Here is a 110936-nt window from a genome sequence, read left to right on the forward strand (position 1 = left end):
AAGCCACCGCGTAACCCAGCCAGCCCGCCACCGGACCCAGCGGCCCTGCCGCCGCGGCTAGGGCAAGTTCAATGCCATGCGCGATATGCGCCGGTCCCGGCACGCCCAGTTCCTCGAGCCCGTGCAGGATGATGCCGCCGCCCACCCACAGCATCGCCAGCGTGCCGACGCTGCCGAGCAGGCTGAGCACCACCGGCATTGCTTTCAGCAAACCGCGGCCGGTCGCCTGCGCCGCAGCGCTCGGCTTCTTGGCGAGGTGCAGGCCGACGTCGTCCATCTTCACGATCAGCGCCACCGCGCCGTAGACCGCGACGGTGATGGCCACGCCCACCAGCGCCAGCGTCACCGCCTGCGTGACGATCGTCTCCTCGCTAACGGTGCCCAGCGCGATCGCCATGATCTCGGCCGAGAGGATCAGGTCGGTGCGCACCGCGCCGGACACGCGGGTCTTCTCGAAGCTGGCGATGTCCTCGACCGGGTCCTCCAGCGTCTCGCCGTGCTTTTCGCCGCCCAGCTTCTCGATCACCTTCTCAGCGCCCTCGAAAGCGAGGTAGAGACCGCCCACCATCAGGATCGGGGTGATGGCCTGCGGCAGGAAGGCGCTCAACAGAAGCGCGATCGGCAGCAGGATCACCAGCTTGTTGAACAGCGAACCCTTGGTGATCTTCCAGATGATCGGCAGTTCGCGGTCGGGCGTGAAGCCGGTCACGTAGCCGGGCGTCACCGCCGCATCGTCGATCACCACGCCGGCGGCCTTGGTGCCCGCCTTGGCGACCCCCATGCCGACGTCGTCGAGCGAGGCTGCGGCGGCGCGGGCGATGACGGCCACGTCATCGAGCAGGGCGACAAGGCCGGATGGCATGAGGAATCCTTTGTTTGCAACTGCGAAGGGCGAACGGCTCATGCGGGGGATACGGTGCGCAATCAAGCGAAAGCAAGTCCCGCTTAAATACTCACAGCCCCCACCGTTCTCTTGGCCATACGAAGAAGGCGCCAGGATCGGGGCCTTCAAGCAGAAGGCCTACCGGGGAACACCATGTCAGTCATCAACACCAACATCAGCGCGATTCGCGCCTCGAACGCTTCGAACTCCGCCAACAAGATGCTCGGCACCGCGATGGAGCGCCTGTCGACCGGCAAGCGCATCAACTCCGCCAAGGACGATGCCGCGGGCCTTGCCATCTCGACCTCGATGACCTCGCAGATCCGCGGCATGAGCCAGGGCATCCGCAACGCCAACGACGGTATCTCGCTGGCGCAGACGGCGGAAGGCTCGCTGTCGGAAGTCAGCAACATGCTCCAGCGCGTCCGCGAACTGGCGATCCAGTCGGCCTCGGGCACCTACCAGACCTCCGACCGCGCCGCGATGCAGCAGGAAGTGACCGCGCTGACCTCGCAGATCAGCGACTCGCTGACGCAGACCAAGTTCAACGGCAACGCGCTGCTCTCGACCACGTCTGGCTCGGACCTCAGCTTCGACATCCAGACCGGCGCCAACTCGGGCGAGAAGGTCACGCTGACCTCGAAGGCCATCGACGGCACCAACCTCACCGCCTCGGCGCTCGACGTGACGTCCTCGACGCTCGCCTCGACCACGCTGACCAAGGTCGATGCCGCGCTCAAGGACGTGAACGCCACCCGCGCCTCGCTCGGCGCCGGCCAGAACCGCCTCGAATCGGCGATCAACAACCTGACCAACAACGTCACCAACCTGTCCGACGCGCGCAGCCGCATCGAGGACGCGGACTACTCGACCGAAACCACCCAGATGGCCAAGGCGCAGATCCTCAGCCAGGCCTCGACCGCGATGATCGCGCAGGCCAACCAGAGCCAGCAGAACGTCCTGTCGCTCCTGCGCTAACGCAAGCGACACCGACACCGGCCTCCCGTCCCCCGGAGGGCCCAGCCCGGCGGTCAGCCCTGACCGCCGGGCGTTTCGGTATGTGCGAGGGCAAGTGGCTCCGCGCACAGGTGAAGAACGCGGCGACGACGGGGTTGATGGGAGAGCTTGTAGCGGTATCGAGGTCAGTTCGATGCGCCGTCAGAACTCGACGTCGAGCTCTTCCATCTCTTCCGGTTCGGCCTTCGCCGCCTCGGTCCATTCGCGCATCGGCGCCCATTCGGCCACGGCGCAGCAATAGGCCGAGCACTCCGGCGGCAGGGCCACGGCGTAAGTCGTGAAGCGCGTGGTCACCGGCGCGTACATGGCATCCGCCACGGTCGGCGTCTTGCCGAACAGGAACGGGCCGCCATGCGTCCGGAGGCAGTCGATCCAGATCGCCTCGATCCGCTCGATATCGGGACGAGCCCCGGAGAATACCGGGAACTTCTCGTGCCGGACCTTGAGGTTCATCGGCAGCGCCGAACGCAGGTTGCTGAAGCCCGAGTGGATCTCGCCCGAAATCGAGCGGCAGTGCGCCCGCGCGATCGGGTCGCTGGGATACAGCCCGGCATCGGGAAACTGCTCGTTCAGGAACTCCGCGATGGCGAGCGTGTCCCAGACGCCGGCGCCCTTCCAGGTCAGGCGCGGCACCAGCACCGACGGCGAGAGCAGCAGGAGTTCGGCACGATTGGCGGCATCGTTCGCCACCATCTTCTCCGTGACGTCGAGCCCGGCAAGCCGGCACAGCAGCCAGCCGCGCAGCGACCAGGCGGAATAGGTCTTGCTCGATATCGTCAGAGTCGCGCCGGGTTCGCTAGCTTTTGTCATGGGCGTGCATCCTCGCGCTTTTGCTTGCATCAGCTTATGATGCAGCGCAGCATGAATCCAGAACCGATTGCAGTCGCCTGTCCGAATGGCGAGTCAGGCAAACGGTCGGGGGACGCTCACGCATGCTCTACCAGGCCTATCAGGCATATTGCGACACGCTGGCCCCCGCCCGATTCGCCGCGCGCGCCGCGACGGGTTTTCGCGACAAATTCCTAGGCGGCGCGGACAAAATGCCGTTCGCCCGCCGCCTCTTCGCGCTGGCCGAGACGTTCGAGAAGTCCGCCGTCACTCACGCCCGCCCGGACTACGCCATCGACGAGGTGCTCTGCGGCAACGCCCTGACCCCGGTAGTCGAGGAAGTGACGCTCGCCATGCCGTTCGGCGACCTCCTGCACTTCGCCAAGCCCGAGGTCGCCGTGCCGCAGCCCAAGGTCCTCGTCGTGGCGCCGCTGTCCGGCCACTTCGCGACCCTGCTGCGCGGCACCGTGCAGACGCTGCTGCGCGACCACGACGTCTACCTCACCGACTGGTACAACGCGCGCGACGTGCCGCTTTCGGCCGGAACCTTCGGGCTCGACGATTACATCGACTATGTGATCCGTTTCCTGCAGGAACTCGGCGACCCGCACGAGAAGCGCGGCGCCCATGTCCTCGCGGTGTGCCAGCCCTGCGTGCCCGTGCTCGCCGCCGTGGCGCTGATGGCGCAGGACGACGATCCCTGCCAGCCGCGCACGATGTCGCTGCTGGGCGGCCCCGTCGACGTGCGCGAGTCGCCCACCGCGGTGAACGACCTCGCCAACGCGCAGGATTTCGCGTGGTTCGAGGATAACCTGATCCATACCGTGCCCTGGCGCTACAAGGGCGGCGGCCGCAAGGTCTACCCGGGCTTCATCCAGCTCTCGGCCTTCATGGCGATGAATTCGGGCCGCCACTATGCGCAGTTCCGCAAGCTCTACCAGCACCTTGCCGACCAGGAGCAGGCCGAGGCCGACAAGATCGAGGACTTCTACGACGAATATCTCGCCGTGCTCGACATGACGGCCGAATTCTATCTCGAGACCATCGACAAGGTGTTCCAGCAGGCGCTGCTCGCCAAAGGCGAACTCACGCACCGGGGCCGGCTGGTGGACTGTTCGGCGATCCGCAAGACCGCCTTGCTCACCGTCGAAGGCGAGCGCGACGACATCTGCGCCGTGGGCCAGACGGCGGCGGCGCACCTGCTCTGCACCAGCCTGCGGCCGCACCTGAAGCGCCACCACCTGCAGCCGGGCGTGGGGCACTACGGGGTGTTCTCGGGCTCGAAGTGGGACCGCGAGGTCTATCCGCAGGTACGGAACATGATTTTGGCGATGGCTTGAGGGTTGGCGCCACCTCGCGTCTTACCCGGCCCCGGATCGGTACTCGCTGACCCTATAAGACCTCGTCGTTCCCGCGCAGGCGGGGACGACGAGGTTCTGGTTCGATGTTCGGCCAGAAGCGATCGCCCCCGGCCGAGCCGGGGACGACGTTTCTTTACGTCAGTACCCCGCCTTGTTCAGCCAGGCATCGACCTCCGCCATGCGGGTCTGCTTGACCTGGATCCGATCCTGGATCCTGGCGATGGCCTCGTCGACCGGGCGGCGGGCGCCGACCGGCAGGCGGGCGCTGGCGTAGGCCTTGAGCTTATCGACCATCGCCGGATCAGCACTGCCCTGCGCCAGCTTGGCGACGTAGCGGGTCGCGCCCGAGCCATCGACGCGGGCCATGACGGCGTCGTGGTTAGCGATCACGAAATCGAACGCCTTGTCCGGCTGGCCGCCGGTCGCGACCGAGCTGATGATCACCGGGCTGGTGGTCACGCCCGGCTCGTCGGTCAGCGACAGCGCCAGCGCCTTGTCGGCCAGCGCCGGGTCCTTCGCCATGCCGAGCAGCGAGTAGAGCGTGGTCTTGACCTGCGCCGAGGTTTCGGACTTCGCCATCTCGTGCAGCGCGTCCCAGGTCTCCGCATCGGCGTTCTTGGCGACGACGGTCAGGATCGACACCCGCAGCGACGGGTCGAGGGCAGCAGGATCGGTCTTCGACGCGGCGAAGCGGCGGCGCGCCTCGGCGAGCACGGTGGGTTCACCCAGCGCGCCGAGCGTCTCGATCAGGGTGCCGCGAAGGTCGCCGTCGGTCACCTGCTCGTCCGCGCGCGGGGTCCAGCCGAGACGTTGGAGCACCGGCAGCAGCCGCGCGTTGGCAAAGCGCGACAGGGCCGCCTGCCGCCTGTCGTCCCCGCGCGCATAGCCGCCGAGTTCGGAGATCACCTTGGCGGCGCGCTCCATGACCTGCGGCGAGGCATCGGCGGGCAGGCTCTTCACGACATCGAGCATGTCGGCCATCGGCTGGCGGCCGGCATATCCCAACGCCACCGCATCGTTGAGGATACCGAGCTGGTCGACCGGCTGCACCTTGGCGATCGACTTTGCGAGACCGGCGAATGTGGCGGGATCATAGAGCACGCGGTAGTAGCCAGACTGCCCGGCATTGACGACGACCGGGCCGCAGCCCGCCACCTTGAGCGCGCCCTTGCCCTGCAGCAGCGTATCGGCCGCCTCGCCGGTCAGCCCGGCCGCACGCACCGGCACGCGCCAGGCGAGCGGCTTCTTGTCGGCACGGTCGCGGGTGAACTCGCCTTGCTCGAGGCTGAGGCTGGTCTGCCCGCCCGCGCATGAGGCGGAAACCTTCACCAGCGGGATGCCTGGCTGCAGCGTGAAGTCGTGGGCGATCTGCGCGATCGGCTTGCCCGATGCCTTCTCGATCTCGGTCCACAGGTCGTCGGTGACGGTGTTGGAGTGCTGGTAGCGCTTCATGTACGCCTGCACGCCCGCCTGCCACTGCTTCGAGCCCGCATAGGCCTCCAGCATGCGGATCACCGCCTCGCCCTTGGAATAGGTGATGCTGTCGAAGGCCTGGCTGGCCTCTTCCACGGTCTTGATCGGGTGGATGATCGGATGCGTGGTGACGTAGGCGTCCTGGCCCATCGCCAGTTCGCGCGCGCCCATCGCGGTCAGTTCCGGGTGCCATTCGGGGTGGAACTTCTCGGTCGCCCGGCTCTCCATCCACGAGGCGAAGCCCTCGTTCAGCCAGAGGTCGTCCCACCACGACATCGTGACGAGATCGCCGAACCACTGGTGCGCCATCTCGTGCGCGACGACGGTGAAGATGCGCTCACGCAGGGAGTTCGACGCGATCTTGGGGTCGAGCAGCATCGCGTTTTCGAAGTAGAAGATGCCGCCCCAGTTCTCCATCGCGCTGAAGAACTGGCTGCGGCCCGGCGCCGCGATGTGGTCGAGCTTGGGCAGCGGATAAGGCGTGCCGAAGTAGTCGTTCATCCACGGCAGCAGGTCGGCCGAGGCGCCCAGCGCGTAGTCCGCCTGGGCGAGGTCGCCGCGCTTGGTCAGCACACCGATCTCGGTGCCGGCCGCCTGCGTCGTCTTGCGCTCGAAGTCGCCGAGGCCGAAGAACAGCAGGTACGTCGACATCTTCGGGCTCTGGCCGAAAGTGACGAGGGTCTTGCCCTTGCCTGCAGGCTTGCGGCTCTCGACCGGCAGGTTGCCGACCGCCATCTCATCGCTCGGCACTACCATCTTCAGGCCGAAGGTCGCCTTGTAGAACGGCTCGTCCCACGACGGCATGAAGCGGCGCGCGTCCGAATTCTCGAACTGCGTGAACAGCGCGCGCTTCTGCGAGCCGTCGGCCGCCTTGTAGTCGAGCGCGAAGAGGCCGAACGCCTGCGTGTTGATCTTGCCGGTGTAGTCGATCGACAGCACGTAGCTGCCGGGCGCCACGGCCTTGGCAAACGTGAAGGTCGCTGTCTGCTCGTCGGCGTTGAGCTCGACGAGAGATGCGCCGATGCGCTTGCCGCCGCTGGTGGCGAGCGCGGCCCCGGCGATCACGAGGTCAGCGGCCTGCAGCGTGATCGTACGCGTCTCGGTCAAAACATCGACGGTGATGGCCGCCTTGCCGGCGAAAGTCAGCGCCTGCGCGTCGGGGGTGACGGTGACGTCGTAGTGCGTCGGGCGGACGCTGCGAGGAAGCTGGGTAGTGACGGTCATGGCGGTCGCACCCTGGCTGGCGGAGGCTTGTGCGAGCGCCGGGCTGGTCCCAAACATCGAAAGGGCAACGCCGGCGAGCAGCGCCGACATGGCGCAGCAAACATTGATTTTCATTGGCGACTCGAATTTTTCTTGGGGCCGCCTTGCTAACGCACGATCCTCGACACGCAACAAAAATGCCATAATGCGCAACTAAGTCTCATAAGCATCTGATGCCTCGCCGCGCCTCCCTGCCCCCTGCGCGCTTGCATTTGCCCCCGAATCCGGTAAGGGCCCGCCTTCCCCATCGTCACGAGACTTCGGGGAAAAGCCAAGAAAGCCGGAGGGGCCCCGCAATCCCGCGGACAAGCCAGCGATCGGTTATGTTGAGAAAAGGAAGCTGCCGTGGCTCTATATGAGCACGTTTTCCTGGCACGCCAGGACCTCAGCCAAGCGCAGGTCGATGCGCTGGCTACCGCCGCAAGCGAGATCGTCGAGTCGAACCAGGGCAAGGTCGTCAAGACCGAGACCTGGGGCCTCAAGAACCTCGCCTACAAGATCAAGCGCAATCGCAAGGCGCACTTCGTGATGCTGAACATCGAAGCCAATGGCGCCACCGTCGCCGAGCTCGAGCGTCAGACCTCGATCAACGAAGACGTCATCCGCTACGTCACCATCCGCGTCGACGAGCACGAGGAAGGCCCTTCGGTCATGATGCGCAAGAGCGACCGCGAGCGTACGCGCCGTCGCGAACGTGAAGGGAACTGACCTCCATGGCACGTGCATTCTTCCGCCGCCGCAAGTCCTGCCCGTTCTCGGGCAAGAACGCGCCGAAGATCGACTACAAGGACGTTCGTCTGCTCCAGGGCTTCATGTCCGAGCGTGGCAAGATCGTCCCGAGCCGCATCACGGCGGTTTCCGCCAAGAAGCAGCGTGAGCTGGGCCAGGCGATCAAGCGCGCCCGGCACATCGGCCTGCTTCCCTTCATCGTCAAGTAAGGAGGGACTGACCCAATGGACATCATCCTCCTGGAACGCGTCGAAAAGCTCGGCGCCATCGGCGACGTCGTCACCGTCAAGGACGGCTACGCACGCAACTACCTTCTTCCCAACAAGAAGGCCCTGCGCGCCAACGACCGCAACAAGAAGGTCTTCGAGGCCAACCGCGCCAAGATCGAGGCCGAGAACGCCGAGCGCCGCACGGCCGCTCAGACGCACTCGACCGACGTCGAAGGCAAGCAGGTCGTCCTGATCCGCGCTTCGTCGAACTCGGGCCAGCTCTACGGTTCGGTTTCGGTGCGTGACATCGTCGACGCCCTGAACGCCGACGGCGCAAACCTGTCGAAGAACATGATCGTGCTGGAACGCCCGATCAAGACTCTCGGCATCTTCGACGTCAAGGTCAGCCTGCACCCCGAAGTCTCGGTCAACGTCAAGGTCAACGTCGCGCGTTCGCCCGACGAGGCCGAACTGCAGACGCAGGGCGTAGACGTGATGGCCGCGATGTTCGAACAGGACGTCTCGGGCTTCACCGAAGCCTACGACCCGAACGCCGAACCCGGCGAAATCGCGGTCGAGGAAGAAGTCGAAGAGGGCGAAGCTCAGGCCTGAGCTTTCCCTTCGGCGTCTGCCAAGGAATGACAGGGCCCTCGCTTCATCGGAGCGGGGGCCTTTTCCTTTTTGGGTCAGTGCCCTGCATCACTCTTCCGTCGCTCCTGCGTAGGCGGGGATGACGAAGTTTGGCATGGACAGAAGCCTCAACCGGGGAACACCCCTAATGATCACCTCCATCACCCCCGCCGCCTACCGCACCGACGCCGCCTTGCGCGCCGCGATGGTGGCGCTCAACAACGCCCATGCCGTCGAACTCTCGTGGGCGGACGAGAACCGCATGGGGATGCTGGTGGACGAGGCGTTCCTTGCCGCGCGGGTCGGCATGGTCGATGCCATGCTCATCGCCTTCGCGCCGGGCGCCGCCTACGACAGCGCGAATTACCAGTGGTTCGCGAAGCGCTACGCCGGCTTCGTCTACATCGACCGCGTGGTCACCGCCCCCGAGGCGCGCGGACGCGGCCTCGCCCGCCTGCTCTACGCCCATTTGTTTGAAGCCGCCCGCTTGGGCGGGCTCGAGCGGATCGTCTGCGAGGTCAATTCCGACCCTCCGAACCCGGCTTCGGAGGCCTTCCACGAGGCGCTCGGCTTCGCGCCGGTGGGCGAAGCGCTGCTGGGGAACGGCAAGACCGTGACTTACCTGGCGCTGGAACTGGCCTCCTAGCCGTCACACCCGCGCCCTAAACGCCCCCTATTGCGCCGCAACAGAGATTGCGTAATAGATGGCCATGCAGATGATGAAAGAAACCCTCGCGGAATTGGTCCGCGTCTACGAAGCCGCTGTCTCCACTCTTAAGGCCGATATCACCGCCTTCGTCGAGCACGGCACCCTTCCCCCCACCGATCGCCGCGCCGCGCGCGCCTGGACCTATCCGGAGCTGCGCATCACCTATCGCGGCACCGAACGCGCCGCGCGCGCCTCGCGCGCGTTCGGCCGGCTTGAAGTTGCCGGCACTTATTCCACCACGGTCACCCGCCCCCACCTTTTCGCAGACTACCTCACCGAACAGCTCGCGCTGATCGAGGCCGAGTACGAGGTCGAGTTCGAGGTCGTCGCCTCCGCGCAGGAAATCCCGTTCCCCTATGTGCTCGAAGGCGTGCCGGTCGGCGCGGTGACGCCGCAGGAGTTGGCCGCTCACTTCCCCAGCACCGAACTGGCCATGATCGGCGACGAGATCGCCGACGGCATCCACGTCTTCCAGCCCGACGAGCCGCAGCCGCTGGCGCTGTTCGACGGGCTGCGCACCGACTTCAGCCTCGCGCGGCTGGCGCACTACACCGGCACCAGCCCTGAACATTGCCAGCGCTTCATCCTGTTCACGAACTACCACCGCTACGTCGACGAATTCGTCGACTGGGCGGGCAAGCAGGTCGGTTCGGACGGCTACGTCGCGCTGTCGGGTGCGGGCGGTCTCTACCTCGACGCGCCGACCGAGAACGCCCGCGCCCGGCTGTCCGACACGGCCTGGCGGCGCCACCAGATGCCCGCATACCACCTCGTGCGCGAGGACCGCTCGGGCGTCACGCTGGTCAACATCGGCGTCGGCCCGTCCAACGCCAAGACCATCACCGACCACCTCGCGGTGCTGCGTCCCGAAGCCTGGCTGATGATCGGCCACTGCGGCGGCCTGCGCGAAAGCCAGCGCATCGGCGACTACGTCCTCGCCCATGCCTACCTGCGCGACGATCACGTCCTCGACCCGGTGCTGCCGCCCGAAATCCCGCTTCCCGCCATCGCCGAAGTCCAGATGGCGCTGGCGCAGGCGGCAGAGATCGTCAGCGGCGGCGGCGGCGCCAACCTCAAGAAGCGCATGCGCACCGGCACCGTGGTCACCACCGACGACCGCAACTGGGAGCTGCGCTACACCGATTCGGCCAAGCGCTTCTCGCTCAGCCGGGCGATCGGTATCGACATGGAAAGCGCCACCATCAGCGCCCAGGGCTACCGTTTCCGGGTGCCCTACGGCACCCTGCTCTGCGTCTCGGACAAGCCGCTCCACGGCGAACTCAAGCTGCCGGGCCAGGCCAACCGCTTCTATGAGGAGGCCATCGCCAGCCACCTCAAGATCGGGCTCATCACCTGCGACCTGCTACGCGAACAGGGCGACCGCCTGCACTCGCGCAAGCTGCGCGCCTTCAACGAGCCGCCGTTCCGGTGACCTCTTGACCGTCTCTACGGATTAACCGGGGCGGCGGCTGTTCAGGCATCGCCCAGCGGCATTGTGAAAGTGAAGGTGGTCTGTTCCGGCGAGGATTCGACGGCCAGTCCGCCGCTGTGCGCGTTGGCGATCTCGGAGGCGATGTAAAGGCCAAGCCCAAGCCCCTCGCGCCCCGCTCCGCCGCTGCCTCGCGCGAAGGGATGGAACAGGCGGGCGCGCGCGGCGAGCGGGATTTCCGCTCCTCCGTTCGTGACCGACAACCGGAATCTGCCATCCATCACGCCGCATTCGACGACGATCGGCCCGGCCGGATCGCCATGGGCCAGAGCGTTGCCCAGCAGGTTCGACAGCAATTGTCCGATGCGCTGGCGGTCGCAGCGCACCCGGACCGCCCCGACATCGCATTTCAGGCGCATGTCGCTCTCCGGATGGCTTGCTGCCAGTTCGGAGACGACATCCTGGATGACGGGCTCGATGTCCTCGTCGCGATACTCCAGCGCCAACCCTCCCCCGAGCCGGCCACGCGCGAAGTCGAGGATGTTGTCGATCAGCAGCGACATGCGCGAGGAACTGCGCTGCATCTGGTCGAGGATCAATTCCGCGCGCGAAGGCTCGGGCAGCTTGCGCAGCATGGTCACGCCTGCGTCGATGGCGGCCAGGGGGTTGCGCAGGTCATGGCCGACGACCGCGATGAACTGTTCCCGCAGTTCGCCCGCCTCCACTTCCACAGCCAGCTTCTCTTCCGAGACCGTCAGCCGGTCGGCGGCATCGAGATGGAACGCCAGGAGTTCGGCGAACATCCGGAACGTGGCCTGGACTTCAGGACGATCGAGGTCGGCAGGGCTGGGATCGATGCAGCACAAGGTGCCGAAGAAAGTCCCGTCCGCGCGCATGATCGGCATCGAGATGTAGCTGCGCAGCCCGTAGATCGCCGGAGTGTGGTGGTCGCGGTAGGCAGGGTCGGCCTGAACGTCCGAGATGACGACCGGTCGGCCGGCCTGCCGGATTTCGTGGCAGATGGTGGTCTCGATCTTCAGCTCGCCGCCCGGAAGCAGGCCGAAGCCGATCTTGTCGAGCACCTCGCACGCTATCCAGCGCTCCTCGGTAACCCGTGCAACGGCGGCGAAGCCCATGCCGGTGAGACGGCAGATAGTGTCGAGGATGGTCGGGACGATGTCGATCCGTCGTACCGCCGCAACATCGTTTTCAAGCAGTCCCATGCCGCCTCCTTGCGGGGTCTGCCTAGCATATCCATGCGTTCCGGCGACTCGTCTCAATGCGTCAATTCCGTAGGTACATAGCTGCAATGTGATGAAATCGGCAGCCGAAATCAGCGGGATAGGCATGGTCCATGTACCTGATCCCCAGCTTCCCGCCCAGCCCCGCACCCACTGGCACCTCCGGCATCAACCGCCTGATCGCCTCGGTATTCGGCGTCCGCCTCGTCAGCGATGTGCCCGAGCGCCTGTCGCGCTGGCGTATTCCCTATCCGCCCAACGCCAGGCGCCGCGACCGCATCGCCGCCATCAGGACGTGCGGCGTCCTGTTCATCCACGTCCCAAAGAACGCCGGGACCTCGGTGTGCGACAGGCTCTACGGCCAGCAGATCAAGCATGAGACCGTGCGCTACTACGCCATGGTCGCGCCCGACGTGCTGGATCTGCCCAGCTTCGCAGTGGTGCGCGATCCGGTCGCCCGGTTCCTGTCCGCCTATCGCTATGCCCGCAATGGCGGCACCGGCGAACGCGCCGTGGCCCGTCCCTTCAACGCCCGCTACCGGGGCTTCGAGTGCATCGACGATGCTATCGACCATCTCGCGACCGCCCGCACGCCCTTCGACATCGACCACATCTTCCGGCCGCAGAGCTGGTATCTCACCGACGCCGCCGGCGAGTGCCGCATCGACACCCTCGTCCCCTATGAAGCGCTCGGCAATCTCGGCGACATTGTCGACTTGCACGGACTCGACGACCTGCCCCGCCTCAATCGCTGCGGGGCCGCCTATCCCCCGGCGCTCAATCCGAGCCAGGAAGCCTTCGTGAGGGACTTCTACAGCTCGGACTTCGCGCTGAGGCAGCAGGCAGCGATGCTTACCAGCCGGACTTTTCGCCCTTGTTCTGCTCATCGAGCCACGTCTTGAGCGGGGCGAAGTAGTCGAGCATCGGCTTGGCGCTGATCTGCCGCGAGCCGGTGAAAACCTTCAGCGCCTCGGGCCAGGGCTTCGACTGCCCCATCGCCAGCATCGCGTTCAGCTTTGCGCCGACCTGCTTGTTGCCATAGAAGCTGCAGCGGTGCAGCGGGCCCTTCCAGCCGGCCTGCTTGCACGCAGCCTGGTAGAACTGGAACTGCAGGATGCGCGCAAGGAAGTAGCGCGTGTAGGGCGTGTTGCCGGGAATGTGGTACTTGGCGCCCGCATCGAAGGCATCGTCGGGCCGCGCCGTGGGCGGGGTGATGCCCTGGTAGTCGAGGCGCAGCTTGGTCCAGGCCTTGTTGTAGTCGGCGGGCTTGATCGAACCGTCGAAGATGCCCCAGCGGTAGCGGTCGATCAGCAGACCGAACGGCAGGAACGCCACCTTGTCCATCGCCTGGCGCAGCAGCAGCCCGGTGTCCTTGTCGGCGCTGGGCACGCGGGCCTTGTCGAGCAGGCCGATCTGGACAAGGTACTGCGGCGTGATCGACAGCGCCACGAAATCGCCGATCGCCTCATGGAAGCCGTCGTTGGCGCCGTTGAGGTAGAGGTACGGCTGCTTGTTGTAGGCCCGCTGGTAATAGTTGTGGCCCAGTTCGTGATGGATCGTGGTGAAGTCTTCAGCGTTCACCTTGGTGCACATCTTGATGCGGATGTCGTCCTTGTTGTCCACGTCCCAGGCCGAGGCGTGGCAGATCACCTCGCGGTCGGCGGGCTTGACGATCATCGAGCGGGTCCAGAACGTATCCGGCAGCGGGTCGAAGCCGAGCGAGGAATAGAAGCCCTCACCCGCCTTGACCATGTCGACCGGCGTCTTCTGCTTCGCCTTGAGCAGGTCGCCCACGTCGTAGCCGAGGGCGCCCGCCCCCTCCGGTGCGACGAGGGGGTAGATGTTGCCCCACTCCTGCGCCCACATGTTGCCGAGCAGGTCGGCGCGGATCGGGCCGGTGCGCGGCTGCACCGCGTCGCCGTACTTCTCGTTGAGCTTGCGGCGCACGTAAGTATGCAGCGCGAGGTAGAGCGGCTTGGTCTCCTCCCACAGGCGCTGCGTCTCGGCGGCGAACTGTTCGGGCGTCATGTCGTAGCCCGAGCGCCACATCGCGCCGACGTCGGCATAGCCAAGCTCGGCCGCGCCCTGGTTGGCGATGCCCACCATCTTCACGTAGTCGCCCTTCATCGGCTTGCCGACGTTGTCGTGCCACGAGGTCCACATCTCGGCGAACTCGGCGGGCGTATGCTCGAGGTTGCCCATCTCGGCCTCGATGTCCGAGCCATTGATCGGCTTGCCGTCCAGCGTGCCCTTGCCCTTGCCGTAGGCGGAGGACAGGCGCGTGGAGATTTCGCTCAGCCGCGCCGCCGCGCCCGCCGTGGTCGGTGCCGGGAGGACGATGCCCTGGCGTAGGATGCCGAGCTTGCGCGACACGTCGGCGTCGAGCCCGGCGACTTTCGCGAACTTCGCCGCCTCGACTGCATACTTCACCTGCTTTTCGGTCAGGTCGCCGTTGGACCTGGCCGCCAGCGCGTCGGTGTCCTCGGTGATGTAGGTGTAGTTGACCCAGTTGGCGCGGTTGTTGTCGAGCGAGAAGGCGAACAGGTCCTTCTCGGCATCGGCGACGAACCGGGCGGCCCCATCCGCAGTCATGGCGTAGGCGGGCGCCTCCTGAGCCCCCGCGGGCATGGCGGCGAACGACAGGCTTGCGGCGAGCGCCGTCAGCGCGGTGGATGCGAACTTCATGGGGCGGACCTCTCTGAACCTTTTGATGGTCCGGAGACTAGACGGGGCCCGCGCCAGATCAACACCGGCCGATCGATTTTTCCGCAGTCCGCGCCAGGCTGCGTTTCCGCTGCCCCGCAGTGCCGAACGCCCCGCGCCCGGCACTCATCCCGCCTTACGCGACCTGTTCGACCGGCATATTCTGCATGCGCTCGTGCAGGTCCTCGACCCGCGCGTTGAAGCGCTTGCGGGGCTCGTCCATCGTGTTCAGGTCGACGAACCACATATAGACCATGGCGCGCTGGCCGGACCAGATCTGATGCGAAATCATCCGGGATTCGCCCAGCCACACTTCGCCGGGATCGAACGCCACGCTGTGCCGGGGGCGATTGTCCTTCCAGATATCCGCCATGCCGCCGAAGATTTCCCGCGCGACGTAGTGTAGCATCACGTTGGGATCGCCACCGGCGAACCGGCCAAGATCATGCTCGTGATAGATGGATTCCAGGTATTCTATCGAACGATGGCTGACGTTCCAGATGCGCTTGCGGCTGTCCAGATTGCAGAAAATCCGGGCCTGATGAAAATCATCATTGATCCCGTGATTGTCCCAATGAAGGTTTTCGAACAGGGTCTCGGTCAGCCGCAGGCTCGATATGAGGCGCGTCGGCTTGTAGTTGGGAAAACACAGACCGAAAATTCGGGTCAACTCATCGTGCGCGATGCCCAGGGCGGAGTGCGCCTGCTCGAAAATGCGGCGATCTCCGCGGCACAGCGTATCGAACATGGCCTGCCGCAGCGGGCTTTCGAATTGCAGCGTCTCGCCTTTGCCATCCCCCCGGTCGACCACCGTAGGCGGCGTTCCGACGAAGAAGTTGGTCGCCTCGAGCTTCTTGAGCTTTTTGCGGATCTTGATGTCGCTGATGTCGTCGATCCGGTCATCCAGCGCCTCGATCGCCGCCGAATTGAAGGGAAGGCGATAGTCCTTGATGATGACCAGCGTCCCGTCCTCGAACAGGTCCATGACGCCTTTGGGGCGAGCGGCAATCTCATCGAGCGTCAAATACGTGATGTAATCTTTTACCGCCGGATGCCGTACGATAGTCGCCACTCAAAATCCCCCCGGAAAGCCCTGGTGCATGCGCCGCGACGGGATAGCCCCGGCGAGCGTCACGCGCAATCGGTATGTGGCGCCTGGCCGCCCTGGTTTCAGGCCAGAAACTCCGCGATCGCCCGGCCCATGTCCTTGAAAGTAACCGAAGACATATGGTTGCCCGGCGTTTCGGCATACCTGCCGTCCGGCAATGCGGCGGCAAGTTCGGGAGCCGAGCCGTTGTCGTGGTCGTCCGCGCCGCACACGCACAGCGTCGGCATGGTGACGCGGGCGATGGCGTCGGGGGGTGTGTCGTCCACCGAGCCCAGCAGCAGGCGCGCGGCGACCCGGTCGATCTTCATTGTCTTCATGAAGGCCTGCGCCACGAAGGCCTTGTCGCCCCGCTCGATCGAACCGAAGCGGTCGATGGCGTCCACGAAGTGCGCACTGCGCCGGGCCCAGCCCGACAGCCCGCTGAGCCCCATGCCCCCCAAGACCAGCCGGCGCGGCGCGAGCCCTGCCAGCACACCGCGCACCGCCGTGCGCGATCCGAGCGAGAAACCGCCCAGATCGTAGTCGGAAAGTCCGTGCGCGGCGATGACGGCCTTGAGATCCTGCACCAGCACGTCGGACGGATAGGCCGCCGGATCGTGCGGCCCCTCGCTCTGCCCGTGGGCGCGCAAGTCGGGCATGATGACCTCGAAGCCTGCATCTGCGAGGATCTTCGCGTTGCCGAACTTGATCCAGTTCACCTCGGCGCTGGAAAACAGGCCATGGAGCAGGACAAGCGGCCGTCCCGAGGTCTCTCCCATTCGGTGAACGGCCAGTTTTGCGCCGCCGAAGCCCTCGACGAATTCCGTAGTCACATCACTCAAAGCAATCTCGCTCGCTATCGTCACTCGGGCGGTTCCAGGCCGGCCTCCTCCCAGCGTTTCACCACGTTGGGATTCTCGCCGCTGGTCATGCCGGGCAAGTGCCGCACATCGGTCCAGGCGGTCAACATGCTTTCGGTCGCGTAATTCTTGCTCGGCCGGAACGGCGTGGGATCGTCGAAGCTGCCGATGGTCAGGTCGATGTTGCCTTCGCCGTCCAGGAACGCGAAGCCCAGCGGCGTCCCGCAATGCGAGCAGAACGGGCGGTGCCCGATCGCCGAGGACTGATACCAGTCCGGTTCGGTATGCCATTCGAGCGCGTCTCGCGTCACGTTGGTGTAAGCGATGGAGACGCCGCCGGTCGCCCTGCGACACATCTTGCAGTGACAGAGGTAGGCCGCCTCGGGCTCCACCTCGGCCGTATACCGGACGCGGCCGCACTGGCAGCCGCCGGACAGACTGATGCTCATGACGCGATCCTAATCAAACCCGCCCAGCAACCAACCCCGAGATCGCGCCGGCGTTCCCTCGGCGCGAACCGGTTGGCGGATAGACCAGTGGCACAGATGCCGTTTACGCCGTAATGGCGCGTGCCCGCCCGCAGCGCCCTGCGCGGAATCTGGTCACGCAAGACTGGCGGCAGGTCCGAAGATGGGCGATGACGGCGCGATGGCATCGGAAGAACAGACGGCAGCGGACGGCCGCCCCAGGCTCGGCAGGCAGCAGCGGCGCCTGCTGCAGCGCCTGTGCAACGGACGCACCACCCCGATCGTCGCGGACGGCAGGGATTTCCTCACTTACCGCGATGCCGCGCGCTATCTGCTTTCGCTGGACGAAGAAGCACGCGATGCGGCCTATGCCCAGATGAAGGCCTTCGCGTCGCGCACTTGAGGATCCTCGCCCGAATGGCCCGGCGAGGCGCGCCTCACCCCTTCTTGAGGTGGAGCCGTCCCAGCAGTTCGGCGATCTGCACCGCGTTGAGCGCCGCGCCCTTGCGCAGGTTGTCGGACACGCACCACAGTGCCAGGCCGTTCTCGACCGTCGGGTCCTCGCGAACGCGGCTGACGTAGGTGGCACCGTCGCCCACGGCTTCGACTGGGGTGACGTATCCGCCATCCTCGCGCTTGTCGACGAGCATAACGCCGGGCGCCTCGCGCAGGATGTCCTGTGCCTCGATGGCGGAAATCTCGTTCTCGAACTCGATGTTCAGCGATTCCGAATGGCCGACGAAGACCGGCACGCGCACGCAGGTCGCCTGCACCTTGATCCTGGGATCGAGGATCTTCTTGGTCTCGACCACCATCTTCCACTCTTCCTTGGTGGAGCCATCGTCGAGGAAGACGTCGATGTGCGGGATCACGTTGAAGGCGATCTGCTTGGTGAACTTGCGCGGTTCGACCGAGTCGCCCACGAATATCGCGCGGCTCTGCTCGAACAGCTCGTCCATGCCGTCCTTGCCGGCGCCGGAAACCGACTGGTAGGTCGAGACGACCACGCGCTTGATCGTCGCCTTGTCGTGCAGCGGCTTGAGCGCGACGACCATCTGCGCGGTCGAGCAGTTGGGATTGGCGATGATGTTGCGCGCGGTGTAACCGGCGATCGCATCAGGGTTCACCTCGGGCACGATCAGCGGCACGTCGGGGTCCATCCGGTAGAGCGAGGAGTTGTCGATCACTACGCAGCCCTGCGACGCGGCCTTGGGCGCATAAACCTTGGTGGCTTCCGAGCCTGCGGCGAACAGAGCGATGTCCCACCCGGTGAAATCGAAATGCTCGAGGTTCTTGACCTTGAGCATGCGGTTGGTGTCACCGTATTCGATCTCGACCCCGATCGAGCGCGACGAGGCCAGCACCGCGATCTCGTCCGCCGGAAATTCACGCTCGGCCATGGTGTTCAGGATCTCGCGGCCGACATTTCCGGTCGCCCCGACGACGACAACGCGATAACCCATGAGACAATCCTTCCAGCAGCGCCCGGCGGGGCTCGCGCGGGCGAGCGGCCGGGAACGCCCAATGTGAAGGCGGCGGATTACAGCCAGACTACATCGAGGGCAAGCGCCCCCTGCCCTCAGGCAGGCGCCAGCGCTCCCGGTGTCGCGGGCTCGGCGGGATGGCGCACGAACGGCTGGCGTTTCCAGTACGCCAGCGAACGCCACGCCCACTCCAGCGGCCCGCACAGGAAGTAACGCAGCCACAGGTTCGCGAAGACCAGCATGAACACGTCGATCACCGCCGCCGTGAGCGCGAGTTGGGCCCAGCCGAACCTGGCCCATAAGTCGAGGCCCCAGGGCGCGAAGACGAACCACAGCGTGACCAGGCTGGTCAGCACATAGATCGAGAAGGCCATGCGTCCCACCGCCTTGAACGGCGCCAGTACCTGCCGCCCCGCGACCGTCTTCATCAGCAGGTTGAACAGCGCGACGTGGCCCAGCGTCACCGCCAGCCGGGCGAACTCATGGGTGATCCAGCCGGACTTGGGGTCCAGCGTGAAAGTGAACATCTCCGCCACGGCCCAGGCCCTGAGCCCGCAGCCCACCCCATAGGCGGCGACCGCAGTGACGGCATAGAACCGCGCCGATTTCCCGCCCTGGATGACGCCCCACTTCCACAGCGCCATGCCTATGAACATGCCGCAGACCGCCTCGAGCACGGTGAAGAAAGTACCTCCGCCGGCGCCGAAGATCTTGTTCCACACGCCCCAGGAATACATCACGAATGCGAACGGCCCGGCGGCGTGAGCCTTGCGCTCCTCGTCGACCATGGTCTGCGCCTTCTTGCTCAGCGGCTTGGAAAGGTCATGCGCATCGCGCTTCTCCTGCCATTCAGACAGGGTCTTCTTGTCCTTGTCGCCAAGCTTGGCGCCGCCCGCCTGCTTCTTCTCGAGCGCCTGTACGGTCTGAATCTTCTCGATCCGATCGTGGTATTCGAAGCCGCCGCCAACCGCCATGAATGCGGCGAACCCCAGTCCCAGCGCCAGGAGGACCTTGGGCGGCGCCTTGCGGAACGGGAACAGGAACAAAGCCGCCAGACCGTAGGCGAGGAGGATGTCGCCGATCCAGGCGATCACGAAGATGTCGATGAGGCCAAACGCGATCAGCAGCAGGTTGCGGCGATAGTACAGGTCCGCCACGGCGACCGGGTCCTCCGGCCGCATGGCTTTGGCCGTCAGCACCATCATGCCGGCGCCGAACAGGAGCTCGAACAGGCCGCGCTGGGTGCCGTCCCAGAAGATCTGGATCGTCGCCCAGGTCGCCTGATCCGCAGGCGTCCACGAGAGGCGGCGCACGTCGTCCATCCATGATGTCACGACCGTGCCCATGAAAGGGATGTTCATGAAGAGAATGCCCAGGATCGCGACCCCGCGCAGCACGTCCATGACGTCTATGCGCGCACGCCCACTAACCGGACCGAGACTTATCGCTTCTCCCACCGTGCCTGCCCCTCACAAGTTATCGCAAGAAGACTACGCGCCGATCGTTGACCCGTCAATTTCCTGTAGTTCCGAATCCATGACAAGTTATGTTGTTATTCGAATATCATCCGCTGACCGACATACGGTGATTTTACCAGCATTCTCAAAGACAATTGATGCGCGGTCACCGCACGGGCTTGCCATATTGCGGCGGCTGGTCACTCATCGGTATGCGGGAGCTATCCGCTGGCACGTGCCCGGGACCGGCATTCCCCGCGCTTCATCGGCAGAACGACCTCTCCGTTCTTCCAAAGCCCGCCGTCATGCCCCATCGAAGCCTTGCATCATCGCGACCGTGGTCACGCAGTGCCCGCCAAAGTCGGCAAAGGGCCGGATCGTCGCCTAGCGGCGGTCCTCGCAGCGATGCCGCATCGCCCGGCGCGCACAGCCTCGGATAGTGACAACCGGCCACGGCCCTGCCGCACGAGGCCCCATTCGGATCGCTCTAAGCGAAAGGGCGCCGGATCACCGACGCCCTCGCTTATTGTCGAGGCAGCAACGCGGCTCGGTCCGAAATGCCGGTCAATGCGCGGTCGCGCCCGTCGCGGATGTGTGCGGCGGAGGCGCGGCGGCCAGTTCGTCAGCCTCGGTCCATTCGATTGCCGTGAGCGGTTCGGTGAGCGCCTTGGCGAGTACCTCGTCGACATGGGCGACCGGGATGATCTCCAGCCCCTGCTTTACGTTCTCGGGGATTTCGGCGAGATCCTTGCGGTTCTCCTCCGGTATCAGCACGGTGGTGATACCGCCGCGCAGCGCCGCGAGCAGTTTCTCCTTGAGCCCGCCGATCGGCAGCACCCGGCCGCGCAGCGTGACTTCACCGGTCATGGCGATGTCCTTGCGCACCGGAATGCCGGTCAGCGTCGAGATGATCGAGGTGACCATGCCGACACCCGCCGAAGGACCGTCCTTGGGCACCGCGCCTTCGGGCATGTGGACGTGGATGTCCTTCTTGTTGAAGACGCTCGGCTTGATGCCATAGGCGGGCGAGCGGGCACGCACGAAGCTGAACGCGGTCTGGATCGACTCGTTCATCACTTCGCCCAGCTTCCCGGTCGCCTTGATGGTGCCCTTGCCGGGCACGGTCACGGCCTCGATCGTCAGCAGTTCGCCGCCAACTTCGGTCCAGGCGAGACCGGTCACCGCGCCGACCTGGTGCTCTTCCTCGCCCATGCCATGGCGGAACTTGCGCACCCCGGCGTAGTCGGCGAGGTTTTCGCCGGTGATGACGACTTCGGTGGCCTTGCCTTCGAGGATCTGGCGCAACGACTTGCGCGCCAGCCGCGCGATCTCGCGCTCCAGCGTACGGACGCCGGCTTCGCGGGTGTAGTAGCGGATCAGGTCGCGCAGGCCTTCCTGCGTCAGCGTGAATTCGCCCTTCTTGAGACCATGCGCCTCCACCTGCTTGGCGACCAGGTGCCGCTCGGCGATCTCGACCTTCTCGTCCTCGGTGTAGCCCTCCAGGCGGATGATCTCCATGCGGTCGAGCAGCGGCTGCGGCAGGTTCAGGCTGTTCGCCGTGCACACGAACATGACGTCCGACAGGTCAATGTCGAGTTCGAGGTAGTGGTCCTGGAACTTGGCGTTCTGTTCCGGATCGAGCACTTCGAGCAGCGCCGATGCCGGATCGCCGCGGAAATCCTGGCCCAGCTTGTCGATCTCGTCGAGGAGGAACAGCGGGTTCGACTTGCCGGCCTTGCGCAGGTTGGTGACGATCTTGCCCGGCAGCGAGCCGATGTAGGTGCGGCGGTGACCGCGGATCTCGGCCTCGTCGCGCACGCCGCCCAGCGACTGGCGGATGAACTCGCGCCCGGTAGCCTTGGCGATCGACTTGCCCAGCGACGTCTTGCCGACGCCCGGCGGGCCGACGAGGCACAGGATCGGGCCCTTCAGCTTGTTGGTGCGCGCCTGCACCGCCAGATACTCGATGATGCGGTCCTTGACCTTGTCGAGCGCGTAATGATCGGCGTCGAGCACGTCCTGCGCGGTCGAAATATCGCGCTTGAGCTTGCTCTTCTTGCCCCATGGCAGGCCCAGCAGCACGTCGAGGTAGTTGCGGATGACGGTCGCCTCGGCGCTCATCGGCTGCATCGACTTGAGCTTCTTGAGCTCGCCGACGGCCTTCTCGCGCGCTTCCTTGGACAGGCGGGTCTTCTCGATCCGTTCGGCCAGTTCCTGAAGCTCGTTGGCCTCCTCGCCCTCGCCGCCGCCCAGCTCGGACTGGATCGCCTTGAGCTGTTCGTTGAGGTAGTACTCGCGCTGGGTCTTCTCCATCTGCCGCTTCACGCGGCCCCGGATCTTGCGCTCGACCTGCAGGACGCCGAGTTCGCCTTCCATGAAGGAATAGACCATTTCCAGCCGCTTGAGCGGATCGGGCTCGGACAGCACCGCCTGCTTGTCGGATACCTTGGCGGAAAGCTGCGCAGCCACGGTATCGGCCAGCTTGGCCGCATCCTCGATGTCGCCGAGTTGTTCGCCGGCATCCTGGCTCAGCTTCTTGTTGAGCTTGGCATATTCGCCGAACTGGTCGACGACTGTACGCATCATCGCCGAGACTTCGGTGCCCTCGGCCTCGATCGGATCGAGCATTTCCACGCCCGCAACCAGCATCTCGCCGTCGTCGGTGGTTTCGGAGCGCAGGGTTTCGAGGCGGGCGCGGTCCTGGCCTTCGACCAGCACGCGCACGGTGCCATCCGGCAGCTTCAGCAACTGGAGCACGCTGGCGACCACGCCGGTCTCGTACAGGTCGTCGCGGTCGGGATCGTCGCAGCCAGGGTCCAGCTGCGCGAGCAGGAAGATGTCCTTGTCCCCTGCCATCGCCGCTTCGAGCGCGGCCACGGATTTCTCGCGGCCGACGAACAGGGGCACGACCATGCCCGGGAAGACGACGATGTCACGCAAGGGGAGAAGCGGAAGCAGGTTCAAAGCAATATCCAATCATCACGCACGGAGGACTGCATACAGCCGCCCCGGCTCTTGGCGGACGATATGGGGTCTTCACGCCGCCTTGCAATCTTTTGCTGGCGAAAGCCTGTGGGAAGCCCCCGGCCCTGCATCTTGTCCTTACGCCCGCAGACATGCCGGCGCAGCGGCGGCATGATCCGTGGCGGAGGTTTCCGGGCGCAATCCGCACCGGAATCGACGTGTCGTCCCCGGCTTGACCGGGGACAACGAAAACGGCCTCAGAACGGCAGCTTGAAGCCCGGCGGCAGACCCATGCCCGACTGCGCCTTGGCGAGTTCCTCGTTGGCAACCGAGTCCGCCTTGACGCGCGCGTCGTTGTAGGCGGCGGCGATCAGGTCTTCGAGCATGCCCTTTTCGCTGGGCTGCATCAGGCTGTCGTCGATCGCCACGCCGATGACGCGGCCCTTGGCCGAGCAGCGAATCTTGACGAGACCGCCGCCGGAAAGCCCCTCGACTTCCATCTGGTCGAGCTTGCCCTGGGTTTCGTTCATCTGCTTCTGGATGGTCTCGGCGGCAGCTTGCGCGGCCTGGATCATCTCTTCCATCGACTTCATCTCAACGTCTCCAGTTACGCTGACCGCCGCCGATCGCGGCTGGCCGGTCATCTTCGATCAATTCGGCGCCGGGGAAAGCCGCCAGCGTCGCCTCGACCAGCGGCGAGGTGCGCAGCGCCTCGGTATCGGCGGTCTTCTTCGCTTCGGCGATCTCGACGAGCGTGGGCGCGCCCTCTGCTTCCACCCGCTCGACCTGCCAACGCTCGCCGGTGGCTTTCTGGAGCCCGGCGCGCACGATGGCGGCGACGTCCTCCTTGAAGGCCGGCGGCTGGCTGTAACGCAGCAGGCCCGGCGCCAGTTCGACCACGCGCACCTGCATGCGCATGGTGTTGGCGGTGGACAGCTCGCCGTTATGCTCGACGTCGTCGACCAGCGCTTCCCAGCGCGGCGTGATCGCGGCCGGGGCGGAGGCGGACGGCGCGCTCGGAACGGCCCCGCCTTCATGGGCAGCAGGCGCCGCCGGAGCGCGCGCCGCGATCTCTTCCAGCTTGCGCACCAACGCGCCGGGATCGGGCATGTCGGAGGCGTGCATGATCCGCAGCAAGGCCATCTGCGCCGCCACCAGCGGGTCGGGCGCGGACTTCACTTCGTCGTGGCCCTTGAGCAGCAGCTGCCACAGACGGTGAAGCTGGCCGGCGCGCAGGGACCTGGCCCAGCCCTCGATCGCCTCGCGCTCCTCGGTGGTGTGGGCGTCGGCGGCGTTGCCGGCGACCTGAGCGACGGCGATGCGGTGCGTCAGGTCCATCAGCCCGCGCATCATCGCGATCGGCTCGACGCCGAGCGCGAACTGGCGCGCGACGATGTCGAGCAGGTCCGGTCCGCGCCCTTCGAGGATCGCGGCGACCAGCGTGCGCTGGATGGTCTTGTCCGACAGACCGAGCATGTCGCGCACCTTGTCGGCGCTGACCTGGCCCTCGCCATCGAGGTCGGCGTGGGCGATCGCCTGGTCGAGGATCGAGAGCCCGTCGCGCACCGAACCTTCGGCGGCGGCGGCGACCATGGCCAGCGCCTCGTCCTCGGCCTCCACGCCTTCCTGGCGGCAGACATGCGCGAAGTGCCCGGCGAGCATCGGCGCAGGGATGCGGCGCAGGTCGAAACGCTGGCAGCGCGAAAGCACCGTGACCGGCAGCTTGTCGACTTCGGTGGTCGCGAAGAGGAACTTCACATGCGCGGGCGGTTCCTCAAGAGTCTTGAGCAAGGCATTGAAAGCATTGCGGGACAGCATGTGAACTTCGTCGATGATGTAGATCTTGTAGCGCGCCGAGACGGCTGAATAGCGTACCGCCTCGATGATCTCGCGCACGTCGTCGACGCCGGTGTGGCTGGCGGCGTCCATCTCGATCACGTCGATGTGGCGGCCCTCGACAATGGCGATGCAGGGCTCGCACTTGCCGCAGGGGTCGATGGTCGGACCGCCCTGCCCGTCCGGGCCGATGCAGTTGAGGGCCTTGGCAATCAGCCGCGCGGTCGAGGTCTTGCCGACCCCGCGCACGCCAGTCATAAGGAAGGCATGAGCGAGCCGGTCGCGCTTGATCGCATTGGCCAGCGTCTGGACCATCGCCTCCTGGCCGATCAGTTCGGCGAAGGTCTGCGGGCGGTACTTGCGCGCGAGCACGCGGTAGGGCTGGGCGGCAGCCGGAGCTGGCGCAGCAGCGGCCTTGGGCGCGGACGCGGCCTTGGCCGGCTCGGGAGCAGGCGCGGCGAACATCGCCGACTGGCCTGCCGCTTCGAGTTCGGCGGCGGTAGGCGCGGCTTCCGGTTCGGGCGCCTCGGGCTCCGGCGCACCGAACATCGACTGCTGCCCCGCTGTCTCGAGTTCGGCAGCATCGGGCGTGTCCTGGTCCTCGTCTTCGTCGTCCCAGGGAGGCGTGTCGCCGAACATGTCGCGTGAATCGTCCATCGTCGCCCAAACTAGGGCCTGGGCCGGGGAATGTCAGGGAAAAAGCACCGTCCTCCACAGCCTTCGCGCTGCAAAGGGCGAGAAGACCGGAGAATTACCGAATGTAGTGAAAAAGGAGCCGGGTGACCCGCCGCAACCCGTTGTGGCTGCTTCCTTCCGGACCTGACCAAGTTGGCGGACGCAAACGCCCACCCGACTCCCGGCCGCGCATATGCCGAGGGTTTGCCGCGATTGCAAGGGGTCAGGCAAGAGGGGTTTAGAGAATTCCGTCGTCCCCGCGAAGGCGGTACCGCCGGGCGGGCCGCGCTCATCTATCGGCAAGACGCGGGCCTGAGAAGGGCTGTCGGCGAGGGTAGGCCTGAAGTCGCTCCAGCAGTCCCCGCGTTCGCGGGGACGACGGCGACCTTCAGGTGGAGCGTTTCAGCGGAAGTTGTCGGCGTAGGCCTGGATCTTGAGGCGGCGCGGCGGGGTGGTGTGGACCTCGACCTCGATGCCGTAGCGTTCCGCGTAGGCCCTGGCTTCGTCGACGGTCGGAAACCGCAGGACGACCTGCTGCTGCATGTCGCCCGAGCCGGCCCAGCCCATCAGCGGGTCGGGCTTCTTCGCCTCGGCCGGCGTGAACTCGAGGGTCCACTGGTCGAGCAGCGCCTTGCCGGACTGCATGGCGTTCTTCGGGCGTTGATAGATGCGTGCGCTCATGCCCGTGCCTTGCCCCCGAATCGCAGCCGAAATCAAGCGCGAATCACGCCTTGCGGCTGCGCTCGAACGCATTGCGAGTCTTGAGGCTGGGGTCCTCGGTCCACGGTTCGTCCGGCCAGCGGTGGCGCGGGTAGCGGCCTTTCATGTCGCGCTGCACGTCGCGCCACGAGCCGCGCCAGAAGCCCGGCAGGTCGCGCGTGGTCTGGATCGGGCTGCCGGCGGGCGAGGTCAGCTTGAGCAGCAGCGGCTGCGCGGGCTGGCCGAAGCCCGGGTGCCGGTCGAGCCCGAACAGGGCCTGCACGCGCACTTCGACCGAGGGGCCACCCTCGTCCTCGTAGTCGATCGCGTGGCTGGTGCCTGCCGGGCTGCGGAACTCGGGCGGCGCCAGCTTTTCGAGCGCCTGCTGGGCGTCCCAGTCGAGCCGATTGCGCAGTGCCTGCGACACCGCCGCCCCGTCCAGTGCGTCCAGGCGGCGACCGAGCAGCGGGCCCAGCCATTGCTCGAGGTCGGCCAGCAGCGCCTCGTCGGAAAGCGCAGCGATCCCGGCATAGCGCGCGCGGCGCAGCAGCGCCTGCGCGCCCCTGCCCAGCGGCACCATCGACAGGCCTTTGGCGCGGATACGCTCGATCAGGAACGCCCGGATCGCCTCGGGATCGGGCGACGGGTCGGGACCCGTGGCGAGCGTGATCGCGCCGAGCCGGCGTTCGAGCCGCGCCTCGACGCGGGCGTCCTCCTCGTTCCAGCGGAGCACCGTGCGCCGCTCGGCCGCACCCGACAGCCAGGCCTCCACCTCTGCCTGCTCCAGCGAGGCGCCCGAGAGGATGCGCGCGCCCCTGGCCTGCCCCTGCGCGTCGCCGATCACCAGCCATTCGCGCGAAGCGAGCGGCGAGGCCGGGTCGAGCACGTAGCCCCTGCCCCCGGCGCTAAGCCAGTTCTCGCCCGAACGGTCGCGGCGGCGGGCCAGCATGTCGGGGCGGCCGAGCGCCAGGAGCACGCCGGGCGGAATGTCCTCGGCCTCGCGCGGCGTCGAAACCAGTCCCTGCGCCCGCCGCGCCCATCCCGCTACGAGCTTGCGCGAGGCCTGCGCACGAGAGGATCGATCCGCATCCCAGCGTGAGAGTCGCTGCGCGAGGTCGTCGCTGCGACCGCCGAGGCCGCGTTCCTGCAGCAGCAGGGCCAGCCGCGCCGCGACCTCGCCCGCGCCCTGCTCGCTCGCGCGCAGGATCATCGCCGCCTGCGCCGGGTCCATCGGCAGGCCGGCGACTTTGCGCCCGAACAGGGTGATCCGCCCTTCCCCATCGAGCGCGCCGAGCTGCGCAAGCCCCTTGCGCGCGGCATCCAGCGCGGGAACCGGCGGCGGATCGAGCCAGGCCATCGCCGCCGGATCGCCCGCGCCCCACTGCGCCAGCGTCAGGGTCAGCGGCGCGAGGTCGCTGGTGAGCATTTCCGGTGGGTCGAACTCCGGGCGGCCAGCGTGAGCAGCCTCCTCCCAGAGGCGATAGGCCACGCCCGGCCCTTGGCGTGCGGCGCGGCCGGCGCGCTGGGCAGCAGAGGCGCGGCTGGCGCGGTGGGTGACGAGGCGGGTGACGCCTGCCGCCTTGTCGAACTCCGCCCGGCGCGAGAGGCCGGCGTCGACCACCACGGAGACGCCGTCGAGCGTCAGCGAGGTCTCGGCGATCGCGGTGGCCAGAACGATGCGGCGGCGGCCTTCATCACGGCGGATGGCGGCGCGCTGGGCGCCGGGTTCGCACTGGCCGTGGAGAGGCAGCACCAGCGCCGCGGGGAGCTTCTGCGCCAGCGCTTCGGCCACCCGCTCGATCTCGCGCACGCCGGGCAGGAAGGCGAGCACGTCGCCCGTCTGTTCGCGCCACGCGGTCAGGAGCGCGGAGGTCATGGCGTCCTCGATCCGCCGGTCGGGCGCGTGGCCCAGCCAGCGCAGGTCCAGCGGCCAGGCTTTGCCGGCGCTCTCGATCACCGGCGTCCCCTCTCCCAGCAGGCGCGCGAAACGGGTACCGTCGATGGTGGCCGACATGACCACGATCCGCAGGTCCTCGCGCAGCACCGCGCGGCTCTCGATCGCGAGGGCGAGGCCGAGGTCGCTGTCGAGGTGGCGTTCGTGCGCCTCGTCGAACAGGACGGCGGAAACTCCCTCCAGATCGGGATCGTTCAGGATCGTCGCGACGAAGATCGCCTCGGTCATCACCAGCACGCGGGTGCGGGCTGTCCGCTTGACGTCGAGGCGGGTGACGTAGCCGATCGTGCCGCCCGCCTGCTCGCCCAGCTGCTCGGCCATGCGTTCGGCGGCGGCGCGCGCGGCGACACGGCGGGGGCTGAGCAGGATGACGGTGCCGCTGCACCAGGGTTCGCCGAGCAGCGCGGGCGCCAGCGCGGTCGTCTTGCCCGCACCCGGCGGGGCAATCAGCACGGCGCCCGTATTTTCGCGCAGGGCGCCCAGCAGGTCCGGGAGGACGGCGTGAATGGGAAGCGTGCTCACGCGGGTAGCCCTAGAACGACGGCCCGCTCAAGGAAAGCCCGATGCAAGGCACACAGATTGCTTGCAAAAAGCGTCGGGGCGAGGCCGATTTGCGGTCGGTTATCTCCAGACTGGATCAATCTCCGCGCTTCATCCATCCTTCCTAAAGACTTGTCATCAATAACAGACCTCTCCACGCTGTTCCTTCAACTATTTGCAGATTTCCGCCGAATGCACCGCGCAGGCCAGTATCCTCTCAGCGTCGCCCAGTACCTGCGACTGCGTGAGCACATACCGCCGATGTACGGACTTTTGTCGATCAACGCCGCCGTCCTGGCGTTCACGCACCGCGGACTGGCCCCCGCACTGCTGGTCTACACTTTCCCGGCAATCCTGATTTCCGCCTGCATGATCCGCATGATGACGTGGATGCGCCCGGTCGTTGCGGCCGAGTTGAACCCCGAGCACGCGAAACGCAGCATGTCGCGCACCGTCATCGTCGCGGTGCTGATGGCGCCCGCCTTCGTCGGGTGGTCCCTCTGGCTGGACCAGTACGGCGGTCCCTACGAACATGGCCACGTCGCGGTCTTCGTATCGGTGACGGTGCTGGGATGCGTGTTCTGCCTCAGTTTCCTGCCGCTGGCCGCGCTGGCGGTCAGCGTGATCGTGCTGGGCACCTTCCTCGCCTATTCGTTCTGGATCGGCACCGAGGTGCTGATCGCGATCGCCTGCAACATCGTCCTCGTGGCCATGGTGATCCTCAAGATCCTGCGCGATTCGTACCGCTCCTTCGTCGAACTGGAAACCTCGCAGCGCGACCTGCATGTCGAGCGCCGCCAGGCCCAGGTGCTGGGCGAGGAAAACGCCCGCCTTGCCCAGACCGACCCGCTGACGGGCATGCCCAACCGGCGCTACTTCTTCGCGACGCTGGAAAACCTCCTCGAGCGTTCCGGAGCGAACGACGTGTTCAGCGTCGGGCTGATCGACCTCGACCGCTTCAAGCCGGTCAACGACACCCATGGCCACGCCCACGGCGACCGGCTGCTCCAGATCATCGGCGGACGCATGATGAGCCAGTGCCCGGGAGACACCATCGTCGCGCGGCTCGGCGGCGACGAGTTCGGACTGATCGTGATGGGCGGCCCGGCGCATGCGGAACGCGTGGCCAACGAACTGTGCAAGGCCATCCGCGAGCCGGCGCGCATCGGGGATATCCTGGTGTCGGTGGGCTGTTCGGCGGGCCTTGCCGTCTACCCCGAGACCGCCACCAGCGCCGACCTGCTGTACGACCGCGCCGACTTCGCGCTCTACCACGCCAAGAACCACAAGCGCGGCCAGTGCGTGCAGTTCTCGGAAAAGCTCGAACGCCTCATCCGCACCGAACAGGCGATCGACGCCGCTCTGCAGGGCGCGGACCTCGACAAGGAACTCGCGCTGGTCTTCCAGCCGATCGTCGCGACTGAGGATCTCGATGCGATCGGGGTCGAGTGTCTTGCGCGCTGGCACTCGCCGCGCCTTGGCGACATCGCTCCCGAACTGCTGATCGCGTCATCGGAGCGCCTCGGGAGAGCGCGGGAGGTCACGCTGACCCTGCTGGACAAGGCGCTGGAAGGGCTGGCCAGGCTGCCCGCCCCGCTGCGCGTGTCGTTCAACCTGTCCGGCAACGACATCGGCAACATCGGGACCATCGACGCCCTGCTCGCCCGCGTCGCCGCATCCGGGTGTGATCCCAGGCGACTGCTGATCGAGATCACCGAATCCTCGCTCATCGCCGAGATGGACAAGGCCAGCGCCGCGCTTGAACGCCTGCGCGAAACCGGCATGCGCATCGCGCTGGACGATTTCGGCACGGGGTATTCCAGCCTGTCCTCGCTCCACCAGCTGCCGCTCGACATGGTCAAGATCGACCGCAGTTTCGCGACCCGGCTGGACGAAGCCGCGGGGCGCCGGCTCATCACCGCGATCCGCCACCTCGCCCGCTCGCTTTCGCTGGAATGCGTGATCGAGGGGATCGAAACCGAGAACCAGCTTATCAGCGCCCGGCTCGCGGGCTTCTCGCTGGCGCAGGGCTTCTTCATCGCCCGGCCCATGGCCCTCGACGAGCTGCTCACACGGCTGGAGCACCCCGGCGCGGCGGCGTGGAGCGCGGCTGGCTGACTTCAAGCTCGGTCCCGATCAAATCCGGGACGACGTCAGCCCTCGCGGCGTCCGCCGTAGTCGATGCGGATGCGCACCCATTCGCCGATCTGCGGCTTGCCGTTGATACGCGGCGGCAGCACCTGGAACTGCCAGGCTGCGTTGAGAACCGCGCGGCCGAAGCCCGAACCGCGCGGCGACTCGCCGAGGATCTGGCAGTTGTCGACCCGGTAATGGTCCATCGTCTGGCAGGCGATCATGCCCCAGCCTTCGGGCGGGCGCTTTTCGGGCAGGTAGCCGCCGAGCTGCGCATCGGTAGGCTCCCTGAACCAGTCGGCATTGTAGAGCGTGGCGCCGCCCGGTCCGTCACCCGGCCCGTAGGTCGAGCCGCTGTTGCCCCCCCCGGGCTTCGCATCGCCGTTGCCCGACCGCTTCATCGCACCGATGTCGGCCGCCGCCATCTCGGCGCGGGACACCTTGAGGAAGGAGAACGCGGGCTTTTCGGCGGGCGTGGGCACCTCGACGGGCGGGACCGGAGCCTCGATCCTCACTTCGGCCTGCTTGGGCTGTTCCTTGTCCGCCTTGGCGGCCTGCTTGGCCTTTTCGGGCGCCTTGGCACCGCTGTCCGCGTCCTCACCGGGGATGTCGAAGGTGACGGGGTTGTTCGCCTTCTTCAGCGCCGGTGCCACCGTCGTCTGGTAGATCGCGATCAGCAGGGCAATGATGATGATCGCCGCGGAAAGCAGCGTCGAGATCAGGCGTTGGCGGGGCGAGCCGGGCTGGTAGCCCGTGACTGCCCGATCGGCATCGGAGGGCATGGCGGCGCTTCAATAGTCGAGCCAGGCTCGCGCCGCAATTACGGCTTTGTTTCAGACTGTCGCAATCGTCTGGGCCAGAAATCCGCCCCAGGCGGATTTCGCGGCGCCGCTCATAGCATCAGTAGCGCCGCGCGACCGCGAACTCGACCGCCTCGGCCATGGCGTTGCGCGCCTCGCCCGCCGGGAATCCGGCGATCGCATCGATCGCGCGCTGGGCATAGAGCCGCGCGCGTTCGCGGGTCGCTTCGACGCAGCCGTGGCGATTGATGAGCGTGACCGCGTGCGCCAGGTCCTCGTCCTCGGTGCGGAAGCCGGCGATGGCATCCTCCCAGAACTTGCGCTCCTCGGCATCGCCGCGCGCATAGGCGAGAATCACCGGCAGGGTCATCTTGCCCTCGCGGAAGTCGTCGCCCTTGTCCTTGCCCGATTCGCTGCTTTCCGAATCGTAATCGATCGCGTCGTCGACGAGCTGGAAGGCGATGCCTAGGTTCCGACCGAAGGCATCGAGCGCGAGTTCCTCGGCTTCGCTCTTCTCCGCCACGATCGCGGGAATACGGGTGGCCGCGGCGAACAGCGCTGCGGTCTTGGAGCCGATGATCTGGAGGTAGTGCTCCTCGCTCGTCTCGATCCGGCGCTGCGCGGTCAGCTGGTCGACCTCGCCCTCGGCGATGATCGAGCTGGCCTTGGAGAAGATCTTGAGGACCTTGAGGCTGCCGTCCTCGACCATGAGTTCGAAGGCGCGGGTGAACAGGAAGTCGCCCACCAGCACCGTCGCGGGATTGCCAAAGACGATGTTGGCGGCGGCCTTGCCGCGCCGCATGTCCGATCCGTCGACCACGTCGTCGTGGAGCAGCGTGGCGGTGTGGAGGAACTCGACGGCGGCCGCCAGCCGGTGGTGGCGTGCGCCCTGATAGCCGCACAGCTCGGCCGCCGCGACCATCAGCATCGGCCGCATGCGCTTGCCGCCGCCCGATATCAGGTGCCCTGCGAGCGCAGGTATCAGCGGAATTTCGCTCTGCATGCGGTCGAGAATGACGGCGTTGACGCTGTTCATGCCGGCAGCGGTAAGCGCCAGCATGGGAGCAAGGGAAGGCTGGGGCCTGCGGGAACGCAGGGCGACGACATCTGCACTCATCGGCCCGCGTTTGGGGGCAAGCCGTCCGCAACGCAAGTGCAATTGCCACGAAGCGTTGGATCGAGCCGACTGGAAGAGACGCCGCAGGCATGCTAGCGGGCGGGCCCATGACCCAGGCCCCTTCCCCTCAGACGCCGGTATCCGATCCGGTCCTCGCCGGCTTTCGGGCGAGCATCGACAACATCGACGCCGCCCTGATCCACATGCTCGCAGAGCGGTTCCGGATCACCAAGGCCGTGGGCGAGTACAAGGCGAAGACCGCCCTGCCCGCCTCGGACCCCGGCCGCGAGGAACGCCAGATCGCCCGCCTGCGCGCACTGGCCGAAGACGCCCATCTCGATCCGGACTTCGGCGAGAAGTTCATCCGCTTCATCATCGACGAAGTAATCCGCCACCACGAGCGGGCGAAGAACGGGGCGTAATTCGTTCCTCCCCGAGCGAGCTCGGGGAGGAAGCTACATCACTCTTCCACGAAATCCTGCAGGCGCGCCATCAGCGTCTGGATGCGCGTCGCCGCTTCGGTGAAGGTCTTCACGTCTTCGCGGTTGTTGTTGCCGCGCGCTTCCTTGGCGGATTCGAGATAGCCTTCCAGATCGACCTCGAGCGCGTCGACCAGCATTTCGATCTCGTCCGAGGTCAGCGGGACGTTGATAGGCTTGGACATGGAAACTCCTGGGTGTTGGAACCGGGCACATGATGACTGTCGGCGGTTTTCGCAACGCCCGCTACCATGATTTCCACCCTTGTATCGAACCTGCCCTACGGCACAATGATGCCGTCGCCGTCATGCCCTCCGCGGCAGAACGAGGTGATACAGGAGCCGATGATGAATCCCTTCCTTCCGTTGTTGGTAACCGTCTGCATCGCCGCCGGTGGCTGGGCGTTCACCTACATGCATGGTCGCCATCAGGACGCTCGCAAGGCCGAACTGGCACTCGTCAATCAGCGGCTGCGGATGTTTTATGGGCCGCTCTATGCGCGGCTCCTCGCATCCCAGAGCGCTTGGGCAGCCTTCACCAAGACGCACTGGCCAGCCCACGGGCAAAGAACCTATTTCACGTCAGAATTCACGACCACGGAAAAGGAGAAGGAAACCTGGCGACATTGGATGCGCCATGTATTCCACCCCATGAATCAGAAACTTGAGGAAATCATCGTCAACAACCTGGACCTTCTCGACGAACACGATGTTCCTCAAGCCATCATTGACGCCTTGGCCCACATCGCGGTGTACAATTCAGTTCTAAAAGAGTGGGAGGCAGGCATCTATGAGCGCCATGCTTCCATAATCAATTCTCCGGCAGTAGCCCTGATGGCTATCGTCAAGCCACGATATCAGGAGCTGCGGGCACGGCAGGCGGAACTGTCCGCCAAGCGACGAACGCTCGCCATCAACGCCCACTCAAGCTGAAATCCGCGGCAACCTCAGCCTGACCAGCAGGCCGCCCAGATCCTCGCTTTCGCCCAGTTCGACGGTGCCGCCATAGATTTCGGCCACGTCGCGCACGATGGCAAGGCCGAGGCCGGTGCCGGGCTTGCCGGTGTCGAGCCGCGCGCCGCGGTCGAAGATGCGCACGCGCTCGGCCTCGGGGATGCCCAGCCCGTCGTCCTCGATCCAGATTTCGCAGAAGCGCGGGTCGGACCCGGCATCGACGGTCACGAACACGCTGCCCCCGCCGTACTTCGCCGAGTTCTCGATCAGGTTGCCCAGGATTTCCTCAAGGTCCTGTTTCTCGACCGCGACGGTCACCTCGCGGTTGCCGTCGAGGTCGAGGCGGGCCTGGGTATAGAGCCGCTCGACCGCGCGCAGCACCGCCTCGAGGCTGGGCCAGATCTCGGCGCGCGACATGCCCACCGCGCGGCGGCCGACCGCCCTCGCCCGCGCGAGGTGGTGGTCGACCTGCCGGCGCATCACCGCCGCCTCGCGGATGACGGTATCGGCAAGGTCGGGCGCCTTGGCGGTCGCGGCGTTCATCACCACGGTCAGCGGGGTCTTGAGCGCATGGGCGAGATTGCCGGCATGGGTGCGCGCCTCCTCCGCCTGCCGTTCGGTATGGGCAAGCAGCATGTTGAGCTCGTCGACCAGCGGCTCGACTTCGCGCGGGAGAGGGTCCGTGACGCGCGAGGCGCCGGTGGCGCGCAGCTTCTGGATGGCGCGGCGCACGTGTCGCAGCGGGAACAGGCCGTACCAGGTCTGCATCCCCGACATCAGCATCAGCCCGAAGCCGAGCGCGAGAAAGCTGTAGACCAGGATCGAGCGGATCATCTTGATCTGCTCGTTCACTTCCTTGCGGCTCACCGCGACAGTGAACATCCACTGGGCATCGCTGCCCGGCAGGATGATCGAGCGCTCCATCACCCGCAGCGGCTCACCCGGGAACTGATCGCTGTCGTAGACGTGCGGGTGGGCGTCGAAATGGCCTTCGGGCACGGCGAGGCTGCGATCCCATAGCGAGCGCGATGGCCAGTCCTCGTGCCCCTTGGCGCGGACCTGCCAGTACAGGCCGGAGTTCGGTTCCAGAAAACGCTGGTCGCCAAGCGGACGCACGAAGAACACCTCGCCGTCCGGGCCGATCTCGGCCGAGCCGATCATGCCGGTCAGGACATAGCTCAGACCATCGTCGAAGTTGCGCGTGACGATGCCGGTGACGGTATGGTCGAGCGCAAGGCCGCCCGCAAGCAGGAGGAAGGAAATCCACCCCGCCGCGATCAGCATCATGCGCCGCGCCAGCGAGCCGGTCGAAGCCGGCCTGCTCGCTGGCGCGGTCACGGTTATGGCGGGCTCAGCCGCGACCGGGTTCGGCGGGATCGTCGAGACTGTAGCCAAGGCCGCGGATCGTCGTGATGACATCGGCACCCAGCTTCTTGCGGATGCGCGTGACGAAGACCTCGATCGTATTCGAATCGCGGTCGAAATCCTGATCGTAGATATGCTCGATCAGTTCGGTGCGGCTGACCACCTTGCCCTTGTGGTGCATGAGGTAGGACAGCAGCTTGTATTCCTGCGCGGTCAGCTTGACCGGCTCCCCGGCCAGGGTGACGCGGCCCGAGCGGGTATCGAGGCGGACGCCGCCGGCGGTCAGTTCGCTCGAGGTGTTGCCCGAGGCGCGGCGGATCAGCGCGCGCAGGCGGGCGATCAGCTCCTCGGTCTGGAAGGGCTTGGCGAGATAGTCGTCGGCGCCGGCGTCGAGGCCGGCGACCTTGTCGGACCAGCTGTCGCGCGCGGTAAGGACCAGCACCGGGAACGTCCGGCCCTCGCGGCGCCACATGCCCAGCACGGTCAGCCCGTCGATCTCGGGCAGGCCGAGGTCGAGGATCACCGCGTCGTAGTCTTCGGTCGAGCCGAGGAAGTGCCCGTCCTCGCCATCGGTGGAGAGGTCCACGGCGTAGCCGTTCTGCTCCAGCGTGGTCTTGAGCTGGTTGCCCAGGGTGGGCTCATCCTCGACGATCAGGATGCGCAATTTAAGGTCCTCCCTCTGTGAACCAGGCTGAGATGGGGCGAAAGCCTGCGGGGGTCAAGCAACGGAAACCCCCGAGGTTCCCATGGTGCGGCTGGGTGAACCTTATCGGCTTTGCCCGATGATCCGGCCGGTCCGGGCATCGACATCGACGAAATAGACCTTGCCGTCCTGGATGAACTTCAGGCGGTAAGCCATTGCGGCGGGGTCATAATCCGGCCCCAGATACTGCTTTCCCGCCATCCTGGGGAGGACGATCTGCTCGATCTGGCGGATCGACAGGATGTTGCCGGCCTTGCGTTCCCTGCGCGCTTCGCCCTGATCGCCGCCGTTGTCCGCGTGAACGGGCAGAGCGATCGTCAGGACGGGAAGCACCGCAAGAGCGGCGAGCGGAAGGGAAAACCATTTCATCACGGCATCGGTGCCTAATTCCGCAGCGTTGAACAAGCCCTGAATATGGCGGGAAGGTGGCGGAAAGGTTCGGTGCTTCGAGTGGCCAAGCCGCTTGCCCTCCCCCCCGCCCCGCCTGTAGGGCGCGCAGCATGGCACTTGCACCAATTCTCAGCTGGGAGGGCCTCGGCCTCGTCCAGGGTAACGGCTGGCTCTTCCAGGACCTCGACATCAACATCGGCCCGCGCGACCGGCTGGCGCTGATCGGGCGCAACGGCGCGGGCAAGACGACGCTGCTCAAGCTGATCGCCGGCACGGTCGAAGGCGACCGGGGCACGCGCTCGGTCCAGCCGGGCACGCGCGTGGTGACGCTGGAGCAGGACCCGTTCTTCACCGGCTACGACACCCTGCTCGACTTCGCGATCCACGAACCCGGCGCGCCGCCGCGCCACGAGGTCGAAGCGATCGCCGACCAGCTCGGCATCGACCTGTCGCGCGAAGCCGCCAGCGCCTCGGGCGGTGAACGCCGCCGCGCCGCGCTGTGCCGGGCCCTCGCCTCCGAGCCCGACCTGCTGCTGCTCGACGAGCCGACCAACCACCTCGACCTCGCCGCGATCGACTGGCTGGAGTCCTGGCTCCAGCGCTACAACGGCGCCTTCGTGGTGATCAGCCACGACCGTACCTTCCTCACCCGCCTGACCAATGCGACGCTGTGGCTCGACCGCGGCGGGATGCGCCGCAAGGACATCGGCTTCGGCGGCTACGAGGCGTGGGAAAACGAAGTCTACGCCGAGGAGGAGCGCGCCGCACACAAGCTCGACGCCAAGCTCAAGATCGAGGCCCACTGGCTCGAACGCGGCGTCACTGCAAGGCGCAAGCGCAACCAGGGCCGCCTCGCCAAGCTGTGGGAGATGCGCGCCACCCGCGCCGCGATGATGGGCCCGCAGGGGTCCGCCAAGCTCGCCGTGGTGGCCGACGACAGCAAGACCAAGTCGGTCATCGTCGCCGAGCATGTGACCAAGCGCTTCGGAGCCGGAGAGACTGAGCGCACCGTCATCAAGGACTTCAACCTGCGCATCCAGCGCGGCGACCGCATCGGCCTGGTCGGCGCCAACGGCTCGGGCAAGACCACGCTGCTCAAGATCCTGACCGGCGAGATGCAGCCAGACGAAGGCCAGATCAGGCTGGCCGCCACGCTCGACGCCACCGTGATCGACCAGCAGCGCAGCCGGATGAGCCCCGAACTGCGCATTCGCGACGTCCTTGCCGAAGGCGGCGACTGGATCGACGTGGTCGGCGTGCGCAAGCACATCCAGGGCTACCTCAAGGACTTCCTGTTCGACCCCAATCTCGTCGAGGCCAAGGTCGGCACGCTGTCCGGCGGCGAGCGTTCGCGCCTGCTGTTCGCCCGCGAGTTCGCCAAGACCTCGAACCTGCTGGTGCTCGATGAGCCGACCAACGACCTCGACCTCGAGACGCTCGACCTGCTGCAGGAAGTCATCGCCGACTATCAGGGCACCGTGCTGATCGTCAGCCACGACCGCGACTTCCTCGACCGCACCGTCAACGTCACCCTCGGCCTCGACGGGTCGGGGCATATCGACGTGATCGCCGGCGGCTATGCCGACTGGGAAGCCAAGCGCCGCGAGCGAACCGCGGGGGCGTCGAAGAAGAAGGCCGAAGCCGCCGCGCCGCCGCCGATGCCCGCGAAGAAGGCCAAGCTCTCGTACAAGGACCAGCGCGACTACGAACTGCTGCCCAAGCGCATCGAGGAGCTGGAAGCCGCGATCGAGCGCGACGAGAAGGCGCTGTCCGACCCCGCGCTCTACACCCGCGACCCGGCGAAGTTCGCCGCGCTGACGGGTGCCATCGCGAAAGCCCGCGCCGACAAGGACGCGGCCGAGGAACGCTGGCTCGAACTGGCCGAGCAGGTCGAGGGCTGAACATGCGTCGTTCCCGCGAAAGCGGGGACGACGCTTCACACGGCGGCGCAGGCTCGCGCGCGCCCGGTCGTTCCGCTCCGCCACTACCTGTTTCATTCCGATCCACCCGCTGATCCCGTCGCACGAAGACTTGCCAAATCCGTGCAGGTGTAGGAAAGCGAAAAACCAGATCGGTTCGGGAGCGCCGCATGATAAACCGTATTCGCGACATCCGCCTCCAAAAGGGGCTGACGCTGGCCGACGTCGCCGCCGCCTGCGATCCGCCGACCACCGCGCAGACGATCGGGCGCCTCGAAACCGGCATGCGCAATCTCTCGCTGATCTGGATGAACCGCATCGCCGCCGCGCTCGGCGTGGAACCGGAGACCCTGCTGCGCAGCGAAGGCAACGAGCCCGCCATGCTCGTCGCGACGCTGGGCGATCGCGGCGCCGAGCCGCTGCGCAAGCCGATCGAAGCCGTGCTCCCGAACGCCCTGTCCGCCGAGCAGCCCTGGGTCGTCGTCGCGGTCGAGACTTCCGTTGGCGAATACCGGATGGGCGACCAGGTGTGGCTGCACCAGCATTCGCCGCAGGAAGCCGCACGCCTGGTGAACCGCGACGTGCTGACCGTCCACGGCGCCGGCCACTTCGCCTTCGGGCGGTTGATCGACGCTGCCGACGACGCCGTGACGCTGTTGCCGCCGACCTCCGGTCAGGGCCCGATCAGGGTGGAACAACCGGCATGGCTGGCGGTTGCGGAAATGCTGGTCCGGAAACTCTGAGGCCGAAACCCTGAGGCGCACCTTGCATATCCTCTCGATCGCGACGCTGTTCCCCAACCCGGTCAAGCCGTCGTTCGGAGTCTTCGTCGGAAACCAGATGCGGGCGGTCGTCGCGCGCGCGGAGGTCCAGTTGACGATGATCAGCCCGATCGGGGTGCCGCCCTGGCCGCTGTCGATGCGCGAGCCTTACGTGCGTCTCAAGGCGATCCCCGAGGTCAGCGACGTGGCCGGCCTGCGCGTCCACTATCCCAAGTTCCCGCTGTTCCCCAAAGTGGGCGGCGACACCAATCCGGGGCGCATCGCGCGCGCGGTGCTGCCGCTGGTGCGCCGCCTCCACGCCGAAAAGCCGTTCGACCTCGTCGACGCGCAGTTCTTCTTCCCCGACGGCCCGGCCGCCGCGATCATCGCGCGCGAACTGGGCCTGCCGCTGACGATCAAGTCGCGCGGCGCGGACATCCACTTCTGGGGCCAGCGCCCGCGCGCGCTGGAGCAGATGCGCGAAGCCGCCAGCCAGGCGGCGGGGCTCCTCGCCGTCAGCGAGGCGCTGCGCGAGGACATGATCGCGCTGGGCATGCCTGCAGACCGCATCCAGGTCCACTACACCGGGCTCGACCGCGAGAAGTTCCATCCGATCGAGCGCGGCGCGGCCCGCGCGCTCGTCTCGGCGATGCCCAACCTGCAGATCTGGTCGGAAGGCCCGCTGCTGGTCACGCCCGGCGCGCTGATCCCGCGCAAGGGCCAGGGTCTGGTGATCGAGGCTCTGACGCACCTGCCCGAGGCCCGGCTGGCGCTGGCCGGCGCCGGCGAGGACGAATCCCGGCTCAAAGCGATGGCGCGGCGGCTGGGTGTCGAGGACCGGGTCCACTTCCTTGGCCTGATCGACCACGAACTGCTGCCCCACGTCATGTGCGCCGCCGACGTTCTGGTGCTGCCCTCCGCCAGCGAGGGGCTCGCCAACGTCTGGATCGAGGGCCTCGCCTGCGGCACACCGATCGTCATCCCCGACATCGGCGGCGCGCGCGAGATCGTCAGCGACGAAACCGCCGGCCGCATCGCCGCGCGCACCCCCGAGGCCATCGCCTCGGCAGTGGAGGACATCCTCGCCGCGCCGCCCAGCCAGGCCGACGTCGCCGAGCACGTCAGCCGCTTCAGCTGGGGCGTCAACGCCGAGAACATCGTGCATTTCTGGAAACACGTGCTGGGTGGCCCCGAGCGGCAGTCCGGGGTGGAGCAGGTTTTGGAAGTCGGGCTGCCCTGAGGCGCCGGGCTACCGCCATGCCGCGCGAATACCGTTGAACAGCCCACCCCGTCATCCTCGCTTGAGCGGGGACGACGGGGATTATGATGCTCGGTTCTGGCTGGGGCGCACCAGACCGACGCGTTCAGCGCGCCGGGTAGCGTAGCCGCCCGAGCAGACGGCTCATGCTGAACCGCTCGTCGGGCGTGCGCAGAAGCTGCGCCTTGGCCTTTTCGAAACGCATGATGCCGTCGATCCGGCGGTCGAGGAAGGCGCGGGTTTCGGCCTTGTCCTCGCTGGTGTCGCGCGCGAAGACCTGAAGCGTGGCGGCGTAGATGCCGCCCAGAATCGCGCGCTTGGTGTAGTGGTTGTAATCGGTGGCGGTGTCGCCTGCGAGCCGCCACATGGTGTCCGCGCTGCGCCAGCCCAGCCGCGCCGAGGCGGCGAGGTTCTGCGGCATCGCCATGATCGAGAGCGCGCGCGTCAGCGCTTCCTCGCGCCCCGCGACCGCATCGAGCCGCGCCCAGACCAGACGGCGAATGCGCTCGCGGATCTTGAGGTTGGACAGGGCCTCGCCGCCGGAGACGTCGTCGGCCATGGCCGTGTCGACGTGGTCGATCCAGGCCGAGATCATCGCCATGGGTCCGTCGCGGAACGCAAAGTCGGCGAGCGCGGGGGCGACGCCGGCGGCCGCCGCCGCGTGCTTCACCGCCTCCGCCGTCCATCCGTCGAACACCGCCGCATCGGCGATCGCGGACGCCAGCCGGCGCCGCAGGTCATCGAGCGTCTCCGCATCCGGCGCCGCGTTGACCGCGACCATCAGAACGTCGGCCCGTAGACCGGCTTGGCCGCCTTGAGGTTCTTCTTCGCGTACGTGTCGATCGTGGCGCTGAGGTTCGCGCCGCCGCCTTCGACCTTCGCGTAGTCGCGCGCGCTGCGGCCCGAATTGTCGGCGCGGTCGGGATTGGCGCCCGCTTCGAGCAGCGCTTTCATCATGTTCGCATCCTTGCGGTGGACCGCGAAGATCAGCGGCGTCTCGCCCGCGTCGTTCGAGGGATCGGGCGAGGCCTTCTGCTCCAGCAGCAGCGTCGCGCCCTCGCGCCAGCCCAGGTTCACCGCGAGTTCCAGCGGCGTGCGCCCCCGGTCGTCGGCGGCGTTGACGTTGGCGCCCTTGGCGATGAGGTAGGTGAGCCAGGTGAGGTCGCGGCGGGCGGTGACGATGAGCAGCGCGGTCTCGCCGGTGGTCACGTCCTTGGCGTTGATGATCTGCGACGATCCCATGATCGCCTTCTCGACCTTGTCGCCGTCCTTCTTCTTCACCGCCTCTAGGAACTTGTAGCCTTCAGAGAAATCGGCCCGGGCGGGGCCGGCCACGAGCAGGCCGAGCGCGAGCGCCGGGACCGCCGTCTTCATGACCCTGCGCGAGATGGCAACCACGCCGCGGATCGAGATCTTCAACACGTCAACTTCCTCCAGGACACAGGTCTTTTGCGCGGTCCCGCCACCCGCGCCTTGCATGGGAGCGCTTAGCAGGTCATGAACCGGCGCGCCATGACCTACCTCTTCCGCCGGATCGCCGCTCTCGCCCTCGCCCTGGCCGCGGGCCTGCCGCTCGCTGCCTGCCAGCAGCCGTCGACCGAGGCCCCGCCGCTCGAAGGCGCAAGCATCGGCGGGCCGTTCACGCTGATCGACAAGAACCGCAAGACGGTGACCTGGGAGCAGTTCAAGGGCCGCTGGCGGATCGTCTACTTCGGCTACACGTTCTGCCCCGACGTCTGCCCGGTCGACATGCAGCAGACCATGCGCGGCTTCGCGAAGTTCGCCCGGGAGCACCCGGCGCTGGCCGAGAAGGTGCAGCCGATCTTCATCACCGTCGATCCCCAGCGCGACACGCCCGAGATCGTCGGCGAGTGGACTTCCGCCTTCGGCCCGAACCTGCTCGGCCTCACCGGCACGCCCGAGCAGGTCGACAAGGCTGCAAAGGCCTTCGCGATCTACTATAAGAAGGGCAATGACACTCCCGGCGGATACCTCATGGACCATCTTCGCATCACGTACCTGTTCGGTCCCGACGGCAAGCCCGTCGCCATGCTGCCGGCCGACAAGGGCGGCGACGCGGTCGCCGCAGAACTCGCCAAGTGGGTGAAGTGAGCCCGGTCAAACCGAAACCCTTCTGGGAACGCCCCCTCGAACAGCTGAGCCGAGACGAGTGGGAAGCGCTGTGCGACGGCTGCGGCCAGTGCTGCCTCCACAAGGTCGAGGACGAGGATACCGGCGAGATCTACCACACCAACGTCGCCTGCAAGCTGCTCGACCTCAAGACCGCGCAGTGCAGCAACTATGCCGGACGCCGCAAGTTCGTGCCCGACTGCATGAAGCTGACGCCCGAGACGGCGGGCCGCCTCCCGTGGCTGCCGCCCAGCTGCGCCTATCGCCTGCGAGCCGAGGGCGATCCGCTGCCCGACTGGCACTACCTCGTCTGCGGCGACCGTGATGCGGTCCACCGCGCCGGCATGTCGGTGGCGGGCAAGGTCATCTCGGAAACCGTGGCCGGTCCGCTGGAGAACCACATCGTCTGGCCCTACGGCGACGACGGGGACTTCGACGATGACGACGAGGATGACGACACCGGGGAGAACCCCTGGGCCGTCCTGCCGCCGGACCGGAAAGACTGATGGCCATGCTCGACTGGCTGCGGCGCGATACCGCGAGCGAGCCCATGGTCGAAGTCGCCGGACGCCAGCTTCCGGTGGTGATCCGCCGACTGGAGCGCGCGCGCCGCATGACCATGCGCCTCGCGCCCGACGGCAGCGAAGTGCGCATCTCGATCCCGCGCTGGACCCGCACCGCCGAAGCGCTCGCCTTCGCGCAGAGCCGGCGCGACTGGCTGGCACGGCAGGTCGATGCGCTCCCGGCCGGGAGCCCGGTGGGCGACGGCGCCACGCTGCATTTCCGGGGCGAGCCGCTGGCGATCCTCCACGATCCGCTCGCCCCGCGCCGCCCCGCGCCCGAACCCGGCGTGCTGCGCCTCGGCGGCCCCGCCGATTCGCTCAGCCCCCGCCTCGCTCGCTGGCTCCAGGCCGAGGCGCGCGAGCTGATCGCCGCCGACCTCGCCGAATACTGCGAGCGCGCCCAGCAGCCCTGCCCCACGCTCGGCCTGTCGAGCGCGCAGCGGCGCTGGGGTTCCTGCGCCCACGACGGCTGGATCCGCATCAACTGGCGGCTGGTCATGGCGCCCGACATGGTGCGCCGCTCGGTGGTGGCGCACGAAGTCGCGCACCTCGTCCACTTCGACCACTCGCCCGCGTTCCACCACTTCCTGAAGACGATCTTCGAAGGCTCGGTCCACGAGGCGAACCGCTGGCTGAAGGCCAACGGACGCACGCTCTACGTGCCGTTCGGCTAGCGTTCAGCGCGATTACGGCCTAAGTAAAGCCCATGTCCCCATTCAAGCGCTCCGGATACTGGAAAGACGTCAGCCCGACCGGCATGGTCGCGGAATTCCGGATGGTGTGGAAGGAAGCCGGCAACAACCGCTGGCGCATCGCCGCGCTGTCCGCCGCCTGCACGTTCGGCGTGTTCTACCTGATGAGCACGCAGGAGGGTAAGGCCCCGCACCTGCCGCCCAAGGTCACCTACATCTCCGTGCTCAAGGCGCACCGCACCGACGCCGAGATCCTGGCCGAGAACGTCGCCAACCAGAAGAACAAGGAAGCCTGGCTGCGCGAACAGGCCCGCCGGGACAAGGACGTGCGCGAGCTGTACAAGACCATCGGCCGCGTCTCGGGCATGGACGTCGACAAGATCGCCCGCGAGGCCGACGCCGAGGACGCCGCCCGTGAAAAGGCGGAGCGCGCGAAGATCGAAGAGACGCTGCGCCGCGGCGGCATCGCCAATCCCAAGCTGGCACCGGACCCCGCCGTCCAGTGAACGACGACGCGCGCTGGCTCGCGGCGGCAGCCGGCCTTGCCGCGCGCGCGCGTCCCCTGAGCCGCCCCAACCCCGGCGTCGGCGCCATCATCGTCAGGCAAGGCCGCGTCGTCGCGCGTGGGTGGACGCAGGCAGGCGGTCGTCCTCATGCGGAGGCCATCACACTCGCGGCGGCTGGTGAGGCGGCGCAGGGCGGCACCCTCTACGTCACGCTGGAGCCCTGCGCCCACAAGTCGGAGCGCGGCCCCGCCTGCGCCGATCTCGTCAGCGCCTCGGGCCTCGCGCGCGTGGTCGTGGGCTGCATGGACCCCGACCCGCGCACCTCGGGCGCCGGCATCGCCCGCATCCGCGAGGCGGGCATCGCCGCCGCGTTCCTGTCCTCGCCCGCCTGCGCGCGCAGCCTGTCCGGCTACCTCACGAGCAAGCGCCACGGCCGTCCCGAAGTGACGCTCAAGCTCGCCCTCTCGCTCGACGGCTGCATCGCGATGGCCAGCGGCGAGAGCCAGTGGATCACCGGGCCCGAGGCGCGGGCCCACACCCACGCGATGCGCGCGCGCGCCGACGCGATCCTCGTCGGCGGCGGCACCCTGCGCGCCGACGCCCCGCGCCTCGATGTGCGCCTGCCCGGCCTCGCAGACCGCAGCCCCGAGCGCTGGGTCCTGACGCGCGGGCCGGTGCCGGCGGGCTGGAACGCCCTGCCCGCCCCCGAAGCCATCGCGGGAATGGACGGCGTGCTGCACCTCTTCGTCGAGGGCGGGGCGGGCGCGGCCACTGCATTCCTCGCTGCCGGGCTCGTCGACCGCCTGCTGATCTACCGCGCGCCGATCCTCGTCGGCGGGCGTCCGGCGCTGGGCGACTTCGGGCTGTCCGGACTGGCGCAGGCGCATGGCCGATGGCGGCTGGCCGAACGCCGCCAGCTTGGCAGCGACACGCTCGAAGTCTACGACGCCCGCGACCCCATAGAGAGTTGAGCCATGTTCACCGGAATCGTCACCGCCACAGGCACCATTCGCGAAGCCCGCCAGGGCGGCGACCTGCGCGCCGTCATCGCCTGCCCGTTCGACCCGGCCGGCATCGCCATGGGCGCGTCGATCGCCTGCTCGGGCGTGTGCCTCACGGTGGTCGACAAGGGCGGCGTCGCCGGGGATGCGTGGTTCGCGGTCGACATCTCGGCCGAATCGGTCGCGCGCACGGTGCCGGGCCGGTGGGAACAGGGCCGCCACCTCAACCTCGAGCCCGCGCTGAAGCTGGGGGACGAACTGGGCGGCCACATCGTCACCGGCCATGTCGACGGCGTCGGCAGGGTGGCGAGCATCACCCCGGTCGGCGATTCGCACCGCTTCGTGATCGCCGCGCCCAGCGAACTCGCGCCTTACCTCGCGCCCAAGGGCTCCATCACCGTGGACGGCGTCTCGCTGACGGTGAACGAAGTCAGCGACGAGGCCGACGGCACCTGCCATTTCACGCTCAACATCATCCCCCACACCGCCGAGGTCACCACCATCGGCACTCTGCGCGAAGGCGATGCGGTCAATCTCGAGATCGACGTGCTGGCCCGCTATCTCCAGCGGATGCAGTCGCTGCGAGGCTGAGCGTCAGCGCTTGACGTAGTGCTCCCAGCGCGAGGCCGGGGATGCCTCGATCACGGCCTTCATCGCGGTTTCCAATCCTGCCGCGTTGGAGAACTGGCAGACCTTGAAGGTGTCCTCGTAGGCACTCAGCCCGGCCGCCGCGTGGCGGTCCGGCAGTTCGTTGCAGGCGGGACGGAGCACGGCGAAACCCTGCTTTTCCGGCCGGATCGCAACGTAGATGTTGCCGTCGTCGGTGCCGACCTGGCCGATGAAGGTCGCGGGCACGCCTGCCAGCCGGGCGACGCGCACCTCGTTGGCCTTCTTGTTCGCGTTTATCACCATCGCATAACGCCCGTCCGCCATGCGCTTGACCTGCCGCACGTTCTCGCCCGAGACATAGGCGCCATCGGCGATCGGCTGGACCAGGTTTTCTCCGTAAAGACTGGTCTGGCCAGAAGTATAACAGCCGCCAAGCGCCACCACCCCCAGCACGATCAAGCTCGTCCGCCGCATTCGTCCGCCTCGCTGAGGAAAAATTCCCGAGGCGCATCCTAGCGCGACAAGCAGACGCAAGTCATTCCCGTTATTCGCAAGTCGACGGCGGCGCGCCGGATCAGGCCAGCGGTCCCGCCGCAAAGCTCTCGCGCGTGATCTCGAAGATGACATGGTCGACCATCACGCCGCCGCGTTCGTAGCGGCGGGTGCGGTCCGTCAGCACGCCGCCGATGTTGGCCATGGCCCGGCGCGAGATGACGTTGTCGGCGCCGACCTGGAATATGGCGCGCTCGAAATGCTGGAGCGCGTGCGCGAGCAGGAGGCGCTTGAACTCGGCATTGTAGCCGCCGCCCCAGTACTTGCGGGCGAGGAACGACCAGCCGATCTCGATCTCGCCCGGCCCTTCGGCCTCGGGCGCGCCGTAGCGGGTCGATCCGACGATCTCGCCGCTGGCCTTGTCGATGATCGCGAAGGCGCCGCCCCCGGCGAGCGCCTCGTCGAAGAAGGTCCGGAACACCGGCTCCTGCCAGCGGTCGTGCGAGGGATGCACGGCCCAGACCTCGCGATCGGAGGCGACGGCGAACAGCGCCTCCCAATCATCGGGCACCAGGGGCCGGAGCGTCAGCCGGCTCCCTTCGAGAACCGGCTGGCGGTCCATGTCAGGCCGTCACGTCGGCGACGGCGGCGATGAACTGGTCGATGTTGCCCATCGTCAGGCCCGCCACGTTGATGCGGCCCGAGGCCGCGAAGTAGATGCCGTGCTTCGAACGCATTTCCTGCACCTGCTCGGGGGTGAAGGGGATGATCGAGAACAGGCCGTTCTGGCCGCCGATGGCGGTCAGGTCGACGCCGCCGGTCCTGCCGGCCGCGGCGAGCTTGGCGCGGACCTGGCGCATGCGGTCGCGCATCTGGTCGAGTTCGCCCAGCCACTGCGCGGTCAGCGCCTCGTCCTCGAGGATCAGGCGCACGGCGGCGGCGCCGTGGTCTGGCGGCTGCGACCAGTTGGCGCGGGCCAGCGCGTGGCCGTTCGACATCACGCGGGTCAGGTCCGCCGGATCGGACACCATCGCATAGAGCGCGCCGACGCGGTCGCGGTAGAGGCCGAAGTTCTTGTCGCACGAATAGCAGATCAGCGCCTCGGGCACTGCCACGAGCACGCGGCGAAGGCCGTAGGCGTCCTCTTCCATGCCGAGGCCAAGGCCCTGGTAGGCAAGGTCGAGGATCGGCAGGACCTTGCTGTCGGCGATTAGGAGCGCGATCTCGTCCCACTGCGCGTCGGTGTAGTCGATGCCGGTCGGGTTGTGGCAGCAGCCGTGCAGCAGGATGGCGTCGCCGGTCTGGGCCGAGGCGAGCGCGGTGCGCAGCGCTTCCATGTCGGTGCCGCCGTCGGCCGCCGCATGGTTGAATTCGAGGACGTCGAGGCCGAGGTCGGCGCAGATCTGGTTGTGGTTGGGCCAGCTGGGCTTGCCGACGATCACGCGGGTGTAGCCCGCGCGCTTCACCATCGCGAGCGCGAGGCGCAGCGAACCGGTGCCGCCGGGGGTCTGCATGCCCTCGATCCGGCCGCCCATGTCGGGGCTGTCCTTGCCGAAGATGTAGGGCATCAGCTTCTCGACGAAGCCCATGTCGCCCTCGGGGCCGAGGTAGGCCTTCGAGTCCTGCTCGGCGACCAGCCTGGCTTCGGCCGCCTTGATCGCGGCGAACACGGGCGTATCGCCCTCACCGGTCTTGTAGACGCCGACGCCGAGGTCGATCTTGTCGGCCCGGGGATCGGTGTTGTGGAGCTTGATCAGCGCGAGAAGCGCGTCGGCGGGCTGTTGCTTGAGGTCATTGAGCATGGCGGGCGGCCATTAACCCCGCCTGCCCCCCAGCGCAACAGGCGAGTGTGCGGATATGCACGGGCCTGCAAGGAAGTTGCGCCCGGCCATGTCCAGCCGGGCGCGGGAATGCGTCAGAACGGCAGCCAGCGCTGCTTTTCGGAAAACTTCATGTAGCCGATGTTGGCGCCGAGGCGCAGGCCCGCGCCGGCGCGGACCGGGATCAGCACGGTGTTGCCGCGGCGCAGGTAGCTGACGGTGAAGCCGCCGACGAGATAGGCCTGCCCCTCTCCCGCGCCGAAGCGGTGGTAGAGTTCCTGGGTGTCGTAGAGGTTGTAGACGAGCACGAAGGCGCTGCCCGCGTTGGCGCCGGCATCGAAGCCGATCGACGGGCCGGTCCAGTAGACGGGACGCTCGCCCTCGACCTTGTGGTGCATCGTGCCCGAGCCGTAGCGCAGGCCGACCGCGATGGCGCCGCCCGCCTCGCGCCCGACGATATAGGCGTTGGGCTCGCCCTGCTTGGCGAGGAGGTCCCTGATGACGTCGGCGAGGCCCTTGGCGCCCTTGCCGAACACGCCTTCGGCCGCGCCGATGAGGTCGTCCTCACGGTAGGTGGAGCTGGTGTCGCCGTTGGTCACCGCAGGCGAGGTGGTGGTCGTCGGCGATGACGGGACGGGCGCGGGGCGGACATACTGCCCGCTCGCATCCACCGACGGCGATTCCACCGGGGTGCCGTTGCCCGGCTGCGAGGAGGGCGGCGCCGGCGAATAGGTGGTGCCCGCGCTCAGGTCTCCGTCGATCGCGGCGGCGTCGGGATCGACGGTCGTGACCTGCCCGAATGCCGGCGCGAGCGGCGTGACGACCGCGAGCAGCGCGGCGGCCACGCGCACGGTCATGGGCGAACGACGGCGCCCGGCCTTCGCTCCCGCGTCGATGGTAGGCTTGCGGTTAGGCATGAGATGACCTTTCGTGGCGTGTAACCTGCGAGCCGGCCTGCGCCGGTTCCCCCACCCCGCGCCCCGTGCGCGGCCAAGATGGTGCCATCCCACAAGAATCCATGGCGCCTGACCTCGCAATGAACGGGCGACGACACGAGTCGGTTTTGCGGCGGGCCGAATCGGCAAAGCCTGGTTTTCCCGGCGTTTGGGGAAATCGTCATTTGTTGGCTGTTCGCCCCTTGCCGCCGCCGATACCTCTGGTTATAGGGCCCGCCTGAGCCGCATCCGGAGACGTGGGTGAGTGGCTGAAACCAGCGGTTTGCTAAACCGTCGTGCCCTTAAGGGGGCACCCCGGGTTCGAATCCCGGCGTCTCCGCCATGCCGCCCCTAGGATTGAAGAAATCCTTGGGGTCGCGCCAGGCGGCCGGCCCCACTCACCAGAAACCGCGCGCCAGTTCACGGCCGCTTTCCGATTCGACCCGGCGGCGCCTGCGCCTTCCCTCGCGCAGCTGCGCGAAGGCCTATGCGCGCCGCCAGTTGCGGTAACCCATCACCGCGAGCACGACCATCGCCGCGTAGAGCCCGGCCGTCAGCCACAACGCCTTGGCGACGAACATCCCGACGTAGAGCACGTCCACGACGATCCACAGCAGCCAGCTCGGTGCATGGCGCCGGGCCGTCCAGTACTGGGCGACGAGGCTGAAGCTGCTCAGCGTCGCATCCATCCACGGCAGCGCCGCGTCGGTATAGTGGCTCGTGAACCAGCCGATCGCGGCCGAGCCCACGGCGCCTGCCGCCAGTCCGCTCCATGCCCGCAAGGGTGAAAGCGGCTCGACCACGACCGTGCCGGTCTCCTCCTTGCCCCGCGCCCAGACGAACCAGCCGTAGACGATGGCGACGCCGAACAGCGCCTGCAGCACCATGTCGGCATAGAGCCGCACATCGAGGAACAGCTTGAAGTAGAGCGCGCAGGCCAGCAGGCTGACCGGCCAGCACAGCACCCGGCGCTTCGCGGTCAGCCAGATGCCGAGGAAGCTGACGGCGACGGCGATGATTTCCAGTGCCGACATCAGGCCCTTGCTCCGTCTCGAACCTGCGCGAGGAAATCCTGCCCCGCCGGGGACAGGAACCAGTCCGCGTGATCGACGAGATAGCCCTGCCAGGCGAGCATCGCCTGATCGGGATCGCCGAGCACACCGGCGAAATAATCGGTTTCCGAAAGGGCGAACTCGACATGGACCAGCGGCAGGAGGCGCAGGAGGGTTTCGATGTCGCCCGGTGTCAGCGGCAGGACCGTCCGGTAGCCGGACAGCAGGGCCACGGCGGCCCGGGCGTCGGCGGGCGCACTGTCCGGTTCCAGCCACGGGATCGCGGTCCGCTCGATGGCGGTGGCAAGGTCGTGCAGCGCGCAGGTGCGCGTCGCCAGGCCGAAATCGAACACCGCCTCGACCCCGCCCCCGGGCGACCAGAGCAGGTTCGAGGGATGCCAGTCGTTGTGCGTCCACAGACTCGGTTGCCGCGCCAACCGTTCGGCCAGCCCGCCGCCCAGCGCTTCGAACAGCCGGGCGAGTTCCTGGCGCCAGGGCTTGTCCGCCAGGAACGCGGCGAGGGCCGGACGGGTCGCCACATAGGCCTGCGCCGCCGCAAGCGGATCGCTCGACGGCAGGATCGTGAAACTGGCCACGAGCGCATGGGGCCCGCGCGCCGGTGCGTCGAACCCTTGCGCCGCCAGATGCAGCCGCGCCAGCGCCGCACCGGCCTCACGGGCATGGCCATGGGTCAGGAACGGCGTCCAGGACGGGCGGTCGCGGTAGAGGTCGGTGCCCTGCCCCCTGCGGTGAAGCTCGTAGCTCCAGTCGCCCCGGGCGACCGCGCCGCTGCCGTCCGCCGTCGGCACGATCTCCGGCACCGTCAGTCCGGCGGATCGCAGGTGCGCCATGAAGGCATGCTCCTCGGCCAGCGCGGCCGGGCTGCGCAGCGCCTTGTGGTGGCGCTTGAGGAAGAACGTCCCCTCGCCCGTCTCGACCAGCGCCGCCGCCGAGAACGGGCGCGGCGAGTGCCAGCGCAGCGCGGCGAGGTGCCCCGCCGCCGGGAAACGGCCGAGGATCGCCTCGGCCTCGGCGGGGGTGATCGCCGGCCACGTCGGCAGCTCCAGCGCGGTGCCCATGCCATGCACGAGATGGGGCGCCGCGCCGCTCATGGTCAGAAGGCGCGCGACAGGGACACGACGAAAGCGCGCCCGCTGCCGATGTAGTAGGTAGGCGCCGAGCCAGAAACGACCGTGCCTGCCCGGCCGACCGTATCCTGCGCATTGCCGGTTATCGAATAGACGCCCGACAGCACGCGCGGGTTCGTCACGTTGATCGCGTTGAGCCGCAGGTCCATCCGCTGCGCGTCGATCAGCCCCGCCAGATGCACGCCGATCGCAAGGTCGAGCGTGGCATAGGCCTTGATGCTCTCGTCGTTCATGAAGGTCGAATACTGGCGGCCGACGTATTTGAGCGCGGTGCTGCCGAACAGGCGTCCGTCGTCGTAGGTGCTGCCGAGCGCGAACTGGACGCTGGGGCTGGACACCGCGTGCTTGCCCCTGGTCGGCAGGTAGTCGCCGCCGATGGGCAGGTCGTCGTCCAGCCGCGCGTGCAGGTATTCGCCCGAGACATATACGCTGACGCCCTTCGCCGGGCGATAGTCGATCTCGCCGTCGAGGCCGTAGGAAGTCTGGCTTCCGGCATTGATCGTCGAATTGACCAGCGCGCCGCCGCTGTCGACCACCGTCGCCACCTGCCGGTTGCGGAAGTGGTAGTGGAAAGCGGTCAGCGAGAAGGACAGGCTCGGGCCGATGTAGCGGTAGCCCAGCTCCTCGGAGACCGAATATTCGTTCTTGAGCGCATTGGTCCCCTGCGACACCAGCACGCCGCCGTAATAGGCGTCGTAGAGCGCGAACTCGTTGGGTGTGCGGAAGTTGGTGGTGACGTTGGCGAACAGCTGCTGCCGCTCGTCCAGCTGGTAATGGACCGATGCGCGGGGCAGCGCGGCGAAGCTGTCGAAGTGCACGTCCGACTGCGGGCCCGGCAGGTAGTTGGTGCCGTTGCGCACCAGGCTCACGCCCTTGAAGCCGATATCGACGCCTAAACGCGGCGCTAATGCGACGCTATCGGCAAGGAAGAAGCCCTTGGTCACCGTCTCCGTGCGCTGGTTCTCATAGGCGAGCAGGCGGCCGTCGGCGGTCCTGATCGCATCGTCCTGATACCCCCACTGGTCGACGGGGTGCCCGTCCGCACCAATCGAGGTATAGGATTGTGTAACGCGATCAGTACCATAGTCGAACCAGAGACCCGCCGTAATGCGGTGCGCGCCCGCTTCCAGCGTGACTTTGCCGACATCGCCGATGCGGAACTGCTTGCCCGTCCAGTTGCCGAGCACCGTCGCCAGCCCATCCACCGAGCCCGGCAGCGAAACCGGCTCCCCCAGCTCCTCATTGCCGAGATAGTTGCCGGTTTCGGTCAGCTGCGTACCGTAAGGCGCATTGCCATGCCCGAACTGAGCATAGGCGGTGCTGTCGAACGTCAGCCTGTCGCCGAGCTTCAGGTGAAGCGGCGCGGCGACGTAGAAGTTGCGGAACGGGGCGCGGTAGAGCCGCCAGTAGTTCGTGTTGCCGTCGCTGTAGTGCTCATCATGGTTGAAGCCGCGCCCGTTGGCCTGCCAGTCCGACAGCGTCGGGCTGGGATAGGTCGACGTGCTCGCGTCGTTGAAGGACAGCGCGATGCTGGCGCGGTTCCCCTCCCCCCACTCGCCGAGCAGCTTGGCGTCGACGTGCTGGCGCTTGTCGAAGCCGGCGCCGCGCCAGTTGTCCGCACGATTGTTCGAATAGGACACGAAGGCCTTGAGCCCGCTCGACCCGATCGCACCGCTGTCGAAGCGGACGAACACGCGCCGCTCGTCGTACGAGCCGGCCGAGAGATTGACGAGCGCGCCGGGTTCCGCCTTGGGATCATCCAGCGTCAGCGACAGGAGGCCGCCGGCAGCCGCAACGACCGGAGCGTCGATGTCGGCGGATCCCTGCGCCAGCGCCACCTGCCGGACGTTCTCGGCATCGGCGAACTGCGAAGGATAGGCGTAATAATAGCCGATGTCGTTCTGCGGAGCGCCTTCCATGAGCACGCCGATCTGGTCCTGCCCAAGCCCGCGCAGCGTCAGGCTCGAACTGGCCGACAGCCCATAGGGGTCGCTCGACGAGACATTGGCGCCCGGCAGCAGGTTGACGAGCTGGAAGGCGTTCAGCGTCGGCGCCTGCTTGACGATGAAGTCGGACGAGATGGCACTGATCGCCTTGGGCGCGGTCTGGTCGGGCAGCAGCCCTTCGGGATCGGGATGGCCGATGACCTGGATGTCCGCCCGGTCGGCGTCATCGTCCGCGGCCGTGGCCGCAGAAGCGAAAAGCAAAGCCGGGAACGCCAGCGCGGCCCCGCTCAAAAACCTGAAACCACCCGCCATCGTTTTCTCGTCCACTCCATTTGGAGGGACAACGGAAAAAACTGCCGCCGGCCCTCCCTACGCCGGTATCAACCGGATCAGGTTCAGCGGGTCGTGGTCTGCAGACCACCTCTCAGCCACGCATAAGCGGCCCCCCGGGGATAGCGCGCCTCTAGGCGGTCCGAGGCTCGGTGGGAAGCGTAATCGAACGCAACGCATCAGGAGCGACGGAGATTTCAGCCGGGCGATTGCGACACAAGACCTGACCGTTCGGAAACGGAGCAGACACCGACGAGCCATACCGCTGCGGACCTCCACTCCATGCCCAGGAATTCCATGCACCACGCCGCTCCCACCCGCCGCGCCATCGCCGTCCTTGCCGCCGCCGTTCTTGGCCTAGGGACGCCCGCGCAGGCCGAGACCAGCCAGGACGAGCAGGCCTGGGTGAACCTCACCGCGATGGGCCTGATTTCCGGCGACGCGGTGTACTTCGCGGAGTTGCAGCCGCGCGTGGGCGACGCCGTCTCGCGGCTCGATGCCCTGCTGCTGCGCGGCGCCGTCGGCTGGAAGCTCTCAAGCAGCGCCACGCTGTACCAGGGCTATGCGCACGTCGTCACGCCGGTCGACGGTGGGCACGACATCAACGAGGAGCGCACTTTCCAGCAGCTCACCCTCACGCTGGGCAAGCCACTGGGTGGCGAACTGTCTTCCCGCACCCGGCTGGAGCAGCGCTGGCGCTCGGACGGCCGCGACATCGGCTGGCGGCTGCGCGAGATGCTGCGCTACGAGCATCCGCTGCGCCCTGGCAGCGATGCAATGAACGCGCTGGTCTACGCGGAGGGCTTCGCGGCGCTGAACGACACCGACTGGGGCGCACGCAGCGGCTTCGACCAGTTGCGCAGCTTCATCGGCGCGGAAGTGGGGCTCAACGGGCCTTCGACACTGGAGCTGGGCTATCTCAACCAGACCATCGACCAGACGAGGGGCCGCACACGGATGAACCATGTTGCCGCGGTCACGCTGTTCTATCGCCATTGACCATGGGCTGACGGAGGGCTTCCATCGCGCAGCCGCCGGCGCCATAGTGCCCGCATGTGCCCCTCGCCCGATCACGAGATGACCGTCGCCCCCACCAACCTGCTGCGGGTCGATCACGGCCCGGCGGATGACGAGCTGTTCCAGGACCTGCTGCGCCGCCCCGGCGTGCGCATCGAACGCATCGTGTCGCATGGCCACACGACGCCGCCGGACCAGCCCTATGTTCAGGACTGGGAAGAGTGGGTGCTGATCCTGGCGGGCACGGCCGAGCTTTATCTGGAAGGTTCGGGCATGCACACATTGCGGGCGGGCGAGCACCTGCTGATCCCGGCCGGCGTGGCGCACCGCGTCACCCATACCGCCGATCCGACTATCTGGCTTGCCATTCACATCGCAGAACACTGAAGCAGCCCGCAAGTAAACCGGCCTGGCGCGCTCACTTGTATACGGTAATCCCGACTATTTTGGCAGAATGCCGTGGCGGACGCCGAAATTCCCGCACGACTTACCGCTGTTCGTCAAAAACAGGAAGACTTCATATACAATCGATTGTATGGGCGCCGAAGTTCCGTAATTCGCGCCCAAAAGGTCATCGCATTGCCCCGTTCCGTCGAAAATCGCCTCGCCAATCTGGAGACGGCCGCGCTTGTTTGCGAAGGCGCTCATTTCGGGCATCGCGACCTGCTGGCCCGGCTGCTTGCCAGGCTGCCCGGCACCGAAGTACGCGCGACGATCGAGGGCCTGATCGCACATGGGCGGGCCAACGCCGACGAACTGGGGCCCGCTCGCCTCGCCGGCTATTGCGGAGAGCTTTCCGCGCTGCACGAGGAAGTCGAACACTGCCTTGCCGAATCCGCCGCCTTGCGAGCAGCGACTTCGCGATGAATGCCAGGCGGCTTCCACGCTAACGCAGCTTGGGCAGAAGTTCGCTCTCGCAGAAGCGGATGAAGCCCTCCTGATCGTCGCCGGGGCATGTCAGCACCACGTGATCGAAACCCGCCTTGGTCCACTCCCGGATCGCAGCGAGGTGGACCTGCGGATCGGGCCCGGCGGGCATCGAATCCTTCAGGTCCTCGGGCCGAACGTATTTCGATGCCGCCTCGAAGCCGGCCACGTCCCGCAGTTCGCTGTTCACGGACCAGTCGAATGCGCTGAAACGGAAGCGTTCGTGGGCGTTGCGCAGGCCTTCCTCCGCGCTTGCCGCCCACGCCAGCGTGCACTCGCCGTAAGCCGGGCCGGGCGCGCCCTTCTTCGCCGTGAATTCGGCTATCAGGTCTGCCTCGGGGCTGGTCGCCATGATCCCGTCGCCGTGCTCGGCCGCCAGCGCCACGGATTTCGGCCCGCTTACGCCCACCGTCACGGTGATCGGCTGTTCGGGCGCGTCGTAGAGCTGCGCATGGTCGAGGTCGAAGAAAGCGCCTTCGAAACTGTGCAGCTCGCCGTCCCAGAGCATGCGCATCAGCTCGATCGCCTCGCCGAGCATCTCGTGCCGGACAGGGGTCGAGGGCCACAGCGCCCCGGTCACATGTTCGTTCAGGCGCTCGCCCGCCCCTACCGCGAGGCTGAAGCGGTTGTCGCTCATGATCGCGACGGTGGCGGCGGCCTGGGCAATGATCGCCGGGTGATAGCGGATGATCGGACAGGTCAGGCCGGTCGTGATGCCGATACGGGTCGTGGCGTGGGCGATGGCGCCCAGCACGCTCCAGGCGAAAGGCGCATGGCCCTGCGCTTCGAGCCACGGGTGAAAATGGTCGGAGATCGACACGAATTCGAAGCCCGCCTTTTCCGCCGCCACGGCATTGCGCACCAGCGCCTTGGGGCCATGTTCCTCGGTCATCAGCTTGTACCCGAACTGCGTCATCGCCGCCGTCTCCCGTTCCGCGCTGACAATAGCGCCCAGACAAGGAACACTTAGCGAGCAAACAAGGCGCCGCAGCTCGGCGCACGCAGGCCCCGCACCATGCTTTTTCCCGGCCGGCCTTGCAGCCCGGCGCGTGCTCCCCACTTATTGTGCAGTGCAGCATAAATAAGCCCGTCGACGCCGAGCCGGCGTCCTTCAGCGAGGAAATGGCATGCGGACGATTTCGGACACGATCACCCGGCTTGCCGCCCTGCGCGCCGCTGGAGCCATGAGCGCGGCGCCGGCAGGCAGCGGCCGGCTGGAACGACTGACCGACTTCGGCTCCAATCCGGGCGCGCTGACCGCATACGTCCACGTTCCGCAGTCGCTCGGAAAGGCTGCGCCCCTCGTCGTGGTCCTGCATGGGTGCACCCAGACCGCCGGCGGATACGACATCGGATCGGGGTGGTCGCAAATGGCCGATCGGCACGGCTTCGCGGTGCTGTTCCCCGAGCAGCATCGCCAGAACAATCCCAACCTGTGCTTCAACTGGTTCTCCCGCGAGGACAATCGGCGCGGCGTGGGTGAAGCGCTGTCGATCCGGCAGATGATCGCCGCGGTCATCGACCGGCAGGCGATAGATCCGGCGCGCGTGTTGGTGACCGGCCTGTCGGCGGGCGGCGCGATGACTTCGGTGATGCTCGCGGCCTACCCCGAAGTCTTCGCCGGCGGCGCGATCATCGCCGGGCTGCCCTACGGCTGCGCCGATACGGTGCCGCAGGCGTTCGACCGTATGCGCGGGCACGGCATCCCCGGCGGCTCCGCGCTGTCGGCGCTGGTACGCGGTGCGTCGGAGCACCGGGGGCCGTGGCCCACCGTGTCGGTCTGGCATGGCACCGCCGACGCGACCGTGAGCCATGGCAATGCGCAGGCCATCGTCGACCAGTGGCGCGGGCTGCACGGCGTGGACGCGGCGCCCACCCATGCCGAGACGGTTGGCGGTCACGCGCGCCGGGCATGGACCGATGCCGCCGGCCGCGAAGTGATCGAGGCCTATTCGATCGCCGGGATGGGTCATGGCACCCCCCTCGACACCCTGGCGACCGACGCCTGCGGGGCCAGCGGCGCCTACATGCTGGAGGCGAACATATCCTCGACCCAGCGCCTCTGCCGGTTCTGGGGGCTGATGGAAGGCACGGCCCGGGTCGCTGCCGAGGCTCGGTCCACGCCGCGCGAATCGGCGCCCGTCGACGCGGCTCCCGGCAACACCTTCGAACCCATGCTGCGGCAGCTCGGTTTCGGGCAGTCCCCCGATTCTCGCGGCACCGGCGCAGGCGTTCGCAAAGTGATCGAGGACGCGCTGCGGGCCGCCGGGTTGATGCGGTGACGGCCGGCGGGGCGCGACTTTCGGCAAATCGGCGGCCCGCCACCCATCCACTCGCTTGGTTCCTGCCGCATGCTGGACTAAGGGCGCCCTGCCCCGCCTCCTGCGACAGAGATTGCCGATGCTCCCCGTGAATGACCTCGCCCAGCTGGGCCAGCGCGTCGCCGCCACCCATGGCTGGCCCGCCGCCCGGGCGTTCAAGGCCTATGCGTGGAGCGAGGCGGACCAGGCGCGGATCGCGGCCTGCGTGTCCGACCTTGTGAAGGTGTTCCCCCGGGAACCCGGGACGGGCGGGCTGCTGACCGCCGCGCTGGCGGTCCAGCTCGAGCGTCGTCTCGACGCGCCGGTCCATCTGGTCGCCGGCACGCTGAGCGTCGATGGCGTCCCGGTCTGCGGCGACCGCCTGCCGTTCGACGGCCCCGCGCTGTTCGGAGAGCCGGACGCCGAATGGAACGGCCACTTGTGGGTGATGGTCGGGCCGCACGTCGTCGATGCCGCGATCTTCCGGCTGGCGTACTCGGCCGACTGCCCGCCGGAACTGGCGCGTCATGTCCATTCGGTGTTCGGGCCGGGCAAGGCCCTCTACGCCGACCAGTGGCGCAAGTCCCGGCGGCTCGGCCTGGAATACGAGCCGCAGTACGTTCTGAGCGAAGCGGACGTGACCCGGATGATGACCGCCGCCTATCACCTGATGACGCGCGCCGGAACGCCGTGAGCGTCCCGCAGACAGCCTCTATGGACAAATAGCTAACGCGGCACTGCCTGCCACACCGCTGTCACGCAGGCATCCTAGCTTCGGGCATCCTGCCTTTCGACGGAATGCCCCGATGAATGCCACGCTGACGGCCGAACACTACAAACGCCCCAACCTCGAAGGCGGGCTCGGCTTTGCCGGCCAGCTGGGCTTCGGCGCCGCGATCGTCGCCGCGCTGGGCTATGTCGCCTACAGCGTCTATGCCGATGCCAGCGCCGCGGGCGTCTCCGCGCTCGCCATCCTGCCCTTCGCACTGCTGTTCCTGGCGCTGCTGATCGCCCTCGGGTTCGAGTTCGTGAACGGCTTCCACGACACCGCCAACGCCGTGGCGACCGTGATCTACACCAATGCCATGCCTGCGAACGTCGCGGTGGTGTGGTCTGGCTTCTTCAACTTCCTCGGCGTGCTGCTGTCGACCGGCGCGGTGGCGTTCGGGATCGTCTCGCTGCTGCCGGTGGAGCTGATCCTCCAGGTCGGATCGGGCGCTGGCTTCGCGATGGTCTTCGCGCTGCTGATCGCGGCGATCCTGTGGAACCTGGCGACCTGGCGGCTGGGCATCCCCTCCTCTTCCTCGCACACCCTGATCGGCTCGATCATCGGTGTCGGCGTCGCCAATGCGATGATGCACGGCAAGAGCGGCACCGCCGGTGTCGACTGGACCAAGGCGACCGAGATCGGCCAGGCGCTGCTGGTCTCGCCGCTGATCGGCTTCGGCGTCGCGGCGCTGCTGTTCCTCGCGCTCAAGGTGCTGGTGCGCAACAAGGCGCTCTACCAGGAGCCCCAGGGCGACACGCCGCCGCCGCTGTGGATCCGCGCGCTGCTGATCTTCACCTGCACCGGCGTCAGCTTCGCGCACGGGTCGAACGACGGGCAGAAGGGCATGGGCCTCATCATGCTCATCCTGATCGGCACCGTGCCGACCGCCTATGCGCTCAACCGCGCAGTGCCCGCCGGCTACACCCAGGAGTTCCACATCGGCGCCAGCGCCGCCTATGCCGCGCTGGGCGGCGCCCCGAACGTCGACCTGCAACCCGCCGCCGCGCGTCTCGCGGTGACGCGCTACATCGCCGACAAGACCTTCCAGCCCGCCACCGTCCCCGCGCTCGCCGTGCTCATCAAGGACATCGACCGGCAGGTGAGCGAGTACGGCTCGCTCGCCAAGGTCCCCGCCGCCGCCACCGAGAACGTGCGTAACGACATGTACCTCGCCTCGGAAGGCATCAAGCGCCTCGCCAAGGACAAGGGCGCCGCGCTGAACGAAGGGCAGGCCGAGGCGATCGGCGGCTTCAAGAAGTCGCTCGACGCCGGCACCCGCTTCATCCCGACCTGGGTGAAGATCGCGGTCGCCTTCGCGCTGGGGCTCGGCACCATGGTCGGCTGGAAGCGCATCGTCGTCACCGTCGGCGAGAAGATCGGCAAGACGCACCTCACCTACGCGCAGGGCGCCTCGGCGGAACTGGTGGCGATGGGCACGATCTTCGCCGCCGACCACCTCGGCCTGCCGGTCTCGACCACCCATGTCCTGTCCTCGGGCGTGGCGGGGACGATGGCCGCCAACGGATCGGGCCTGCAGATGAGCACCGTGCGCAACATGCTGATGGCCTGGGTGCTGACGCTGCCGGTGTCGATCCTGCTCGCGGGCGGGCTCTACGCGCTGTTCTCGCTGGTCTTCTGACGCGGGAGCGGGACACGGGCGAGCGGCTCATACCCACTGAATCCGGCGCCGGCGCGGGTCCGGGGCTCGTCTGGGGCCTGGACTTCGCGCCGGATGGCTCGCAGGTGGTCGTCTCGTGCGACAGCGCGCACCACGGCCGATTCCGCTGGCTCCACTTCAACCTCGCCGACCATGGCTCGCGCATGTGGATCGAACAGGCCGCCGCGCTGCCGCCGGGCGCGCGCGAACTGCTGCTGGCGGCGGACACCCACCAGCGCGCACTGGTCGACGGCGGCGCCGCATGCTGCATCCTCCACGACTTCGAGCGCGATTTCGACGTGCGCGACACTGCCCGCATCGGCGCGCTGCGGGTCGCGGTGCTGCCCGACCTGATCGTCACCGCGCGCCGCCATCCGCTCGGTTCGGCCGACCTCGTGATGAACCGCATCCGCGACGGCGCGCGGATCGAAGGCCCGGCCGGGGCGCTCGACCTGCTGATCGGGGCGCTCAGCCAGAACATCGACACCGTGGTCCGCGGACTGTCCCACGACGTGCAGGCGGGGGAAGACGCATTCCTCGACGGCCACGACCCGCCGACGAGCCGCGCCCTCCTCGCCATCCGCCGCCGGCTCGCGCAGATCCACCGCATGCTCGATGGCGCGCAGCGGGTGTTCCGCCGCCTCGAGCAGGACGACGAGCTTCCCGAAACGCTCCAGTCCACCGTCGAGAAACTGTCGCAGCGGCTGCAGGGCCTCGATGCCGATGCGCTGGCCGTGCAGGGACAGCTTCGCCTGCTGCGCGACGAGCTGGACCTGCAGTCGAACCAGCGGACCAACCAGAACCTCTACGTCCTCTCGCTGATGACCGCGCTGATGCTGCCGGCCACGCTGGTGACCGGGCTGTTCGGGATGAACACCGGCGGCCTGCCCTTCACCGGGCCCGAGGGCACGCTGCTGGCAGCGGCGATCGCGGCGGGGACGGCGCTCGCCACCTACATGTTCCTGAGGAGCAAGGGCTTCTTCCCCTGATGCGGGCAAGGTGTGGCAAGCTGTTGCAAATAGTCGCATCGCACCCGCAAGCACTGCGTGACGCTCGACAAAGGCTTCGCAATGCGGCTGTCTCCGCATCTGAAGAACGGAGGGCCGGCCCAGCATGGTCGCACTGGACGACATCTACGACGCGGCCTTCGACCGGACCCGGTTTCCTGCCCTGATGGAGCGCCTGGTCCGCGCCTTCGGCGCCCGGGCCGGGTTCATCGCCTGGAGCGACCTGGAACGCGGCGTCGGTTTCCAGGCGGAGTTCGGCAACGACCCGCACTGGCTACGGCAGTATGTCGAGACTTACGCGGAGATCGACGTCATGCGGCCCATGCTCCAGGCCGTGCCCGAAGGCGTCTGCGCGCCCGCGCATCCCTACCTGCAGGCAAAGGACGTGCGCGAGAGCCGGTTCTACCGCGAGTACCTGGCGCCGCAGGGGGTGATCGACAACCTGGCGGTCAACCTCATCAAGCGGCCGGGTATCATGGCGCACCTCGCGCTCATCCGCGTCTTCCCGTCGGAGCCCTTCGGCCCAGGCGAGTGCGAGCGGCTCGGCCTGCTGGTCCCGCACCTTCGCCGGGCGGTCTACATCCAGAGCCACGTCGTGCGTGCCGCCGACCATGCCGCCGCCATCCACGGTTCCGCGGGGGCGGCGCGCCAGTCGATGCTGCTCACCGCAGAGCGGATCGTGGCCGAGATCGACCCGCCCCTGGCCGCGCGGCTGCGGCTCCAGGCGGGCGAGGCGCTCGGTGACGGCGTGATCGGGATGATGGTCCAGCGCGCGATCGAGCGGGGCGACGCAGTGGCGGCCGAGACGATCGACGCCGCCGGCGCGCCGCTGCGCCTGCTGTGCGAGGTCCGGCCGCTCCAGCCCAACCGCTTCGGCGACATCGCCTCCGGCGCCGCGCCCACACATGCCGCCTATGTCACCCTGCTCGACCAGCCGCGCTCCATCGCGTTCGACGCCTTCGCGCAGCTCTACCACCTCACGCCCACGGAGCTGAAAGTGCTGCGCGACGCGATGGAACATGGCGACCTGGCAGGTATCGGCGAGCGCCTCGGCATGGCGCGGGCGACGGCGCGCACGCACCTTCACCGCATCTACGACAAGACGCAGACCCGCAGCTTCGCGGCGCTTTCCAACCTCGCCCACAGGTTCGGGCGCCTCGCATCGAACTGAAAAAGCTGGTCCGAAAATTCAGGGGTAAACAGATGGTGGACGCGCGCCATGACCGTATCGAGTAAACTTCTGCGCAGGAGTGGCAGTCGGGGGCATCGATTCTGCACGTGGGGAGCACCGTTCGTCCCGGCATCGCGGCCGCATCGGCGCTGCCTCCCGACCGGCTCGACGGCTGGAAGGCGATTGCCGCCTATCTCAATCGCGACCGCACGACCGTGATCCGCTGGGCCCGCGAGCGCGAACTGCCGGTACACCGCCTGCCGGGCGGCAAGACCGCGACGGTGTTCGCACTGCGTCAAGAGCTCGATCGCTGGGCCGGCGTCCCGCAGAGCGCCGCCGCAGTCCGCGCCGACCCGCCCGCCAAGCCGCCGGCCGCACACCCCATCACCGCGAACACGCCCGTGCATCCGCGCTGGCTCGCACTCGTCGCCCTGGCCGGGCTGGTGATCGCGGTCCCGGCGCTGACCGCGCTGCGCGGCGCGTCCTCCGCACACGAGATCGCGGCGCCCGCCCTGCCCGCAGACCCCGCCGTCGCCAACCGGTTCCTGGCCGCGCGCGACCTGATCGCCGAGCGCCGGGCCGCCGGCCTCGAGCGCGCCATCGCGCTCCTGCAGCGCGTCGTGGCCGAGGCGCCCGGCTATGCCCTGGGCCATGCCAGCCTTGCCGAAGCCCTGCTGCTTTCGCGCGAGTTCGGGAAACGCCGCGATGGCGACGCCTTCCGGCAGGCGCGCGCCGAAGCGGGCGCCGCGATCCGCCTCGAGCCCGCCCTGGCCGAAGGTCACCGGATGCTGGGCTTCATCGCCTATTGGGCCGACCACGATTTCGTGCAGGCCGACGCCCGGTTCCGCCGCTCGCTCGCGCTCGATCCCGGCGATGCGCTTGCGCATTTCTGGTACGGCAACGTCCTCTCGGACCGCGGCTACCATGGCTCCGCGCTACGCCACCTCGACCAGGCACGCCTGATGCTGCCGGGATCGGTGGCGATCCGCACCGACCTCGCTTGGGCGCGCTGGGCCGCCGGGCAGGACGACGCCGCCCGCGCCGCGCTCGCCGGTATCGCGCGCGAGCACCCCGAGTTCGCGGTGGTGCACGACTGCCTCGCCGTCATCGCCCTCGCCGACGGTGACCACGCCGGATACGCGCGTCAATTCCGCCGTTTCGCGGCGCTGAGGGAGGACGCGGACCTCATCGCCAGCGCCCGCAAGCTCGATGCCGCCATGCGCCTCGGCACGGCCGCCACGCGCCGCGAGATCATGCGGCAGGCGCTGGTCCAGGTCCGCGAGCCTGCCGGCAGCCACGCCTGGCCCGCGCTGGTCGCCTCGGCCGCGCGGGACCGTGAGCGGCTGTACGCCATCCTCACCCTCGCCGACCGGCGGGGCGAGCAGTGGGGCGACGCGGGCATTGTCCTGCACATCGCCCGCGCCTGGAAGGCGGACCCGGAAATCCCCGCGCTGCTGGCCCGCCGCGAACCTTCGCGGCCCCTCGCGATGGCGCTCAAGAATGAAATTCGATCGCAATAGACCGCGCACGCGGGCCGCGATGACCCCGGCCACCCGCGCCCCATTCGGAAGGGAACGACCATGATGCTCGCCTGGATCGGCTTCTGCATCGTCATGACGGCAGCGATATCGTTCTATCTCGCCGCGCCCAACCAGGCGGTTCCGGCGGCGGACCTGCCGCGTGTGGCGGCGGGGTGGATCGGGTGGACCGCGCTTGGCCTCGGCATCGCGGCGCTGCTCGGCTGGACGGGCTCGGCGCCCGCCATGTCCGACCTGCTGATGTTCGCCATGCTGGCGTGGAGCGTGGTCCCGCTGCTCGCCGCATGGCTACGTCATGACCGGGAGGCCGGGCGCTGAGGCGGGCCGGCTAGGGATGCGCTGCGGCGGCGGCCTCCACCGCGCAGGCCTGCGCGGGCGGTGCGCGTCGTCCGCCGGCGACTTCCGCTCTCGCCGCTTCGACATCGGCGCGGAATGCGGGCACGGCATGGAGACGGGCGACCGTGGCCGAGGCCATCAACCGGCCCGCATCGACGTCGCTGGCCCAGTGGACGTTGCACACCAGCCGACTGTCGCCGAAGTCGCGGCCGCGCCGGAGGATCGCATCGGCATGGTCCGGCAGGACCTCCGCCAGCACCAGCGCCCAGCCCCAGCCGATCGCGCTGTGGCCCGAGGGATAGGACCCGTCGCTGCGGAGCGCGGCCTCGTCGGGGGGATAGCACGAGCTGTCCCCGTGCGCGACGAAGGGCCTGACCCGCTGGTAGTGCGTCTTCGCCCTGTAGGTGGACAGGCCGATGTCGATCATCGTCCTGCCGAGCAGCCGGTAGAGCACCGGCGTCGTCTTCGGGTCGGGCGAGACGCCGGAGGCGCAGGCGAAGGTCTGGAACGCATGGGCCGGCTTGAGGTCGGCGTCGCTGGCGGCGTGGACGAAGCGCGGGCTTCCGGGCGCGCGCGCCATCGCCTTGCTCGCTTCCTCGTCCCGCGCGAAAGCCTCGGTCTTCGGTCCGGGCGGCGGGGGCAGCAGCGCGAGGCTGTCGGGCAGCTGCGCCAGTTCGAGATAGCCTTTCGGCATTCCCGCCGGAAGCCTGGGGAAGCCGGCGGGCACCTGTCCCGCCGCCTCGGACGCGGCGGGTTTCGGATCGTCCGCGCCCTGGGCCGCCGCGGTGGCAATCACCGCGACGGCTCCCAGAGCCGCCACCACCAGAGGATAGCGGCCGCGCATGGTCAGCTCGCGCCCGCGCTGGCGTCTGCCATCTTCGCGATCGCATCGTCGATCGTGAAGCTGTTCGGCTTCTGCACCGGCGGGAATTCCTTGAAGGTCTCGGCGAACTTCGCGGCCGCCAGCTGGGCAAGGAAGATGAAGTAGGCGTTGTGCAGGAAGAAATCGTAGTAGGTATTCGAGGTTATATCCGCGAATTCATAGGGATCGGTGCGCAGGTTGAAGAGTTTGGGCATGCGCAGGCGGGTGAACGGCTCCGCCCATACCTGCATGGTCCCCTTGCACCGCTGCTCCATGAACACGATCTTCCAGTTGTCGAAGCGCAGGGCGAGGATGTCGCCGTCGTCGCTGATGTAGAAGAACAGCTCGCGCGGGCTTTTCTCCTCCTTCCCGGTGATGTGACCGAGCAGGCTGACCCCGTCGATGTGGTTCTTGTAGGTCCGGCCATTGGCCTCGTAGCCCTGCTTGAGCTTGTCGACGACGTCCGGCGCGCCGGCCATTTCGAGGAACGTGGGCAGCCAGTCATGATGCTGGATGATGCCGTTCGAGACCGAGCCCGGCTTGATCTGTCCCGGCCAGCGGATCACCTGGGGGATGCGGAAGGCGCCTTCCCAGTTGGTGTTCTTCTCGCTGCGGAACGGCGTCATCCCCCCGTCCGGCCAGGAGTTGCGGTGCGGCCCGTTGTCGGTCGAGTACATCACGAAGGTGTCATCCGCGATGCCCAGCTCGTCCAGCAGGTCGAGGATCTGGCCGACGTTGCGATCGTGGTCGATCATGGTGTCGTGATAATCGGACTGCCAGCGCCCCGCCTGTCCCCTGTTCTCCGGCTTGGGGTGGGTGAACAGGTGCATGTGCGTGAAGTTCAGCCATACGAAGAAGGGCTGGCCCTCGCCGTTCCTGCGCTTGATGAAGTCGCTGGCCGCCTCGGCGAATTCATCGTCGCAGGTCTCCATGCGCTTCTTGGTCAGCGGGCCTGTATCCGTCACCTTCTGCTTGCCGACGCGCCCCCAGCGTTCCTCTTCGGTCGGGTCGTCCTCGTCGCTGGCCCAGCTGTGGATCACGCCGCGCGGCCCGAACGTCGCCGCGAACCGGGGGTCCTTGGGATAGTCGTCCATTTCCGGCTCTTCCTCGGCATTGAGGTGATAGAGGTTGCCGAAGAACTCGTCGAAGCCGTGGTTGGTGGGCAGCATGTGGTTGAGGTCGCCGAGGTGGTTCTTGCCGAACTGCCCGGTCGCATAGCCCTGCTCCTTGAGCAGCGCCGCGATGGTCGTGGTCTTGTCGTTCATGCCGATCGGTGCCGCCGGGATGCCGACCTTGGAGAGCCCGGTGCGCAGCACGCTCTGTCCGGTGATGAACGAGGAGCGCCCGGCGGTGCAGCTCTGCTCGCCGTAGCTGTCGGTGAACATCATGCCCTCGTTGGCGATGCGGTCGATGTTGGGCGTCTGGTAACCCATCAGCCCCTTCGTGTAGCAGCTGAGGTTGCTGATCCCGATGTCGTCCCCCCAGATGACCAGGATGTTCGGCTTTCCATTCGGCATGGCTTGATGTCCTTCTGCTCAAAATGCCGGGCGACTGTCAGAGACGGGAGTGATTCCGGCCATTGGGGTTTCCCCCTAGCATTCGGTCTGAAACCCCCCGATCGGACGCCCCTTCAGACGGGCACGGACGCAAGGCGCCACCGGGCTGAGGGATTCGCGAAAGGAAGGACGCAACCCGACCGGTTCGGGGTGCTCAGCCCGAAGGGGGCCGGATTGCGCCAGTTTGCCGGCAGCGGGCGATGTCATAACCGCTGTCGACGGGGGGTTCGAGCGCCGGCCGCCACGCGCAAGACGCGCCGGTCGGCAATCATCGATGCCGTCAGGATGGGCCTTTCGCCGCGCGAATGGTATCGGGTATAGTACCGAGCTCCACTCCCTCTAAGGCATTACCCCGAAACGATATTTCGCGTCATCGCGCTCACTTGGCGCGCAGTCCGTCGACGTCTATCGGCGAAAGCGCCTTCAGCTCTCCCAGCCCGGCCGCACTCTTTTTGGCCCAGCTCGCGAACAGCTGCTCGAACTCGGAACCGTTGGTGACGCTGTTGCGCACGTAGGGCTGGACGTCGTCGAGCGCGCGCCTGTCCACCGCCCGGCCCAGGATCGCGCCGGTCTGCGAATCGCGCGCCTCGAGCACGAGCGTCGCGCTGCCGGCGTCCTTCGAGAACGTCCACGTCCGCCCCGCCGACATGGTGTCGGGAGCCGTCACGTCGAGATCGACGACACCGGTCGCGAGCCGTAGCACGCCGGGGCCGGCCTGTTCGACGACCTGGTAGCCCGCCTTCTGGTAGGCCTCGACGAACAGCTTCTGGAAGCCCGCCTTGGCCGCGTCGAGAATGCGCTGCGCGTCCTCGTTCGAGATCCTGCCGGTGGCCGACAGGGAGCCGTGATCGCGCTGCCAGTTCTTGCGGAAGGCGATCTGGGCGGGATCGAGCATGACCTTGGTGTAAACCCTGAAGTCCGCGCCCGGCTGGAGGTAGACCGTGCTCACCTTCTTGGACGGGACATGCAGCAGGCCGTCCCAGGTGTCCGGCGCCTTGGCCGAAAAGGCGGGGGTGGCCGCCATCAGCAGCAGCGGAAGGGCGATGGCTCTGGAAAGCTGTCTGGCGCGCATGTCCGGGTCTCCTCTCGAGGTGATGCAGGGTGAAGGAGCTAGGCCCGGGCGCGGGCGGCTGACCATCGGGCACACCCCTGCTTTTTCGGGAATAATCCGCAGGTCCACCCGGTAGCGCGGATAGCCGGAGCCGAATCCGGGGGTAATTCCCGATTCAGCCAAGGTCCCTCCTGCCGCAGTCTGACCGCTGCAACAGCGAAGCGGGAGCGATCCATGAACGAACGCAGATCCAGGCGTCGCCTATCGACCGCCATGGCCCTGGCGGCGGCCGGCGGCGCGGCCCTGGCGGGACAGTCGGCGAATGCGGCAGAGGGTGGCAGCACCGTCTACCTGCTGGGATCGGGAGGCCCCGCCGCAGCGGTGCTGCCCCCCGTCGAAGGGCTGTTCATCGACAACACCTATTACTATTACGACGGCGACATCGCCGCGGATCGCAGCCTGGTGGTCGGCGGCAACGTCGTGCTCGGCCTCGATGCGACGATCGTCGCGCAGTTCACCACCGCGCTGTGGGTGCCTTCGACCGACTTCCTGGGCGGCACGGTGGCGGTGGGCCTGGCCCTGCCCGTCGGCGCGCCGATGGTCAAAGCCTCGGCCGTGCTGAACGGTCCGGGCGGGCAGGTGCTGGAGGTGTCCCGCCGCGACAGCACCCTGACGGTGGGCGACCCGCTCGCCACCGCCGAACTCGGCTGGACCTGGGACACGCTGCACGTCACCGCCAGCACCCTCGTCAACATTCCGGTCGGGCACTACCGCGAGGACCAGCTCGCCAATCTATCGTTCCACCGCTGGGCCGCGGACGCCTCGCTCGCGGCGAGCCTGCACGACACCAAGTCGGGCTGGGACTTCAGCGCGAAGGCGGGCGTGACCTTCAACGGCACCAACCATTACACCGACTACGACAGCGGCAACGACTTCCACCTCGAGGCGGCGATCGAGAAGACCTTCTCGCCCAAGTTCTCGGCCGGCGTGCAGGGGTACTACTACAACCAGATCAGCGGCGACGGCGGACCCGGCGCGGTGCTCGGCCCCAACGAGGGCGAGGTCGCGGGCGTCGGCGTCACGGCCGCCTACAACACCGTCCTCGGCCGCAGCCCGGCGACCTTCCGGGTCCGCGCCTTCAAGGAATTCGACGCCACGCGCCGGCTGGAAGGGAGCGCCGTCATGGTCAGCCTTTCGCTGCCGCTGAAGATGAACCTGCCGCCCCGCGCGGCCCAATAGCGTCCGCGCGGCAGAGAGCGGGCGCGCCCATGCGCCGCCCGCGGGAGAAGATCGATGTCCAAGGTCGCGCGCATCACTCCGGTCCGTCTTTGTGCGGTGCTGCCCCTTACCGCCCTGGGCCTGTCGGCGCCGGCGCTGGCGCAGAACCAGGTGGCCGAGATGGCGACCGGCTCGGTCACCGCCTCGACCGCCCGCGCCGCCGCCGGGGAAGACCCCGAAACGCGCAAGACGATGAAGCCCGACCTGCTGGTCGTGCCGATCCCGCTGACCAACCCGACGCTGGGCGCGGGGCTGATGGGCGCGGCGGTGCTGTTCTACAATCCCAACGGCAGCGACTCGCCCTGGGTCACCGGAGCCGGCGGGCTCTACACCAGCAACAAGAGCTGGGGCGGCGCCGCTTTCCACAGCATGTCGCTCGCCGACGACCGGTTCAAGGTGCTGGTGTTCGGCGGCTATGCCAACATCAACATCAACTTCTACGGCATCGGCGGACAGGCCGGCGACCGCGACGTCTCGATCAAGCTGGTCGACAAGGGCATCATGGCGCTGACCCAGGCGCAGTACCGCGTGGCGCCCAAGCTCTACGTCGGCGCGCGCTACCAGCTGATGGACCTCAACACCGAGATCCGGCGCGAGAACCCGCTGTTCCCCGACGCCGAACTGCCGCTGCCCGACTTCAAGAGCACGATTTCCGGGATTGGCCCCTCGATCACCTACGACAGCCGCGACAACCAGTTCGCGCCCCGCACCGGCGCCGACGTCACGCTGGTCGGCACGTTCAACATCAAGGGCCTCGGCAGCGATTTTGCGTACGACAAGTGGCAGTTCGCCGCGAACGGCTATTTCCCGGTGACCTCGACGGGCACGCTGGCGGTCCACGGCGGGATGTGCGCGGTGTCGAAGGGCGGACCGTTCTACGACTTGTGCATGTACGGCCAGGCGGGCGACCTGCGCGGCTACGAGATGGGCCGCTACCGCGACCGCGCCTCGTGGGCGGCGCAGCTGGAATGGCGCCAGAAGCTCGACGAGAAGTTCGGCGCCGTCTGGTTCGCGGGCATCGGCGGCATCGCCAAAAGCCTGGGCGAGCTGGACCACACGACGATGCTGCCCAGCGGCGGCATGGGCCTGCGCTACAAGGCCTCGAAGGAAACCGGCATCAACCTGCGGCTGGACCTGGCGATCGGCAAGGATTCGCAGGCGATCTACTTCGGCATCGGCGAGGTGTTCTGAAGGTGCGCATCGCCCCGGCGGGCCCGTCACACCCCGCGTGGAGGGATTCCGCCGCCATGCTCCGGGGTTTTCCCGATGATAATGCTCCCGCGAAACCGGGATGATCCAGGCCACGTCGAACGGGAGCCCCCCATGGAAATCGTCAAGCACCTGCTGCCCATCCTCCTGACGGTCAGCCTTGCGCTGCTCGTCGTCGCGGCGGGGATCGCCTCGTCGCGGGGGGATTTCGCCTCCGTCATCGGCCGCCCCTCGCTGCTGGGCCGCGCCTTCCTGGCCATCGTGGTCATCCCGGTGATCGCCGCGGTCGCCATCATGGCGCTGTTTCCGATCTCCCACGCCGCCAAGGCCGGGATCTTCCTGATGGCGATCTCCCCCGTGCCTCCGCTGATGCCGGGCAAGGCGCTGAAGTTCGGCGGCAGCGCCGGGTACGTCTACGGGCTGCAGGGCGCCGCGGCGATCATGGCGTTGCTGACGGTGCCGGCACTGGGAGCGCTGGGCGCCCGGCTCTACGATGTCGACGCCCAGTTTCCGGTGGGCGTCGTGGCGCGCAACATCTTCGTCGGGCTGGTGGTGCCGCTGGCGATCGGCCTCGTCATCGGGCGCTGGCTGTTTCCCCGCGTGACGCCGGCCGTTCCGCGCGCGATCATCCTGGTCGCCAACGTGCTGCTGGTGACGGCCTTCGTCCCGCTGCTGATCGGCGCAGCCCCGCAGATGGGCAGGCTGATCGGCGACGGGACGATGATCGCGATGGCCATCGTCGTGCTCATCGCGCTGGCCGGCGGCCATCTGCTCGGCGGCCCGAGCGCGATCGACAGGCCGACGCTCGCCATCTGTGCATCGCTGCGCCACCCCGGCATCGCCCTCGCCCTTGCCGGTGCCAACCACGCGGCGAAGCCGGTGACGGCGGCGGTGCTGCTGTTCATGCTGGTGGGGATGGCGGTGCTGACGGTCTACCAGGTCGCCATGCTCAGGAGTGAGCGGCCGGCCTGACCACGCACCGGAATCCGACGTGCGACGTGGAGGTATCGACCGGATGGGCGTGGCGCGCCGCCGGGCGGTAGCGCCGGCAGTAGCTGGGCGCGCACAGGTGCGAGCCGCCCTTGAGCACGCGGCGGGGAATCGCGGTGGGATCGCCGGGGTCCACGCTGCGCGCCCTGCCCCCGTCGCCGGGCCTGGTCCCGCCGCAGCAGCTGCCGCCGGACTTCGCGCCGCCCGGCAGCGACCACCAGTCGGCGGTCCATTCCCAGACGTTGCCGATCATGTCGACGAGGCCGTAGCCGTTGGCCGGATAGCTTCCCACGGGCGAGGTCCGCAGCCAGCCGTCGCCCAGCGTATTGGCGTAAGGGAAATGGCCTTGCCAGACGTTGGCGTGATGGACGCCGCCGGGCTCCAGTTCGTCGCCCCAGGCAAACTCCGTGCCCTCGGTGCCCCCGCGCGCTGCGAACTCCCACTCCGCCTCGGTGGGGAGCGAGGCCCCCGACCAGGCGAGGTAGGCCTCGACGTCCACCAGCGCGACGTGGACGACGGGGTGGTCGGCAATGTCCTCGATGCCGCTGCCGGGTCCGGTGGGATGGCGCCAGTCGGCCCTGGCCCGGTAGTCCCACCACTGGGTCGCCGGTCCCCTGGGATCGACCGGGCGGGACGGTTGCTGGAACACCAGCGAGGCGGGCACCAGCATCTCGGGCAGCGCGCCGGGATAATCGCGCGGGTCGGGTGCGATCTCGGCCAGCGTGCGGTGTCCGGTGGCCGCGACGAAGCGGGCGAACTCGGCATTGGTGACCGGGGTCCGGTCGATCCAGAAACCGGGAACCTGGACGGTGCGCTCGGGGCGCTCCTCGGGATAGTGGTGGTTGGAGCCCATGGTGAAACGGCCGCCCGGTATCCATTCCATGGTCCGGGTTTCGGCCTGCCGGGGCAGCGTCGCCATCGTCATCGCAGGAACGCCACGTTGAAGAGGATGCCCGCACCGGCACCGATGCCGACGATGACCAGCAGCACCGCCACGATCAGCGTCAGCGACACCGGGAAGCGGGTTTCGGCATGGACAAGCCCGTCCTCGGCCATCAGCTTGCGCAGGCCGCGCAGCTCGGTGACGAACTGCAGGTGCCGCGCGATCCCGCCGACCAGCAGCACCACGCCCAGCACGATCAGCGCCAGGCCGAAGTTGCGCGGAGCCTGGCTGTGAAGGATCACGCCGGCCTGGTGCAGCTTCTCGAACGCCTGGTAGATCGTGAAGCCGAAGCCGATCAGAGAGAGCGCAGTCCGCATCTCCGACATCAGCGTCCGGTCCGCACTCATCCGCGTGCGGTGGATGGACATCCCCGTCCGCCGCATCGACATCTCGGTCCGGTGGTCGGAAAGATCGGTGCGGAATTCGGAAAGGTCGGTCCGGTGTTCGGACAGGCCCGTGCGCAAGCGCGAGAGCTTGCTGCGGAATTGCGACAACCGGACCGATGCGTCGTCCGACTGTTCGCTCTCCACCTCCGGAATTTCGGGAATGCGGGGAAGCGTGATCCGCTCGGGCCGCCTGGGCCGGGCGGGCTGCTGGGCAGTGCCGGTCATCCTACCGCTGCTCCCGCGTCACTTCGCCGCCTTGGGCGGAGGCGGCGGGAAGTTCGCGAGCACCGCGCTGACCGCGACGTCGATCTTCTCCTGGCTCACGCTGTCGCCGGAAACCTCCTGCGTTGCGGTGCCGTGCCACACCGGCGACTTCGACTTCGTGTCGTAGATATCGACCGTCAGCGTTCCGTCGGTCACGTTGCGGACGTCCACCTGGTTGTAGCCCCCGCCCCAGCCGCCCCAGCCGCCCCACGGCCGATAGTAAGGCCCGTAGCCGCCGAGCTGCGTCACCTCCACCCGGTCGCGCGCGCCGAGCGTGAAGCCGATCGCGAAATCGCCGGGCTCCGCGGGCGTGTACCCGCGCGAGGCGAGGTAGGTGTTCACGGAAGCCTTGACCTTCTGGACCAGCAGCGGATTGGCGCCCGCCGGAGCCGCGTTGTACGCCCAGCTGTAAGTCTTGTAGCTGCCGAACGCGGCCTGCGGATCGGAGTCGTAGTTGACCTTCGGCGTCGTCGTGCACGAGGTCAGGAGAAGGGCACAGGCCAGTGTCGCCGCACGCAGGATCATGAGGGTTGCTCCCAGCTGGAATGAACCGACTATCGAACCAGCGGCGCGCGGCATCTATCAGGGTTGTCCCTAGGCCGGCTGGAGGACTCCCCCGATAGCCAGCGCGCCCGCAGTCCCCAAGATGACGGCATGAGCCAGACGGAAACCAGCGGGCGCTCCGGCGCCATCTCCGACACCCTTGCGGCGATCGTCCTGTCGATCTCGGCCCTCCTCACCTCCTGGGCGAGCTTCCAGGCCGCCCTGTGGGACGGCGAGCAGGCCGCCGCCTACACGCAGGCCGGCGCGACCCGCGTCAAGGCCAGCCTGCTCGCCACGGAAAGCGGCCAGCAGCAGGGGCTCGACCAGTTCATGTTCGCCCAGTGGCTCGACGCCTACACGTCCGGCAACCGGCCGCTGCAGGACTTCTACCACGACCGCTTCCGCCCGGAATTCCGGCAGGCGTTCGACGATTGGGCCGCGCTGGAGCCGATGCACAATCCGCAGGCCCCGCATTCGCCGTTCCTGATGAGCGAATACACCCCCCGCCTTTCGCGCGAGGCCGCCGCGCTCGACACGCGCGCCGACGCCCAGTTCGAGGAGGGCCAGCAGTACAACGCGACGAGCGACGCCTATGTCGCGGCGACCGTGGTGCTGGCCCTCGGCCTGTTCCTCGGCGGCATCGGCCAGACCTTCGATCGCAAGCGCCTTGCCATGGCGCTGACGCTGCTGGGAGCGGCCGCCTGCATCTTCGGACTGGTCCGGCTCGCGGCGCTGCCGACGATGTCGCTGTGACCCGGCCGGGACGCACATGCGCGAACTCAAGGCATTTACCCAGGGACCAAGGGGTTTCCCCTTATTTCGTCCCGCCTGCCCAGGTCGGATGTTCCGGGGTGGACATAGAGGAGAGACTCCATGCAGGCCCGTAGGTCCCGGTTACTTCCCGCAGCAGCAGCCCTCACGATCGCGCTTTTCGCGCAGCATGCCGGCGCACAACAGACCACCACGCCGCCTGCCGCTCCGGCCCGGCCCGCCCCGCCCGCCAAGCCGGCGCCGCTCGATCCCGTCGCGATCGAGGCGCTCAAGGGCATGGGCAACTACCTCAAGTCCCTGAAGACGTTCGAGCTGCGCTCCAAGGCGGTCGCCGAGACCGGGGTGGGCGACATGGACCTGCAGGTGCACCTGGGATACGAGGCGCTCTACAAGGTGCAGCGGCCGACCGGCTTCTACGTCGAGCTGAAGTCCGACCGGACCGTCCGCGAATACTTCTACGACGGCAAGAGCTTCACGGTGAACGTGCCGCGCCAGAACTTCTACTCGACGGTCTCGGCGCCGCCGACGATCCGCGACATGGTGGACAAGGCCTACGAGGACTACGGCATCGACCTGCCCCTCGCGGACCTGTTCTACTGGGCCGAGCAGCCGACCACCGACGGCATCACGACCGCGATCCGCATCGGCTATGCCAAGATCAACGGGCAGGAGGCGGACCAGTTCGCCTTCCAGGGCCCCGATCTCGACTGGCAGCTGTGGATCGCGCGCGGCGCGGCGCCGCTGCCGCTCAAGATCGTCATCACCGACCGCGTCGACAGCATGCACCCGTCGTATTCGGCCGAGCTGACGTGGAACACCGCGCCGACGCTCAAGGCGTCCGACTTCAAGTTCACGCCGGACGCCAAGGCATCGTCGATCCAGATGTCCAAAATCGCCGGGGAGCAATGAGATGCGACATGCGAGCAGATTGACCGTCCTGATCGGCGCCGGCGCGCTGAGCCTCGGCAGCGTCCTTGCCACTCCGGCGGAGGCCCAGCGCCGCTTCGGCGGCGGGGGCATGCACATGGGCGGCGGCGCGGGCGGACTGCGCCCCCATGCGCCGACCAACTTCCACGGCCCCGGCAGCGGCGGCGGCGGCATCGCCAATCCCAGGATCCCGGCCGAGCACCCGAGCGGCGGCGGTGGTGGTGGTCAGCATCCCGGTCCGGGCCCGGGGCCGGGACCGGGACCAAACCCGGGGCCCGGACCTGGCCCGGGACCACATCCTGGCCCTGGCCCTGGACCCGGCCCTGGACCCGGACCCGGACCTCATCCCGGACCGCCCCCTCCCCCGCCGCCGCCCCCTCCTCCGGGCTGGGGCTATGGCTGGGGATGGGATGACGACCCGTTCTGGGATGCCGCGGCGGTCGGGATCGTGGCCGGGACGACGGCGGCGGTGGTCGCCAGCGCGGCCACGCCCAGCACGGTCATCATCAACACGACCAGCGTCGGCTCCGTGGTGACCACCCTCCCCTCGAACTGCCCGAGGGTGGTGCGCGGATCGGTCACCTACTTCAACTGCAACCAGATCTGGTACCTGCCGCAGTATCAGTCGTCCGGCGTGACCTACGTGATCGTCAATCCGCCGGGCTGAGCCGTCCCTCGCTGTCCCCTGCAGCGAGGCCGGTCACCGGGGTGGTCCTGACAGGCCGCCCCGGTGACATTTCGTCATCGGTGCGGGCATCGACCGGTAATATTCACCGCACCGGGGACAATTCGCGAGGATTTCGAATTTTTTAGAGACGGCTTCTTGCCATCGCGGCTCCCGGAGGGGAAACTGCGGAGCCGAGGGGAGATCGGCGGCCTGTCGATACCTAAAGCTGGTCCTGCCGCACCAACTGCACCGGACTACAGGTATTGCAGGGACTTAGGGGGGCATATCATCGGTGAGAATGGGGCGGGCATGTACCCTCGGCGACTTTCACGTCCGCCGCGCCTGCGGCACTGTCCTGCCGGCGCAGCAGTAATGCCGCGACGTGCTCTTTCGTTCAATGAATTCTAGGGAAATTCCTGATTGAACGAAGCTGTGTCACGGCGATGATGATACTTCCTGATCTGGCTACTGGACCTGATAACGACAAGGAGAATTGGTTCAAATGCGCCCTGCTGTTAGCAGAATCCTCATTGCCGACGATCACCAGGCCATGCGCCAGGGGGTACGCAGCCTGCTGGAATCGCACCCTGCCTACCAGGTGATCGCCGAGGCCGGCGACGGGCGCGAGGCACTCGAACTTGCACGCGAGGGCAAGCCGGATATCGCCATCCTCGACTATTCGCTGCCCTTGATGAACGGCCTCGAACTCACCCGCTCGATCAAGCACGACCTGCCCCGCACCGAAGTGCTCATCTACACCATGCACGACCGCGAGAGCATCCTGATCGATGTCCTGCGCGCCGGTGCGCGCGGCTATGTCCTGAAGTCCGACAGCGGTGCGCACCTGATCGCGGCGGTGGACGCGCTGGCCCGGCACAAGCCCTATTTCTCGGGCGCGATTTCCGAGACCCTGCTCGAGCATTTCATCGAAAGCGACCACAATTCGGACAAGAGCGTGATGCTGACCGCGCGCGAGCGCGAGATCGTGCAGCTCATCGCCGAGGGCAAGCTGAACAAGCAGATCGCACACATGCTCAACATCAGCGTGAAGACCGTGGAAACGCACCGCGCCGCCGCGATGCACAAGCTCAAGCTCAGGTCGACCGCCGAGCTCGTCCTTTATGCGGTTCGGAACAATATCGTTGAGCCTTGACGGCCGCCGCTGCCGGATCGCCCGCGCGGCGCTGTGGGAAATAGGCGCTGATATGGGTGCCCTTGAGGCGGCGCTCCACGCAGAAGATCCCGCCTAGCGCCTCGACCCGCGCGCGCATCCCCGAAAGCCCCACGCCGACCGCTTCCTGCATGCGCCCCTCGGCGATCTCGCGCGGGATGCCGACGCCGTCATCCTCGATCTCGAGCACAAGATGCTTGGCGACGGTCCGCAGCCTGACGTTCACTTCGGTGGCGCAGGCGTGCTTGCTGACGTTCACCAGCGCCTCCTGGGCAACGCGGTACAGCGCCATGTCGAGGCTTTCCGACCGCCGGAGCCGGCCGGCGAAATTGTCGAACCTGACCGTGAGGCCGGTGCGCCTGCCGAATCCGGTGAGGAACGTGGACAAGGCCTGGACGATGCCCTGGCTCGTCAGCTCCGGGGGATGCAGGACGTAGCTCATCGTGCGCATCTGGTGCTGCGCGGCGCTGAGCACCAATTCGATGTCGAGACACTTGGACTCGACCTCTTCGAGCGTCCTGGCGCCCCGCATCGCCTCGAGCGTCAGCTGCGCCAGGGCGACCTGCTGAGAGGTTCCGTCGTGGAGTTCGCGCGCGATGCGGCGCCGCTCCTCGTCCTGCGCCTGCAGGATCTTGACCTGCTGCGACCGCCTGGAAATCCGCTCCCGCTCGGTGTCCTTCGATGCGGATACCAGCACCAGCGTCATATCGTCGCGGCACCCGAACTTCACCGCGTTCAGGCTCAAGGCCGATGGATCGGGCGAAACGGCCCGATAGGTGCGGTCGATCGAAATCGCCTCGCCCTCGACGACCATGCGGATCTGACGGCATGCCTCGCGGAAATTCTCGCCGTCCAGCGGCAGGAGGCCCAGGTACTCTTCCAGCAGCAGGCCGACGTCCTGCGCTTCGCCGCCACGGCCTGCCGACGCGAGCGACAGGTTGGAGACGGTCACCCGTCCGCCGGCATCAAGAACGAACAACCCGACCGGCAAGGCGCGAACCAGATCGCACACGGCATCCAGCGGCGCACTTCTTCGGCCGGCAATCGTAGAGCTGGTGATCCCTACGACGATCGAAGCCCCATCGATCACCCTGTTGGCCATCGCCTATCCCCGCAAATCAAGAGCCATCGGCCCTCGCAGCATTAATCGCCGACATTCCTGCATCCATCGCGAACGCCGCGATCATTTACAAGTCGGCGTGGAATTATGAAATATTTCTATATATTTACGACGCCGAGCCCAGCTTACAGAAACGGCATACTTATTACAACAATTGATTTAAACTATGTCAAATTTAGTTAACAAAACATACGAATTATCATGACGGATTAACGACGAATACTCGCCGCATAGCTCGTGGTAATGGTGCGCCGCAGTATTCGCCCCGATCGACGCTGCCTGAAACTTGGCAGATCACCCCAGTTCACAGGACCGAGCAGTCACCAGGCTCGTGCCGCAGCACGGCGAAGTAAAGCTTCGACGCCTGCCCGTCGTGCCACAGGCCACGGCAAGCTGGGGCAGTGTCCATACCAGACATCCATCGCGTTAGGTAGGCACTATTACCATCGGCTATAGTACCATCAGTAAATATCCCGTCGGTAACGACCCTGATCACTCATCGATTCGACCTGCTCGTCGCCCAGGGCGGCGCGAAGCACCGCATCGACCGCGGGCGCCATCCCCTCGATGCTGCCGCACACATAGATGGCGGCGCCCCTTTGCACCCAGTCCCGCAGATCCTCGGCCGCCGCCGCGAGCGCATCCTGGACGTAACGGCCGCACCCGCTGTCCCGCGACCATGTGCGATCGAGCCGGTTCAGCGTGCCACGCGCCTGCAAAGCCTGGAGTTCTTCGTCATGGAACGCATCCAGCGCGGCGCTGCGTTCGCCGAACAGGAGCCAGCTGGGCCCCGCTCCCGTCTGCGCGCGCCCGCGAAGATGCGCGAGCAGCCCCGCAAGGCCGGTGCCGTTGCCGATCAGGATCATGGGGCCCGCCTGTTCGGGCGGCCGGAAATTGGCATTGGCCCGCAGCCGCATGGCAATCTCGCCGCCGAGCGGCGCATGTTCGGTCAGCCAGCCCGAACCCAGCCCGAGCCCGCCGCGCTCGTCCCTCACCTGCCGGACCAGCAGATGAATGCGGCCATCGCCGGGGATCGAAGCGATCGAGTATTCCCGGTGCGGCAGCGGCCGCAGCGAGCGGACGAGATCCTCGAGATCGTCCGGAAGGCCCTGTGCCGGGTCCGGGAGAATCGCTCCCCCGAGATGCTCCGCGAGGGTGCGCCCCTCGACCTCGATGGCGCCGTCCAGACCGGCCTCGGCAAGCCACGCCGCCATGCCCGCCCGATCGCGGCGCGGCGCGACTTCGGCGATGTCGCCGGGTTCGCACGCGCGGTCGGTATCGCCGATCGGTTCGAGCGCTACGTGGAACGCCGGACCGCCCAGGCTGCCCGGATTGAGATGGCGACGCTCGGCAAGACGCCAGCGGCCGTAGGCCTGCGGCTCCCAGTCCGGCATGTCGCTGCGCGCACCGATGGAGACGATCTGCTGCTGCCACTGGCGCTGGGCGTCGGCGTCCTCGCCGTCCATCTCGATCATGTCGAAGATGCGCCTGGCGCCCCCGGCGTGGAGCCACCGGTCCACCTCATGCCCGAAGGCGCAGAAATCGGGGTATTCCCGGTCGCCGAGCGCGAGGACGGCATAGTCGAGATGCTCCAGCCGCGCGGGCGCGGCCATGGTGCGATGGGCGAACCCTCGCGCGCTGTCGGGCGCTTCTCCTTCGCCATAAGTGCTGACGACGAAGAGCGCGCGACTGGCGCCCGCCAGAACTTCCGGCGACAGCGCCGATATCGGCACCACCGGCGCGCCCGCGAAAGCGCTCGACGTCAGCCGGGCGAGCCGAATTGCGCCGCCGGTCTGGCTGGCATGAACGATCACGGTGCCGGAGGAATCGCCCGAATAGGTCGCGACCGGCAAGTCGAGCCCCTGCAGGGCCCGCTTCTTCCGCCGTCTCGCAAGGTACAACAGGAACCCGGTGACGGTGAACAGCGGCATGGTGAGGCTGGTGAGCAGCAGCGCGATCCGCCCGGCCGCCCCGAAGAAGGCGCCGCGGTGGATCTCCAGCATGCTCGTCGTGATCGTCCTGCCCCAGGTGCGCCGGGCATAGAGATCGGTCTTTTCGACCACGCCGGTCGCGGCGTCGATGCGGTACTCGTCGGTCATGCGATCGTGACGGGCACCGGGCGCGAGCGCGCGGAACGAGACGGGCTTGTCGCCGGCCGGGATGGTGATCCGCACGTTCTCGAATCGGCCGCCGCTGGCCTGGAGGAAACTGCGCCATGCCGGTGCGAGCAGCGGCGGCGCCCCGTCCGCGCCCGGCTTCGCGTCCTCCCGCTTTTCCTCGCGCGAGCCTTCGCCGGTGAGGGCGTGGAGCACACCCTGGCGATACCAGTCGTACGACCACCACAGCCCCGTGAGGGCACTCAGGAGGTAGAACGCCAGCACCCATCCCCCGATGACGGCGTGGAGCGCGTAATAGAGGTTCCGGCCGGACCTGCGCAGGTCCAGCACCAGCCACGCGCGCCAGTCGAGCGGCCTGCGCGGCCAGCGCAGATAGAGCCCCGAAAGCGCGAAATAGACGAGGGCGATCGCCGAAAAGCCCGTGATCTGCCGGCCGATGCCATTGCCGCCGCCGGGCAGGGCCAGCCAGCGGTGCAGCGTCGTGACGAAGCGGAAGACGCCCTGGCCCGTCGCCTGTCCGAGCAGCCGCCCGCTATGGGGATCGACGTAGCTGCTCTCGCCCCTGCCCTTGGTGCCGGCGGGTGGCGCGAACGACACGCTGTGCGCGCGGTCGGGCCGGGTCTGCAGGGTGAGGCCGGTGACCGCCAGACCGCCGCGCTGCGCCGAGGCGCGGGCGATGATCGCATCCGGGCCCAGCCGCGGCGCGGACGAGGGCGCGATCGTGACCACGCCCGGGCTGAGCGCCGCCATGATCTCGTCCTCATAGCTGAGCATCGCTCCGCTGACGCCCATCACCGCCAGGACGAGCCCTGCCGTGATGCCGAGGAACCAGTGGACCTGGAAAAGTATCTGCCGTGTCATCAATACGTCTCTGAGTGGCGCGGCCCGCGCCCGCGCGCCCCTCCCTTACGCATTTGCAAATCAATATCAACAAGACGCCGCACCCACGGTGGCCAGCAACGCTTTGAAATACGGGCCACTCCGCCGGCCCCCGCCTCGGGATCAGCCTGCGGCTTCCCTCAGCGCGGCGATGGCCGTGCGGGCCTCGTGTTCGTTGAGGCTGGCGAAGCCGATGCGCAGGCCCCTCGGCGCGTCGTCGCGCGTCATGAAGGAGCGCGAGGAGGCGAAGCGCAGGCCCATGGCGGCGGCGCGCGATTCCATCTGGTCGATGTCGGTGTGGAACCGAAGCCAGAAGGCCAGTCCGCCGTCCGGGACCCGGTATTCCGCGAGATCGCCGAAGGCCTCGTCGATCTCGGCGGCGAAGGTGTCGCGGCGGCGGGCGTAGATCTGCCAGACCTTGCGCGCGTGGCGGCGCAGTTCACCGCTCTCGATCAGTTCGCCGGCGGCGTCCTCGGTGAGCGTGTTGCCCATTCCGTCGGTCAGCGAAACCATGTGCGCGACCGCGGCTATGGTCCTGGGCGGGGCGGCGATGTAGCCGATGCGCAGCGCCGGCAGCAGCAGCTTGGACAGCGAGCCGACGTAGATGACGTGGGCGGGCCCATAGCCGGCCATCGGCAGCAGCGGCTGCGATTCGAAGTGGAACTCGTGGTCGTAGTCGTCCTCGATGATCGCGAAGCCGAACTGCCGGGCAAGGTCGAGAAGGCGCAGGCGGCGCTCGGGGCGGAGCGCGACGGTGGTGGGAAACTGGTGATGCGGCGTGACGAACACGGCCCGCACGGCATTGCGGCGACAGGCCATCTCGACCGCCTCGATGTCGATGCCGTCCTCGTCGAGGCCGACCGGGATGACTTTCGCGCCCAGGGCGCGGAACGCGGCGACCGCCGGTTCGTAGGTCAGGGCCTCGACGATGATCGCGTGGCCCGGCTGGATCAGCGCCTGGGTGGCGAGGAAGATGCCGTTCTGGCTCCCGCGCGTGATGCAGATGTTCTCGGCGGTGACCGGGAGGCCGCGCTGGGTCTTGAGCATCGTCGCGATGCTTTCGCGCAGGGCGGGCGAGCCGCGCGGGTCGCGGTACTGGAAGCCGTTTTCGCGGGAGGCCCGGTACGTGGCGGAGCGATAGGCGCGGGCCAGCAGTTCGGGCGGGAACAGGCGGCCATCCGGCGCGCCCTCGTCGAGCTTGAGGCCCGCCCCGGAGGGTAGCGCCAGCGGCCGCTCGGGGGGCTCGATCACGCGGTAGTCGGCAAGCACGTTGCTCATCGTCACTTCCGCGTCGCTGCGGTCGACGGAGCCGGGCGCGGGGAGCGAGGTGGACACCATCGTCCCGCGCGTGCCCGCCGAGGCGAGCCACCCCTGGGCAATGAGGTCCTCGTAGGCGAGCACCACGGTCTTGCGGTTGACGCCCAGCGTCGCGGCCAGTTCGCGGCTGCTGGGAAGGTAGGTGCCCGAGGTCAGGCGGCCGCGCTCGATGTCCCGGATCAGCGCCTGGATGATCTGCATGTAGATGGGAACGTTGCGCCGGGGATCGATGCGCTCACCCAGACTGACTTGCCATGGACGCAACATTGGACCGCCCCCTGCCCTTTCCGGAATTGGTTCGTGGGGTCCAGCCCTACCAGACCCCACCCTTGCCGCAATGCCGTTGGATGCGGAAATTTTGTATCTGCCGCCGCCTGAGGACAGATACCGGCGGCGCGCGGGGGTTTGTGAACGCATTCAGGCGCGGCTGGCCGCGAGCGCAAGGGCCCGGCAGGCATGGTATGGACGATGCGAAAGAACCTGGGCGACAGTAGCAGCCCAGGGGGATGTAGGAAAATCGCACCGGGCGGCGGGGCGCAGCGGCGACGGGAGGGGCGCGGGCGGACAAGCGCATTTCAAGCAGCGGAAGAGATCCGCCCCGTCCGGCCGCGCCAAATCCCGCCGTGCCGCGGGGAGCACGACGGGATCGGGCGCGGGCCTGCCGCCGGAAGGCGGACGGTCAGCCCCCGGACGAAACGTCCGTCATCTTCTCCAGCACCTGATCGAGGCTGAAGCTGGCCGCTTTCTGGCGCGGCGGGAACTCCTTGAACGATTCCAGGAATTCGGCGACTCCCGCCTGCGCGGGGACGAGCAGGAAGATGCGGCGGAACACCCAGTCCCAGTACGTGTTCGAGGTGATCTCCGCGCGCTCGTAAGGGTCGATCCGCAGATTGAAGATATAAGGCACGCGCAGCGGGATGAACGGATCCTGCCAGACTTTCAGCGTACCCGGCACCCGCTGTTCCAGGAACATCATCTTCCAGTTGTCGTAGCGCAGTGCTGCCACGTCGCCGTCGTCGGTGAAGTAGATGAAGCCGTTGCGCGGGGACTTTTCGACCTCGCCTGTCAGGTAGGGCAGCAGATTGAATCCGTCGAGGTGGACCTTGTAGGTCTTGTCGCCGGCCTTGTGCCCCTTTTTCAGCTTTTCCTTGATGTCGGGTTCGCCCGCAACGGCCAGGATGGTGGGGAACCAGTCGAGGTGACTGACGATGGCGTTCGATTCCGATCCCGCTTCGATCTTGCCGGGATAGCGGACCATGCAGGGCACGCGGTAAGCGCCTTCCCAGCTCGAGTTCTTCTCGTTGCGGAAAGGCGTCATGCCGCCGTCGGGCCAGGTGTTCATGTGCGGCCCGTTGTCGGTGCTGTACTGCACGAACGTGTCGTCGGCGATCCCGAGGTCGTCGATGAAGTCCAGAAGCTGGCCGATGCACCAGTCGTGATAGATCATCGCGTCGTGATATTCGGACTGCCAGCGGCCCGACTGGCCCACGCATTCCGGCTTCACGTGCGTCCAGGCATGCATGTGCGTGGTGTTGAACCATACGAAGAACGGTTCGCCCGCGTCATGCGCGGCCTGGATGAAGACCTTGGCCGCTTCGAGGAATTCCTCGTCGCAGGTTTCCATGCGCTTCTTGGTCAGCGGCCCGGTGTTCTCGATCTTCTGGCCGCCCTTCCCGTCCGCCCAGCAATGGAGCACGCCGCGCGGGCCGTACTTCTTCTTGAAGTCGGGGAAGTCCTCCTCGCTGGGATAGTCGGGGTGCTCGGGCTCCTCCTCGGCGTTCAGGTGATAGAGGTTGCCGAAGAATTCGTCGAAGCCGTGGACGGTGGGCAGGTGCTCGTCCCGGTCACCCAGGTGGTTCTTGCCGAACTGGCCGGTGCGGTAGCCGAGCGGCTTCAGCGCCTCGGCCGTGGTGATGTCCTCGTGCTTGAGGCCCAGGTCCGCGCCGGGCAGGCCGACCTTGGTGAGGCCGGTGCGCAGGCCGCACTGCCCGGTGATGAAGGACGCGCGACCCGCCGTGCAGCTCTGCTCGGCATAGGAATCGGTGAAGATCATGCCTTCCTTGGCGATGCGGTCGATGTTGGGCGTACGGTAGCCCATGACCCCCTCGTATAGCAACTGAGGTTGGCCTGGCCGATGTCGTCCCCCCACATGACGAGGACATTGGGTTTACCTTTGGGCATGGCGATTCTCCGATGGCGAACACGGTTGGAACGCAGCGAGGGTGGCGGGTCGATGCCGCGGGCTCCATCGGGGGAATGCCGGGGATATGCCTAGGGAAAGCCCCGGTGTCGGTCTCGTCACCAAGGCCGGCGGGAATCACGGCGAGCAGGGAAATGCGCGCGCGCAACTCGGTGATTATCCCGATGGCGCGGCGGCGAGGCGGACGGGACAGTATCGCGCGCCGGATGGTTCGCTGCGAGGTTCCACCTTGGAGAAGCGGATTCCGACGGGAACGCGCGCTCGCGCCGGAGACTGCCGATGTCCGTGGTTACGATGCTGAAGCTGGGCCTGCTGCTGAGCGTTTTCGTGAACGTCTTGGCGCTGGCCATGCGCGCGAAGGGTGCCGACGTGATGTATCTCGTCCACCACTGGCGGCAGGGGCTGCGCGCGGTCGCGGCGGTCTACGTCGCGGTGCCGGCGGCGGCGATCGGCCTGTGCCTGGCATTCCGCTTCCATCCCGCAGTCGAGATCGCCCTGGTCGCCATCGCCTTCTCGCCGATTCCGCCGGTGCTCCCCAAGAAGCAGCTCAAGGTCGGTGGCAGCGCGTCCTACGTGACCGGCCTGCTGGTCCTCGTCTCGGTGCTGTCGCTGGCCGTCACCCCGCTGGGCATCGCGCTCGCCGCCCGGATCCTGCATGCGGACGCGGCGATGGGGGTCGGCAGCGTCGCCGTCACGCTGCTGCTCACCGTCGGCGTGCCGCTTGCGCTCGGCCTGCTCTCCGGCAAGGCGCTCGGCGATGGGGCGCTGCGGGTGTCGACGATCCTGGCCAACGTCGGGGCGGTGATGATCGCGCTCGCCATGATCGCCTGGGTCGTGGTCGCGGCGCCCGCGATGTGGGCGGTGATCGGCGACGGTACGCTGCTCGCGCTGGCCGCCCTGTGCATCACCGGCATGGCGGCGGGTTATCTGCTGGGCGGTCCGGGAAGCGGAAACCGCGCCGCCCTCTCGCTCGCCGCCGCCGCGCGCCATCCGGGCATCGCCGTCGCCATAGCGACCGGCAACTTCCCCGACGAAAAGCTGGCGCCGGCCGCGATCCTGCTCGCGCTGATCCTCTACGCCGTCCTGAGCGTCGTCTACCTGCGCCTGATCGACCGCGCCGAGGACGAGGGAGCGGCTTTGGCATAACGCGCCGCTATTGCCGCGCTAATGCGGCGCTAATGCACTGTCAGAAGGTCACCACCACCTGGGCGTCGTCGGCATAGCGGCCCAGGCCGACATTCTGCAGCGGCACCATCCGGCCATAGATCGCGATCCGCAGCCTTTCGCCGAAGTGCGACGGCTGGAACACCCCGCCCACCGCCCGCTCACCGCTGCCCCACAACGCCGAGCGATTGGGGTCGGAATAGAGCTCGTAACGCAGCGGCGCGGCGCCCGGCCGCTCCCCCGCCATCCGGCGATCGGCGCCCGAGCCGTTACCGCCGCTGATCGCGATGCTGTAGTGGATGGCGCCGCAGCCGTTGCCTTCGCAGTCGCACCTCAGGCCGATGTCGCCGCTGGTGTCGTTGGCACGGCCGGACGCCGGGTCGTAGATGCCGAAGTCGATGTCGCGGGTGTCGACGGTGCAACTGTCGGCGGCGAAGGCGGCGTCGGCAAGCAGGGACAGGATCAGTCCCAGGACCAGTCTAGGGCGCATGGCAGACGACCTCCTTGGCTTGGCCGGTGTCCTCGGCCGCGGAATCGGGGGTTTCAATGACGCAGCGGCCCTCGGGATCGGCCACGGTGATCGCCGCTATCCCGGCGGCGTTCCCGATCCAGACCAGTCCCTCGTAGCCGACCACCGCGACCTGCACGCCGCCGACGAGCACGGGTGTGCCCACGGCCGGCGGCTGGCCTGACACGCCCACCACCCGCAGGTAGATCGAACGATTGGGCAGGACCGGCAGCTTCACCACGACGCCCGCCTTGCGCGGCGGGCGCACGATCGCCTGCGACTGCGGTGCCTGCAGCGAGAACGGCAGCGCACCGGGCACGATCTCGATGCGCGAGGGCGCGAAGGACGTGACATAGGGCACGAACAGGCTGCCGTCGCGGCCGGTATGGCCGATGATGCGGTTCTCCTGCGATATCGCGATGCCCGGCGTGCCCGTCTCGACGACCGCGAAGCTCTGGCCCACGGCCGAGGATATGCGCGGCGCCGACCCCGCCAGCCAGACGATCGATCCCGTCGCGAAGCCGCGCGCCGAAAGGCCCCAGCGGCCGACCTCGAGCGCGACGGCGGCGTCCACCACGCTGGAGTCCAGCCGCAGTTCGCCCTCCGCTTCGCTGAGGCCGTTGCCCCTGCCCTCCACGCGCAGCCGCCAGCCCAGCCCGCCGTCCTGCGGGGGCGGATTGCTGGCATAGGCGCTGGCGTATGTCGGCGAGTGGCTGCCCGTGCCCGCCTGGCTGCCCATCGTGCCCCGGTGCCCGAACGGAAACAGTATGCCCGCCGAGATGCCCTTCGCCTTCAGGCCGAACTGGGAGACGTAGCCCGAGATCGTGAACGTGGCGCGGCGGCCGATCGGGCGGTCGTACGACATGGTTACGATACCCACGTCGGTCCGGTCGGTCTGCAGGCGGGTGTAGTTCACGTTGAAGTTGCCGATATCCCGCAGCGACAGGCTCGCGCCGCCGAGGAGCCGCAGGTTTATCCGAGGGTCCCCCGCCCTGCTCGCGAGGTCGCGGAAAGGCCCGACAGTCCTGGAGATCGATCCGTAGACCGCGAAAGGGCCGGTCCGGTGCTCGATCGCCGCCTGCCAAAGGCCCCCGGTGCCGGCGCTCCCGAAACTGAGGTCGCCGGCCAGAGAGACGACGGCGATCTCCCCCACCTTGAACACCGCGCCAGCGCCCGCCTGCCCAAGTGACTTGGTGGCGGCGAGGCGGCCCTCGACGGTCAAAGCGTCGCTCACGCCGAGGCGGGCTGAGCCTTGCACGAAGGAGTCGGTGTAGCGATCGCGCGGGCCGGCATAGTCCGCGCGCAGCCACCCCGCGTCCAGCGCATAGGCGGCGAGACCCGGACGCAGCAGGCTGTTCGATCCGTAGAAGGTCAGGTTCTGCACCGTCTGCCGCCCCAGCGCATCGGTGACGACCATGCTGAGCTGGCCGTAGCCATTGAGTACCGGGGGCTGCTGGATCTGGAACGGCCCCCGCGTCGGCTGCGACAGTTGCTTCACACCGTCGATGTAGAGGTCCACCGTCGAGGGCACCGAAGGCGCACCGCGCAGCAGCGGCAGCGGCTGGGTGATAAGTTCGGGCCGCAGCCCGAAGTCACTCCGCAGGCTGAATCCGGCCCCGCGAAACGGGCGCGACCACGATTGGTATCCGGAGACGAAATCCCCGAACACGAATTGCCGCATCCGCGCCGGATCGTCGTGGATGAACGTGGTGTCGAGCCGGCGCAGCCCATTGTCGTAGCGCCCGGACCCGCCGTTATCCTGCACCAGCCATGTCGTGCTGAACACGCCCGGAGGGCCGAATGCCCGCCCCTCGAGCGTGGCCGCATAGCCCAGCTTTCCCCGCGCGGGTGCGGTCACGGCGACGGCATAGTTCAGCAGCGCTCCCCAGGCGACGGGATCGGGCAGGACGAGACCCGCCTCGGGGCTGATGATCTGCGTGACCATGATCTGCGGATCGGCCAAAAGTTCGACGGCCTGATCCTCGGCGCGCAGGGAATAACGCAGGCCCCGGATGGCCGACAGGCTGACCATGCCGTCGGCGGCGATCGCATCAGGGGGCACCCTGATGCCCAGCTTCGCCATGTCCTGCTGCGCGATCTGCAGACCGGACGGCCCCTGCTGGAAAGCCACCACGAGACCCAGGTCAGCTCCGTTGAGGGTCACGCCAGCATAGAGCGTCTCCGCCATGGCCGCAGGGCCTGCGAAAGCGACGGCGCCCGACACGAGCGCGACCAGGGCGTGGCGCCGTCTCACGCATTACCTGTAGACGAGCGGCACGTTCGCCGTGACTGTCCCGCCATCGGTCATGGCCTCCACCGTGATCGCGGCCGGCTCGCCGATCAGCCGGAACCGGCAGGACCAGCTGCCGGCGGCCAGCACGTAGCCTGCCAGCCCCTCGTAAAGCACGATCGGCGCGCCGCCGCCGGCGGTGTAGTGCAGCTGCGTCAGCCGCACCCGCCTGACGCCCGAGTTCGAAACGCCAAGCGTGGCGATCCGGCTTGCCCGGTCCACCGAGCCCGTCCAGGCAAGAACCGGCGGCGTACGCGGAACCGGGGTTGCCGGGGCGGCGAACACCGGCACGATCATCCGCACAGCCATGCTGACGCGGGGCGAGGAGGCGCCGATGGGCAACTGGTCGACCATAAGGCGATAGGCCCGCTCGATCGGCCCGCCCGGCACCAGCAGGGCCAGCCGGACGACCTGCCGTCCACCGGGGAGCACGCTGAACTGGGCCGGACTGAAGCCGATGTCCGCGCTGGGCGTGTAGATCTCCTCCCCCGCTTCGTTGCGCCAGGCGAACAGGCGCAACTGGGCAGTGAGGGTTTCTGCCCCGCTGTTGCTCACGAACAGGACGCTGTTGGTTTCCCCAGACTCCAGATCGATGACGGTCGGCGCCACTCCCAAGCTGCCGGCAGCGCGGGCGCCGGCAACCCGTAACAGGACCAGCCCCGCCAGCCCGGCAATGACCGTGCGACGATGCACGGAGAATCAGAAATAGAGCGTGATGACAGCGTTATCTACGAAGTTGCCGGAGCCCGGTGTGCTGGCGACCAGCTTGCCGAAGACCGGCGCGGTCTGGGTCTGTCCGGTGGCGGTAGCGCTGACCCGCTCGCTGACGATCGTGTCGCCCCAGCGATTGGCCAATCCGATTTCCTTGTAGAGTTCATAGGCGAGATAGTCACCGGTCTGCGAACCGTTGCCGCCCTGGCGCAGCATCCGGCGCTGGCCGCCCGAGACGTTGGCGCCGTTGTCGATGCCGACGGTGAAGGGAACGCCCGCCGTACAGGTGATACGGATGTCGGTCTGCGGAGGCTGCGCCGGGGGCGTGGTGGACACCTGCCCGAAATCAAGCGTCGAATCCTGCACCGCGCACTGGCTGAGCACGGTCGCCTGGACGCGCAGGTTGCCGGTGGCGGTGTTCGTAGTCTGCGCAAGGCCTGCACCTGCCGCGGTCACGGCGGCAATGGCGGCAGTCAGCTTGAGCATATTTCGCATGGTAAACATTGCCTTGGCCTTTCGTTTTCTCATCCTCCTCTGCGTGGTAGACGCCCGGCGCGTCCCCCGACATGGGGGTTAGCACCTACAAAACCGGCGAAATTTTCCGTAAGGGGCAGCGCGGCCACAGACCGCTCGCGGCGGCGCCATGCATGAAATCCGCCGGCGCATGCCGCCATTCTGAAGCTGGCATCGCGCGAGGGGACCGGCCCGACCTTCCCCGTCCGAACAGCACGGCGGCCACGCTTCCGGCGAGCGCGACGATAACGGGTAAAGGGGCTGTTATCGGTGGTAGCGGAGGAGGGACTCGAACCCCCGACACGCGGATTATGATTCCCTACTAAATATTTGATTTTTCAATGCATTTTCCCCAACCTCGGGAAAATCCGACCGTGCAAAATCAATGGGTTAGAAGCGAAAACCCAACCGCCACTGAGCGTCAAATCGTGCATGGGAACACCCGCGCATGACCCACCCGCGAGTATCAGACAGCGCTTGGCGACGCAGCTACGACGTCGAGGATCAACGCGCCCAGGTAGCAACCGTCTACTGGGAGCCCACTCCCAAGAAGGAGAACTTCCACCGCTTCACAGACGTCTACCGTGACACGGTGGAGGCCTACGCCGGCCACGTCCGCGAGCATGGCAAATCCCTTCCGATCTCGCATAACGCGCTGCGCGTTCTCCGCGCGCTGTTCAGCGTCATGGACGGGAAGACAGGCCGCTGCGATCCATGCCTCGACACCATATCCAAGCGCAGCCGGCTTTCGCGGCGGACCGTCGTCAGGCTGCTAGCCAAGCTGCGGTCGGAGAAGATCATCAACTGGGTCCGCCGCACCGTCAAAACGGGCAACGCAAAGGGCGAAGGTCCGCAGCGCCAGCAAACCAGCAATGCCTATTTTATCGACATGGTGAAGCTGCCGATCGAGATCGTACGCACCTTGCGCCAGAAGCTGGGCGACAAGCTTCGCGAAAAGGTCCGGCACCTCGAAGGTTCGGGCGCCGTCCCCAATCGCATGGCGATCAAGGCGGAACGGCTGCTGAAGAGCGTCACCGGTGCGCTGTCGGCCGGCGTCGGCCGAGAGCGCACCGAGCGGCGCTCGCTGGTTAGCGGCACCGCCACCTCGCGCCTCGCGCATATGTACGGCGGCGACCTCGATGCCATGCGGCAGCACGAGGAAATGCTCGGCTTGTCATCTGTACCTAGTGCGAGTGCCAACTTGGCATTGTACCCCCGGCTACAGAACTTAAAGGATAAGGACTGAGGACGCCAAGGCGCCCTCAGACGTAAATCTGTATTGTCCCCCCTGCCTAGATGCCTCTTCCCGCCTTCAGCGCAGCGCCAGCGGAGCCGGCGTGTAAGGGCGGCTGCGCCGCCCAGGGGTGTCCGAGGGGGCCAAGAGCAAAGGGCGTGCCAAGTCTCGGCTCAGCGCCACCGGAGGGGTCGTGACATCATGCCGTTAGGTGCATCAATCTGCATCAGCGGAATGGGCGAAAATCACCCTCCCCGGCCTAGGTCCTAGGCCGGTTTCCAGCAGGTACCGGTGGTGCATCAAAACCGACACGAAAAGTGCGCGGGCGAGGCGGGGGGAAAAGCGCGCGCTGAGGGGTGGCAGGGTGCCGGAAGCTCGGCCAGAATTTTTGGCGCGGCCCGCGAGCGGAAGAGGCTGATCAGGATGGCGAGGGGATAAGCTCTCCGGGATCGCTGTCCAGAGGCACCCCGAAGGATAAGCTCCGGACAGCGACGAGGTAGCGGGCGGGAGCCGTGCTACCTCTAGGTGGAGGGTCGGATTATCTGTCCACTTACGCCCATTTTGCCATTCGAAGGGTGATCTCGCAACGCGAGATGCCGTCTTTAATGGAATAGATCCACAAGCCACGCTTTGCTCACGTTTTACCGCATTTTGTGTTGCACCTACAAACGATTGGCGACAGGAAACCATCCTGAAAAATGACGACGATTCGTTTGCACGATCCTTCGGATGGAAAAGCATGATCTCCATGTTCCGGCGTCTCTTTTTGTGCCCATTAAACAAGCATCGGCCGTTGCGCCGTGATGTCGAATGGGACGGATTAAATTACGTCGGACAGTGTTGTGATTGCGGCGCAGAAATCCGACGTCGCCGCAGACACGACTGGCGTCATGACAGCTAGCATGGTGCGCATGGATCACCTGATTTGCCGCGAGGCCGTAAACCAACGAAGGGGCCTATGATGAAAAAGATTATCGCGTTTCTTCGTACGTGGTGGCGAACCCCGTGGCACTGCAATTCTCGCGTTCAAGACTGCACTTTTCGTCACAGATGTAGTGCCTGCGAAAGTGAATACAGTTCTTGAATTCGCTGCGAGTGGAGCGGCGTTGAGGGCCGGGAGGTTGTCCCCCCGCCACCGGTGAGACCTCGATGCAGTTCTGCCGCTATCATGAGTTCCATCTTCGCTCAGGCTGACTCGTTTGCCCGCATCGTCGTTTACGGCGCCAATTGAGCGCGGGCGTTCTGTGACAGGCTGAGGCCGGCAAGTGTTGACCGACTCGGCTTACGTTCTTCATATGTTCTCGCGAAGGAGATGCACGATGAAGATTGAAGACGTTCGCGGCGCGGTCGCCGATACATTGGAGGCGCGCGGCCTCGACAACCGAACATTCCTCCGCGAAATCCGCAGCGGAAAGCGCGACGAAAGCCCGTACATGATAGGCGCGCTGGCTTGCGCGGCGGCGAAGAGCCGGCAGCCGGCCCTTTGATGTGCCGCGCAATTCTGCGGGCGCAGAGGCAGTCACGCGGATCTTCGAAGCGGCAGCCTGGATGTACACCCTCAAGCTCACGTGCGAGTGCGGGAACAGCAGCGTGTTCCACTCCCACGCCCTATGGTGGCGGTTCCATCATTCCGGTTGGGACGATGCGCTGACGAAGGCCGGGTCGCACTTCTATTGCCGCGTGTGCTGGCAAAAGCACTGCCGCAAGATGCGACCGCTAAGGCTCGATCCTTGTAAGGAAGGGCCAACCATCCAACTGCCCATGCCCAGCGACAGGGAGTGGAGGCGCGCCGTCAACCACTTCCGGTGTTGAAATGAGTTAGGGCGGCTCTATTGAGCCGCCCTTCGTTGTCCATTAGCTCTGCGCGATCAGGCCGCCGAGACCACCCGCTCCCGAAACCTTATCGCCTGGCGCCCGAGCGTGTCGTTCAGTTCCAGGAACACCGACTGAAGCGGCTCGATCTCCAGTTCGAAGAAGCTGTCGAGCGCCTTGGCCGGATCTCCGAAGCCGCCAGCGTTTGCAGGGATGATACCCAGCAGCTGGGGCGGCACGCGGTGCGCCGCCAGGACGTCATCGCGCGTGGTGTTCTTGATCCCAAGGAACTCATCCTTGGCGCCCACCTCGGCAATCGGCAGGATCTTGATGCCGTTCTCCTTGCCGTCGGTCGCATGCACGAACAGGTTGCGGAAGTTGCCCGGCCCCTTCGACTTCTTGAGCGCGGCGCGCATGTTGTCGACATCACCATCGGCGAACTGCCCGGTGGCATAGAGGATGTAGCCGGCGTGGCTTCCGTTTTCATAGTACCTGCGCCGGAACAGCGTCGCGTTTTCGTTGAGCAAGGCAGACTGCAGCGCCGAAAGATATTCCGGCAGGCCATAGATCTCCTGATTGATATCGGGCGCCATGATCTGGTGGACGGTGCCCGCGTCGAACTCCATTTCGTTCTTGTAGCCAGGCACCCACCAGAAGCTGCCCGGCATCACACCGCGCCGGGCGTACTTGGCGAGGATGTGATCGAGGCGCATCAGGCCGCCCAAGCGGCTGCGCACCTCCTGCACATAGGCGTTTCCGAGGACGAGATAGTCCTGCACCACGGCGGCGAAGTCGCGCCGGTTGATGAGCGATGCAGGATCGAGGCTCGCGGCCAGCAGGTTGCGCTTCAGGATGATCGCGCTGGAGTGGTGGGGCGAGGCGCGGAACGAGCGCGACAGCCCGTCAAGCGAGATCGGCGGCTCGTACCAGCGCTGGTTGTGCCAGCACTCCAGCATGTCGAGCATGGTAGCCCGGCTGTTCACTGGCTCGGGATCCCCGAAGGTGAATGCCTCGATCGAGTGGCTGCGGTCGTCGTTTGCCGGAACGATCGCGCCGCCCGATGCGGCGGCGCTTTCCTGACGGCTCATCCTGCGGGCACGGCTGCGCTTGCTCATTCGATAATCTCCATCGTGCCCTTGGGCTTTTCCTTGCCGTCGAGCGGCTCGTTCATGAGAATGTGCATGGCCGCCCAGGCGAGATCGGCATGGCCGTCGCTGCCGCCGCGCCCGGCTTTGAAAGTGACGTTGCGGCCACTGGTGGTCAGCGTCTTCTTGATCGAGACGAAGGCCGAGACGATGTCGAGATAGCTGCTGTCGAACGCCAGGCGGCCCCGGCGGATGACGTTCTGCGCTTTCATGATCATGCCGGCCTTCACCTCCAGCGAGTATTCGATCTTGGCGACCGAGCACCCCGGCATCGCGCCGACCTTGGCGAGCAGCTGGTAGACGCCGGCGCCCACTCCTTGCGCATCGACGCCGAGATAGGTGCAGTTGTAGCGGGACAGGACCGCGATGATGAACTCGGCCTGCTGCTGGAAGTCGAGGCCGCGCAGCTGGTGGCGTTCGAGGATGCGGAATTGCCCGCCCTCCACCAGCGGCGGCGCGGCGATCACCAGCGCGGCATTGTCGCCTGCCTCGCTCGACTGCGGATCGTAGCCCGCCCAGACGGCGCGATTGCCATAGGGCCGCGCCGCCTCGATGGCGAAGTCGGTCCAGTCGACCAGGCTGTCGCAGCCGCAGGCGATCATATCGTTGAACTTGAACGCCGAGAGGCTGTCGTCGACGAAGTCGCACAGGAACAGGTTGGCGAACTCGTCGGGCGCGTATTCGTCGCGCAGTTCCTCGATGTCGAAGAGATCGCAGCCGCCGGCCTCGGCGTCCTCGATATTGACGATGTGGCGCCAGACCCGGTCGGCCCCGACGCTGCCGGCCGCCGCGAGCGCGGCATGGCTGACGTCGATCTCGATCCGGTCTTCCTTTTTGCGCCGGCGGTTGCGGCGCTCGCCGGTCCAGTAGGGATAGGCCGGGTGGGCGATGCTGGACGGCGTCGAGAAGTAGGTCTTCCGCCACTTCTTGTGCGTCGCCATGCCCGAGGCGACCTTGTTGAGCTCCTCGAACGAATGGACCCAGAAGAACTCGTCGAAGTAGAAATTGCCGTGCCGACCCTGCGCGGTGCGGAAGTTGGTGCCGAGGAAGTGCATCTCGGCCGCCGCTTCCTCGGCCGGCCGCAGATCCGAGGTGATCAGCATCGGATCGCCGGTCAGCGCGACGCCCACCAGCTTCGCGAAGCTGACGATGTAGGAGCGGAACTGGTGGGCCTGCGCCTTCGAGGCTGACAGGAAGATCTGGTTGCGGCCAGTCTCGATGGCGTCGATCAGCGCTTCGAATGCGAAGTAGTACGTCGCGCCGATCTGCCGCGACTTCAGGATCATGCGGGTGCGCTGGCTCAGCGCGTTCCACCACGTCAGCTGGTAGTCGTAGAGCCCATCGAGGAAGATGCGCTTGAGTTCGGCCGCCTGCTCGCCGGTGAAGTGGTTCTTCTTCGGCGCCTTGCGCGACCCGGCGTTGCGATTGCCGACCTTTTTGTTGAGGTCGCCGGCATGGCCGCCGGGCTCCTCGTAGCGGCGCACCCGCGCCAGGCTCTCGATCTGCCGGCTCAGCGCATCCATCTCGACGAGATCGCCGCTGGTCTTCTTCTCCTTGGCGATCAGGGTCAGCAGCCGGATCTCCAGCCCGTCCTCGATCTTCTGGATCGACGGCGCATCGTCCCACTTGTCGCGCTGCTTCCACGCCGCGATCGTCGCGCGCGGGATCGGACCGCCGGTGTCGCCCTTGACGCCGTGAAGCGCGAACTCGTCGGCGATCTGCTGGATGCCCCACCCGCGCCAGTACAGGCTGCGGGCGTGGCGGCGCGGATCGAACTGCCATGCGGCTGAAGGCGCGCCGGGCTGCGGGAGGAATGGGCCGGTCATGGCGCGACCATGGCGCGCGCTTTCCGCCCCGATCACCGCCGTCCATTTCGCTGAACGCTAAGCGAAATGCATGCCCTTGAGAGATCGTGTCCGAGCGTCCCTTTCTGGCCTCACACCGCCGCCGAACTCTCCAAGGGAACCGGACCGATCATGGCCAAGAGCAAGTTTTTCCGCGTCGCCGTCGAAGGCGCCACCGTCGATGGCCGCGTGATCCAGCGCGAATGGCTGGAGCAGATGGCCGCCAACTACGACCCGGCTACCTACACCGCCCGCATCAATTGCGAGCACATTGCCGGTTACAGCCCGGAGAAGCCGTTCAACGCCTACGGCTCGGTGCTCTCGCTCAAAACCCAGGACGTCGAACTCACCATCGGCGGCGACAAGAAGAAGCTGCTGGGCCTCTACGCCGAGATCGACGCGAACGACAATCTGCTGGCGATCAACAAGGCCGACCAGAAGCTGTTCACCAGTTGCGAGATCCACCCTGACTTCGCCGGCGAGGGCGAGGCTTACCTCGTCGGCCTGGCCGTCACCGATCAGCCTGCATCGCTGGGAACCGAACCGCTCAAGTTTGCTGCACTGTCGCGCCCCAACGTCTTCTCCGCCGCGCATGAAACGTCGATCGAGATCGCCGCCTCGGCCGAGAACGCCAGCGTGGCCGATGCGATCAAGTCGGGCTTCGCCGGCCTCGCCGCCATGTTCGGCCGCTCCGAAGGCGAGCCCAAGCCGAAGCCTGAACCCAAGCCCAAGGCGGCCAACGACAACAGCTTCGATGTTGCCGCTTTCAGCGCCGCGCTGGGCGATCAGGTCGCGCTGGCGGTGAAGCCGGCGAACGATGCCGTCACCGCGCTCGGCGCCCGTTTCGACGCGCTGGAGGCCAAGCTGGCGACCACCGAGCAACCGCAGGGCTTCAAGCGCGCGCCCGCCGCCGGCGGCAAGGGCTCCGTCGTCACTGACTGCTGATCCGGCCCGTAATCCAGACCTGCCCCACGCCCCCGCGTCCCCCTAGGAGCCTTCGCCAATGCGCAACGAAACCCGCCTGCTGTTCAATGCCTACGTCAGCCAGATCGCGCTGCTGAACGGCGTGGAAAGCGCTACCGTCAAGTTCAGCGTTGCCCCCGTCGTCGAGCAGAAGCTGGAAGAGAAGATCCAGGAGACGAGCGACTTCCTCTCGCAGATCAACGTCGTGGGCGTCCCTGCCCAGCAGGGCGAGAAGGTTGGCGTCACCGTCACCCGCCCGCTCGCGAGCCGCACCAACACCGGCGCCGGCAACCGCCGCACGCCCGGCGACCCGACCGACACCACGGACGATGGCGGCTACCACTGCCGCCAGACCAACTTCGATCACGCGATCAAGTACGCGAAGCTCGACGCCTGGCGCCACAAGCCGGAATTCCAGACGCTGCTGCGCGACGTCATCCTGAAGCAGCAGGGCCGCGACCGCATCATGATCGGCTTCAACGGCACCTCGATCGCGCCGCAGACCGACCGCGCCGCCAATCCGCTGCTGCAGGACGTCAACGAAGGCTGGCTGCACAAGATCCGCACTCATGCCGCGAACCGCGTGCTCGACGACGGTGAACTGAGCACGGCGCCTGCCAAGGCCGTCTACGTCGCCGCCGGTGTCGAAGTGGTCGACGGCGATGCGACCAACGTCGACACGGCCGAGGCCGACTATGCCAACCTCGATGCGCTGGCGTTCGATGCACTCGACCTGCTCGACCCCTGGCATCGCAGCGACACTGATCTCGTCGTCATCGTGGGCTGGTCGCTGGTCAAGGACAAGTACCTCAACCTGCTGCAGGCCGCCGGCGACACCGCGACCGAGCGGGAGGCGGCGCACCGCATCCTGACGCTGCCCAAGCAGCTGGCCGGCAAGCGCGCCGTCATCGTGCCGTTCTTCCCGGAAGACGCGCTGCTGGTCACCAGCCTCGATAACCTCTCGGTCTACTGGCAGGAGGAAACCCGCCGCCGCCAGGTCAAGGACGAGCCCGCGCTCGACCAGATCGAGAACTACGAATCCGTGAACGAGGATTACGTGGTCGAGGACTACGGCCGCTGCGCGCTCATCGAGAACGTCGTCATGGGCAAGAAGCCGGCCTGACCCCGGCTCTCGCCTCCCGAAACCGCCCCGCCCACAGGACAACGCCATGAGCCTTGCTCGCCGTAAACGCGATCGCATTCTCGCTGCCCAGACCATCATCGCAGCGCAGACGATCCACGTGGGCGCTGCCCCGTTGCGCGGGGCGGCCCTCGCCCCCGCTGCTGTCCCCTCCCCGGCAGCGGGGGCGAATAGTTCTTCGCCGGCCGCCCGGGCAGCTGCTCAGATTGGCCTGCGCCTGACCCACGACCTGCGGCGGCTCAAGGAGATCCGCTCGATCGACCGCAAGATCGAGGCCAAGCGCGAGATGCTGCCCGAATACCGGTCCTGGGTCGAAGGCGTCATGATTGCCGATGCCGGCGTCGGCGCGGGCGTGGCGGGTGACGTGGTGCCCACCTACATGGTGTGGCTGCTGGACACCGGTGCCTACATGGCCGCGCTAGATGTTGCTGAGTTCCTGCTGCGCCACCGCGTCGAGATGCCCAAGCGCTACGCCCGCGACGTGCCGACCATCGTGGTTGAGCTGGTCGCAGACGCTGCCGCCAAGGCGCAGAACGCCGGCCAGTCCTTCGATCCGGCCGTGCTCGATACTGCGGACAATCTCACGGCCGGCTGCGACATCCACGATGAAGTGCGCGCCAAGCTGCTGAAGGCGATCGGTATCGAGCAGCTGCGCAAGGCCGAGGACACGCCTGCGGATAATAGCCGCATCGTTCTGGAAAGCACGCTCGTCCATCTTCGTGAAGCCCAGCGCCTCAATGACCGCGTCGGCGTGAAGGATCGCATCAAGCGCGCCGAGAAGCTGCTGGCCGCCGTTACGCCGCCTCCAATCGACACGAACACTGAACAGGGCGGCTCGGCCGCCTGACAAGCTCGCCCCCGGCGCTCAGGGGCGGATCGCGCGATGTGGGAGGCCTTCGGGCCGCAGGGCCGCATCTCCCCGATCCTCACCCCTGTTAGCCGGCGGCGCCGGCGCGAACCCGAGGCTCTGCAATGTCCTTCGTCGCCCTTCCCCCTTCCGCCGATTTAGAGCAGCCGCCGGCGGCCGAGACGCCGATCGTCAACGACGGCTTCTTTCCCGACATCGAGCCGGCCGCCGTGCGCGAAGCCGCAAGGATCCCGACCAGCATCACGCCGGCGCGCCTGCGCGCGGCCATCCTTGGCGCCCTGCTGACGACGAAAGGTGATCTGCGCGCGTATCGGGCGGCAAAGATCGCTGCCGGCCATGCGCGCCTTGCCGATGTCCCCGCCGAAGAACTGGACGGCACGAGCGAACTGCTGATCATGTATCAGCGCGCCATCGCTCTCTACGCGAAGGCCGAACTGATCGAGCGCCACCGCGACTTTGACACCACGTCGGCCGGCGGCAACGACGCCCAGGAACTCACGCCCACCATCGGTGAACTGCGCCGCGACGCGCTGCATGCCGTGCGCGACATCCTCGGCAAGTCCCGCACGACGATCGATCTGATCTGATGGCGGCCGAGCAGCGCCTGACCGCGAAGCAGGGCGACAAGCTCGACCAGTTGCTCTGGCGCGATGCCGGCCTCGGGCCGGGCGAGATCACGCGCGTGCTCGATGCCAATCCCGGCCTCGCGGATCTCGGCACCATCCTTCCCCTCGGCACCGCCGTCATCGTCCCGGCGACTGCCACTCAGGAGGGCAACGCCAACCGCGTCCTGCCCCTCGTCCAACTCTGGAGCTGATCCCATGGACCTGCGCACCATCTTCCACTTTGCTTCCGAGCACTGCGCCGAACTGGTCGGTTCGCTCACCCCCTCGCTGATCGGCTCGGCCGTTGCCCAGGCATGGAAGCCGGCGATGTCATGGCGCGATCGGATGCTCCAGTGGGTCGTCGGCTCGACGGTCAGCTATTACGCCACGCTCGCGATCGTCGCCGTCACCGACTGGAACGGCTTCGTCGCGCAGTCAATCGCCTTCGGCATCGCCCTCCTTGCGTTCGATGCCACCCCCCGCGTCGTCAAGGCCGCGATCGACACCCTCGTCTCCATCCCCGGTCGTATCGCAGACCGCTTCCTGCCGAAGAAAGGCTGACCCATGCCCACCCTGACCACCGTCAAGAGCAAGTCGCGTCAGATCGGCGCCGCCGCCCTCACCATCATCGGCGCGGCCATCGCGCTCGAAGGCGGCTACGTGAACCACAAGGCCGATCCCGGCGGAGAGACCAACATGGGCATCACCGTGCAGGTCGCGCGCGAGAACGGTTACACCGGACCGATGGGCACGCTGCCGCGCGAGGTCGCTGAAAGCATCTATTACGACCGCTATCTGGTCGCCCCCGGCCTCGCCCCGCTGATCTCGATCGATGCCGCGGTTGCCGAGGAACTATTCGACACCACGGTGAACATGGGGCCGGCCCGGCCCTCGCGCTGGTTTCAGGACGGCATCAACGCCCTGTGCGACACGCGGATCGCGGTAGATGGCCAGATCGGCGCCAGGACGATCGCCGCCTATTCCGCCTGCCAGAAGAACGCGGGCGCGGTGCAGCTGTGCGTGCGGATGCTGGACCGCCTCGATGCCGGCCAGCGCACCGAATATGACCGCCTCGTCCGCGTGAACCCCAGCCTGAAGGCGTTCCACAAGGGCTGGCTCGCTCACCGCATCGGCAACGTCGATCGCCGCAAGTGCGGGAAGCCGCCGGCGTGATCGGCGCTGCCCACCTCGCTCTTGCCGGCGCGCTGGCGGCATGCGTCGCCGGCATCGGCGGCTTCGCCTACGGCACCCGCATCGGCACGGCGCAGGAGCAGGCCGCGCAGCGGCGCGCGGATGAGGCGGCCGAGGCCGAGCGCGCCAGGGCGCAGGGCCAGATCGACGCCGGCGCAGAGGCCCACCAGTCCGCCGAATACGCCCGGCAGGCCAACGTCAGGGAAATCTACCATGAAACGCAAAAGGTCATCGAGCATCCTGTCTATCGCAATGTGTGCGTCGATGCTGATGGTGTCGGGCTGCTCGACCGCGCCGCTGCCACCGCGAACGGGCAGGGTCTCGCCGGCACTGCTGGCACCGCCGCCGGCCCTGCCCCCGGTCCAACGCAATAGCGCCGGCGAGATGTCCGGCGCCGAGGCACTGCCCAGCCTGACCGCGCTCTACGACGTCGCCGGGCAGATCCGCACGGCCTTCATCGAATTGCAGGCCGAGGTACGCCTGGTGTGGGGAAGTCAGGATGCGCAAAGCCGATAGCCTGCGTCGGTGGCTCGGTGCCTGCATCCCGGAGTTCAAAACGCACCCTGACCGGCTGCAGATCTACCTCGAAGCCGGACAAGTGGCAACGCGCCAGTCCCGCACCCTCTCGTTCGTCTATCAGTACACGCTGAAGGCGCTGGTGCTGGATTTTGTAGGCGATGCGGACCGGCTGATGGTGCCGATGCTCGCATGGATCGCGAAGGAACAGCCTCAGCTGCTGCGCCGGCAGGACAGCCAGCCCTTCGCCTTCGAAGCCGAACTGCTCGATGCCGACACGTCCGATATCGAAATCTCGCTCGACCTGACCGAGAACGTCATCGTCACGCCGCGCGCCGACGGCAGCGGGTATGACGTCGAGCATCCGCCCGAGCCGGACTTCACCGACAGCTTCGCCGGTGTGAACGCCAGCTTCACCGATGCCTTTGCGGGCGACATCTCGCTATGGATGGCCGGCGAGGCATGACGGACGAACTGGCCGAGATCGAGCAGCTGGCCGGCACGATCCTCCGCAGCCTCTCATCGGGCGAGCGCCGCGCCCTTATGCGCCGCATGGCGCGGGAACTGGCGATCAGCCAGCGCGAGCGTATCACCGCGCAGCGCCAGCCTGACGGCACCGCCTTCGAAAAGCGGAAAGCCAAGGCCCCGCCGGTGACCGGGCGCGGGGCGGCCTGCTTCCTCTACCCGGCCGGCGGCGGCGGCGAGCCGCGCCGAGCCATCATGAAAAGCTTCACCTGGGGCACCGGGCGCATGCTCACCGGCTTCGACATTGAGGCCGGCGCCATCCGCTCGTTCGAGTTCGACAAGATCGTCAAATGGCTCCCGGTGCCCGAGGAGCATCGCAATGCCGGCGGCGGGAAATTGCGCCGCCGTGGCGGCCTGCGGCGGCGAGCGATGTTCCGCCGGCTTGCGTCGTCGCGATTCCTGAAAACGGGGACGGACGATCAGAGCTTCTGGGTCGGCTTCACCGGCAAGGTGTCGCAGATCGCGGATGTTCACCAGCACGGACTGCGGGATAAACCTTCGCTGCGTATAAAATCTGTTCGCTACCCCCAGAGAAAACTACTGGGCGCGAATGCAGCAGACCGTGAACGCCTGATGGAAACAATCTTCGCACATTTGGATGCGGTCATCTAGGCACGAATTCGTGGAGCATGTTGCATCATGGCGAGTTATGCGAGCTACTGTGCAACAATGTTGTAGTCTGAGAAAGCCTTATGCTTGCTCTTTCGACGACTTTATCTCCGATTTCGAGAATATTTTTGAACAACATCGCCAGAGATTCGAGAATGATAAGAGCATTTTCCGGAGTATGAGTATAATTTGCCGGACCATCCCGGCGGACTGTGTCGATCATCGATTTACAGTAAGAATAAAAATTTACTGCCAAACAGGCATCCACTGGCGATAGCCTTCCGATAGACGAGGCGTTGGAATTAAATACCGTGAAATAATCAGATTTAATATCTATGATGATTAAAGAACCATCCCACGAACCATCTTTGATGTTGGCAATTTTTTCTTCTACAAATTTGAGATATTTTCTATACCTAATTAATCTGCATATTGCATCTATCTCTGATGCGATAGCTACAAATGTGGTCCGCGCGTTGCGCCGACGATCGCTAATTCCAACAATCGTTCTGAGCAAACCTGTCGCCGCAATCCCTATAATCGCAGATACTATGAGATCGATATACTCAGACATGCAACATGCCCTCTCGTGGAAATATCTTTCAAATTTATCATTTCGATTTTTCATAGTTGCAAGTTCATTGTTTTGGCGTTGGCGGACAACACCACACCTTTAGATGTCGACCACTGGGATCTCTCTGGCTTACACATCTGCCTGGCCGGCATCTTCCGACAGGAACTTGCTCATTTCGCTGAAGGCCCAGCTAAATGCCGGGCATAGCGCGGTCCCCCATGCTTCCCCGACATGGCCGGCATGGCCGATCCCACCTTCACCGCTGTCGATCTCTCGCGCCTGCCGTCGCCGGATATCATCCAGACGCTGGATTACGAGACGCTGCTTGCTGAAGCCGTCGCGCACTTCAAGGCGGAGATGGCCGCTGCCGGCGTGGTGTTCGTCAGCCGCGAGAGCGATCCCGCTACCAAGCTGCTGCAGACCTTCACCTACCTCGCCCAGCTGCTGCGCCAGCGGGTGAACGACGCCGCGCGCGCGGTGATGCCGGCTCATGCCGTGGGCGCCGACCTGGACAACATCGCCGCCACCTTCGGCATTGTGCGCCTGACCATCACGCCGGCGGACGAGGTGAACGGCATCCCGGCCGTCATGGAAAGCGACCCCGAGTTCCGCCGCCGCATGGTGCTCGCGCCCGAGGGCTATTCGGTCGCCGGCCCGGAAGGCGCCTACCTCTTCCACGCCCTGTCGGCCGACCCGGAGGTGCTTGACGCGACCGCCACCAGCCCCTCGCCCGGCGTGGTCGTGGTTTCGCTGCTGTCCCGCCTCGGCGACGGCGCCGCATCGCAGCGCCTGATCGATGCGGTGCAGGCCTACGTCTCGGCCGATACCCGCCGTCCCCTTACCGATCTCGTCATCGTCCAGTCCGCCCAGATCGTCACCTACGCCATCGACTACGTCCTGACGCCCTTCAGCGGTCCGGACGCCACCCTCGTTCTCGAATCCTCCCTCGCCAGCGTTCGCTCGTACATCGAGCAAAGCCGCCGGATCAGCCGCGACATCACCCTGTCCGCGCTGTTCCGCGCCGCGCACGTCGAAGGCGCACAGAACGTGCGCTTCAATTCGCCCGCCGCAGACATCGTGATCGACCGTACCCAGGCAACCTACTGCAACGGCATCACCGCCCGCCTCGCGGGCGCCGGCGAATGAGCTATCCCTCGATCCTGCCCCCGGCCTCCACGCCGCTGGAAAAGGCGCTGGAACAGGTCGCGGCCCGGCTCGTCGATATGCCGGCGCCGATCCGCTCGGTGTGGTCGCCCGCCGACTGCCCGGTCGGCCATCTGCCCTGGCTCGCGTGGGGACTGGCGATCAGCCACTGGAAGACCGCCTGGCCGGTCGCCTGCAAGCGCGCCGCGATTGCCGATGCCATCCCCTATCACCGGCGCAAAGGCACCCGCAGCGCGGTCGAGGAAGTGCTGGCGCGCTATCACCCGGCCTTCACCATCGTCGAATGGCATCAGGCCAACCCGCGCCGCGAGCCGCATACCTTCGAAGTCCGCGCGCCCGCCTCCGAGATCTCGCCCGGCTTCCTGACCATCGCACTTGCCGAAGAGATCATTGCCGACGTCGCAGTCGCCAAGCCGGCGCGCGCACACTTCGACTTCGTGCAGTCGCTAGACGCGCGCGGCGCCCTCTACCTCGCCGCCGGCGGCGTGACCGGATCGATGTTCCGGGCCGACTATGCCGCCACCCTCGACACAAGCCGCGACTGGTCCGCCGTCTGGCAGACCGAGCAGGGCGAACCGATCCTGACCGAGGACGGCCTCGATTATCTGGAGACCACCTGATGGCCGCGCTTTCGATCAGGCTCACCAATGCCGGGCTGGCGGCCGTGCAAGCAGCGTCCGGGTCGAGCGCCACCGTTGTGGCGGGCGTGGGCCTGTCCGCCACGCCCTTCGACTTCGCGCCGACGCTGATCGCGCTGCCCGGCGAGTTCAAGCGCCTTGGCGCCGTGTCGGGCGTCGCGGCGGCGCCCAACATCACGCACCTGACCGTCTACGACACCTCGGCGGAGGTCTGGAGCGCCACCAGCTTCGGCCTGTTCCTCTCGGACGGGACGCTGCTGGCGGTCTACGCCGGGACCGAGCCGGTGATGAACAAGGCCGGCGTGGCCTTCGCGCTGCTCGCCTGCGACATCGCCTTCGAGGCCGACCTTGCCGCCAACATCTCGTTCGGCGACGCCGTGTTCACGTACCCGCCCGCGAGCGAGAGCATGCGCGGCGTGGCCGAACTGGCGACGCAGGCCGAGGTGGATGCGGGGACGGATGGCCAGCGGATCGTCACCCCGGCGAAGCTCGCCGCGCGGCTCGGCGCGCTGCTGACGCCCATCACCAACGCGATCGGCAGCATCACCGCCGCGCTGGCGACCTTCGCCCTCAGGTCCACCAGCATCGGCGGCGGCGGTCTCGTCACCGGCGGCGGCGACCTGTCGGCGAATCGTGTGCTCACGGTGACCGAGGCCACCGCCGCCGAGATCGACGCGGGTACCTCGGCCGACAAGGCAGTCACCCCGCGCCGGCTGCGCACCGTGCTCGACAACATTGGCAGCGCGCTCGATGCCATCCGGGGACGCACCATCACCGGCGGGGGCCTTGTCACCGGCGGCGGCGACCTCTCGGCGAACCGCGTCCTGACGGTGACCGAGGCGAGCGCGGCCGAGATCGCCGCCGGCACTGCAACAGACAAGGCCGTGACCCCGCGCCGCCTCAAGCCGTCGCTCGATGCCATCGCCGCGATCGTCGGGCGGCTCGACGGCGGCGAGTTTGCGAGGGCCAACGCCGCCCACTTCGCCGACAAGGGCCACATCGACATGCCGTTCGGCAGCGACGTGTTCCGGATCAACTGGGGCAAGACCGACGTCGCCGCCAACACCGCCCGGACGGATACGTTCGACGCCCCCTACACCGCCTGCTTCGGCGTGTTCCAGGGCGGCGGCACCGCCGACACCGGCAATTCGTCCTCGCTGCGGGCCTATCCCGGCACCGGATCGCAGGCGCTCACGCAGGTCAACCTGACTAACGGCTTCAACGGGGCGATGACCATCCACTGGTTCGCCATCGGGCTCGCCGCGTGACCCGCACCGTCCATCCTCACATCGCCGTAGGGACCTGACCAATGGCAAAGACTTCCGGACTTCCCGCCCTCGCCCCGACCGCGATCAACGGCGCCGAGACGGTTCCCGTGCTCAAGGACGGCGTGCTCTACCGCGCCCCGACAAGTGCGGTCATGGCGCCGCACGTCCTGGCGGCGCAGGGCGCGGCCGCGCAGGCCATGGGCTCGGTCCAGGCACTGCAGCCGATCAGTGACAACCTGGCCGAACTGCTGAGCGTGGGCGTGAAAGCCTCGCAGGTCGCGCTCGATCGCACGTCGACCGCCAGCTACCTTGCGCAGGCGCAGGCGATCGCGCTGGGATCGGCGATCGACACCAGGGGCAACCTCGTGCTCGGCAGCGGCGCCGCCGCGCCGGCCGACGTCGCCGGCAACACCGATGGCAACGCGGTCAACCTCGGCACCGGCGCCGGCATGGGGCAGAGCCAGACCTACACGCGCAAGCCCATCTCGCTCGGTGTGTCGGCCGCGATCTACGCGCGGGGCTATGCCGGCTTCGCGGGCGGCGCCTATACCTTCGCCCGCGCGGTGGGAGACTACTACACGGCGCTCGGCACGCATGCCGGGCAGGACATGAACCAGGCGGGGCTCACGGTTCCCGGCTTCGGCACCCGCGCCGTCGGCGCCTTCACGTTCAACGCGCTGCCCGAAGACGGCGAGGTCATCCCGGTCAACGGCGTGAACATCACGGCGCGCGACGTCCCGGCCACCGCCAACGAGTTCGCGCGCGGCGCATCGGCCGCGCAGGCTGCAGCCGCGTTCGCCGCGCTGCTCGCATCGCACGGCGATGTGGCGATCCGGCAGGGCATGTACCGCCTCGATGCCATCGGCAGCACCGCCGTGCAGGTCGCCTCCACTTCGCTGGGCATCTATGGCAATGCCTTCTCGCTCGGTGCTTCGGCATCGGTCGCCCGCTCGGCCGCCACGCTGGCCGGCGGCACCGAGACCGTGAACAGCGGCAATCCGCTGACCTTCATCGGTCCGGTGACGATCGGCTTCGGGGCCGGGATGGGCCTCTCGCCGATAGCCGCGCGCAAGGCCGCCGTGCGTACCACCACTTTCGCGCAGCCGGCGAACAACGCCGTCATCCTGCTCGGCTTCAACCTGATGCGCACGGTGACCTTCAAGGATGTGCCCTCCGCCGCTCTGGACGTGCAGCGCGGCGCCAGCGCCGCCGCGACGCTCACCAACCTCGTCGCCGCGCTCAACGGCTCGGCCGACGCCACGATCGGCGCGGTCACCTACTGGGCGCGCGAGGGCCAGCTCTTCGCCGAACATGACAGCGCCAACGTGAACACTTTCGAGGTGCGCTCGCTGACCAGCGCGATCGTGTTCGAGGACCGGGCGGCGACCGGCGGCCTGACCAGCGTCAGCGCCAACGTGACGATCGGCTTCAACGCCGGCCTCAATGCCGTGGTATCGGGATCGACGCTGATCGGACCGAATGGCACCGGCAACCTCTCGTTCGGCGCCGTCCACACCAAGCTCGGCGCCGGCGCGGGCGACTGCACCAGTGGGCGCAACCACACGATGATCGGCGAGGCGGTTCTCCCCGACGTGCGCGGCGATGGCATCATCGGCATCGGCCGCGCCATCACCGGCGGGTCCCAGCAGGCATGGCTTCCGATCGCGGGCATCACGCTCGACGGCACCGTCACGTTCGCCGAGCCGCATCACTTCCGCCCCGGCACGATCCGGCGCGGCCTCTGGCGCGACCGCGCGGTCAGCGGGGCGAAGCTGCAGCGCGCGGGCGTGGGCACCGCCAGCTGGACGGATGTGCCCGCCTCGCTCTCGGGCGTGACGCTGATCTTCCTCAACGCCATGCAGGGGCGCTTCACCGGCACTCCGGACGCGGCCACCGGCGGGCGCTCCTACGACTACCGCTCGGTCGGCGCCGCCGCCAACATCGACATCGCCTTCTCCGATCTGTTCGTGCCCAACAGCATGACGCTGGGGGACGAGGCTTCGGCGGCAAGGGACCGCGTCACCATCGGATCGGCGCGCTACACCGCTGGCACCCGCATCGCGACGCGCGGTCTGGAGCTTGCGGCCGGCGATCTGCGCCTGCCGCAGGTCATCCCCGGCACCTTCGCCTTCGGCAACCTGCGGTTCCCGGCCGCGCTGGCCGATGGCGACACGGTGACGGTGAGCGACAGCACCGGCAGCTTCGTGGCGACGGCCAAAAGCGCGGCGAACATGGCGGCGATCTCTACGGGCATGGAGCGCTGGTTCCAGATCGAGGCGAGCCCGCTGCTCACCATCCGCAACTTCATCCTCATGCTGACCAGCTGCGATGACCAGTCGGTGGCCCGCCGGATCGCGGCGCGCGCACGCTGGCGGCTGCAGGGCGTGGGCGCGCTGGGCATCTACCTGCACTGGCAGCTGCTCGACACCGGCGGCGCCGACTGGAGCGTGTCCACCAGCAGGGGCGATGCCGCCGCGACCGTGTCGAGCGCCGGTACCCTGGGCAACCTGCCGACCGATACCGCCGCCTATCCGCCCAACGATACGGGGATGGTCATGCTGACCAGCAGCCCTGCCAACAATGGCGCCCCCGGCGCTGCCCAGTGGAACGCCGCGCGCAAGTGGTGGGCCTGCCACCGCAACGCCGCCTGAAGGAAGCGCACATGTCCGATACCGATTTTGTCATTGCCTGGAAGGCCGGCGGCCGGATCCTGTTCCTCGCCGGGGACGATGAAGGCGCGCTTTCCGTCGAGGCGCTCGGCGATGCCCGCCGCTTCGCCGCGTTCGAGGATGGCTACGGCGCCTTCTGCCGCTGGGCATCGGCGCTCGGCACGCTCGACGGCGCCGTGCTTCAGGTGAACGAGATCGAGGCGCAGTTCTCCCCCGACCGGCCCGCGCCGCGCCGCCCCTTCTACGCCACCGACGAAGCGCTCGCCGCGCTGCAGCTGGAAGCGCAGGCCGACACGATCCGCGCCCTGCAGCAAGTGGAGTTCGCCGAGCAGGAACGGGCCCGCGCCGAGGCGGACGCCGCCGCAGCCCGGCTCAAAGCCTCGGCGCTCGACCTGCTCGCGGCCGACAACCCTGAACTGGTCGCCGATGCGATCGAGCGGGTCGGCGGCGTCGACGCTGGCTGATGAGCAAGCGGCTTCACGCCGCGAAGTTTCCCCCTTACGGAAGGGGGCTTCGGATGTCCCCACATCTCGAAACCAGCGAGCCTGCACTCGCACTCTGACGGGCCCCGCGCCTGTCCCATCCAAGTACCCTTCCGCGCTCAGGCGCGGGAGGGACATCGTGCAGGAAACCCACCATGTCTACCCCTTTTGTTCTCGTTTCCCCAACCTCTCCGGTCGCCGGCTACATCGGCGGAAAGCGCAATTTGGCGAAGCGCATCTGCGCCATCATCGAGCGCACCCCGCACACCAGCTACGCCGAGCCATTCGTCGGCATGGGCGGCATTTTCCTGCGCCGCAGGAGCCGCCCGCGCGCCGAGGCGATCAACGATATCTCGGGCGACGTCGTCACCCTGTTCCGCTGCCTGGCCGAGCATTACCCCTACCTCGTCGACATGCTGCGCTTCCGCGTCGCGAGCCGCGCCGAGTTCGAGCGGCTGCTCGGGCAGGATCCCGATCGCCTAACCGACCTGCAGCGCGCGGTGCGCTTTCTTTACGTCCAGCGCCTGGCGTTCGGCGGCAAGGTGCGCGGGCGGGCCTTCGGCGTGGATGCTGGTGCGCCGGCGCGCTTCGACGTCGGCAAGCTGGAGCCGATGCTGGCGGATCTCCACGACCGCCTGCAGTCCGTCGTGATCGAGCGCCTGCCCTATGCGGACTTCATCCGCCGCTATGACCGCGAAGGCGCGCTGTTCTACCTCGATCCGCCCTATTGGGCCTGCGAGACGGATTACGGAAAGGACGTCTTCAGCCGGGAGGACTTCGCTGCGCTCGCCGACCAACTGGCCGGTATCAAGGGCAAGTTCCTGATCTCGCTGAACGACAACGCGGGCGTGCGCGAGACGTTCGGCCGCTTCGCTATCACGGCGATCGAAACCACCTACACAGTGGGGGCGAAGTCCAGGCCTGCCAGCGAAGTGCTGATCAGCAACTTCGCGCTGCCCGCAAACGATAATTGATCGCATAGCCTGCCGGAAGGCCGCTTTTCCAGTGTCACAGCCGGAAAGCGGCCAATCCCGGTCACACCCTAAAAGCGGTCGTTGGAACATTGTCATTGCCGCCTCATTTGGTCATGGGAATCGGCGCAGACATTTTCGGAGCTATCATTGTGGCCAGGATAAAATTGGTCGGAGAGCCGTGCGATGGCCAGACCCTCCATGGCAATTTTAGCGACGAAGTCCGAATGGTTCGAACTCACGGTGGTTACGTCGCATGGGCCCAGCCTAAGCTGCCATTGATACCGCACGAACACTATCGCCGCTCACTACGGACCTGCGACAAGTTCGCTTGGCAGCCATAAGCATGAAGATCGAAGGTCCACTTGCGGCATCGCCCAACTTGGTCGGCCCTTGCGTTTCGTTTGCATGAATACGCGCAGGGACACATGCCTCCTGCACGGTCCGACAGTGCAAGTGATGCAGTCACATGCCCTTCGGTAGCGTCAACGTTGCAGGCACTTCAATCAACGGCTCACTCTTGGAGCGGGCGCTGGTTCGCACCTCCAATTGGTCTCGAGACAAAGCTTTTACTTGGCTGATTGCGTGGTGGACGCTGGTGCTGGTACTGGATTGGAGGACAGGCCCGCTGGTGTCAGTCGTTCCTCTTTATGTTCCACCCTTGTGTCTTACGACGTGGTGCTTGGGGCGAACACAAGGATTTTTGGCAGGCATTGTCGCAACTGCAGCGACTTTCCTAATCAACGGCGCCGGGGATAACCTTTCAGTACATGCTTCTTGGCTCCCGGCGCCAGTAGCGATATGTAACACCGTCCTGCGTATTGCCGCGGTCGCATTCATGATTATGATTGTCAGTGCATTCCGGCGGACATTCGACCGGGAAAGATCCCAAGCTCGGTCCGATCCTCTTACCGGCTTGGGAAATCGCCGATCATTCGACATCGAAAGCCGAAAGCTA

At 67.1% G+C, this 110936-nt stretch carries 106 protein-coding genes, 1 tRNA gene, 1 other RNA gene, 1 pseudogene and 1 riboswitch (2 of these 110 only partly in view); of the genes and pseudogenes, 60 read left to right on the forward strand and 49 right to left on the reverse strand.

Going from position 1 to position 110936, the window contains the following annotated elements:
- Positions 1 to 862: the 5' portion of a DUF808 domain-containing protein gene (locus tag AC07M9_RS09500; RefSeq protein ID WP_494883262.1), read on the reverse strand. The gene continues 83 nt to the left of window position 1, outside the view; the window shows 862 of its 945 coding nt (coding positions 1–862); the start codon lies at positions 860 to 862; its stop codon lies beyond the left edge, outside the window.
- Between the two features lie 174 nt (positions 863 to 1036).
- On the opposite strand from AC07M9_RS09500, the gene AC07M9_RS09505 reads away from it, so the two are divergent.
- The gene (locus tag AC07M9_RS09505; RefSeq protein WP_494883264.1) at positions 1037 to 1861 is read left to right on the forward strand and encodes a flagellin N-terminal helical domain-containing protein; all 825 of its coding nucleotides are present in this window, start codon (positions 1037 to 1039) and stop codon (positions 1859 to 1861) included.
- 180 nt (positions 1862 to 2041) lie between these two features.
- On the opposite strand, the gene AC07M9_RS09510 is transcribed toward AC07M9_RS09505, so the two are convergent.
- Complete coding sequence (locus tag AC07M9_RS09510) at positions 2042 to 2710, reverse strand: glutathione S-transferase (RefSeq protein WP_494883265.1); 669 nt, start codon at positions 2708 to 2710, stop codon at positions 2042 to 2044.
- A gap of 122 nt (positions 2711 to 2832) precedes the next feature.
- On the opposite strand from AC07M9_RS09510, the gene AC07M9_RS09515 reads away from it, so the two are divergent.
- Positions 2833 to 4068 (forward strand): polyhydroxyalkanoate depolymerase, encoded by a 1236-nt coding sequence (locus tag AC07M9_RS09515; protein ID WP_494883267.1) that lies wholly within the window; start codon positions 2833 to 2835, stop codon positions 4066 to 4068.
- 159 nt (positions 4069 to 4227) lie between these two features.
- Here the strand turns inward: AC07M9_RS09515 and AC07M9_RS09520 are convergent, their stop codons facing one another.
- Entirely contained in the window at positions 4228 to 6900 is a 2673-nt protein-coding gene (locus AC07M9_RS09520; RefSeq protein WP_494883269.1) for a M1 family metallopeptidase, read from the reverse strand.
- Positions 6901 to 7170: 270 nt separating this feature from the next.
- On the opposite strand from AC07M9_RS09520, the gene rpsF reads away from it, so the two are divergent.
- The 5 genes from rpsF to AC07M9_RS09545 all read left to right on the forward strand — a co-directional run bounded on the left by rpsF (position 7171) and on the right by AC07M9_RS09545 (position 10534).
- Entirely contained in the window at positions 7171 to 7533 is a 363-nt protein-coding gene (gene rpsF, locus AC07M9_RS09525) for a 30S ribosomal protein S6 (RefSeq protein WP_494883271.1), read from the forward strand.
- Between the two features lie 5 nt (positions 7534 to 7538).
- Entirely contained in the window at positions 7539 to 7763 is a 225-nt protein-coding gene (rpsR, locus tag AC07M9_RS09530; protein WP_007686754.1) for a 30S ribosomal protein S18, read from the forward strand.
- A 15-nt stretch (positions 7764 to 7778) separates the two neighbouring features.
- The gene (gene rplI / locus AC07M9_RS09535; protein ID WP_494883273.1) at positions 7779 to 8375 is read left to right on the forward strand and encodes a 50S ribosomal protein L9; all 597 of its coding nucleotides are present in this window, start codon (positions 7779 to 7781) and stop codon (positions 8373 to 8375) included.
- A gap of 166 nt (positions 8376 to 8541) precedes the next feature.
- Positions 8542 to 9039, forward strand: a complete 498-nt coding sequence (locus tag AC07M9_RS09540; RefSeq protein ID WP_494883274.1) for a GNAT family N-acetyltransferase — start codon at positions 8542 to 8544, stop codon at positions 9037 to 9039.
- A 64-nt stretch (positions 9040 to 9103) separates the two neighbouring features.
- Entirely contained in the window at positions 9104 to 10534 is a 1431-nt protein-coding gene (locus AC07M9_RS09545) for an AMP nucleosidase (protein WP_494883276.1), read from the forward strand.
- A gap of 41 nt (positions 10535 to 10575) precedes the next feature.
- Here AC07M9_RS09545 and AC07M9_RS09550 read toward each other — a convergent pair whose 3' ends face one another.
- Entirely contained in the window at positions 10576 to 11754 is a 1179-nt protein-coding gene (locus tag AC07M9_RS09550; RefSeq protein ID WP_494883277.1) for a GAF domain-containing sensor histidine kinase, read from the reverse strand.
- 131 nt (positions 11755 to 11885) lie between these two features.
- Here AC07M9_RS09550 and AC07M9_RS09555 point away from each other — a divergent pair, with 131 nt between their 5' ends.
- Entirely contained in the window at positions 11886 to 12674 is a 789-nt protein-coding gene (locus AC07M9_RS09555) for a sulfotransferase family 2 domain-containing protein (protein ID WP_494883279.1), read from the forward strand.
- Here AC07M9_RS09555 and AC07M9_RS09560 read toward each other — a convergent pair.
- The 4 genes from AC07M9_RS09560 to AC07M9_RS09575 all read right to left on the reverse strand — a co-directional run bounded on the left by AC07M9_RS09560 (position 12625) and on the right by AC07M9_RS09575 (position 16871).
- A complete protein-coding gene (locus AC07M9_RS09560; protein WP_494883281.1) occupies positions 12625 to 14457 on the reverse strand; it encodes a M2 family metallopeptidase in 1833 nt (610 codons plus the stop codon). The genes AC07M9_RS09555 and AC07M9_RS09560 overlap by 50 nt on opposite strands.
- Positions 14458 to 14611: 154 nt before the next feature.
- Positions 14612 to 15547, reverse strand: a complete 936-nt coding sequence (locus tag AC07M9_RS09565; RefSeq protein ID WP_494883283.1) for a hypothetical protein — start codon at positions 15545 to 15547, stop codon at positions 14612 to 14614.
- A 98-nt stretch (positions 15548 to 15645) separates the two neighbouring features.
- Positions 15646 to 16404 (reverse strand): alpha/beta fold hydrolase, encoded by a 759-nt coding sequence (locus AC07M9_RS09570; protein ID WP_494883285.1) that lies wholly within the window; start codon positions 16402 to 16404, stop codon positions 15646 to 15648.
- A gap of 20 nt (positions 16405 to 16424) precedes the next feature.
- Positions 16425 to 16871: a GFA family protein gene (locus AC07M9_RS09575; protein WP_494883287.1), complete on the reverse strand. Its 447-nt coding sequence runs from the start codon at positions 16869 to 16871 to the stop codon at positions 16425 to 16427.
- A 181-nt stretch (positions 16872 to 17052) separates the two neighbouring features.
- Here AC07M9_RS09575 and AC07M9_RS09580 point away from each other — a divergent pair, with 181 nt between their 5' ends.
- Positions 17053 to 17292, forward strand: a complete 240-nt coding sequence (locus tag AC07M9_RS09580; RefSeq protein ID WP_494883288.1) for a hypothetical protein — start codon at positions 17053 to 17055, stop codon at positions 17290 to 17292.
- Between the two features lie 34 nt (positions 17293 to 17326).
- Here AC07M9_RS09580 and AC07M9_RS09585 read toward each other — a convergent pair whose 3' ends face one another.
- The 8 genes from AC07M9_RS09585 to hrpB form a co-directional block, all read right to left on the reverse strand.
- A complete protein-coding gene (locus tag AC07M9_RS09585; RefSeq protein ID WP_494883290.1) occupies positions 17327 to 18352 on the reverse strand; it encodes an aspartate-semialdehyde dehydrogenase in 1026 nt (341 codons plus the stop codon).
- 116 nt (positions 18353 to 18468) lie between these two features.
- Positions 18469 to 19776 (reverse strand): DUF418 domain-containing protein, encoded by a 1308-nt coding sequence (locus tag AC07M9_RS09590; RefSeq protein ID WP_494883292.1) that lies wholly within the window; start codon positions 19774 to 19776, stop codon positions 18469 to 18471.
- Positions 19777 to 20394: 618 nt separating this feature from the next.
- On the reverse strand, positions 20395 to 22743 hold the full coding sequence (gene lon, locus AC07M9_RS09595) for an endopeptidase La (protein ID WP_494883911.1): 2349 nt from the start codon (positions 22741 to 22743) through the stop codon (positions 20395 to 20397).
- Between the two features lie 308 nt (positions 22744 to 23051).
- Positions 23052 to 23387 (reverse strand): YbaB/EbfC family nucleoid-associated protein, encoded by a 336-nt coding sequence (locus tag AC07M9_RS09600; RefSeq protein WP_494883294.1) that lies wholly within the window; start codon positions 23385 to 23387, stop codon positions 23052 to 23054.
- A 1-nt stretch (position 23388) separates the two neighbouring features.
- Positions 23389 to 25287: a DNA polymerase III subunit gamma/tau gene (locus AC07M9_RS09605; RefSeq protein ID WP_494883296.1), complete on the reverse strand. Its 1899-nt coding sequence runs from the start codon at positions 25285 to 25287 to the stop codon at positions 23389 to 23391.
- A gap of 108 nt (positions 25288 to 25395) precedes the next feature.
- An RNA gene (gene ffs, locus AC07M9_RS09610) (signal recognition particle sRNA small type) lies at positions 25396 to 25490 on the reverse strand.
- Between the two features lie 217 nt (positions 25491 to 25707).
- The gene (locus tag AC07M9_RS09615; RefSeq protein ID WP_494883298.1) at positions 25708 to 25986 is read right to left on the reverse strand and encodes an ETC complex I subunit; all 279 of its coding nucleotides are present in this window, start codon (positions 25984 to 25986) and stop codon (positions 25708 to 25710) included.
- A gap of 43 nt (positions 25987 to 26029) precedes the next feature.
- Entirely contained in the window at positions 26030 to 28480 is a 2451-nt protein-coding gene (gene hrpB / locus AC07M9_RS09620; protein ID WP_494883300.1) for an ATP-dependent helicase HrpB, read from the reverse strand.
- Between the two features lie 210 nt (positions 28481 to 28690).
- On the opposite strand from hrpB, the gene AC07M9_RS09625 reads away from it, so the two are divergent.
- Complete coding sequence (locus AC07M9_RS09625) at positions 28691 to 30616, forward strand: putative bifunctional diguanylate cyclase/phosphodiesterase (protein WP_494883302.1); 1926 nt, start codon at positions 28691 to 28693, stop codon at positions 30614 to 30616.
- 35 nt (positions 30617 to 30651) lie between these two features.
- On the opposite strand, the gene AC07M9_RS09630 is transcribed toward AC07M9_RS09625, so the two are convergent.
- Positions 30652 to 31413, reverse strand: a complete 762-nt coding sequence (locus AC07M9_RS09630; RefSeq protein WP_494883304.1) for an energy transducer TonB family protein — start codon at positions 31411 to 31413, stop codon at positions 30652 to 30654.
- Between the two features lie 118 nt (positions 31414 to 31531).
- Positions 31532 to 32548 carry a polyprenyl synthetase family protein gene (locus AC07M9_RS09635; RefSeq protein WP_494883306.1) on the reverse strand — a complete coding sequence of 339 codons (1017 nt, stop codon included), beginning with the start codon at positions 32546 to 32548 and terminating at the stop codon, positions 31532 to 31534.
- A 107-nt stretch (positions 32549 to 32655) separates the two neighbouring features.
- Here AC07M9_RS09635 and AC07M9_RS09640 point away from each other — a divergent pair, with 107 nt between their 5' ends.
- Positions 32656 to 32970: a chorismate mutase gene (locus tag AC07M9_RS09640; RefSeq protein WP_494883308.1), complete on the forward strand. Its 315-nt coding sequence runs from the start codon at positions 32656 to 32658 to the stop codon at positions 32968 to 32970.
- Positions 32971 to 33008: 38 nt separating this feature from the next.
- On the opposite strand, the gene AC07M9_RS09645 is transcribed toward AC07M9_RS09640, so the two are convergent.
- A complete protein-coding gene (locus AC07M9_RS09645) occupies positions 33009 to 33212 on the reverse strand; it encodes a hypothetical protein (protein WP_494883310.1) in 204 nt (67 codons plus the stop codon).
- Positions 33213 to 33278: 66 nt separating this feature from the next.
- Here AC07M9_RS09645 and AC07M9_RS09650 point away from each other — a divergent pair, with 66 nt between their 5' ends.
- A complete protein-coding gene (locus AC07M9_RS09650) occupies positions 33279 to 33959 on the forward strand; it encodes a hypothetical protein (RefSeq protein ID WP_494883312.1) in 681 nt (226 codons plus the stop codon).
- On the opposite strand, the gene AC07M9_RS09655 is transcribed toward AC07M9_RS09650, so the two are convergent.
- The 3 genes from AC07M9_RS09655 to AC07M9_RS09665 form a co-directional block, all read right to left on the reverse strand.
- A complete protein-coding gene (locus tag AC07M9_RS09655; RefSeq protein WP_494883912.1) occupies positions 33951 to 35267 on the reverse strand; it encodes a sensor histidine kinase in 1317 nt (438 codons plus the stop codon). The two genes, AC07M9_RS09650 and AC07M9_RS09655, sit on opposite strands and share 9 nt — an antisense overlap.
- A 64-nt stretch (positions 35268 to 35331) precedes the next feature.
- Complete coding sequence (locus AC07M9_RS09660; protein WP_007684487.1) at positions 35332 to 36009, reverse strand: response regulator transcription factor; 678 nt, start codon at positions 36007 to 36009, stop codon at positions 35332 to 35334.
- Between the two features lie 102 nt (positions 36010 to 36111).
- Complete coding sequence (locus AC07M9_RS09665; RefSeq protein WP_494883913.1) at positions 36112 to 36417, reverse strand: PepSY domain-containing protein; 306 nt, start codon at positions 36415 to 36417, stop codon at positions 36112 to 36114.
- Between the two features lie 131 nt (positions 36418 to 36548).
- Between AC07M9_RS09665 and AC07M9_RS09670 the strand changes: the two genes are divergently transcribed.
- The 3 genes from AC07M9_RS09670 to AC07M9_RS09680 all read left to right on the forward strand — a co-directional run bounded on the left by AC07M9_RS09670 (position 36549) and on the right by AC07M9_RS09680 (position 40358).
- The gene (locus AC07M9_RS09670) at positions 36549 to 38339 is read left to right on the forward strand and encodes an ABC-F family ATP-binding cassette domain-containing protein (RefSeq protein ID WP_494883314.1); all 1791 of its coding nucleotides are present in this window, start codon (positions 36549 to 36551) and stop codon (positions 38337 to 38339) included.
- Positions 38340 to 38527: 188 nt separating this feature from the next.
- Complete coding sequence (locus AC07M9_RS09675; protein WP_494883316.1) at positions 38528 to 39100, forward strand: helix-turn-helix domain-containing protein; 573 nt, start codon at positions 38528 to 38530, stop codon at positions 39098 to 39100.
- A 22-nt stretch (positions 39101 to 39122) separates the two neighbouring features.
- Complete coding sequence (locus tag AC07M9_RS09680) at positions 39123 to 40358, forward strand: glycosyltransferase (protein ID WP_494883318.1); 1236 nt, start codon at positions 39123 to 39125, stop codon at positions 40356 to 40358.
- Between the two features lie 124 nt (positions 40359 to 40482).
- On the opposite strand, the gene AC07M9_RS09685 is transcribed toward AC07M9_RS09680, so the two are convergent.
- Both AC07M9_RS09685 and AC07M9_RS09690 read right to left on the reverse strand, forming a co-directional pair.
- On the reverse strand, positions 40483 to 41157 hold the full coding sequence (locus AC07M9_RS09685) for a COQ9 family protein (protein WP_494883319.1): 675 nt from the start codon (positions 41155 to 41157) through the stop codon (positions 40483 to 40485).
- Positions 41157 to 41798 (reverse strand): ankyrin repeat domain-containing protein, encoded by a 642-nt coding sequence (locus tag AC07M9_RS09690; RefSeq protein ID WP_494883321.1) that lies wholly within the window; start codon positions 41796 to 41798, stop codon positions 41157 to 41159. The genes AC07M9_RS09685 and AC07M9_RS09690 overlap by 1 nt, the downstream gene beginning before the upstream one ends.
- 90 nt (positions 41799 to 41888) lie before the next feature.
- Between AC07M9_RS09690 and AC07M9_RS09695 the strand changes: the two genes are divergently transcribed.
- Genes AC07M9_RS09695 through AC07M9_RS09720 form a run of 6 tightly spaced genes read left to right on the forward strand, consistent with a single transcriptional unit; the run spans position 41889 to position 45859 of the window.
- Positions 41889 to 42488, forward strand: coding sequence for an SCO family protein (locus AC07M9_RS09695; protein ID WP_494883323.1), 600 nt, complete (start codon positions 41889 to 41891; stop codon positions 42486 to 42488).
- Positions 42476 to 43012 (forward strand): YcgN family cysteine cluster protein, encoded by a 537-nt coding sequence (locus tag AC07M9_RS09700; protein WP_494883325.1) that lies wholly within the window; start codon positions 42476 to 42478, stop codon positions 43010 to 43012. Before AC07M9_RS09695 ends, AC07M9_RS09700 begins: the two co-directional genes overlap by 13 nt.
- A 5-nt stretch (positions 43013 to 43017) precedes the next feature.
- Positions 43018 to 43743 (forward strand): M48 family metallopeptidase, encoded by a 726-nt coding sequence (locus AC07M9_RS09705; protein ID WP_494883914.1) that lies wholly within the window; start codon positions 43018 to 43020, stop codon positions 43741 to 43743.
- Positions 43744 to 43775: 32 nt separating this feature from the next.
- On the forward strand, positions 43776 to 44267 hold the full coding sequence (locus tag AC07M9_RS09710) for a hypothetical protein (RefSeq protein ID WP_494883327.1): 492 nt from the start codon (positions 43776 to 43778) through the stop codon (positions 44265 to 44267).
- Positions 44264 to 45238 (forward strand): bifunctional diaminohydroxyphosphoribosylaminopyrimidine deaminase/5-amino-6-(5-phosphoribosylamino)uracil reductase RibD, encoded by a 975-nt coding sequence (gene ribD, locus AC07M9_RS09715; protein WP_494883329.1) that lies wholly within the window; start codon positions 44264 to 44266, stop codon positions 45236 to 45238. The genes AC07M9_RS09710 and ribD overlap by 4 nt, the downstream gene beginning before the upstream one ends.
- A gap of 3 nt (positions 45239 to 45241) precedes the next feature.
- Positions 45242 to 45859, forward strand: a complete 618-nt coding sequence (locus AC07M9_RS09720; RefSeq protein ID WP_494883331.1) for a riboflavin synthase — start codon at positions 45242 to 45244, stop codon at positions 45857 to 45859.
- 3 nt (positions 45860 to 45862) lie between these two features.
- Here AC07M9_RS09720 and AC07M9_RS09725 read toward each other — a convergent pair whose 3' ends face one another.
- From AC07M9_RS09725 to AC07M9_RS09740, 4 genes are all read right to left on the reverse strand, one after another.
- The gene (locus AC07M9_RS09725) at positions 45863 to 46336 is read right to left on the reverse strand and encodes a hypothetical protein (RefSeq protein ID WP_494883332.1); all 474 of its coding nucleotides are present in this window, start codon (positions 46334 to 46336) and stop codon (positions 45863 to 45865) included.
- A gap of 115 nt (positions 46337 to 46451) precedes the next feature.
- On the reverse strand, positions 46452 to 46991 hold the full coding sequence (locus AC07M9_RS09730; RefSeq protein WP_494883333.1) for a GNAT family N-acetyltransferase: 540 nt from the start codon (positions 46989 to 46991) through the stop codon (positions 46452 to 46454).
- Position 46992: 1 nt separating this feature from the next.
- Complete coding sequence (locus tag AC07M9_RS09735; RefSeq protein WP_494883334.1) at positions 46993 to 48171, reverse strand: amino acid aminotransferase; 1179 nt, start codon at positions 48169 to 48171, stop codon at positions 46993 to 46995.
- 113 nt (positions 48172 to 48284) lie between these two features.
- A complete protein-coding gene (locus AC07M9_RS09740) occupies positions 48285 to 49106 on the reverse strand; it encodes a DUF1134 domain-containing protein (protein ID WP_494883335.1) in 822 nt (273 codons plus the stop codon).
- Between the two features lie 269 nt (positions 49107 to 49375).
- Here AC07M9_RS09740 and AC07M9_RS09745 point away from each other — a divergent pair.
- A tRNA-Ser gene (locus AC07M9_RS09745) sits at positions 49376 to 49467 on the forward strand.
- A 142-nt stretch (positions 49468 to 49609) separates the two neighbouring features.
- Here the strand turns inward: AC07M9_RS09745 and pnuC are convergent.
- From pnuC to AC07M9_RS09760, 3 genes are read right to left on the reverse strand one after another with little or no spacing between them, the layout of a single operon-like run.
- Positions 49610 to 50158 carry a nicotinamide riboside transporter PnuC gene (gene pnuC / locus AC07M9_RS09750; RefSeq protein ID WP_494883337.1) on the reverse strand — a complete coding sequence of 183 codons (549 nt, stop codon included), beginning with the start codon at positions 50156 to 50158 and terminating at the stop codon, positions 49610 to 49612.
- Positions 50158 to 51288 (reverse strand): phosphotransferase enzyme family protein, encoded by a 1131-nt coding sequence (locus tag AC07M9_RS09755; protein WP_494883338.1) that lies wholly within the window; start codon positions 51286 to 51288, stop codon positions 50158 to 50160. Before AC07M9_RS09755 ends, pnuC begins: the two co-directional genes overlap by 1 nt.
- Positions 51289 to 51290: 2 nt before the next feature.
- Positions 51291 to 53582, reverse strand: a complete 2292-nt coding sequence (locus AC07M9_RS09760; protein WP_494883340.1) for a TonB-dependent receptor — start codon at positions 53580 to 53582, stop codon at positions 51291 to 51293.
- A gap of 37 nt (positions 53583 to 53619) precedes the next feature.
- Positions 53620 to 53729, reverse strand: a riboswitch (TPP riboswitch).
- 153 nt (positions 53730 to 53882) lie between these two features.
- Between AC07M9_RS09760 and AC07M9_RS09765 the strand changes: the two genes are divergently transcribed.
- The 3 genes from AC07M9_RS09765 to AC07M9_RS09775 all read left to right on the forward strand — a co-directional run bounded on the left by AC07M9_RS09765 (position 53883) and on the right by AC07M9_RS09775 (position 55484).
- Positions 53883 to 54599, forward strand: coding sequence for a DUF2490 domain-containing protein (locus AC07M9_RS09765; RefSeq protein WP_494883342.1), 717 nt, complete (start codon positions 53883 to 53885; stop codon positions 54597 to 54599).
- A gap of 78 nt (positions 54600 to 54677) precedes the next feature.
- Positions 54678 to 55004, forward strand: a complete 327-nt coding sequence (locus AC07M9_RS09770; RefSeq protein WP_494883344.1) for a cupin domain-containing protein — start codon at positions 54678 to 54680, stop codon at positions 55002 to 55004.
- A 72-nt stretch (positions 55005 to 55076) separates the two neighbouring features.
- Positions 55077 to 55484 (forward strand): hypothetical protein, encoded by a 408-nt coding sequence (locus AC07M9_RS09775; RefSeq protein WP_494883346.1) that lies wholly within the window; start codon positions 55077 to 55079, stop codon positions 55482 to 55484.
- A 19-nt stretch (positions 55485 to 55503) separates the two neighbouring features.
- On the opposite strand, the gene AC07M9_RS09780 is transcribed toward AC07M9_RS09775, so the two are convergent.
- Entirely contained in the window at positions 55504 to 56460 is a 957-nt protein-coding gene (locus tag AC07M9_RS09780) for a TIGR03557 family F420-dependent LLM class oxidoreductase (protein WP_494883348.1), read from the reverse strand.
- 211 nt (positions 56461 to 56671) lie between these two features.
- On the opposite strand from AC07M9_RS09780, the gene AC07M9_RS09785 reads away from it, so the two are divergent.
- From AC07M9_RS09785 to AC07M9_RS09815, 7 genes are all read left to right on the forward strand, one after another.
- Positions 56672 to 57826: an extracellular catalytic domain type 1 short-chain-length polyhydroxyalkanoate depolymerase gene (locus tag AC07M9_RS09785; RefSeq protein WP_494883349.1), complete on the forward strand. Its 1155-nt coding sequence runs from the start codon at positions 56672 to 56674 to the stop codon at positions 57824 to 57826.
- 118 nt (positions 57827 to 57944) lie between these two features.
- On the forward strand, positions 57945 to 58538 hold the full coding sequence (locus AC07M9_RS09790; protein WP_494883350.1) for a hypothetical protein: 594 nt from the start codon (positions 57945 to 57947) through the stop codon (positions 58536 to 58538).
- A gap of 112 nt (positions 58539 to 58650) precedes the next feature.
- Complete coding sequence (locus AC07M9_RS09795) at positions 58651 to 60252, forward strand: inorganic phosphate transporter (RefSeq protein ID WP_494883352.1); 1602 nt, start codon at positions 58651 to 58653, stop codon at positions 60250 to 60252.
- A gap of 104 nt (positions 60253 to 60356) precedes the next feature.
- Positions 60357 to 61259, forward strand: a complete 903-nt coding sequence (locus AC07M9_RS09800) for a CorA family divalent cation transporter (protein ID WP_494883353.1) — start codon at positions 60357 to 60359, stop codon at positions 61257 to 61259.
- Between the two features lie 124 nt (positions 61260 to 61383).
- Complete coding sequence (locus tag AC07M9_RS09805; RefSeq protein WP_494883354.1) at positions 61384 to 62448, forward strand: helix-turn-helix transcriptional regulator; 1065 nt, start codon at positions 61384 to 61386, stop codon at positions 62446 to 62448.
- A gap of 107 nt (positions 62449 to 62555) precedes the next feature.
- Positions 62556 to 63968, forward strand: a complete 1413-nt coding sequence (locus tag AC07M9_RS09810) for a tetratricopeptide repeat protein (protein ID WP_494883356.1) — start codon at positions 62556 to 62558, stop codon at positions 63966 to 63968.
- Between the two features lie 60 nt (positions 63969 to 64028).
- Complete coding sequence (locus AC07M9_RS09815; RefSeq protein ID WP_494883357.1) at positions 64029 to 64304, forward strand: hypothetical protein; 276 nt, start codon at positions 64029 to 64031, stop codon at positions 64302 to 64304.
- Between the two features lie 10 nt (positions 64305 to 64314).
- Here AC07M9_RS09815 and AC07M9_RS09820 read toward each other — a convergent pair whose 3' ends face one another.
- The 3 genes from AC07M9_RS09820 to AC07M9_RS09830 all read right to left on the reverse strand — a co-directional run bounded on the left by AC07M9_RS09820 (position 64315) and on the right by AC07M9_RS09830 (position 67812).
- Entirely contained in the window at positions 64315 to 65166 is an 852-nt protein-coding gene (locus AC07M9_RS09820) for an acid phosphatase (RefSeq protein WP_494883358.1), read from the reverse strand.
- Between the two features lie 2 nt (positions 65167 to 65168).
- Positions 65169 to 66701 carry an arylsulfatase gene (locus AC07M9_RS09825; RefSeq protein WP_494883359.1) on the reverse strand — a complete coding sequence of 511 codons (1533 nt, stop codon included), beginning with the start codon at positions 66699 to 66701 and terminating at the stop codon, positions 65169 to 65171.
- 418 nt (positions 66702 to 67119) lie between these two features.
- The gene (locus AC07M9_RS09830) at positions 67120 to 67812 is read right to left on the reverse strand and encodes a DUF3313 family protein (protein WP_494883361.1); all 693 of its coding nucleotides are present in this window, start codon (positions 67810 to 67812) and stop codon (positions 67120 to 67122) included.
- Between the two features lie 213 nt (positions 67813 to 68025).
- On the opposite strand from AC07M9_RS09830, the gene AC07M9_RS09835 reads away from it, so the two are divergent.
- The 3 genes from AC07M9_RS09835 to AC07M9_RS09845 all read left to right on the forward strand — a co-directional run bounded on the left by AC07M9_RS09835 (position 68026) and on the right by AC07M9_RS09845 (position 71250).
- Positions 68026 to 69030 (forward strand): SphA family protein, encoded by a 1005-nt coding sequence (locus AC07M9_RS09835; protein ID WP_494883363.1) that lies wholly within the window; start codon positions 68026 to 68028, stop codon positions 69028 to 69030.
- A 54-nt stretch (positions 69031 to 69084) separates the two neighbouring features.
- Entirely contained in the window at positions 69085 to 70260 is a 1176-nt protein-coding gene (locus AC07M9_RS09840) for a BamA/TamA family outer membrane protein (protein WP_494883365.1), read from the forward strand.
- Positions 70261 to 70392: 132 nt separating this feature from the next.
- Positions 70393 to 71250 (forward strand): Na+-dependent transporter, encoded by an 858-nt coding sequence (locus AC07M9_RS09845; protein WP_494883367.1) that lies wholly within the window; start codon positions 70393 to 70395, stop codon positions 71248 to 71250.
- Here AC07M9_RS09845 and AC07M9_RS09850 read toward each other — a convergent pair.
- Genes AC07M9_RS09850 through AC07M9_RS09860 form a run of 3 tightly spaced genes read right to left on the reverse strand, consistent with a single transcriptional unit; the run spans position 71228 to position 73386 of the window.
- Positions 71228 to 72151, reverse strand: a complete 924-nt coding sequence (locus AC07M9_RS09850) for a formylglycine-generating enzyme family protein (RefSeq protein ID WP_494883915.1) — start codon at positions 72149 to 72151, stop codon at positions 71228 to 71230. The genes AC07M9_RS09845 and AC07M9_RS09850 overlap by 23 nt on opposite strands.
- 38 nt (positions 72152 to 72189) lie before the next feature.
- Entirely contained in the window at positions 72190 to 72822 is a 633-nt protein-coding gene (locus AC07M9_RS09855; RefSeq protein ID WP_494883369.1) for a YidH family protein, read from the reverse strand.
- 18 nt (positions 72823 to 72840) lie between these two features.
- Complete coding sequence (locus AC07M9_RS09860) at positions 72841 to 73386, reverse strand: DUF4136 domain-containing protein (protein WP_494883371.1); 546 nt, start codon at positions 73384 to 73386, stop codon at positions 72841 to 72843.
- 129 nt (positions 73387 to 73515) lie between these two features.
- On the opposite strand from AC07M9_RS09860, the gene AC07M9_RS09865 reads away from it, so the two are divergent.
- From AC07M9_RS09865 to AC07M9_RS09880, 4 genes are all read left to right on the forward strand, one after another.
- Positions 73516 to 74157 (forward strand): hypothetical protein, encoded by a 642-nt coding sequence (locus tag AC07M9_RS09865; RefSeq protein ID WP_494883372.1) that lies wholly within the window; start codon positions 73516 to 73518, stop codon positions 74155 to 74157.
- A gap of 120 nt (positions 74158 to 74277) precedes the next feature.
- Positions 74278 to 75084: a DUF2092 domain-containing protein gene (locus tag AC07M9_RS09870; RefSeq protein WP_494883373.1), complete on the forward strand. Its 807-nt coding sequence runs from the start codon at positions 74278 to 74280 to the stop codon at positions 75082 to 75084.
- Positions 75085 to 75103: 19 nt separating this feature from the next.
- Positions 75104 to 75769, forward strand: coding sequence for a hypothetical protein (locus AC07M9_RS09875; protein ID WP_494883375.1), 666 nt, complete (start codon positions 75104 to 75106; stop codon positions 75767 to 75769).
- Positions 75770 to 76271: 502 nt separating this feature from the next.
- A complete protein-coding gene (locus AC07M9_RS09880; protein WP_494883377.1) occupies positions 76272 to 76922 on the forward strand; it encodes a response regulator in 651 nt (216 codons plus the stop codon).
- Here the strand turns inward: AC07M9_RS09880 and AC07M9_RS09885 are convergent.
- From AC07M9_RS09885 to AC07M9_RS09900, 4 genes and pseudogenes are all read right to left on the reverse strand, one after another.
- Positions 76864 to 78042, reverse strand: coding sequence for a sensor histidine kinase (locus AC07M9_RS09885; RefSeq protein ID WP_494883378.1), 1179 nt, complete (start codon positions 78040 to 78042; stop codon positions 76864 to 76866). The two genes, AC07M9_RS09880 and AC07M9_RS09885, sit on opposite strands and share 59 nt — an antisense overlap.
- Positions 78043 to 78521: 479 nt before the next feature.
- Positions 78522 to 81038, reverse strand: a complete 2517-nt coding sequence (locus AC07M9_RS09890) for a PepSY domain-containing protein (protein ID WP_494883380.1) — start codon at positions 81036 to 81038, stop codon at positions 78522 to 78524.
- Between the two features lie 141 nt (positions 81039 to 81179).
- On the reverse strand, positions 81180 to 82640 hold the full coding sequence (pdxR, locus tag AC07M9_RS09895) for a MocR-like pyridoxine biosynthesis transcription factor PdxR (protein WP_494883382.1): 1461 nt from the start codon (positions 82638 to 82640) through the stop codon (positions 81180 to 81182).
- Positions 82641 to 83052: 412 nt separating this feature from the next.
- Positions 83053 to 84554 (reverse strand): annotated as a pseudogene (locus tag AC07M9_RS09900) (arylsulfatase).
- Positions 84555 to 84852: 298 nt separating this feature from the next.
- Between AC07M9_RS09900 and AC07M9_RS09905 the strand changes: the two are divergent.
- On the forward strand, positions 84853 to 85719 hold the full coding sequence (locus tag AC07M9_RS09905; RefSeq protein ID WP_494883384.1) for a hypothetical protein: 867 nt from the start codon (positions 84853 to 84855) through the stop codon (positions 85717 to 85719).
- A 40-nt stretch (positions 85720 to 85759) separates the two neighbouring features.
- Here the strand turns inward: AC07M9_RS09905 and AC07M9_RS09910 are convergent, their stop codons facing one another.
- The 4 genes from AC07M9_RS09910 to AC07M9_RS09925 are packed head-to-tail and all read right to left on the reverse strand — an operon-like array spanning position 85760 to position 89741.
- Complete coding sequence (locus AC07M9_RS09910) at positions 85760 to 86227, reverse strand: Csu type fimbrial protein (RefSeq protein WP_494883386.1); 468 nt, start codon at positions 86225 to 86227, stop codon at positions 85760 to 85762.
- Positions 86217 to 88499: a fimbria/pilus outer membrane usher protein gene (locus AC07M9_RS09915; protein WP_494883388.1), complete on the reverse strand. Its 2283-nt coding sequence runs from the start codon at positions 88497 to 88499 to the stop codon at positions 86217 to 86219. The genes AC07M9_RS09910 and AC07M9_RS09915 overlap by 11 nt, the downstream gene beginning before the upstream one ends.
- A gap of 3 nt (positions 88500 to 88502) precedes the next feature.
- Positions 88503 to 89228, reverse strand: coding sequence for a fimbrial biogenesis chaperone (locus tag AC07M9_RS09920; RefSeq protein ID WP_494883390.1), 726 nt, complete (start codon positions 89226 to 89228; stop codon positions 88503 to 88505).
- Positions 89229 to 89234: 6 nt separating this feature from the next.
- On the reverse strand, positions 89235 to 89741 hold the full coding sequence (locus AC07M9_RS09925) for a Csu type fimbrial protein (RefSeq protein ID WP_494883392.1): 507 nt from the start codon (positions 89739 to 89741) through the stop codon (positions 89235 to 89237).
- Positions 89742 to 90207: 466 nt separating this feature from the next.
- Between AC07M9_RS09925 and AC07M9_RS09930 the strand changes: the two genes are divergently transcribed.
- A complete protein-coding gene (locus AC07M9_RS09930; RefSeq protein WP_494883394.1) occupies positions 90208 to 91005 on the forward strand; it encodes a helix-turn-helix domain-containing protein in 798 nt (265 codons plus the stop codon).
- Between the two features lie 1307 nt (positions 91006 to 92312).
- Positions 92313 to 92480: a hypothetical protein gene (locus AC07M9_RS09935; RefSeq protein WP_494883396.1), complete on the forward strand. Its 168-nt coding sequence runs from the start codon at positions 92313 to 92315 to the stop codon at positions 92478 to 92480.
- Between the two features lie 381 nt (positions 92481 to 92861).
- Here the strand turns inward: AC07M9_RS09935 and AC07M9_RS09940 are convergent, their stop codons facing one another.
- Positions 92862 to 93920, reverse strand: coding sequence for a phage portal protein (locus tag AC07M9_RS09940; RefSeq protein WP_494883398.1), 1059 nt, complete (start codon positions 93918 to 93920; stop codon positions 92862 to 92864).
- Positions 93917 to 95776 carry a terminase large subunit domain-containing protein gene (locus tag AC07M9_RS09945; RefSeq protein WP_494883400.1) on the reverse strand — a complete coding sequence of 620 codons (1860 nt, stop codon included), beginning with the start codon at positions 95774 to 95776 and terminating at the stop codon, positions 93917 to 93919. The genes AC07M9_RS09940 and AC07M9_RS09945 overlap by 4 nt, the downstream gene beginning before the upstream one ends.
- Before the next feature lie 150 nt (positions 95777 to 95926).
- On the opposite strand from AC07M9_RS09945, the gene AC07M9_RS09950 reads away from it, so the two are divergent.
- From AC07M9_RS09950 to AC07M9_RS10000, 11 genes are all read left to right on the forward strand, one after another.
- Positions 95927 to 96739 carry a GPO family capsid scaffolding protein gene (locus tag AC07M9_RS09950; RefSeq protein ID WP_494883401.1) on the forward strand — a complete coding sequence of 271 codons (813 nt, stop codon included), beginning with the start codon at positions 95927 to 95929 and terminating at the stop codon, positions 96737 to 96739.
- A 58-nt stretch (positions 96740 to 96797) separates the two neighbouring features.
- Positions 96798 to 97880: a phage major capsid protein, P2 family gene (locus AC07M9_RS09955; protein WP_494883403.1), complete on the forward strand. Its 1083-nt coding sequence runs from the start codon at positions 96798 to 96800 to the stop codon at positions 97878 to 97880.
- A gap of 46 nt (positions 97881 to 97926) precedes the next feature.
- A complete protein-coding gene (gpM, locus tag AC07M9_RS09960) occupies positions 97927 to 98745 on the forward strand; it encodes a phage terminase small subunit (protein WP_494883405.1) in 819 nt (272 codons plus the stop codon).
- Between the two features lie 125 nt (positions 98746 to 98870).
- Positions 98871 to 99353 carry a head completion/stabilization protein gene (locus AC07M9_RS09965; protein WP_494883406.1) on the forward strand — a complete coding sequence of 161 codons (483 nt, stop codon included), beginning with the start codon at positions 98871 to 98873 and terminating at the stop codon, positions 99351 to 99353.
- Entirely contained in the window at positions 99353 to 99583 is a 231-nt protein-coding gene (locus AC07M9_RS09970; RefSeq protein WP_494883408.1) for a tail protein X, read from the forward strand. Before AC07M9_RS09965 ends, AC07M9_RS09970 begins: the two co-directional genes overlap by 1 nt.
- Positions 99584 to 99587: 4 nt before the next feature.
- Positions 99588 to 99932 (forward strand): hypothetical protein, encoded by a 345-nt coding sequence (locus AC07M9_RS09975; RefSeq protein ID WP_494883410.1) that lies wholly within the window; start codon positions 99588 to 99590, stop codon positions 99930 to 99932.
- A gap of 3 nt (positions 99933 to 99935) precedes the next feature.
- Positions 99936 to 100544: a glycoside hydrolase family 108 protein gene (locus tag AC07M9_RS09980; RefSeq protein WP_494883412.1), complete on the forward strand. Its 609-nt coding sequence runs from the start codon at positions 99936 to 99938 to the stop codon at positions 100542 to 100544.
- Positions 100541 to 100936, forward strand: a complete 396-nt coding sequence (locus AC07M9_RS09985; RefSeq protein ID WP_494883414.1) for a hypothetical protein — start codon at positions 100541 to 100543, stop codon at positions 100934 to 100936. The genes AC07M9_RS09980 and AC07M9_RS09985 overlap by 4 nt, the downstream gene beginning before the upstream one ends.
- Positions 100937 to 100946: 10 nt before the next feature.
- A complete protein-coding gene (locus tag AC07M9_RS09990; RefSeq protein WP_494883416.1) occupies positions 100947 to 101078 on the forward strand; it encodes a hypothetical protein in 132 nt (43 codons plus the stop codon).
- Entirely contained in the window at positions 101062 to 101544 is a 483-nt protein-coding gene (locus AC07M9_RS09995) for a phage tail protein (RefSeq protein ID WP_494883418.1), read from the forward strand. Before AC07M9_RS09990 ends, AC07M9_RS09995 begins: the two co-directional genes overlap by 17 nt.
- Complete coding sequence (locus AC07M9_RS10000; RefSeq protein ID WP_494883420.1) at positions 101541 to 102215, forward strand: phage virion morphogenesis protein; 675 nt, start codon at positions 101541 to 101543, stop codon at positions 102213 to 102215. The genes AC07M9_RS09995 and AC07M9_RS10000 overlap by 4 nt, the downstream gene beginning before the upstream one ends.
- 25 nt (positions 102216 to 102240) lie before the next feature.
- On the opposite strand, the gene AC07M9_RS10005 is transcribed toward AC07M9_RS10000, so the two are convergent.
- A complete protein-coding gene (locus AC07M9_RS10005) occupies positions 102241 to 102786 on the reverse strand; it encodes a hypothetical protein (RefSeq protein ID WP_494883422.1) in 546 nt (181 codons plus the stop codon).
- Positions 102787 to 103026: 240 nt separating this feature from the next.
- Here AC07M9_RS10005 and AC07M9_RS10010 point away from each other — a divergent pair, with 240 nt between their 5' ends.
- From AC07M9_RS10010 to AC07M9_RS10040, 7 genes are all read left to right on the forward strand, one after another.
- The gene (locus tag AC07M9_RS10010; RefSeq protein WP_494883424.1) at positions 103027 to 103932 is read left to right on the forward strand and encodes a baseplate assembly protein; all 906 of its coding nucleotides are present in this window, start codon (positions 103027 to 103029) and stop codon (positions 103930 to 103932) included.
- On the forward strand, positions 103929 to 104570 hold the full coding sequence (locus AC07M9_RS10015) for a phage tail protein I (RefSeq protein WP_494883425.1): 642 nt from the start codon (positions 103929 to 103931) through the stop codon (positions 104568 to 104570). Before AC07M9_RS10010 ends, AC07M9_RS10015 begins: the two co-directional genes overlap by 4 nt.
- Complete coding sequence (locus tag AC07M9_RS10020; protein ID WP_494883427.1) at positions 104570 to 105856, forward strand: hypothetical protein; 1287 nt, start codon at positions 104570 to 104572, stop codon at positions 105854 to 105856. Before AC07M9_RS10015 ends, AC07M9_RS10020 begins: the two co-directional genes overlap by 1 nt.
- A 41-nt stretch (positions 105857 to 105897) precedes the next feature.
- Positions 105898 to 108507, forward strand: coding sequence for a hypothetical protein (locus AC07M9_RS10025; RefSeq protein ID WP_494883429.1), 2610 nt, complete (start codon positions 105898 to 105900; stop codon positions 108505 to 108507).
- Between the two features lie 11 nt (positions 108508 to 108518).
- Positions 108519 to 108989 (forward strand): hypothetical protein, encoded by a 471-nt coding sequence (locus AC07M9_RS10030; RefSeq protein ID WP_494883430.1) that lies wholly within the window; start codon positions 108519 to 108521, stop codon positions 108987 to 108989.
- Between the two features lie 173 nt (positions 108990 to 109162).
- Positions 109163 to 109981: a DNA adenine methylase gene (locus tag AC07M9_RS10035; protein ID WP_494883431.1), complete on the forward strand. Its 819-nt coding sequence runs from the start codon at positions 109163 to 109165 to the stop codon at positions 109979 to 109981.
- Between the two features lie 466 nt (positions 109982 to 110447).
- A protein-coding gene (locus AC07M9_RS10040; RefSeq protein WP_494883433.1) for a GGDEF domain-containing protein crosses the window boundary here: on the forward strand, positions 110448 to 110936 show its 5' portion. 405 nt of this gene lie beyond the right edge of the window; 489 of the gene's 894 nt are visible here — the first part of the coding sequence; the start codon lies at positions 110448 to 110450; its stop codon lies beyond the right edge, outside the window.

Source organism: Novosphingobium sp. GW821-FHT09E05, assembly GCF_059416165.1.

What these genes read in the sequence shown, in the direction of transcription:
- AC07M9_RS09505 (WP_494883264.1), top strand. Translation starts at nt 1,037, where the DNA reads ATGTCAGTCATCAACACCAACATCAGCGCGATTCGCGCCTCGAACGCT.
- AC07M9_RS09510 (WP_494883265.1), bottom strand. Translation starts at nt 2,710, where the DNA reads ATGACAAAAGCTAGCGAACCCGGCGCGACTCTGACGATATCGAGCAAG.
- AC07M9_RS09515 (WP_494883267.1), top strand. Translation starts at nt 2,833, where the DNA reads ATGCTCTACCAGGCCTATCAGGCATATTGCGACACGCTGGCCCCCGCC.
- AC07M9_RS09520 (WP_494883269.1), bottom strand. Translation starts at nt 6,900, where the DNA reads ATGAAAATCAATGTTTGCTGCGCCATGTCGGCGCTGCTCGCCGGCGTT.
- rpsR (WP_007686754.1), top strand. Translation starts at nt 7,539, where the DNA reads ATGGCACGTGCATTCTTCCGCCGCCGCAAGTCCTGCCCGTTCTCGGGC.
- rplI (WP_494883273.1), top strand. Translation starts at nt 7,779, where the DNA reads ATGGACATCATCCTCCTGGAACGCGTCGAAAAGCTCGGCGCCATCGGC.
- AC07M9_RS09540 (WP_494883274.1), top strand. Translation starts at nt 8,542, where the DNA reads ATGATCACCTCCATCACCCCCGCCGCCTACCGCACCGACGCCGCCTTG.
- AC07M9_RS09545 (WP_494883276.1), top strand. Translation starts at nt 9,104, where the DNA reads ATGCAGATGATGAAAGAAACCCTCGCGGAATTGGTCCGCGTCTACGAA.
- AC07M9_RS09550 (WP_494883277.1), bottom strand. Translation starts at nt 11,754, where the DNA reads ATGGGACTGCTTGAAAACGATGTTGCGGCGGTACGACGGATCGACATC.
- AC07M9_RS09555 (WP_494883279.1), top strand. Translation starts at nt 11,886, where the DNA reads ATGTACCTGATCCCCAGCTTCCCGCCCAGCCCCGCACCCACTGGCACC.
- AC07M9_RS09560 (WP_494883281.1), bottom strand. Translation starts at nt 14,457, where the DNA reads ATGAAGTTCGCATCCACCGCGCTGACGGCGCTCGCCGCAAGCCTGTCG.
- AC07M9_RS09575 (WP_494883287.1), bottom strand. Translation starts at nt 16,871, where the DNA reads ATGAGCATCAGTCTGTCCGGCGGCTGCCAGTGCGGCCGCGTCCGGTAT.
- AC07M9_RS09580 (WP_494883288.1), top strand. Translation starts at nt 17,053, where the DNA reads ATGGGCGATGACGGCGCGATGGCATCGGAAGAACAGACGGCAGCGGAC.
- AC07M9_RS09585 (WP_494883290.1), bottom strand. Translation starts at nt 18,352, where the DNA reads ATGGGTTATCGCGTTGTCGTCGTCGGGGCGACCGGAAATGTCGGCCGC.
- AC07M9_RS09590 (WP_494883292.1), bottom strand. Translation starts at nt 19,776, where the DNA reads ATGGACGTGCTGCGCGGGGTCGCGATCCTGGGCATTCTCTTCATGAAC.
- lon (WP_494883911.1), bottom strand. Translation starts at nt 22,743, where the DNA reads ATGGTCGTGCCCCTGTTCGTCGGCCGCGAGAAATCCGTGGCCGCGCTC.
- AC07M9_RS09600 (WP_494883294.1), bottom strand. Translation starts at nt 23,387, where the DNA reads ATGAAGTCGATGGAAGAGATGATCCAGGCCGCGCAAGCTGCCGCCGAG.
- AC07M9_RS09605 (WP_494883296.1), bottom strand. Translation starts at nt 25,287, where the DNA reads ATGGACGATTCACGCGACATGTTCGGCGACACGCCTCCCTGGGACGAC.
- AC07M9_RS09615 (WP_494883298.1), bottom strand. Translation starts at nt 25,986, where the DNA reads ATGAGCGCACGCATCTATCAACGCCCGAAGAACGCCATGCAGTCCGGC.
- AC07M9_RS09625 (WP_494883302.1), top strand. Translation starts at nt 28,691, where the DNA reads ATGCACCGCGCAGGCCAGTATCCTCTCAGCGTCGCCCAGTACCTGCGA.
- AC07M9_RS09630 (WP_494883304.1), bottom strand. Translation starts at nt 31,413, where the DNA reads ATGCCCTCCGATGCCGATCGGGCAGTCACGGGCTACCAGCCCGGCTCG.
- AC07M9_RS09635 (WP_494883306.1), bottom strand. Translation starts at nt 32,548, where the DNA reads ATGAGTGCAGATGTCGTCGCCCTGCGTTCCCGCAGGCCCCAGCCTTCC.
- AC07M9_RS09640 (WP_494883308.1), top strand. Translation starts at nt 32,656, where the DNA reads ATGACCCAGGCCCCTTCCCCTCAGACGCCGGTATCCGATCCGGTCCTC.
- AC07M9_RS09645 (WP_494883310.1), bottom strand. Translation starts at nt 33,212, where the DNA reads ATGTCCAAGCCTATCAACGTCCCGCTGACCTCGGACGAGATCGAAATG.
- AC07M9_RS09650 (WP_494883312.1), top strand. Translation starts at nt 33,279, where the DNA reads ATGATTTCCACCCTTGTATCGAACCTGCCCTACGGCACAATGATGCCG.
- AC07M9_RS09655 (WP_494883912.1), bottom strand. Translation starts at nt 35,267, where the DNA reads ATGATGCTGATCGCGGCGGGGTGGATTTCCTTCCTCCTGCTTGCGGGC.
- AC07M9_RS09665 (WP_494883913.1), bottom strand. Translation starts at nt 36,417, where the DNA reads ATGAAATGGTTTTCCCTTCCGCTCGCCGCTCTTGCGGTGCTTCCCGTC.
- AC07M9_RS09670 (WP_494883314.1), top strand. Translation starts at nt 36,549, where the DNA reads ATGGCACTTGCACCAATTCTCAGCTGGGAGGGCCTCGGCCTCGTCCAG.
- AC07M9_RS09675 (WP_494883316.1), top strand. Translation starts at nt 38,528, where the DNA reads ATGATAAACCGTATTCGCGACATCCGCCTCCAAAAGGGGCTGACGCTG.
- AC07M9_RS09685 (WP_494883319.1), bottom strand. Translation starts at nt 41,157, where the DNA reads ATGGTCGCGGTCAACGCGGCGCCGGATGCGGAGACGCTCGATGACCTG.
- AC07M9_RS09695 (WP_494883323.1), top strand. Translation starts at nt 41,889, where the DNA reads ATGACCTACCTCTTCCGCCGGATCGCCGCTCTCGCCCTCGCCCTGGCC.
- AC07M9_RS09705 (WP_494883914.1), top strand. Translation starts at nt 43,018, where the DNA reads ATGCTCGACTGGCTGCGGCGCGATACCGCGAGCGAGCCCATGGTCGAA.
- AC07M9_RS09710 (WP_494883327.1), top strand. Translation starts at nt 43,776, where the DNA reads ATGTCCCCATTCAAGCGCTCCGGATACTGGAAAGACGTCAGCCCGACC.
- AC07M9_RS09720 (WP_494883331.1), top strand. Translation starts at nt 45,242, where the DNA reads ATGTTCACCGGAATCGTCACCGCCACAGGCACCATTCGCGAAGCCCGC.
- AC07M9_RS09730 (WP_494883333.1), bottom strand. Translation starts at nt 46,991, where the DNA reads ATGGACCGCCAGCCGGTTCTCGAAGGGAGCCGGCTGACGCTCCGGCCC.
- AC07M9_RS09735 (WP_494883334.1), bottom strand. Translation starts at nt 48,171, where the DNA reads ATGCTCAATGACCTCAAGCAACAGCCCGCCGACGCGCTTCTCGCGCTG.
- AC07M9_RS09740 (WP_494883335.1), bottom strand. Translation starts at nt 49,106, where the DNA reads ATGCCTAACCGCAAGCCTACCATCGACGCGGGAGCGAAGGCCGGGCGC.
- pnuC (WP_494883337.1), bottom strand. Translation starts at nt 50,158, where the DNA reads ATGTCGGCACTGGAAATCATCGCCGTCGCCGTCAGCTTCCTCGGCATC.
- AC07M9_RS09755 (WP_494883338.1), bottom strand. Translation starts at nt 51,288, where the DNA reads ATGAGCGGCGCGGCGCCCCATCTCGTGCATGGCATGGGCACCGCGCTG.
- AC07M9_RS09760 (WP_494883340.1), bottom strand. Translation starts at nt 53,582, where the DNA reads ATGGCGGGTGGTTTCAGGTTTTTGAGCGGGGCCGCGCTGGCGTTCCCG.
- AC07M9_RS09765 (WP_494883342.1), top strand. Translation starts at nt 53,883, where the DNA reads ATGCCCAGGAATTCCATGCACCACGCCGCTCCCACCCGCCGCGCCATC.
- AC07M9_RS09770 (WP_494883344.1), top strand. Translation starts at nt 54,678, where the DNA reads ATGACCGTCGCCCCCACCAACCTGCTGCGGGTCGATCACGGCCCGGCG.
- AC07M9_RS09780 (WP_494883348.1), bottom strand. Translation starts at nt 56,460, where the DNA reads ATGACGCAGTTCGGGTACAAGCTGATGACCGAGGAACATGGCCCCAAG.
- AC07M9_RS09785 (WP_494883349.1), top strand. Translation starts at nt 56,672, where the DNA reads ATGCGGACGATTTCGGACACGATCACCCGGCTTGCCGCCCTGCGCGCC.
- AC07M9_RS09790 (WP_494883350.1), top strand. Translation starts at nt 57,945, where the DNA reads ATGCTCCCCGTGAATGACCTCGCCCAGCTGGGCCAGCGCGTCGCCGCC.
- AC07M9_RS09795 (WP_494883352.1), top strand. Translation starts at nt 58,651, where the DNA reads ATGAATGCCACGCTGACGGCCGAACACTACAAACGCCCCAACCTCGAA.
- AC07M9_RS09805 (WP_494883354.1), top strand. Translation starts at nt 61,384, where the DNA reads ATGGTCGCACTGGACGACATCTACGACGCGGCCTTCGACCGGACCCGG.
- AC07M9_RS09815 (WP_494883357.1), top strand. Translation starts at nt 64,029, where the DNA reads ATGATGCTCGCCTGGATCGGCTTCTGCATCGTCATGACGGCAGCGATA.
- AC07M9_RS09820 (WP_494883358.1), bottom strand. Translation starts at nt 65,166, where the DNA reads ATGCGCGGCCGCTATCCTCTGGTGGTGGCGGCTCTGGGAGCCGTCGCG.
- AC07M9_RS09825 (WP_494883359.1), bottom strand. Translation starts at nt 66,701, where the DNA reads ATGCCGAATGGAAAGCCGAACATCCTGGTCATCTGGGGGGACGACATC.
- AC07M9_RS09830 (WP_494883361.1), bottom strand. Translation starts at nt 67,812, where the DNA reads ATGCGCGCCAGACAGCTTTCCAGAGCCATCGCCCTTCCGCTGCTGCTG.
- AC07M9_RS09835 (WP_494883363.1), top strand. Translation starts at nt 68,026, where the DNA reads ATGAACGAACGCAGATCCAGGCGTCGCCTATCGACCGCCATGGCCCTG.
- AC07M9_RS09840 (WP_494883365.1), top strand. Translation starts at nt 69,085, where the DNA reads ATGTCCAAGGTCGCGCGCATCACTCCGGTCCGTCTTTGTGCGGTGCTG.
- AC07M9_RS09845 (WP_494883367.1), top strand. Translation starts at nt 70,393, where the DNA reads ATGGAAATCGTCAAGCACCTGCTGCCCATCCTCCTGACGGTCAGCCTT.
- AC07M9_RS09850 (WP_494883915.1), bottom strand. Translation starts at nt 72,151, where the DNA reads ATGGAATGGATACCGGGCGGCCGTTTCACCATGGGCTCCAACCACCAC.
- AC07M9_RS09855 (WP_494883369.1), bottom strand. Translation starts at nt 72,822, where the DNA reads ATGACCGGCACTGCCCAGCAGCCCGCCCGGCCCAGGCGGCCCGAGCGG.
- AC07M9_RS09860 (WP_494883371.1), bottom strand. Translation starts at nt 73,386, where the DNA reads ATGATCCTGCGTGCGGCGACACTGGCCTGTGCCCTTCTCCTGACCTCG.
- AC07M9_RS09865 (WP_494883372.1), top strand. Translation starts at nt 73,516, where the DNA reads ATGAGCCAGACGGAAACCAGCGGGCGCTCCGGCGCCATCTCCGACACC.
- AC07M9_RS09870 (WP_494883373.1), top strand. Translation starts at nt 74,278, where the DNA reads ATGCAGGCCCGTAGGTCCCGGTTACTTCCCGCAGCAGCAGCCCTCACG.
- AC07M9_RS09880 (WP_494883377.1), top strand. Translation starts at nt 76,272, where the DNA reads ATGCGCCCTGCTGTTAGCAGAATCCTCATTGCCGACGATCACCAGGCC.
- AC07M9_RS09885 (WP_494883378.1), bottom strand. Translation starts at nt 78,042, where the DNA reads ATGGCCAACAGGGTGATCGATGGGGCTTCGATCGTCGTAGGGATCACC.
- AC07M9_RS09890 (WP_494883380.1), bottom strand. Translation starts at nt 81,038, where the DNA reads ATGACACGGCAGATACTTTTCCAGGTCCACTGGTTCCTCGGCATCACG.
- pdxR (WP_494883382.1), bottom strand. Translation starts at nt 82,640, where the DNA reads ATGTTGCGTCCATGGCAAGTCAGTCTGGGTGAGCGCATCGATCCCCGG.
- AC07M9_RS09905 (WP_494883384.1), top strand. Translation starts at nt 84,853, where the DNA reads ATGTCCGTGGTTACGATGCTGAAGCTGGGCCTGCTGCTGAGCGTTTTC.
- AC07M9_RS09910 (WP_494883386.1), bottom strand. Translation starts at nt 86,227, where the DNA reads ATGCGCCCTAGACTGGTCCTGGGACTGATCCTGTCCCTGCTTGCCGAC.
- AC07M9_RS09925 (WP_494883392.1), bottom strand. Translation starts at nt 89,741, where the DNA reads ATGCGAAATATGCTCAAGCTGACTGCCGCCATTGCCGCCGTGACCGCG.
- AC07M9_RS09930 (WP_494883394.1), top strand. Translation starts at nt 90,208, where the DNA reads ATGACCCACCCGCGAGTATCAGACAGCGCTTGGCGACGCAGCTACGAC.
- AC07M9_RS09935 (WP_494883396.1), top strand. Translation starts at nt 92,313, where the DNA reads ATGAAGATTGAAGACGTTCGCGGCGCGGTCGCCGATACATTGGAGGCG.
- AC07M9_RS09940 (WP_494883398.1), bottom strand. Translation starts at nt 93,920, where the DNA reads ATGAGCAAGCGCAGCCGTGCCCGCAGGATGAGCCGTCAGGAAAGCGCC.
- AC07M9_RS09945 (WP_494883400.1), bottom strand. Translation starts at nt 95,776, where the DNA reads ATGACCGGCCCATTCCTCCCGCAGCCCGGCGCGCCTTCAGCCGCATGG.
- AC07M9_RS09950 (WP_494883401.1), top strand. Translation starts at nt 95,927, where the DNA reads ATGGCCAAGAGCAAGTTTTTCCGCGTCGCCGTCGAAGGCGCCACCGTC.
- AC07M9_RS09955 (WP_494883403.1), top strand. Translation starts at nt 96,798, where the DNA reads ATGCGCAACGAAACCCGCCTGCTGTTCAATGCCTACGTCAGCCAGATC.
- gpM (WP_494883405.1), top strand. Translation starts at nt 97,927, where the DNA reads ATGAGCCTTGCTCGCCGTAAACGCGATCGCATTCTCGCTGCCCAGACC.
- AC07M9_RS09965 (WP_494883406.1), top strand. Translation starts at nt 98,871, where the DNA reads ATGTCCTTCGTCGCCCTTCCCCCTTCCGCCGATTTAGAGCAGCCGCCG.
- AC07M9_RS09970 (WP_494883408.1), top strand. Translation starts at nt 99,353, where the DNA reads ATGGCGGCCGAGCAGCGCCTGACCGCGAAGCAGGGCGACAAGCTCGAC.
- AC07M9_RS09975 (WP_494883410.1), top strand. Translation starts at nt 99,588, where the DNA reads ATGGACCTGCGCACCATCTTCCACTTTGCTTCCGAGCACTGCGCCGAA.
- AC07M9_RS09980 (WP_494883412.1), top strand. Translation starts at nt 99,936, where the DNA reads ATGCCCACCCTGACCACCGTCAAGAGCAAGTCGCGTCAGATCGGCGCC.
- AC07M9_RS09990 (WP_494883416.1), top strand. Translation starts at nt 100,947, where the DNA reads ATGTCCGGCGCCGAGGCACTGCCCAGCCTGACCGCGCTCTACGACGTC.
- AC07M9_RS09995 (WP_494883418.1), top strand. Translation starts at nt 101,062, where the DNA reads ATGCGCAAAGCCGATAGCCTGCGTCGGTGGCTCGGTGCCTGCATCCCG.
- AC07M9_RS10000 (WP_494883420.1), top strand. Translation starts at nt 101,541, where the DNA reads ATGACGGACGAACTGGCCGAGATCGAGCAGCTGGCCGGCACGATCCTC.
- AC07M9_RS10005 (WP_494883422.1), bottom strand. Translation starts at nt 102,786, where the DNA reads ATGTCTGAGTATATCGATCTCATAGTATCTGCGATTATAGGGATTGCG.
- AC07M9_RS10010 (WP_494883424.1), top strand. Translation starts at nt 103,027, where the DNA reads ATGGCCGATCCCACCTTCACCGCTGTCGATCTCTCGCGCCTGCCGTCG.
- AC07M9_RS10015 (WP_494883425.1), top strand. Translation starts at nt 103,929, where the DNA reads ATGAGCTATCCCTCGATCCTGCCCCCGGCCTCCACGCCGCTGGAAAAG.
- AC07M9_RS10020 (WP_494883427.1), top strand. Translation starts at nt 104,570, where the DNA reads ATGGCCGCGCTTTCGATCAGGCTCACCAATGCCGGGCTGGCGGCCGTG.
- AC07M9_RS10025 (WP_494883429.1), top strand. Translation starts at nt 105,898, where the DNA reads ATGGCAAAGACTTCCGGACTTCCCGCCCTCGCCCCGACCGCGATCAAC.
- AC07M9_RS10030 (WP_494883430.1), top strand. Translation starts at nt 108,519, where the DNA reads ATGTCCGATACCGATTTTGTCATTGCCTGGAAGGCCGGCGGCCGGATC.
- AC07M9_RS10035 (WP_494883431.1), top strand. Translation starts at nt 109,163, where the DNA reads ATGTCTACCCCTTTTGTTCTCGTTTCCCCAACCTCTCCGGTCGCCGGC.